This is a genomic window from Planifilum fulgidum, assembly GCF_900113175.1.
In the GTDB taxonomy this organism is placed as follows: Bacteria; Bacillota; Bacilli; order Thermoactinomycetales; family DSM-44946; genus Planifilum; species Planifilum fulgidum.
In genome coordinates this window covers 1-102,778 of sequence record NZ_FOOK01000010.1, presented here as the reverse complement: position 1 = coordinate 102,778, position 102,778 = coordinate 1, and the positions used below count along the sequence as shown (strand labels likewise).

The 102,778-nt window shown below is 58.5% G+C and carries 84 protein-coding genes, 3 tRNA genes, 1 other RNA gene and 1 pseudogene; 18 read left to right on the top strand and 71 right to left on the bottom strand.

Annotated features, from left to right (window positions below; genetic code table 11):
• From BM063_RS07815 to BM063_RS07760, 12 genes are all read right to left on the bottom strand, one after another.
• The coding region (locus BM063_RS07815) for a transposase (RefSeq protein WP_092037629.1) at positions 1 to 285 on the bottom strand (285 nt) is incomplete at its 3' end.
• Between the two features lie 111 nt (positions 286 to 396).
• Positions 397 to 2,001: an ABC transporter permease gene (locus BM063_RS07810; protein WP_092037599.1), complete on the bottom strand. Its 1,605-nt coding sequence runs from the start codon at positions 1,999 to 2,001 to the stop codon at positions 397 to 399.
• On the bottom strand, positions 1,998 to 2,900 hold the full coding sequence (locus tag BM063_RS07805; protein WP_092037597.1) for an ABC transporter ATP-binding protein: 903 nt from the start codon (positions 2,898 to 2,900) through the stop codon (positions 1,998 to 2,000). Before BM063_RS07805 ends, BM063_RS07810 begins: the two co-directional genes overlap by 4 nt.
• Positions 2,897 to 3,553 (bottom strand): TetR/AcrR family transcriptional regulator, encoded by a 657-nt coding sequence (locus tag BM063_RS07800; protein WP_092037595.1) that lies wholly within the window; start codon positions 3,551 to 3,553, stop codon positions 2,897 to 2,899. Before BM063_RS07800 ends, BM063_RS07805 begins: the two co-directional genes overlap by 4 nt.
• Positions 3,554 to 3,884: 331 nt before the next feature.
• Positions 3,885 to 4,628: an SIS domain-containing protein gene (locus BM063_RS07795; protein ID WP_092037627.1), complete on the bottom strand. Its 744-nt coding sequence runs from the start codon at positions 4,626 to 4,628 to the stop codon at positions 3,885 to 3,887.
• A gap of 74 nt (positions 4,629 to 4,702) precedes the next feature.
• Positions 4,703 to 5,446, bottom strand: coding sequence for a creatininase family protein (locus BM063_RS07790; RefSeq protein WP_092037593.1), 744 nt, complete (start codon positions 5,444 to 5,446; stop codon positions 4,703 to 4,705).
• Positions 5,447 to 5,498: 52 nt separating this feature from the next.
• The gene (locus BM063_RS07785; RefSeq protein WP_092037625.1) at positions 5,499 to 6,491 is read right to left on the bottom strand and encodes a phosphotriesterase family protein; all 993 of its coding nucleotides are present in this window, start codon (positions 6,489 to 6,491) and stop codon (positions 5,499 to 5,501) included.
• A 177-nt stretch (positions 6,492 to 6,668) separates the two neighbouring features.
• Positions 6,669 to 7,964, bottom strand: a complete 1,296-nt coding sequence (locus tag BM063_RS07780; protein WP_092037590.1) for a PTS ascorbate transporter subunit IIC — start codon at positions 7,962 to 7,964, stop codon at positions 6,669 to 6,671.
• 18 nt (positions 7,965 to 7,982) lie between these two features.
• A complete protein-coding gene (locus BM063_RS07775; protein ID WP_092037588.1) occupies positions 7,983 to 8,252 on the bottom strand; it encodes a PTS sugar transporter subunit IIB in 270 nt (89 codons plus the stop codon).
• 2 nt (positions 8,253 to 8,254) lie between these two features.
• Entirely contained in the window at positions 8,255 to 8,692 is a 438-nt protein-coding gene (locus BM063_RS07770) for a PTS sugar transporter subunit IIA (protein ID WP_092037586.1), read from the bottom strand.
• A 16-nt stretch (positions 8,693 to 8,708) separates the two neighbouring features.
• On the bottom strand, positions 8,709 to 10,841 hold the full coding sequence (locus BM063_RS07765; RefSeq protein WP_092037584.1) for a BglG family transcription antiterminator: 2,133 nt from the start codon (positions 10,839 to 10,841) through the stop codon (positions 8,709 to 8,711).
• A gap of 1,124 nt (positions 10,842 to 11,965) precedes the next feature.
• The gene (locus BM063_RS07760; protein ID WP_092037582.1) at positions 11,966 to 13,153 is read right to left on the bottom strand and encodes a pyridoxal phosphate-dependent aminotransferase; all 1,188 of its coding nucleotides are present in this window, start codon (positions 13,151 to 13,153) and stop codon (positions 11,966 to 11,968) included.
• 545 nt (positions 13,154 to 13,698) lie between these two features.
• On the opposite strand from BM063_RS07760, the gene BM063_RS17620 reads away from it, so the two are divergent.
• The 3 genes from BM063_RS17620 (at position 13,699) to BM063_RS07745 (ending at position 16,060) form a co-directional block, all read left to right on the top strand.
• Complete coding sequence (locus tag BM063_RS17620) at positions 13,699 to 13,854, top strand: hypothetical protein (RefSeq protein WP_177199046.1); 156 nt, start codon at positions 13,699 to 13,701, stop codon at positions 13,852 to 13,854.
• A 64-nt stretch (positions 13,855 to 13,918) separates the two neighbouring features.
• Entirely contained in the window at positions 13,919 to 14,539 is a 621-nt protein-coding gene (locus BM063_RS07750) for a hypothetical protein (RefSeq protein ID WP_092037578.1), read from the top strand.
• 129 nt (positions 14,540 to 14,668) lie between these two features.
• A complete protein-coding gene (locus BM063_RS07745; RefSeq protein WP_143085274.1) occupies positions 14,669 to 16,060 on the top strand; it encodes a Piwi domain-containing protein in 1,392 nt (463 codons plus the stop codon).
• A gap of 18 nt (positions 16,061 to 16,078) precedes the next feature.
• On the opposite strand, the gene BM063_RS07740 is transcribed toward BM063_RS07745, so the two are convergent.
• Complete coding sequence (locus BM063_RS07740) at positions 16,079 to 16,399, bottom strand: hypothetical protein (protein ID WP_092037574.1); 321 nt, start codon at positions 16,397 to 16,399, stop codon at positions 16,079 to 16,081.
• A 17-nt stretch (positions 16,400 to 16,416) separates the two neighbouring features.
• Positions 16,417 to 17,238: a class I SAM-dependent methyltransferase gene (locus BM063_RS07735; protein ID WP_092037572.1), complete on the bottom strand. Its 822-nt coding sequence runs from the start codon at positions 17,236 to 17,238 to the stop codon at positions 16,417 to 16,419.
• Between the two features lie 554 nt (positions 17,239 to 17,792).
• Between BM063_RS07735 and BM063_RS07730 the strand changes: the two genes are divergently transcribed.
• Complete coding sequence (locus tag BM063_RS07730) at positions 17,793 to 19,148, top strand: tetratricopeptide repeat protein (RefSeq protein ID WP_092037571.1); 1,356 nt, start codon at positions 17,793 to 17,795, stop codon at positions 19,146 to 19,148.
• A gap of 402 nt (positions 19,149 to 19,550) precedes the next feature.
• On the opposite strand, the pseudogene BM063_RS17955 reads toward BM063_RS07730, so the two are convergent.
• Positions 19,551 to 20,323: pseudogene (locus tag BM063_RS17955) on the bottom strand (transposase); the annotation flags it as partial.
• A 272-nt stretch (positions 20,324 to 20,595) separates the two neighbouring features.
• Positions 20,596 to 21,348, bottom strand: a complete 753-nt coding sequence (locus BM063_RS07715; protein ID WP_092037567.1) for a hypothetical protein — start codon at positions 21,346 to 21,348, stop codon at positions 20,596 to 20,598.
• A 158-nt stretch (positions 21,349 to 21,506) separates the two neighbouring features.
• Here BM063_RS07715 and BM063_RS07710 point away from each other — a divergent pair, with 158 nt between their 5' ends.
• The gene (locus BM063_RS07710) at positions 21,507 to 22,670 is read left to right on the top strand and encodes a helix-turn-helix domain-containing protein (RefSeq protein ID WP_092037565.1); all 1,164 of its coding nucleotides are present in this window, start codon (positions 21,507 to 21,509) and stop codon (positions 22,668 to 22,670) included.
• A gap of 107 nt (positions 22,671 to 22,777) precedes the next feature.
• On the opposite strand, the gene BM063_RS07705 is transcribed toward BM063_RS07710, so the two are convergent.
• The 9 genes from BM063_RS07705 to BM063_RS07655 form a co-directional block, all read right to left on the bottom strand.
• Entirely contained in the window at positions 22,778 to 23,149 is a 372-nt protein-coding gene (locus BM063_RS07705) for an SRA domain-containing endonuclease (protein WP_092037563.1), read from the bottom strand.
• Positions 23,150 to 23,290: 141 nt separating this feature from the next.
• Positions 23,291 to 25,405, bottom strand: a complete 2,115-nt coding sequence (locus BM063_RS07700) for an ATP-dependent helicase (RefSeq protein WP_092037561.1) — start codon at positions 25,403 to 25,405, stop codon at positions 23,291 to 23,293.
• Complete coding sequence (locus BM063_RS07695) at positions 25,406 to 31,939, bottom strand: DEAD/DEAH box helicase (RefSeq protein ID WP_092037559.1); 6,534 nt, start codon at positions 31,937 to 31,939, stop codon at positions 25,406 to 25,408.
• Positions 31,936 to 36,483 (bottom strand): Eco57I restriction-modification methylase domain-containing protein, encoded by a 4,548-nt coding sequence (locus BM063_RS07690; RefSeq protein ID WP_092037557.1) that lies wholly within the window; start codon positions 36,481 to 36,483, stop codon positions 31,936 to 31,938. Before BM063_RS07690 ends, BM063_RS07695 begins: the two co-directional genes overlap by 4 nt.
• Positions 36,484 to 36,487: 4 nt before the next feature.
• Positions 36,488 to 39,328, bottom strand: a complete 2,841-nt coding sequence (locus BM063_RS07685) for a DEAD/DEAH box helicase (protein ID WP_092037556.1) — start codon at positions 39,326 to 39,328, stop codon at positions 36,488 to 36,490.
• A gap of 784 nt (positions 39,329 to 40,112) precedes the next feature.
• A complete protein-coding gene (locus BM063_RS07670) occupies positions 40,113 to 40,853 on the bottom strand; it encodes a GntR family transcriptional regulator (protein ID WP_092037550.1) in 741 nt (246 codons plus the stop codon).
• A gap of 102 nt (positions 40,854 to 40,955) precedes the next feature.
• A complete protein-coding gene (locus BM063_RS07665; protein WP_092037548.1) occupies positions 40,956 to 41,726 on the bottom strand; it encodes a gamma-glutamyl-gamma-aminobutyrate hydrolase family protein in 771 nt (256 codons plus the stop codon).
• A gap of 34 nt (positions 41,727 to 41,760) precedes the next feature.
• Entirely contained in the window at positions 41,761 to 42,045 is a 285-nt protein-coding gene (locus BM063_RS07660; protein WP_092037546.1) for a hypothetical protein, read from the bottom strand.
• Positions 42,046 to 42,074: 29 nt separating this feature from the next.
• Positions 42,075 to 43,439 (bottom strand): TRAP transporter large permease subunit, encoded by a 1,365-nt coding sequence (locus BM063_RS07655; RefSeq protein ID WP_092037544.1) that lies wholly within the window; start codon positions 43,437 to 43,439, stop codon positions 42,075 to 42,077.
• 247 nt (positions 43,440 to 43,686) lie between these two features.
• Here BM063_RS07655 and BM063_RS07650 point away from each other — a divergent pair, with 247 nt between their 5' ends.
• Both BM063_RS07650 and BM063_RS07645 read left to right on the top strand, forming a co-directional pair.
• The gene (locus BM063_RS07650; protein WP_092037542.1) at positions 43,687 to 45,066 is read left to right on the top strand and encodes an acyclic terpene utilization AtuA family protein; all 1,380 of its coding nucleotides are present in this window, start codon (positions 43,687 to 43,689) and stop codon (positions 45,064 to 45,066) included.
• On the top strand, positions 45,067 to 45,432 hold the full coding sequence (locus BM063_RS07645; protein WP_092037539.1) for a DUF4387 domain-containing protein: 366 nt from the start codon (positions 45,067 to 45,069) through the stop codon (positions 45,430 to 45,432).
• A 163-nt stretch (positions 45,433 to 45,595) separates the two neighbouring features.
• On the opposite strand, the gene BM063_RS07640 is transcribed toward BM063_RS07645, so the two are convergent.
• The 6 genes from BM063_RS07640 to BM063_RS07610 form a co-directional block, all read right to left on the bottom strand.
• Entirely contained in the window at positions 45,596 to 45,883 is a 288-nt protein-coding gene (locus BM063_RS07640; protein WP_092037536.1) for an SAVED domain-containing protein, read from the bottom strand.
• A 48-nt stretch (positions 45,884 to 45,931) separates the two neighbouring features.
• On the bottom strand, positions 45,932 to 47,023 hold the full coding sequence (locus BM063_RS07635; RefSeq protein WP_092037533.1) for a protein kinase family protein: 1,092 nt from the start codon (positions 47,021 to 47,023) through the stop codon (positions 45,932 to 45,934).
• Positions 47,024 to 47,233: 210 nt separating this feature from the next.
• Entirely contained in the window at positions 47,234 to 47,707 is a 474-nt protein-coding gene (locus tag BM063_RS07630; protein ID WP_092037530.1) for an EVE domain-containing protein, read from the bottom strand.
• A gap of 417 nt (positions 47,708 to 48,124) precedes the next feature.
• Positions 48,125 to 49,255 carry an acyl-CoA dehydrogenase family protein gene (locus BM063_RS07625; protein WP_143085272.1) on the bottom strand — a complete coding sequence of 377 codons (1,131 nt, stop codon included), beginning with the start codon at positions 49,253 to 49,255 and terminating at the stop codon, positions 48,125 to 48,127.
• A gap of 27 nt (positions 49,256 to 49,282) precedes the next feature.
• Entirely contained in the window at positions 49,283 to 53,077 is a 3,795-nt protein-coding gene (locus tag BM063_RS07620) for an AAA domain-containing protein (protein WP_092037528.1), read from the bottom strand.
• A gap of 1,085 nt (positions 53,078 to 54,162) precedes the next feature.
• The gene (locus tag BM063_RS07610; protein WP_143085271.1) at positions 54,163 to 54,426 is read right to left on the bottom strand and encodes a hypothetical protein; all 264 of its coding nucleotides are present in this window, start codon (positions 54,424 to 54,426) and stop codon (positions 54,163 to 54,165) included.
• Positions 54,427 to 54,565: 139 nt separating this feature from the next.
• On the opposite strand from BM063_RS07610, the gene BM063_RS07605 reads away from it, so the two are divergent.
• The 4 genes from BM063_RS07605 to BM063_RS07590 all read left to right on the top strand — a co-directional run bounded on the left by BM063_RS07605 (position 54,566) and on the right by BM063_RS07590 (position 57,277).
• The gene (locus BM063_RS07605) at positions 54,566 to 54,871 is read left to right on the top strand and encodes a hypothetical protein (protein ID WP_092037521.1); all 306 of its coding nucleotides are present in this window, start codon (positions 54,566 to 54,568) and stop codon (positions 54,869 to 54,871) included.
• Between the two features lie 132 nt (positions 54,872 to 55,003).
• The gene (locus tag BM063_RS07600) at positions 55,004 to 55,297 is read left to right on the top strand and encodes a phasin family protein (RefSeq protein ID WP_245752160.1); all 294 of its coding nucleotides are present in this window, start codon (positions 55,004 to 55,006) and stop codon (positions 55,295 to 55,297) included.
• A gap of 31 nt (positions 55,298 to 55,328) precedes the next feature.
• Positions 55,329 to 57,002 carry an ABC1 kinase family protein gene (locus tag BM063_RS07595; RefSeq protein ID WP_092037517.1) on the top strand — a complete coding sequence of 558 codons (1,674 nt, stop codon included), beginning with the start codon at positions 55,329 to 55,331 and terminating at the stop codon, positions 57,000 to 57,002.
• Positions 57,003 to 57,201: 199 nt separating this feature from the next.
• Positions 57,202 to 57,277, top strand: a tRNA-Ala gene (locus BM063_RS07590).
• Positions 57,278 to 57,329: 52 nt separating this feature from the next.
• Here BM063_RS07590 and splB read toward each other — a convergent pair.
• From splB to BM063_RS07545, 9 genes are all read right to left on the bottom strand, one after another.
• Positions 57,330 to 58,355 carry a spore photoproduct lyase gene (splB, locus tag BM063_RS07585; RefSeq protein WP_092037515.1) on the bottom strand — a complete coding sequence of 342 codons (1,026 nt, stop codon included), beginning with the start codon at positions 58,353 to 58,355 and terminating at the stop codon, positions 57,330 to 57,332.
• 116 nt (positions 58,356 to 58,471) lie between these two features.
• Positions 58,472 to 59,440 carry a threonine ammonia-lyase gene (locus tag BM063_RS07580; protein ID WP_177199045.1) on the bottom strand — a complete coding sequence of 323 codons (969 nt, stop codon included), beginning with the start codon at positions 59,438 to 59,440 and terminating at the stop codon, positions 58,472 to 58,474.
• A 314-nt stretch (positions 59,441 to 59,754) separates the two neighbouring features.
• On the bottom strand, positions 59,755 to 60,489 hold the full coding sequence (locus BM063_RS07575; RefSeq protein WP_092037511.1) for a P-II family nitrogen regulator: 735 nt from the start codon (positions 60,487 to 60,489) through the stop codon (positions 59,755 to 59,757).
• Positions 60,464 to 61,213 carry a DUF1538 domain-containing protein gene (locus BM063_RS07570; protein WP_092037509.1) on the bottom strand — a complete coding sequence of 250 codons (750 nt, stop codon included), beginning with the start codon at positions 61,211 to 61,213 and terminating at the stop codon, positions 60,464 to 60,466. The genes BM063_RS07575 and BM063_RS07570 overlap by 26 nt, the downstream gene beginning before the upstream one ends.
• The gene (locus BM063_RS07565; protein ID WP_092037507.1) at positions 61,210 to 61,902 is read right to left on the bottom strand and encodes a DUF1538 domain-containing protein; all 693 of its coding nucleotides are present in this window, start codon (positions 61,900 to 61,902) and stop codon (positions 61,210 to 61,212) included. The genes BM063_RS07570 and BM063_RS07565 overlap by 4 nt, the downstream gene beginning before the upstream one ends.
• A 219-nt stretch (positions 61,903 to 62,121) precedes the next feature.
• Positions 62,122 to 63,057 carry a 1-phosphofructokinase family hexose kinase gene (locus tag BM063_RS07560; protein WP_177199044.1) on the bottom strand — a complete coding sequence of 312 codons (936 nt, stop codon included), beginning with the start codon at positions 63,055 to 63,057 and terminating at the stop codon, positions 62,122 to 62,124.
• Complete coding sequence (locus BM063_RS07555) at positions 63,054 to 63,896, bottom strand: class II fructose-bisphosphate aldolase (protein ID WP_092037503.1); 843 nt, start codon at positions 63,894 to 63,896, stop codon at positions 63,054 to 63,056. Before BM063_RS07555 ends, BM063_RS07560 begins: the two co-directional genes overlap by 4 nt.
• 4 nt (positions 63,897 to 63,900) lie before the next feature.
• Positions 63,901 to 64,953 (bottom strand): SIS domain-containing protein, encoded by a 1,053-nt coding sequence (locus tag BM063_RS07550; RefSeq protein WP_092037502.1) that lies wholly within the window; start codon positions 64,951 to 64,953, stop codon positions 63,901 to 63,903.
• An 86-nt stretch (positions 64,954 to 65,039) separates the two neighbouring features.
• Positions 65,040 to 65,771, bottom strand: coding sequence for a GntR family transcriptional regulator (locus BM063_RS07545; protein ID WP_245752159.1), 732 nt, complete (start codon positions 65,769 to 65,771; stop codon positions 65,040 to 65,042).
• Positions 65,772 to 65,925: 154 nt separating this feature from the next.
• Here BM063_RS07545 and BM063_RS07540 point away from each other — a divergent pair, with 154 nt between their 5' ends.
• Entirely contained in the window at positions 65,926 to 66,708 is a 783-nt protein-coding gene (locus BM063_RS07540; RefSeq protein WP_092037498.1) for an enoyl-CoA hydratase/isomerase family protein, read from the top strand.
• 70 nt (positions 66,709 to 66,778) lie between these two features.
• On the opposite strand, the gene BM063_RS07535 is transcribed toward BM063_RS07540, so the two are convergent.
• The 18 genes from BM063_RS07535 to rpoN all read right to left on the bottom strand — a co-directional run bounded on the left by BM063_RS07535 (position 66,779) and on the right by rpoN (position 85,914).
• Positions 66,779 to 67,570: a Nif3-like dinuclear metal center hexameric protein gene (locus BM063_RS07535; protein ID WP_092037496.1), complete on the bottom strand. Its 792-nt coding sequence runs from the start codon at positions 67,568 to 67,570 to the stop codon at positions 66,779 to 66,781.
• A gap of 45 nt (positions 67,571 to 67,615) precedes the next feature.
• A complete protein-coding gene (locus tag BM063_RS07530) occupies positions 67,616 to 68,449 on the bottom strand; it encodes a carbohydrate ABC transporter permease (protein WP_245752157.1) in 834 nt (277 codons plus the stop codon).
• Between the two features lie 14 nt (positions 68,450 to 68,463).
• Complete coding sequence (locus BM063_RS07525) at positions 68,464 to 69,396, bottom strand: carbohydrate ABC transporter permease (RefSeq protein ID WP_245752155.1); 933 nt, start codon at positions 69,394 to 69,396, stop codon at positions 68,464 to 68,466.
• Positions 69,397 to 69,450: 54 nt separating this feature from the next.
• Positions 69,451 to 70,731 (bottom strand): ABC transporter substrate-binding protein, encoded by a 1,281-nt coding sequence (locus BM063_RS07520; protein WP_092037494.1) that lies wholly within the window; start codon positions 70,729 to 70,731, stop codon positions 69,451 to 69,453.
• A 128-nt stretch (positions 70,732 to 70,859) separates the two neighbouring features.
• The gene (locus BM063_RS07515) at positions 70,860 to 71,546 is read right to left on the bottom strand and encodes a GntR family transcriptional regulator (RefSeq protein ID WP_425439135.1); all 687 of its coding nucleotides are present in this window, start codon (positions 71,544 to 71,546) and stop codon (positions 70,860 to 70,862) included.
• 913 nt (positions 71,547 to 72,459) lie between these two features.
• Positions 72,460 to 72,535 (bottom strand) — tRNA-Thr (locus tag BM063_RS07510).
• Positions 72,536 to 72,553: 18 nt separating this feature from the next.
• Positions 72,554 to 72,915, bottom strand: a transfer-messenger RNA (tmRNA) gene (gene ssrA / locus BM063_RS07505).
• Between the two features lie 96 nt (positions 72,916 to 73,011).
• Positions 73,012 to 73,479 (bottom strand): SsrA-binding protein SmpB, encoded by a 468-nt coding sequence (smpB, locus tag BM063_RS07500; protein ID WP_245752153.1) that lies wholly within the window; start codon positions 73,477 to 73,479, stop codon positions 73,012 to 73,014.
• 92 nt (positions 73,480 to 73,571) lie between these two features.
• Positions 73,572 to 75,824, bottom strand: a complete 2,253-nt coding sequence (rnr, locus tag BM063_RS07495) for a ribonuclease R (RefSeq protein ID WP_177199042.1) — start codon at positions 75,822 to 75,824, stop codon at positions 73,572 to 73,574.
• 1 nt (position 75,825) lies between these two features.
• The gene (locus BM063_RS07490) at positions 75,826 to 76,596 is read right to left on the bottom strand and encodes an alpha/beta hydrolase (RefSeq protein WP_092037490.1); all 771 of its coding nucleotides are present in this window, start codon (positions 76,594 to 76,596) and stop codon (positions 75,826 to 75,828) included.
• Positions 76,597 to 76,945: 349 nt separating this feature from the next.
• Positions 76,946 to 77,179, bottom strand: coding sequence for a preprotein translocase subunit SecG (secG, locus tag BM063_RS07485; RefSeq protein ID WP_092037488.1), 234 nt, complete (start codon positions 77,177 to 77,179; stop codon positions 76,946 to 76,948).
• A gap of 137 nt (positions 77,180 to 77,316) precedes the next feature.
• Positions 77,317 to 78,603 (bottom strand): phosphopyruvate hydratase, encoded by a 1,287-nt coding sequence (gene eno / locus BM063_RS07480; RefSeq protein ID WP_092037486.1) that lies wholly within the window; start codon positions 78,601 to 78,603, stop codon positions 77,317 to 77,319.
• A 65-nt stretch (positions 78,604 to 78,668) separates the two neighbouring features.
• The gene (gene gpmI, locus BM063_RS07475) at positions 78,669 to 80,207 is read right to left on the bottom strand and encodes a 2,3-bisphosphoglycerate-independent phosphoglycerate mutase (RefSeq protein WP_092037484.1); all 1,539 of its coding nucleotides are present in this window, start codon (positions 80,205 to 80,207) and stop codon (positions 78,669 to 78,671) included.
• On the bottom strand, positions 80,204 to 80,971 hold the full coding sequence (tpiA, locus tag BM063_RS07470; RefSeq protein WP_092037482.1) for a triose-phosphate isomerase: 768 nt from the start codon (positions 80,969 to 80,971) through the stop codon (positions 80,204 to 80,206). Before tpiA ends, gpmI begins: the two co-directional genes overlap by 4 nt.
• A gap of 22 nt (positions 80,972 to 80,993) precedes the next feature.
• Positions 80,994 to 82,178 (bottom strand): phosphoglycerate kinase, encoded by a 1,185-nt coding sequence (locus BM063_RS07465; protein WP_092037611.1) that lies wholly within the window; start codon positions 82,176 to 82,178, stop codon positions 80,994 to 80,996.
• A 64-nt stretch (positions 82,179 to 82,242) separates the two neighbouring features.
• Entirely contained in the window at positions 82,243 to 83,259 is a 1,017-nt protein-coding gene (locus BM063_RS07460) for an ArsJ-associated glyceraldehyde-3-phosphate dehydrogenase (protein ID WP_092037480.1), read from the bottom strand.
• Between the two features lie 41 nt (positions 83,260 to 83,300).
• Complete coding sequence (locus tag BM063_RS07455) at positions 83,301 to 84,326, bottom strand: sugar-binding transcriptional regulator (RefSeq protein WP_092037478.1); 1,026 nt, start codon at positions 84,324 to 84,326, stop codon at positions 83,301 to 83,303.
• 196 nt (positions 84,327 to 84,522) lie between these two features.
• Positions 84,523 to 85,914, bottom strand: coding sequence for an RNA polymerase factor sigma-54 (gene rpoN / locus BM063_RS07450; protein ID WP_245752152.1), 1,392 nt, complete (start codon positions 85,912 to 85,914; stop codon positions 84,523 to 84,525).
• A gap of 417 nt (positions 85,915 to 86,331) precedes the next feature.
• On the opposite strand from rpoN, the gene BM063_RS07445 reads away from it, so the two are divergent.
• Both BM063_RS07445 and clpP read left to right on the top strand, forming a co-directional pair.
• A tRNA-Arg gene (locus tag BM063_RS07445) sits at positions 86,332 to 86,406 on the top strand.
• 219 nt (positions 86,407 to 86,625) lie between these two features.
• The gene (gene clpP, locus BM063_RS07440; RefSeq protein ID WP_092037476.1) at positions 86,626 to 87,222 is read left to right on the top strand and encodes an ATP-dependent Clp endopeptidase proteolytic subunit ClpP; all 597 of its coding nucleotides are present in this window, start codon (positions 86,626 to 86,628) and stop codon (positions 87,220 to 87,222) included.
• A gap of 214 nt (positions 87,223 to 87,436) precedes the next feature.
• On the opposite strand, the gene BM063_RS07435 is transcribed toward clpP, so the two are convergent.
• On the bottom strand, positions 87,437 to 88,534 hold the full coding sequence (locus tag BM063_RS07435) for a TIGR04053 family radical SAM/SPASM domain-containing protein (protein WP_092037474.1): 1,098 nt from the start codon (positions 88,532 to 88,534) through the stop codon (positions 87,437 to 87,439).
• 224 nt (positions 88,535 to 88,758) lie between these two features.
• On the opposite strand from BM063_RS07435, the gene BM063_RS07430 reads away from it, so the two are divergent.
• Positions 88,759 to 89,466, top strand: a complete 708-nt coding sequence (locus BM063_RS07430) for a Crp/Fnr family transcriptional regulator (protein ID WP_092037472.1) — start codon at positions 88,759 to 88,761, stop codon at positions 89,464 to 89,466.
• On the opposite strand, the gene BM063_RS07425 is transcribed toward BM063_RS07430, so the two are convergent.
• Positions 89,429 to 90,166, bottom strand: coding sequence for a YwiC-like family protein (locus BM063_RS07425; protein WP_245752148.1), 738 nt, complete (start codon positions 90,164 to 90,166; stop codon positions 89,429 to 89,431). The genes BM063_RS07430 and BM063_RS07425 overlap by 38 nt on opposite strands.
• A 164-nt stretch (positions 90,167 to 90,330) precedes the next feature.
• On the opposite strand from BM063_RS07425, the gene BM063_RS07420 reads away from it, so the two are divergent.
• On the top strand, positions 90,331 to 91,038 hold the full coding sequence (locus tag BM063_RS07420) for a Crp/Fnr family transcriptional regulator (protein WP_092037468.1): 708 nt from the start codon (positions 90,331 to 90,333) through the stop codon (positions 91,036 to 91,038).
• A gap of 56 nt (positions 91,039 to 91,094) precedes the next feature.
• Here the strand turns inward: BM063_RS07420 and BM063_RS07415 are convergent, their stop codons facing one another.
• Entirely contained in the window at positions 91,095 to 91,640 is a 546-nt protein-coding gene (locus BM063_RS07415; RefSeq protein ID WP_245752147.1) for a hemerythrin domain-containing protein, read from the bottom strand.
• A gap of 142 nt (positions 91,641 to 91,782) precedes the next feature.
• Positions 91,783 to 92,136: a prenylated flavin chaperone LpdD gene (gene lpdD / locus BM063_RS07410; protein WP_177199041.1), complete on the bottom strand. Its 354-nt coding sequence runs from the start codon at positions 92,134 to 92,136 to the stop codon at positions 91,783 to 91,785.
• 277 nt (positions 92,137 to 92,413) lie between these two features.
• On the opposite strand from lpdD, the gene BM063_RS17230 reads away from it, so the two are divergent.
• Positions 92,414 to 93,061, top strand: a complete 648-nt coding sequence (locus tag BM063_RS17230) for a hypothetical protein (protein ID WP_143085270.1) — start codon at positions 92,414 to 92,416, stop codon at positions 93,059 to 93,061.
• Between the two features lie 291 nt (positions 93,062 to 93,352).
• Entirely contained in the window at positions 93,353 to 94,525 is a 1,173-nt protein-coding gene (locus BM063_RS07400; RefSeq protein ID WP_092037465.1) for a S8 family peptidase, read from the top strand.
• A 66-nt stretch (positions 94,526 to 94,591) separates the two neighbouring features.
• Here BM063_RS07400 and BM063_RS07395 read toward each other — a convergent pair whose 3' ends face one another.
• From BM063_RS07395 to BM063_RS07350, 9 genes are all read right to left on the bottom strand, one after another.
• Positions 94,592 to 94,942 (bottom strand): TM2 domain-containing protein, encoded by a 351-nt coding sequence (locus tag BM063_RS07395; RefSeq protein WP_218154423.1) that lies wholly within the window; start codon positions 94,940 to 94,942, stop codon positions 94,592 to 94,594.
• Between the two features lie 118 nt (positions 94,943 to 95,060).
• The gene (locus BM063_RS07390; protein WP_092037463.1) at positions 95,061 to 96,281 is read right to left on the bottom strand and encodes a hypothetical protein; all 1,221 of its coding nucleotides are present in this window, start codon (positions 96,279 to 96,281) and stop codon (positions 95,061 to 95,063) included.
• Positions 96,282 to 96,443: 162 nt separating this feature from the next.
• The gene (locus tag BM063_RS07385) at positions 96,444 to 96,806 is read right to left on the bottom strand and encodes a YhjD family protein (protein WP_092037461.1); all 363 of its coding nucleotides are present in this window, start codon (positions 96,804 to 96,806) and stop codon (positions 96,444 to 96,446) included.
• A 20-nt stretch (positions 96,807 to 96,826) separates the two neighbouring features.
• Complete coding sequence (locus BM063_RS07380) at positions 96,827 to 97,087, bottom strand: HPr family phosphocarrier protein (protein WP_092037459.1); 261 nt, start codon at positions 97,085 to 97,087, stop codon at positions 96,827 to 96,829.
• A 66-nt stretch (positions 97,088 to 97,153) separates the two neighbouring features.
• Positions 97,154 to 98,104: a DNA-binding protein WhiA gene (whiA, locus tag BM063_RS07375; protein WP_092037457.1), complete on the bottom strand. Its 951-nt coding sequence runs from the start codon at positions 98,102 to 98,104 to the stop codon at positions 97,154 to 97,156.
• 15 nt (positions 98,105 to 98,119) lie between these two features.
• On the bottom strand, positions 98,120 to 99,121 hold the full coding sequence (locus BM063_RS07370) for a gluconeogenesis factor YvcK family protein (RefSeq protein WP_092037455.1): 1,002 nt from the start codon (positions 99,119 to 99,121) through the stop codon (positions 98,120 to 98,122).
• A gap of 14 nt (positions 99,122 to 99,135) precedes the next feature.
• A complete protein-coding gene (rapZ, locus tag BM063_RS07365) occupies positions 99,136 to 100,011 on the bottom strand; it encodes an RNase adapter RapZ (RefSeq protein ID WP_281246688.1) in 876 nt (291 codons plus the stop codon).
• Positions 100,012 to 100,053: 42 nt separating this feature from the next.
• Positions 100,054 to 101,010, bottom strand: coding sequence for an ROK family glucokinase (locus BM063_RS07360; RefSeq protein ID WP_092037601.1), 957 nt, complete (start codon positions 101,008 to 101,010; stop codon positions 100,054 to 100,056).
• A gap of 1,535 nt (positions 101,011 to 102,545) precedes the next feature.
• A partial coding sequence (locus BM063_RS07350) for a transposase (protein ID WP_177199040.1) occupies positions 102,546 to 102,778 on the bottom strand: 233 nt, incomplete at its 5' end.

The window sequence follows — 102,778 nt, the reverse complement described above, 5'->3', positions numbered from 1 at the left end:
CCTTGCCAAAATCTCCAGCCACTTTTTTAGGACATCATTCTCCAGTCGCAGCCTTTTGACTTCCCGTTCCAGGTCCTTGTACTCTTTCCGCCTCCCTCTGTGCTCCATTAGCCCAAAATCGCCCTGTTCCCGGTATTTCCGCATCCAGATCTTTAATCGCCCCACATCTTGAATCCCCAGCTCTTCAGCAATCTTTGCCTTGGGAATGCCCTGAAGCCTCATTTCCACTGCCTTCTTTTTCAGTTCAAAGCTATATGTCTTGAATTTCTGTCCTTTTCTTGCCACGAAAATCACCCCTTAAAGTAATTTTCACAGGGGTGTTTTCCTGTGTCTACTTTAAGGGGTGCACTTCACACGAGCGCCAGGGGTTTTCCCCGACATCTTCGGCATCCCGGTTTACCCGGTGATATCCCTTCTCCGATACCCGGCATAACCCGCCATGGAAAGGAGGGCGAAAAGGAGCGTCAACAGAAGGACGGGACCCGGCCGGAAGGACTCCACCAACGGCTCCGGAATGTGGTGGAAGGCGGAAATCCCCTTCAGCCAATCGGGAAATTCCAACAGATCGCCGAAATAAACGACGACGAAGCAAAAGGTGAAATACAGCCATACCAGGTGCACCGCCCTCGGCGCAAAACCGATCAACAGAAAGGCGAGGCCGAGCATCACCCACATGGCCGGAAGATGGACGAGGACGGATTGAACCAGCTTCCCGAAGGTTGCGACCCCCTCCAGGACCGAAGCCCCCGCCGACCAGATGCCCAGGGCGAGCATGAACTGCATCAACGCCGAGACGAGCAGCGCGGCGGCGCCGTAGGAAAACATCATGGTCCGCCGGGAAACGGCCCCGCTGTAAAACAGTTCGGACCGGTTTTTGTTTTCCTCCCCCTGCAGTTTCAACACGGTCGTGAGGGCGGGAACGATGCCGAACAGGGTGATGATGACGATGATCAGCGACAAAAATTGTTCCGTCAAGCCGGAGGCGTCGTCCTCTCCCAATATCTGCAGGATCAACTCCATGTCGCCGTAGTAGGTTTCCAATTCCCCGAGAATCGCCCCGAAGGAGGCGCTGAGCAGGAAGATGCCGAGCGCCCAGGAGAAAACGGTCGTACTCTGCTGGCGCAGGACGAAACCGAAGGGAGTCTTCAACAGGGCGCCGGCGCGCGCCCTTCCCCTGCGGGCGGGGAGGAATCCGGCGCCCATGTCGCGGACGGCGTGGAGGTAAAGGGAAAGGACGATGAGAACAGCCGCCGCCAAAACCGACAGCCCGACCGGCCACCACTCGTTTTCCAAAAATACATAGGCTCTGGACACCCATCCCAGGGGTGAAAGGAGAGAGGCCGCCTCCGCCTCCACATCCCCGACCGCCCGCAGGACGTAAAAGGCGATCAGGGCGCCGAAGGCAAACCCCTGCGCCCCCCGGGAGGTCTCCGCCAGCTGAGCGAACAGGGCGGTGACGCCGGCGAAGAGAAAGCCCGCGCTCCCCAGAAGGGCTCCGTACAAAAAGGCGCTCTCCGCCGTCAGGCCGTCCAGATCCGTGCGGCTGAGGGCCGTCCCGATCAGGAGGGCGAGCAATCCGTTGACGATCAGGGCTTCCACCAGCGCGGCGCCCAGATAGGCCAGTCTTCCCACCGGCAGGGAACGGATCAGCTCCAGCCGGCCCTCCTCTTCATCGGTCCGGGTCGCTCCGCCGACGAGCAAAATATTCATCACCGCCGCGGCAACGACGGAAAACATCAGCATTTCGACGGCAAAGACCAAGGACGTGGTGAAGTCGGACGTATCGTATCCCGGGCCCACCATCGCCTTCATGGCGGGATTTTTCATGGTCAGGGCAAAACCCGCGAGATCTTCCTCCGTCTTGTAGACGGTCGGATAAGCGGCCGCCGCCGACGCCGTCACCAGAAGGAAGCCGGCCAACCAAACGGCGATTTTCAGGCGGTCCTTCCGGAACAGGAGCTTCATCAGACTCCCGGTGCCTTTGAACGCTTCCCCTTTCATCCTTTCGTCCCTCCAGCCTCCGCCCCCTCGTAATACCGCAGAAACAAGTCCTCCAAGGTCGGCGGCAGGCATTCCAGATGTTCAATGCCGAACCGGCTGATGTGCCGGATCACCCCGTCCAGCTCTTCGCTGTCCACCTGGAACGTCCATTCGCCCTCCTTTTCTTCCAGGTGATGGACTCCCTTCAGTTCCTCAAGGCCCTCCGCCGGCCGTTTCGTCCGGAGGATGACGTTCATGCGGGTCAGATGGCGCAGCTCGGCGAGGGATCCCTCTTCGATGATCTTCCCCTGCCGGATGATCGCCACCCTGTCGCACAATTTCTCCACCTCGGACAGGATGTGGCTGGACAAAAAGACCGTCTTCCCCTCCGCCTTGGCTTCCCGGACGCACTCCTGGAAGGTGCGCTCCATCAAGGGATCCAGGCCGGAGGTGGGCTCATCCAACAGGTACAGATCGGCATCCTGGGCGAAAGCCGCCACCAGGGCCACCTTTTGCCGGTTCCCCTTCGAGTAGGTGCGGCATTTCTTCCGCGGATCCAAGCCGAACCGCTCCAACAGCTCATCCCTTTTGTTTGGATTTCCGTTTCCCCTCAGCTTCAACAGCAAATCGATCACCTCGCCCCCGGTCAGATTGGGCCACAGGTTCACATCGCCGGGGACGTAGGCGATCCGCCGGTGGATCTCCACCGCATCCTTCCACACGTCCTTTCCGAAAATCCGCGCCGAACCGCTCGTCGCCTTCAGCATCCCGAGCAAAATCCGGATCGTCGTCGATTTTCCGGCGCCGTTCGGCCCGATGAAACCGTATATCTCCCCCTCGCCGACGGTCAGATCGATGGAATCGAGGGCGGTGAAATTCCCGAACCGCTTCGTGACGCCCCTCACCTCGATGACGCTCATCCCTCTTCTCCCTCCCTCTTGTAAAAACACGTTTTCAAAATGCGGAGGTATTGGTCAAACTCGTCCCACAGGCGCTGAAATTCCCCGGGCTCCGGCTTTTTTTGCTTGAACCGCTCCATCATATCGCCGGCATATCCCTTGATCGTCCATTCGATCAACTGGCGCGCCTTCTCCGGATCCACATCGTCCCGGAACCGGTTCCGGTCATACTTTTTGTTCTCATAGACCTTGCCGAATCCGTAACGCATCACCCGGTCCAGTTTCTCCTTCAGCTCGCCCGGCAGGTCCGCCTCATCCGTCAGAAAGAAGTGGGTCAAAAAACGGCTGATCTCCGGATGATCGGTGAAAAACCGCCATTTCACCCGGGAGATGTGGGCCAGCCGGTCGATCACATCGTCGATCGAGTCGTCGATCTTGCCCAAAAACTCCCGTTGCACCGCCTCCAGGCTGAAATCCACCAGATGCCAGTAGAGCTCCTTCTTGCTGTTGAAATAATAGAACAGCATCCCCTTCCCGATCCCGGCATCCTGAACGATCCGGTTGGTGGAAGCCCGGTCGTATCCCTGTTCTCCGAATTCCTTCAAGGCCGCGCGGATGATCCGATCCTGCTTGTCCGGATCCAACCTTTCGAAGGATTTGAGCGCATATCCCATCGATGCTTTCAGCACCCCCTCAAAATCGACCAGAATGGTCTAATTTTAGGATAGCAAAATCGACCACCCTGGTCAATCGCGTCAATACAAGAAAAAAATCCGGAGCGAAAGAGGGCATGCACACCCTCTTCGCATCCGGATCAACCATATCCCCCGATTCCGTTCTCCCCCCTTGCAACGGCCGGGAAGCCAATGGCCCCGCGCATCTCACCGATGAAGGATCGAAATCCGGGGGCTGGTGAAGGTCATTGTCGGGGCGCCGGAGGAGGGCCGATTCGTTTCGTTGCAATCGGACAGGCACTCGGCGGCTCCCCTTTAGCGGTTTCTGTTTTTAGTCACTGCCGTCCAAAAGCGGAATCCGCTTTCGATACCGGGCGATCAGGCGGTCGTTGTGCCCGTCGGCGCCCTCGATGTTGCCGCTCAAGAAAACGGGCGGCTCCACGCCGCTTTCGGCCAGAAGGACAACGGCTTCGGCAAAAACGGCGTTTAAAATGGCCGCCCCGGTCACCGTGGACGAGGGGGCGAAGGGAACGGCGACCTTGGGATGCTTCAACAGGGCGTCCCCGACCGGCGCGTGATTGTCGATCACAAGGTCGACCACCTCATGCAGGCGTTTGCCGCTGGTGTGGCGCGACGGTTGGCTTTGGGCGTATTGGAGGGAAGTGACGCCGATCACATAGGCGCCTTGTTCCTTGGCATACAAGGCCACGTCGACGGGCACGGGGTTGCGTCCGGAGGTGGAGAGGACAAACACCACATCCTCCCTGTGAAACTCCTGATCCGGCAGAAACGTCGCGGCGTAGCCGTTTTTCCGTTCCAACCGGGAGGATCGGACGGCCCCTTCATGCAGCATCAACGGTTCGATCAGAATCGGCTTCACCGGCACCAGTCCGCCGGCCCGGTAAAACACCTCCTCCGTCAACAGGTGCGAATGGCCGCAGCCGAACAGCTGCACAATCCCGCCCCGCCGCAGACTTTCCGCGACCCGGCAAGCCGCCTGGCGCAAACGCTCGCCTTCTTCTTTTTCGATCAAGGTGATAAGCTCACGCACTTTGTGAAAATAATCCGCCAGCAAGTTTCCACCCCCGATGGACAAGGATTGGGAAAAGCGGTCAACATCCTCAAACAGCATCTTCATTCCGAAAAGGATCACGGCGATTCCGCCATCCGTTCCTGCTCCCTTTGCAGAAGTTCCACCATCCTGGCCACCGCCGCATCGATCACCTTTTTCCCTTTTTCCTTCGTAGCGAGGGTCGCATCGCCGAGCACGGCCGTTTCCGTGATCTCCTCCCAGGGCGTCGGGGTCACATCCGCCTCCTCCGTAAACTTCGGCACATCCCGGATCGCCCGCTCCATGTCCACGTATTCCTCGGCCAGATAAAGCATGTAGGAGGTTTCCAGTTCACAGGCGTGAAAATAGGTGGCGTGGGCCGCCGGCGTCTCCCGCACTTCCCGGATGACATCCCGGGTCCCGGGATAAAAGAAGTGGTACACCTTCAGTTCCCGGATTTCGTCGTAAAGGATTCGGGCCGCCTCTTTCAACGCCGGGTTGTTTCCCAGGTGGCCGTTGATCACGGCCAGGATGCGAAACCCCTGGAAATGAAGGCTCCTGCCGATATCGACGATCAATCGGATCAGGGTGTCATTGGAGATGTTCAGGCTGCCCGGAAAACGGCGGAGGCTCCAAACCTGGCCATAGGCGATGACGGGCAGCTGAAGCGCGCCGGTCTGTTCAGCCACCCGCCGGGCCAGGCGCTCCGCCAGCAGATTGTCCGTCCCCAAGGGAAGATGGGGCCCGTGGGCCTCCACCGCCCCCACCGGAAGCAGTGCCGTGTGTTTCGCCTTTCGGACCGCCTTTTGAAAATCAAAGGAATTGAGATACTCATATAACATCGCGATCTCCCTTTCCGCGTCGGTACGGATCCGGTTGGCCGCCTCTCCCGGATCATGTTTTAAAGGCGAAGCATCGGGCGGGGTTTTCGATGAAAAACTTGCGGACCAGCCGCTCCCCGTCGAGGCCCCTCCGGTTCGCTTCGTCCACCAGGCGCGGCACCCACTTGGCGATGATATACCCCAGTCCCAATCCGTGATCATAGTGCTTGTAGTAGCTTTTCCGCGCGGTGTCGCCGCTGATCAGAATCTGGTCTTCATACCCCTTCTCCACCAGCGACAAAATGCAATCGATCCGCATGCTTTCCGGACCGTATTTGATCTTGGCGATCCCGTCAAAGGAGAGGTACGCTCCGGTCCTGGCCACCTGTTCGTGGTAATAGGGATCCGGATTGCGGTCCATGTGCCCGAAGCTGACGAAGGAAAGGTCGACCCCCTCCTCCCTTAAAATTTCGATTTGTTCAAGGGCCATCGTGCCGGATTCCGTGTGGGAATGGATCGGCGCCTTCGTTTCATGATGGGCGCGGGCCACCGCGCGAATCGTCTTTACTTCCAGCGGCGTGATCCGGTTGTACCCCGTTCCGAACTTCACCTGCCCGCCCTTGTAGGGCGTGCCCTCCAACCCTTCTTCCACTTCCCGGATGACGAACTCGGTCAATTGATGGATCGAAGCCTCGTCGATCCATTGATGAAAGGTTTCGTAGCGGCCGATCACCCGTTTGAGATGTTCCGGGATCTTCGCCGACCACAAAAAGCTCTTATTGAACCCGGCGGTACCGATCACGTGAATTCCGGTTTCTTCGGCGATCGCTTTGACTTCCTCCACGTGCCGGCCGTAATCGACCGCCGTCGCATCCACGATCGTTTGGCCGCCGTGCCGTTTGAAATCCAGGACATCCTTCTTCGACTTCTCCTTGTCGTCCAGGAGCAGATCGTCTTCCCCCCGCTCCTGCCAATAAGGCGGGGTGCACACAAGATGCTCATGAGAGTAGGTGAACCCCATTTCCCTCGGATCGATGTCTCCCGTCAGGGTGCGCACAAAACTCATCGACCACATCCCCCGCTCCCTTTAGGCATGGTGAAAAACGGCGACGGGCGGAAGGTAGGTGTCGCTGCGTGCCTTTCGGATCGGGGCGAAACGAAGCGACACTCCCTCTTCGACTTCCCAAAAAGGAAGCGTGACGCTCCGCCGCATCACGCAAAAGTCCTGCAACCCAAGCCAAAATCAGAAGAAGAGTTTGGCCAAGAAGTGTATGACGGGACCGAGAATAAACATATCCGAGTCGGCGGCCCACATCGCCGTGTCGGGAATGGTGCCGCCGATCAGGAACCGGACCATGAGAAATTGTCCCCAGGCCACCACCGTCGAGGTGATGAACCCGCCGATCAGGGCCCCCCGCACGCCGCCCGTCGCGTTCCCGAAAACCCCGGCGGTCGCCGAATGGAAAAACAGGACGATCATCGTCGGAACAAAGATATAACCGACCGTGTTGCCGATGATGACCAGCCAGAGCATCGCCCCGACGAAGGCGCCGAGGAAGCCCAGGATCACCGCGTTGGGCGCGAAGGGGAAGACCACCGGACAGTCCAGAGCGGGTTTGGCTCCGGGAACGATCTTCGTCGCGATGCCTTTGAAGGCGGGCACAATTTCGCCGATGAACATCCGGACCCCCATCAGCACGATGGCGATGCCGCCGGCAAATTGGAAGGATTGCACGATCGAATAGACGACGAAATCCTGGTCCCCCGCTTTCCGGATCAGTTGGTTCGCTCCGGGGGTGTTCTTGAAAACGATGACCATCGCTCCGATGAAGAACAGGACGCCCATGGTCAGCGCGGTGATGACGTTGGAATCGCGCAGAAACTCCAGGCCCTTCGGCAGCCGGATTTTCTCGGAATCGTTCTCCTTATTGCCGAACACCCTCCCCGCCAGCGCTCCCAGGAGGGCGACGGAGGCGGAGGTGTGACCGAGGGCGATGCTGTCGTTCCCCGTGATCTTTCGCATGAAGGGCTGGGTCAAAGCCGGCTGGATCGTCCAGTACAGGCCCATGATGATCGACAAGAACAAAACCAGTTTTCCGAACGGAACGTTTCCGGAGGATTGGACAACAATGCCCGCGAAGATGGTGGTCGTCCAAAACATCATGTGTCCCGTCAGATAGATATATTTCAGCCTTGTGAAACGAGCGAGCAACACGTTGATGAGAAAACCGATGGTCATCGCCAGGGTGACCGCGCTGCCGAATTTTCCGATGAAGCGGTCCTGGCCCATGAATTCTCCGAGGGAGGTGTCCTTTAGGTTAAACACCTCTTTCCACATCGGTTCGAAGACCGTCAGGGAATCGACGATCACCCCGGACCCGGCGCTGATGATCAAAAAACCGATAATCGCCTTAAAGGTTCCGCTGATGACTTGGCTGGCCGTTTTCTTTTGCACCAGCAGACCGATCAACACGATCAATCCCAGCAAGATGGCCGGGATGCCGAAAAAGTTGGTGGCCAGCCATTGAATCACTTTCATTCTCCCACCTCCTTATCGTTACTGACCCAGATGTTTCTTCAGGGCGGTTCGGATCTCGTCCAGATCAAAATAGTTTTCCACCAGGATGACGGGGACTCCGCGGTCACCCAGGGACTTGGCCAGTTCACTGTTGGTCACGATGTAGTCGGCGGGCATGCTCGATGCGCCGGAAACATCCATGTGCTCCACGTCGGCGGTGATGCCCATTTCTTTCAGCACGGTCTCCACGTTCATGCGCAGGATCAAGCTGGTTCCCTGTCCCAATCCGCACACGCAAAGAATTTTCATTCTCATCCCCCTCCCAAAACGGGCAGCATTTCCTGATAAGATTCGGCTTTGATCAACCGGTCCACGTTCTGCGGATCGCTGAGCAACCGGGTCAGGCGTTTCAACAGCAAGAGATGTTCATCCGATGAAGAGGCGCCCAACCCGAAGACCAACCGGACCGGATCATGGGCGCTGTGTCCGAATTCCACGGGATGGGTCAGACGGACCATCGAGATGGCGGGCTCCTTGACGCCGTCCTCCGGACGGGCATGGGGAATCGCCAGGTGCGGAGCCAGGACAAAATACGGCCCGTTTTCCCGGTAATTCTGAACCATGGCATCCACATACCCCGGTGAAACGGCCTCCGCCTCCGCCAGCAGCCGGCCGGCCGCCCGGATCGCCTGTTCGGGGTTTTCCGCGTTGACATGCAAGTCGACCAGGTCTCTCTCCAAAAACTTCATCGGTCTCTCCTTCTACTCAATTTATTGTCGGTACGTCCCGTTCCCGATAGGCGGCGGACGACAGCAGGGCCAACAACTCCCCTTCGCTCCGTGCGGCGAGGACGTCCCGCATCGCTTCCTTTCGGCCCAGCAGCCGGGACAATTGGGACAAGGCCCGCAGGTGCCCTTCATCCCCCGTCGCCGCCAAAACGACGATCAGCTGCACGGGGTGGTCCTCATCCGGAAAGGGAATCGCCCGCCGCAACTTCAGGATGCTCATGCCCAGCTCCCTTACCCCGTCCTCGGGCCGGGCATGGGGCACCGCCACGAGAGGGGCAATCACCATGTACGGCCCCATCTCCCGCACCATTTGAAGCATCGCCTCCACATAGCGCTCTTCGATCACCCGTTTGCGGATCAGCGGCTGCGCCGCCAGTCGAACCGCGTCTTCCCATCCCGTCACGACATCGTGAATCCGGACCGTTTCCCTTGACAAAAGATCCGCCAGTCCGGGTTTGGAATGGAGGGCCGCCCTTTCCGGCCGGTGGAAAAACCGGCGCAGCGCCTGCTCCAGACCTGACCGGTCCCGGATCGTCGCATATTGTTCGACCACCGCCAACAGGGCATCCACGGACGGGGAATGCGGGGACGCCTCCTCCAACCCCAATTTCCGTTGCAATTCCGAAAGTTGCGCCTCGGTCAAGATCGGGCTGACGGTCATGACAGGCACCGACGGGGACGTCTCTTTCAGCGGCGCCGTCGAAATGATGACATCGGCCTGATCCTGATAAAAGCGGTAGTTTCGGACCGTGGCGGTGCGAAGGATTTCAACGGCGGGAAACCGTTCCTCCAATTGCTGCTGCAACATCCGCGACGTGCCGACTCCGCCGGCGCAAACGATCAGAACCTTGCGTTTGCCGCGGACCCTGAGACCCTCGCGGCGCAGCCAACCGCCGAAGTGCATGGCCATGAAGGCGATTTCATTTTTCGGCACGGGTTTGCGCACGACCGCCTCGAGATGATGGATCACCTGCTGAGTGATTTGATAGATTTCCGGATAGCGTTCCATCACTTGCTCGGCAACGGGATTGTTCACGGGGATGTCGTAAATCAAGCGATAATACGCCGATTTCAAATGGATGAGCATGTTGTGTTCCATCTGTTTCCGATCCGGAAAACGGACCAGGGCCCTTTTTTCGAAATCGTCAATCATCTTTCGGATGATCGCGGACAACCTTTGGATATCGCCGCTGTCGGCCTCCTGAACCCGGAGTTCATTGATCCTCGCCCCCAACAAATGGGTGGTCAAGTAGTCGATCTCATCGTCGGGAACGGACAAGGGGAAGAGGTGCAAAATTTTTTCCATCAAGGTTTGCGCCATGGTCCTTTCCGGGGTGTTCCTCAGAACACTCTTCTCGATCGGATCGAAGCGCACCACCCGACCCAATTGGACCCGGCGGAGGATGAACAGAAGGCGAAGGGCCAGCTGAAGATGAACCGCGTCGGTGTACTCCACCCCAAATTGCTTTTCGCATTCCTGGATCAGGCGCATGAAGTCGTCAAAGAGGCGCGGATGAAAGGAGGGGAAACCAAAGGCACGCCCTTGGCGAAACAGGTTTTGTTTGTTCATCTCCAACAGGGGCCAGGCATCTTCGGGGAAAATCCTGGAGAGATATTCCACCATCGCCTTCCGGCAGTTTTTCTCGTCCCCCTTGATGAGATAACCCTTTTTTCGGTCCGACAGAAGAGAGACGTGAAACGCGCCGAGGCGATGTTTCAGTGCCTTGATGTCCTCGATGACGGTATTGCGGCTGACTCGAAAGAGCCGGGTGAAATCCTCGATGAAAACCGGGCGTCCGGCCGTCATCACGTGCAAAACGATCCAGGTCTGTCGTTCCTCGGTCGCATACTCGTAATCCTGCTCCTGAAGGGACTTGATCGCTTCCCGGATGTCCCGCTTCTCCCTTTCCTCCAGCACAAGCCCCGAGCCCCGAATCTTTTTCACCGGCGCGTAACCGCGCTTCTTCAGCCAATCATCGATTTTTTCAAGATCGTAGTAGATGGTTCTCCGCGACACCCGGAAGGTTTCCGTCAAAAACGGAATCGTGACCGTGCCGTCCGAATGGACAAGGTAACTCAGAATGGAACAACTGCGCTGATCCAGGGCCATCGGATGGTTCCTCCCTTTATTTCCTCTCCTTCCGCCTGTTTACTTCCCCTGTTTACTTTCAGTGTATCGTAAGGGAAAAAGCAGGAATAGACCAAATATCTCACATCCTCCCGTGCAACTTTTGGGACTCCGGTTCTCAAGGGGCGTCGGTCTCCATTCTCCAAAATCGGCGGAGCCAGCCGGTTGGAGAAGGAAGCCGGGATGCATCACATGAACCGCAAAAAGGGCCGCGGAGCTTTGGCCATTTGGGCGAAAGGCCGCAGTGCATCCCCTCCTTATCTTTCCGATTTGGAGAATCGCGGATCGAGGCCGCCCGGTGGCTGATTCCACGGACAAAGCGAGGCCTCTCCCGGAAACGGTCCCTCCAGGTCAACCGACCGAAGGGAAAAGGGGATCCCGGACAATGGGGAGCACCGATAAGAGGCCGCGGTGCGAGAAAAGGAGGTCTGGATGATGATTGAATCATGGGGGGACTTGTTTGCCATGATCACCGCACGATTTGGGCGAGTCTGGATGTCTCCGCAGATCGGGAATCACGACGGAAACGAACCCCTGTTCTTACCCCAGCTACAAGTAATGTTTTTTCACATCCCTTCCAGGGGGACCAATTCATGCGGTGTCCGTTTTCCCGCCACGACCCCACTCTTTCAATGCTTCCCGAAGGCCAACAAAAAAAGGAGACGAACTCCTCTTGCGGAAATAGACTTCCTGCCGAGGAGTTCGTCTCCTTTTCACCTTAAACTGATTGAATCCGGAAGTACAACCTCAGTAAATCCGAGGGGGGCTTGGAAAGTCGGTCTTATAAAAGCACGCGGCGAACAAAAACCACCGATCGCATCTCCCAAGTTCTCCAAAGCACGTTCCGAGGGAGTGCACCGTGACCTTGTCCGGGTCGAGGGCCCCACGGCACCCCCTTCTCCCCCATCATTGTTCACCAATCTTCTGGAAGGGCGTCAAGGAATGCAGGAGGGGGCGCTGAGTGACGAAGCGGCATGCGGCCTTTTCCGTTTTCGTCGGGATTCCGGAATCCTCAATATCGGGAGGAGGGAGTGCTGGGCCTTTTCCATAGCAACGAAGCGTCACACGCTCCCCCGGTATCCAGACAGACTTTTTCACCGAGCCTTCTAGGTGTTCACCGAAGGCGAAAACAACCCGAGCCGGACGATCCGTTCCGCCGCCTCCGCCAGGCGGGACTCCTCCGTGAGCAGGCCGACCCGCACATACCCCTCACCGTGCTCCCCGAATCCATTTCCCGGCGCCACCGCCACGTGGACCCGCTCCAGCAGGAGATCGGCAAAGGATTCGGAGGTGTACCCCTTCGGCACGGGCAGCCAGCAGAAAAAGGAGCCCGCCGGCGGCTGCACCTCCCAGCCCGCTTCCCGGAGCTTTCCGATGAACGCGTTTCTCCGCCGCTCATAGGTCGAAACCAGTTCTTTCACGCAGTCCTGGGGACCCAGCAGCGCCTCCGCCGCCGCGGCCTGGACCGCCCCGAACAGGCTGACGTAATAATGGTCCTGGATCAGGTTGATCGCCTCGATCACGCTTTCGTTGCCCACGGCGAAGCCCACGCGCCAGCCGGCCATGTTATAGGTTTTGCTCAGGGTGTAGAACTCCACGCCCACCTCTTTGGCTCCGGGAACCTCCAGGAAACTGACCGGTTTTCTGCCGTCAAACCCGATCGCCCCGTAGGCGAAATCGTGCACCACCAGAATCCCGTGCTTCGCCGCCACCTCCACCGTCTCCCGGAAGAACTCCCGGGAGGCCACGGCGCCGGTCGGATTGTTCGGATAGTTGATGAACATCAGCTTGGCCCGCTCCAGCTGCCGGGCGGAGAGCATCGAATAATCCGGCAGGAAGCCGTTTTCCGCGGTGAGAGGCATCCTGCCCATCTCCGCTCCGGCGATGGCGATCCCCGACCAGTAGTCCGGATAGCCCGGATCCGGCACCAAGGCGAGATCGCCCGGATTGAGAAAACACTGCGAAATCTCCACCAGCCCCGCCTTGGCGCCGAACAGGACCGCCACTTCCCGCTCCGGATCCAGCGTCACCCCGTACTCCCGCCGGTAAAATTCCGCCACCGCCTCCCTCAGGAAACGGTATCCGCGAAAGGGCGAATAGCGGTGGAGTTTCGGCTTGTCCGCCGCCTTCTTGAGGGCCTCCACAATGTGCGGCGGCGTCGGCAGATCGGGATTGCCCTGCCCCAGATTGATCACATCGTGCCCCGCCTGGATCTTGGCGGCCACCTTTCCCACCAGCCGGGCAAAAAACTGCTCGGGAAGCCGCCCGAGCATATCCGCCGGTTGAAACCGCATCTTCCCACTTCCCATCCGCAAACTCTTTTGATGTTGATGTTAAACGTCGAAGGAGAATCTGTCAAAAGAATGCTTCACCTCAAGTTGTGATGTCTCGGACAAAAAACGCAAACCAAGGAGGAGCATGATTATGCTCCAGCAAAGCATTATGCTCCAGCAAAGTCACGGCACACCTCCGTGGCAACGACAGGGGAAACCGGGAATTGCACTGTATATTTGAGAATTCAAAACCCTAACGCAGTACGACAAATCGTTGCAGCTCCCAAAAAACCCTTGCCGTGTGGCCGGAGGGGTTATGCGGCGAAAGCCCAGCTGGCTGAAAACGAAGCGGCAAAACTCTCCCCGAATAAATAGCAAGTGGTGATCCTGAGTCTTCCCAACATTTTTTCCCTATGGATCTCCGGCAAAAAAACACTTCCAAGGGATTATGGTCTACCACCGGAGATATCTTGTGATATTCAAATACTAGCACTTTTATTTTTTTTACAATGATTGTATCATAAAAAGGACATATCCAAAATTTGAAAGGGGTTCTGCTCCCGGTGATGCTGAACCGCCTGCGCGCCCATCTCCTGGAACGGATCGATCGGCTGTCGGAAGGCTGGCAGCGTTTCGTCGGGAATCACCCCCGGCTCATTCACACCTTGAAAAAAACCTATATCGAGCGCAAGGTTATGCCATTTATAGAGAAAATAATTTAATATTAGAATTCATCCACGCGCCGCAAAATCAAATTATCCGGAACTTCCCTAAGGGGTGAATTCAATGAACCCATCGAAAGCTTGGACTGAATATGAATCCATGTGGATTTACCGTTTCACCGATTACAATCTCAAAAGCCTTAACGATACGGATACACGAAAAAAATGGCTCATCGAAGTTGTGCAAGGGCTTCTAGATATTTTATATCCCTTTGCTTCACCTAATAAAGTGGAAGTAGGAACACTCAGTATCGGAGAGGAAGCATTTGTTATCAACTGCAAAGAAAAAGGTTTTCAAAAACAGCTCAAAAGTTACTTGAGTGGAAATGATGACGTCACAGATATTCATATCTATTTATCTCTACATTGTTATGAAGTCGGTTCGGATCATTCCTTGAAAAAAATTACACTTGAAAATGGAGGAACACTTTCTCTGTTTTTAGAGCTGGATATAGACAAAAAACTAATTCATGATGCGCAAAATGATCCTATCTGGTTGTCCTTTGACATGGATTTTGATATATATGCTCCTCTATTAATGAGAACTCCTCAAAGTATGGAAATGGCTCGAATTAACGCTCCTCTTTTAAAGAATTTCTTAACCACTATGCAACATCGCTTTTCACTTGAACAGACCTATGTAACCGGGCCGCCGTATTTACTGGATTACTTGGAGAAAATTTAACTACACTATAGCAACTGGAAATGACGATTCCATAAAGCTGGTGCTCAGCATCGATATGCTTCTCTCTTAGGCGTAACCAAGGGTTCAAAAAATAAGAAACACCTGTATTTCATTCCTCAATTGTTGAGGTTGGAACCGCGAACGGAATCCATCCCCTACGCCGCACAAAAAGCAGCAAAACTCTCTGCTGATGAGAAGACCAACCGGCTTATGAATTACGCCCGGAGCTTTTTGAATATCTGGAAATCCCATGCATCCTTCCCTCTCCATTTTTGTAATGAAGGCCTACAGGTGGAAGGAAAATATCAAGTTCATGAATTTACCGAACCATCTCTACTGATCGGTAACGGATTCGAGGTGAAACATTTCGAACTGTTGACGGGTCTAAAACAAAAGGGAGTGATGGATCAAAACCGAAGAGTGAAATACCGTTATCTGCTTGATGCCAGGGAATGGGAATCCATTGCCCGCCGTGAAGGGTTTCCCTTTGCAGATCAACTGGAGAAACGATCCGAAAAATTGGGGATTCGCCTCGAAAGGGAAAAAGGCGGAAAAAAAAGCATCCTCTCCTTCACCAATTCAAATCAATTACGAATGGAACTGAAAAGACTTGAAAATGACCTCAAATGCCTGACAGTGATTATCACATCTAAAAAGAAATCAAAAGATTATTATCAAATCGTCAAACAGGAGCTGGGAGGACGGCTTGCTCTGGCGACACAGGTTATCACCACGGAAACCATCCAAGCAACGAATGATCCCAAAGTAAAAAAGAATGCAAAAGAATACATTTACATGAATATTTTGCTTCAAATCTACGCAAAAAGCGGTATTCAACCCTGGCTTCTATCCGAAGAACTGCATTCCGACTGCTTCATCGGATTGGACAAAAGCCGGGAAGAAGGGAAACACGCCGCGGGACTGGTTCAGGTGGTAGGCAAGGATGGACGAATCCTGTGGTCCAATCCCATTGCATCCCACGATTCCGGAGAGATCATCAGCCAAGATACCCTCAGTCGGGTCGTATCCGAAACCATACACCAGTATCAAAAACACCGCGGACAACGCCCCCGGCACATCACCATCCACCGGGACGGCCTGGGACATCGCGAAGAAATCGAATGGTTATGCGAAATTTTCGATGATCTTGGTATTCCCTTTGATTATGTTTCTATTATCAAAAACACCAACCGCCGAATGGCCAAATGGAATCCGAATCAAAAACGCTGGGAGAATGCCGATGGAATCGCCTACATTCAGGACAACCTCGGCTACCTATGCACCACCTCCCCCAGGGATCATATCGGGATGGCCCAAACGATCAAGGTGGAAAAATGGTGCGGCTCCCAAAGCATGAAGGATATCATGGAAGACATCTTTGCTCTTTCCTTTATGAACATCCACGCCCTCAACAAGTCCCGTCTTCCAGTTACGATCGAGTATGCAGACAAAAGCGCCGGCTTCTACAATCGGGGTATGTTGCCCCAGATGGGAGATCCTAAAGCTTTGTATTTCGTCTAATCCATATATATAAATCCCTCAACATTCAGCTGACAGGGATTTCAAATACTGCAGCATCGATTCGCAGGCTTCGACTAAGATCTCCCAATCCGATCGGGGGAGATAAATGCCCTTGTTGGACGACCGGGAGGGTGCGGACTCGATATCCCGTCCCCGTTCGGACACTGTGGATGGGTTTTGGACAATGATGCGAAAATTTTCGCCGCTCTTCGTGAACAGATTCAGCCCGTCATGGTCGACCTCCAACCGGCGGACAAATCCTTTGTTTTCATCCGTCTTCTGCACGTGATCCACGATTAATTGAAACAACCATTGGAGAATATCGTGTTCCTTCAACATTCACTCCCCTCCCCGGATCAAAGACTCGCAGTCAACGGCGATTCCCCTTTCCAGGCAAAGACGGCATTGAGACGGAGTCGCTCCTCAAGTAATCCCGACGGTTCGACGTCCCGAAGGGCGGCCCGCAACACCTCCTCCAGGGTTTGCCGTTCCTTGAAGGTGACCCCCGGAAAAGGACATAGGGCGGAAAGGATTCCGGTCACCGCTTGATCGATGGTCAGCTTCCGTGTCCATATATGGGTGAAAGTGGCCACCCGCCGGAAGGGCGGTCCCGTCCGTTGTTGTTCATGCCGCCCCGCGGAGTGCCGGAGGGTTTCCGGCCAACCCTCGGGCAACCTTCCCCCAATCCGGTTCCGTAAAACTTCCAAAGCGACCTTCTGCCAATCGGCGAGGGGACCGCACCGGTGAACGTCGGCGATGGCAATCCCACCCTCCGGTTCCGTCATTTTCCCCAGAAAGGTCAGCAGCCGCTTCCGATCCTTCCGGAGAAACGCATCCTGCACGACCACCAGGCGGAACTGTCCCATCCGGGGATGCAGGACCTCAATCCCCCCTTCCAGCAGGATGACGTTGTCGATCCCCAGCCGATCGGCTTCCCGCATGGCCTCGGCCAGCCGGCCCGGTTCCGGGTCCACGATCAGGACCGTTTCGAAGTCTTCGGCAAGGGGAAGAAACCGCCCCGCGCCGCACCATAGCGCAAGCATCCGCCCGCCGCCGTCGAGGCGGAAACACCGGCGCATCTCGTCGAAAAAGACATCGGGAAGATCAGGAAAACCGAGGGAAATCCCGCTCTCCATCGCTCCGAACAGCTGGTTCCGTCCATTGCGATCGTCTTCCATTTTTTCGCCCCTTTCCGAGGTTTTTCAGTAAGCATCATCTTTTCATCCATTGCGGAAAAACTTGTCCCCAGGCAGTAATAACCGGATTCGTGTCTTCCTGCGACATCCCTGGTTCTGACGGAAAGGAGAAGGCCGGCCTGTACGGTTATTGTTTTCTTACTGGACCTTTCACCTCTTCATGCACGCCGTTTCGTTGATCAGCCTCTCGTTTTACATCAACATCCTTTTTGGGTACAGAGGGTTTGTTTTCAATGCCTTCACTCCCTTTTTCTTTTCACGCATGAAAACCATTGTTTATAATTGAAATCAGAATGTAGGAAAATCAAAATCATTAACTTCCCTCTTCATCCTTGAAACGGATTATATCATTTATTCATCATATCTTCCGTCCCTCGCTTTAATTTGAGTATATATTCGTAAAATAACCCATTCAATGAATTTATTTTTGCGAGGGATCATGGTGAATGAAGAGAAGAAGCCGGCTGGAACGCGAATTTCCGTTCAACGGCAAAAAAATTCCATGCTCCTTCACGGCGGAGGAGGAAGGGTGAAAGATGGATAAAACATTCGGGATCGACGGAAAAGAATTGGGAGCCGTCATTCGCGCCCATCGGAAAAAGCGGGGATTATCCATCGAAAATCTGGCCGATGAGAACATCTCGGCGACCACCATCAGCAACATCGAGCGGGGATTGCCCAGCGTCGGGGCCGACAAGACCGAGTACCTGATGAAGAAACTGGGGATTTCCATCGAGAAACTTTTGCAAACGGCCGAAGAACACGAAAAAAAGCGGCAAGCGGCCCGGCTCCGGCTTCTCTCCGTCGAGATGATGCTGGATCGGGGCGAACTGCGGAAAGCCCGGCATCTGCTGGAACAACTTCAGCCGGAGGAGGAGTCCCTGCTCCCGGAATATTACTTTGTGACGGGAAAATGCCATTGTTTTCTCCAGAATTGGAAGAAGGCCGAAGAGGCCCTGTTCAAGGCGATCGAGTACATCCAACAGCAGGGACGGGAACGGACCAACATCGAGGCGGCCGCTTATGCGAATCTGGGGCAGTGCGGTTACCAACGGGGCGATCTGGACCAGGCCCTGGATTACGCGGACAAGGGGCTGAAGGCTTTCGTCGAGGGAGGAGAACGCCGGGAATATAAGTACGTGCTCCTCCACAACAAAGCAGTGTACCTGCGCGAGAGGGAACTTTGGGGACCCGCGCTGAACGTGGTGGAGGAAGCCTGGAAAGATCGGGACCGGATTGAACGGACGGCCACCCTGCTCGGTCTCTATTACCTGCGGGCGGACTGTCTCCGCAAAACCAACGATTTCGAAGGAGCCTTTCACACCGCCCTGGAAGGTTTGAAGAGGGCCCGTATCAGCCAACATTACTTACAGGCCTTTAATCTCTGGAATCTATTGGGCGACCTTTACAAGATGAAGGGGGAATGGGCCGAGGCGGTTCACTGTTACACCATGGCTTTGGATCTGAAGGATGAGACCGACGATCCGGTGGTGGTGTCATCCACCTATGCCGAGTTGGGAAGGCTGTATATTCAGCGCGGTGAGTGGGACCGGGCCTTTGAGTATGCAAACAAAGCCGCTGAAATCGCCGAACGGTTTGAGAATTTCCCGCGGTTGGTGAATGCTCTTAAAATCTTGGGCGATTATTGGCGCATGCGGGATCGGAAAAAAGAGGCGGTCAGCTATTACCAACGGGCGCTGGAACTGGCCCGGCGGCACCAGTTGAGACATCAGGAATACGAATTGCTGTTCCATCTGGCCCGGTGCTGGCGGGGAGTGGATGAAGAGAAGTTTTTGAACTGTCTCCGGGAAATGCATATAATGAAAGAAAAGGAAGGGGAGATCCCCTGGGGAGGTGATTTCCGTGATCCGATGCCTCGATGGTGGGGGTAACAATGATAAACCGGATAATGGCTAAAGCCTTCTCTATGCGGTTTCGGGTATCGCAGGCCGTCGCTCTCCGCTGCACGGAAGTGTTCGGAGATCGGCGGTATTTTGTTTTTTCTTGGACGGAATAAGGATCACAACTGACTGCGTCGCTGAGAAGGTTGTTCTGAGAATGCGCAAAGAAAGGTCGCGGCTGACCGCCCGACATCACCGGACTTCTTGGGTAAGAGCAATTGCGTCGGTTTTTCCATCTATTTTTCGCCCAGTGACCACACTGTCGCGCACAGGTAACAGCTCTTCAGGCACCGTTTTGCAAGATTCTTTGTAAATTACTCCCTTCTATGTCGCTAAAGAAACCAGCCCGTTTAGATGGGTCGAGTTATGAATCAAGGAAAAACATTAGAACTATTTCAAAATTCGGTTTACACACCAAATAATGAATGCAATCAGGCAAAAAGCTCTATAAATATGCAAGTATCGGTCATATCGAACTACCAACCGCCGGTAATTGTTCATCCACCCGAAGCAGCGTTCAATGATCCAACGCCGGCGGTATCCCTCTCCCACACGGATGGGTCGGCCACGACGGGGTTTGCGGCTTTTTCGCTGAATGGTGGGAATGGTGGGTTTGATCCCCCGTCGGCGCAACCAAATTCGAAAAGAACGGCTGTCATAAGCTTTGTCAGCCACCAATTCCTTGGGCCGTGTTCGGGGGCGTCCCCGCCTTTGCGGTACCCAAACCGTTTTCAGGGTGGCATCCGCCAAGCGGATTTCATGATGGTGGGCGCTGTCCAGATACAGACCGATCGGCACCCCGTTTCCATCCGATACCATCATGACCTTGGTTCCCTTGCCCACCTTGGTTTTTCCAATCCCGTCTCCCCTTTTTTGGCAGGAACAAATCGACTATCCAGAAAAGCTTGAGCCCATTCGATTTTCTCTTCCGCATCCATTCGACTTAACAGCGCACGCCAAATCCGCTCCCATGTTCCGTCTTCCGACCATTGTTTCAATCGCCGCCAACAGGTGGTGGGAGAACCATATTGCCGGGGCATGTCCGCCCAAGTACAACCGGTTTTCAAGACGTAGAGAATTCCGTTCAGGGTTTTTCGCGGATCTGCGGGCGGACGTCCGGGTCCCGGTTTTGGTTTGGGAAGAAGGGGTTCAATCACAGCCCATTGTTCGTCTGTCAGCTCATGTCTCGTACTCATGCTTCCATTTTACATTGGCAGATCATGTTTTTGAAATAGCTTGTAGTGACGTTTGCTCCGAAAAAGAATGGTTTATCATTTAAGCATCCTTTATCCGTTCCAGTAGAGATTTCAAATACAGCAGCATCGATTCGACGGGTGAACTTTTTGCTTCATCCGCCACCTCCACATGTACCACGATCAATTGAAACAACCATTAAAGGAGATTTAGCTCATTCAACATCCCACCCTCCCGCAGATCCTCAATTCCAAGCAAAAATTGCATTGAGACGAAGAACCTCTACCAAAACTCCCGACGGTTCCGCCTTTCTCAGAGCCGCACACAACTCTCCTTCCAAGGCAGCCCGCTCCTTGATCGGAGCACAGCATGCAGAAAGAATTTCGTTCACTGCTTGGCTGATGGACCTCTTCCGCGACCAGTGATGAGTATAGGTTTCCGTATACCTGAAAGGAAGGGATTGTTCATCGCACGCTGTGGAACCGGTTGGATGGCTCTCGGACAGTTCTGCGCCAATCCGATCCCGGAGGACATCCAAGGCGGCCTTCTGCCAATCAGCGGGAGGACCGCACCGCTGAACATCGGCGATGACAACCCCGCCCTCCGGTTCCGTCATGTTTGCCAAAAAGGAAAGACATCGTTTCCGATCCTTCCGGAGAAAGGGATCCTGGACGATCACCAAGCGAAACCGTCCCATCCGGGGATGCAGAACCCTCCTCCCCCCTTCCAGGAAAATGGCATTCTTAATCCCCAACCTCTCCGCTTCCCACATGGACTCGGCCATCCGTCCCGGTTCCGGATCCACAAGCAGGATCGATTCAAAGTCTCCGGCAAAAGACAAAAACACTCCGGCACCCTGCCACAACACCATCATCCGCCCGCTTCCATCAAGGGAAAAACGCCGGCGCACCGCTTCGAAAAAGTCCTCCGGAAGTTCCGGAAAGCCGATGGGAGCCCCACTCTCCGCCAGTCCCTGCTCCAGGCGGATGTCTGTCATTCCTATCCTCCTCTCAGCAATGTTTCAACACGATTTATAGTGGTAATGAAAATTATAAATTATATTATAATAGAAAAACCTTCATTCACCCTTGATGAAGCCGTCAATCATCCTTGACTTGTGGATATCCATGTCGGGATCCCTAGGAGGCGAGTTTCATGAAGAATCACTTGTTGCGCGAAGCGAGGCTGAGGAAGGGGTGGAGTCAGCAACAATTGGCGGATTTCGCCGGGATCTCCGTATCCACCGTTGAACGGGCGGAACGAGGAGAACCCCTTCGAATCGACAGCATTCAGCGGCTGTGCGAATGTCTTGATAAAACACCTGAGGAGCTTGGTCTGCTGAAAAATGAAGACCGAAAAAAAGAAAAAGAAATGGAAGCACTTCTTCATGACATCACCCCCTTAACGAATAACTGGAATACGGCCGATTTATGGCATGATGATGTGCTTTCCCGTGGAATAGCGGCTTGCCAGGATTTATTCTTTAACGGTCACCCTCATCAAGTCGAGGCGATTCTGCCCCTTTACTGTCATCACACGACACTCCTTGCCCGACAACCCTCCCCTTTTCAGCAAAAAGCCGCCCGTCTCGCCTCCCAAGCCCATTTGCTCGCCTGTGAATTGTTGGCCGATCGTGAAAATTTCGGTGCGGCGGAACAAGCCGGTAAACAGGCATTCATCTATGGGAAAATCGCTGATGACACAAACTTACAGGTTGCATCGCTCATCGGTTTGGCTAATATCGGTTTCCATCGAAAACTGACCAATGTTGCGTTGCGGGCATATCAACGTGCCATTTCCTTACTGGACAATGCGACACCTCTGCTGAAGGGAAGAACGTATGCCGGCATTGCGGAAGTATATGCCATGCGTGGGCAATTCCAGGAATCCATGCGTGCAATGGGATTGGCTTATGAGCATTTCCCCCTTAAGCCGGAGGATGACCCTGCTTATCCTTATTTGCGCGCTTCCCGTTACTCGCTCTATGTCTTCGGTGACGCACAATCCCGCCTCTTTTTGGGACAACCCAAAGAAGCCGAGAAAGCACTGATCGCCATGCAGCAAGAAACAAACGATCCGGAGGTCGAACCGATCACCCGATTGGATATGCTCTATTATCAAGCAGAAATCCAGATCCAACAGAAGGATCTGGATCAAAGCGCCTCCATCTTGATAGAAGGAGCCAAGTTGGCGAAAGAACTCGGTTCGCGCCTCTATTTCAATAAACTGATCGGCAGCTACAATAAATTGAGCATCCAATGGCCCAAGGAAAAACGTGTGGCTGAATTGGAAGAATGGTTTCAGCCGTGGGATTTATGAAGATAGGCGTGATACGGGACTGTGCATCACCAGCGAAATGATCTGGGATAGAACTAGGAAGATACAGACCCGCGATTTATAGTAAGGAAGTCTTGAATCATGTTAATTTAGTTTGCAGGTTTTAATTCAAACACAATCATTTTGCGTAGCCTGCCCTTTATATCCAGCCCACTTTTTTCATGGATTTTCCAACAAACCATCTCTCCGATAAACCGAACATATCCCCGATCCACGTATTCAAACAGATATAAGGATTTTCCATCTTTCTGGTGATCGCGAATGGCTTTATTCCCCCGAACGAATTGCATATCCCCTTCTTGACCTTCACCTCCATCTTCATAACCATAGGTTTTACCCGATTTACTTGAGAACAAGAATATAAAAGGATGATTGGCTGGTGTTGAAATTCCGCCTTGTTGTTGTCCTCCATACTTTTCATGCAAATCACGGCGTTTATAAACTTGGTCAATCTGAAACAACGGTTGATCCTCCCTCTATGCGGTTGGACTATGTGGGTAATCAAAAATATAAACCGGACCGCCGTAATAGCTCCGACATTTTCCCCAAGCCATTACGACGGTCACCACATCTGTAAAGTCTACCCGGCCCACTTTCCTACATCAAACACGATTTTCCACATCCACAGGCCAAAAACGGCACGGGGTGCCGCTGGAAGTGACGAATAGCTTGTCTCGGGCACGGGTGGCCGCGACGTACAGGAGAGATCGCTCCTCCCGTTCCATCTGCTCCCGTGCCAGAGGATCTTTCGCCTTCTGGATTCGGGATTGGGGAGGAACCAGCCCCTCCGACACGCCGACCAGGAAGACGACGCGGAACTCCAGCCCTTTGGCCCGGTGCATCGTTCCGCAGGAGACGCCGTCCCGGGTGAGAGTGAAGTGGGTTCCCATTTTTTCCGCGGGAATATCGTGTTCCTTAAGGAACTGTTCGAATTTCTCCGCAAGCCAATTGCTCCTCGCGAGAACGGCAATCTCGCTGCTTTTCACCCCTTCGTCCAACAACTCCCGAATGGTCTGGATGACGTACTCCTGTTCCTCCCGCTGCGTGGTGAAATGAACCCGCTCCGGGGCTTCCCCGTAGATGAGGGACCGATCGTTCGCCTGATCGATTCCTCCGTCCAGATCGTCAAAGGTGAGCCCGTGCAACACCCCGATCGCCTGATCCCGGATCTGTTCCGTGGTCCGGTAGTTGAGGCGCAACCGTTTGGAGCGCTGCCCCCGAATATTGATTCCGCAACGGCCCAACACCACGTGGCGGGAATAGATCCGCTGATGGGCATCCCCCACGATGAAGAGATCATTGTCCCCTTCCGGCACCAACTCACGGAGCAATTTGAATCCTTCCGCATGAAAATCCTGGGCCTCGTCCACCACCGCGGAACGGTACGTCACCACACCCCGATTCCGTTTTACCCACTTCCGGGCAAGGCGAAGGATATCCTCGAAGGCATACCATCCCCTCTCCTGCATCCGCCGGCGGAAATCGCACACCACATCCCATATCTGTTTCCGCTCGGCCCGGGATATCCGTTGACCCCGGCCGGTACGCGGGATGTCCAAGTATTCCTCCCACGTATCCACCCCGTTGGACTGGATCACATGGTCGTACTCCTGCATGACAAAGGAAAGCCGATCCTGGGACCAGCCGTTAGCTTCCAACGCCTCCATCCACAACTTCTCTACCTCATCGGGATCCGGATTCACCTTTTCGATCCGGACATTTTCATACTGGTCCACCAATTGCCTCGCGAGGCGGTCAATGGGGATCACATCGATCCGCTCCATCTCCTCCGGAGTGCACATCGTTTTCAAATGCTCCCGGATCGATTCCGCCAAGTTCACCGTGTAGGTGGTGACCAGCACCCGTTCGTCCGGTCGCAAAATGTTGCGCACCAACCGCCGGGCCCGGTGCATGACCACCACCGTTTTGCCGGTACCGGCACCCCCCAGAACTCGGATCGGCCCGCGGTAATGCTTCTCCACCAGCTCCTTCTGGGTGGGGTGAAGGAACGTGCGCCACTTTTCCAACGGCTGGTTCAGGATTTCGTTCAGTTGTTCGTCGTCCGTGATCACCACGATGCTGCGGCTGGAACTGCGGTTTTTGACCGCCCGCTCGAAGGGATCCGCCCCGTCTTCCTCTTCGGCCCGAAGCTCTTCCATAAAGGAAAGCACTTCCTCATAGGACTCGCCGGTGGCCAGAAAATTTAATGCCTCCCAGGCATCCGCGGGAATGTCTTTCCGTTTGGCGTCCAGTTCCTCCAGTGTGCGAATCCGTTTCACGACGGGAACCAGCTCCGGGGGAACCCCCAATTTGATCAGCTGGTGATCCGTCAAGTGAGTAAAGAGGCCGGGCTCCTCCGACGGTTCCTCCTGGATCTCCCCTTCGACGGCGGTCCACATCTGGAATGCTCCGGTGTGGACGTTCACTTCAAAGCGCTTCCGCTTCACCCAACGGTACGCTTCGTCATGATGATCCACCCAGACCAACACGATCGTATCGCTGTTATCCGGCTTCACGGCGATGGCCCGGTAGGACTGGCTGACTCGGACCGAATAGACTTTGGGATCCAGCGCTTCGTTGTACCGTTCGAAGTTGAGTCCGGGAGCCGAGAGGTCCTCCCGCATCTTGTCGATCATCGCCCGGGTTCTGCGCTGTTCCGAGCGGGGAAGACGTTCAAAGGCCTCCAGAAAGGTGTCCTGCAGCGCAATCGTCGGCATTCACATCCCCCTCTCCAACGCTCTCTGCCACAGTTCCTTCCAATCTGCGCCTTGCGGTTTGACGGGCTCCCCTTTGTCGTTTTCATACGGGGAAAGATCCCACACTGTCCACCCCAGCTTCCGGATCGCCGGTTCGTCATCCCGCTGGTGTTTGCGCAGAATGCAAAGGCGGTAATCCGGCCAAGCCAGTTCGGCTTCCCCCACGATGCGATCGCCATCCATAAACTCATATCCCACCTCCGGCTTCGGCACCCCCGCTTTCACCAGAGCCACCGCGAAACTCCGGTAAGTGGAATGTACATATTCCGCCCATTTGAGATCCATCTCCGGTGCTGACTGCTTGGCATCCTTAGCGGCAGCCTGAATCTTCGCTTTCAATCCGTCAACCGGAACCACTTGATCCAGGAAGGCCCATTCGTCAGATTGGGTGGCCAGACTTTCCCCGGTGACAAAACGGAACGTCGGCAACCACTGAAGGACATTAAACCAGCGATAAAAGACATGCCAGGCGGATTGGAAATGTTCTTTCACCGTGGGCTCCGAACCGCTCCGCCGGGTGTCTTCCAGACGCAGAAGCCCTTCAATGTAGCTGTCCATCAGTTGTTGTTTTTTGGGCCGCGTCGTCAGCAAGAGAGTCAGGAACGCACCCGGACCGAAATGATGCTCCCGGAAAATCAGGGGTTTGTCTTGGGAAGACCACGTCTTCCGGTCCGGAAGATAAATCGCTCTCTCCTCCGCCACCATCCCGGCTTCCAGACCCTCCACCACGGCCGAAAGCGGAACAGCGTGCTGCTTTCCACGGGAAATATCCGCCGCGGCAAAGGCGATCTGTTTCGCCAAGTCCACCCACCGGTTCACATTGGGATCGATCAGGTATTCCACCAGCAGGTCCAGGGAGGAGGCCCGCCACATTTTCACCGGGTCCACCGCTCCCCCCACCATGTTGGCCACGTGACGCAGGTTTTGGATGAAACCGTCCTCCGGATCCATCTCGGAAGCGACATTTTCGTAGGGAGCGGATTCCGTTTCCTGCAGATCTCTCCATGTAACGTTGAAGACCGCAAACTTTCCGCTGCGGCGCAACCCTTCCCGGATCAGGATGTCTTTGGGCAGACGGTAAAACTCTCCCTCTCCGATATGAAACTCCGCTCCGTCGCAGTAAAAGACGACGGGCTTGATGTCCATGTCCGCATAGCGGGAGTCTTCAAACAGAGGATAGAGAACCCAATCCGCCCGGGTGGTGAAAGGAACCTTTTCCTCGTCCGACAGCGTCACCTGCCGAATCATGCGCCACCCTGCCCGCCCAAAGGGGGTCTCCCAGGTGAGTTCCACCCCCTGCCGGTCCCCGCGGTGATACTCCTCCACGGATAAAGTGGCGTGGGTCAGCCGATCCTCCAGCCGCCGGATCAACCGCTTTTCGGCCAACGCTTCCAAGTCGCTCTCCATCAGGAGGCGCCGGGCGTCCATCTCCTCAACCCGGAGTTGCTCTCTTCGCTCCCATTTCTTTGGATCCTCCAACAGCGGTTCGAGCATTTCCAGCGCCATACGCCGGGAGATGTATTGTTGATCATACTGGGACTCGTAACGGAACAGACAGCGGTAACAACCGTCCATCCGCCCTTCATGTTGACAGGAGCAATTCCGGATCCTGGCATGGGCTTTGACCAACAGGTCGTAGAGCTCCCCCTCTTCCGCCAATTGCCGGAGATACCCCGTCCCCCCGGGAATTTTGTCATACAGGACGAGGTAACGGGCCCGCATGGTCTGGTTCTGCATACGAATGGGCTCATCATAGGGAGCCATCCCGATCTGTCGCTCGGACCCGCCGATTTTCTCCCGCAGGCCCAGCCGGAGGATGGCCTCCCACGTGGCCATCCGTTCTTTGGACAAGGCATCGGAGACGGGCAAGAGCACCCGCAGGACTTCCGACTTCAGCTCCCGGTAGAGATAAATCCCCTTTTCAAACCCGGCCCCGCTCACCCGCTCCTCATTGGTGCCCAGGGCAGTCATCTGCTGCACCACGTCGGACCGGCCGGCGTTTCGATCACAGCCGAATCCCCGGACATGGCGGACGGCCCAACCCCCTTTGCCGGTTTTCTCCGCCGCGGCCCCGCACTTGGTGCAAACGGTGAAGCCTTTCAGGGGAACGGAATGGTTGGCCACCTTGCGCCGGGTTTGCTCCCGGTTTTTCGGCCCGAAGTTGATCTCCCGCATCACGGCGGATTCGAAAAACTCAAAGCCGAACACCTGCCCTTTGACCGCTTGGCTGATCAGCGGGGCGTCGGGGAATTCGAAAAGGGTCAAAATCTCCGTCGGCTGCCGATCCCGTTCCTCCTCCTGATCCCGGATCGCGGCATCCTCCGATGGCCGCACCCGGGACATCACCCGGGTGAGCCGGACCATCGGTTGCACCTGCCCCTGATCCTGCCACGCGGGGTTGCCGCATCGGGGGCAAGCGCCGGCGGCTTTTCCTTCCGCCCGCTCCATGTGGTGACAATCCGGGCAGAAACGCCATTCTTCCAACTCCCGGGAGATCATCGGGATCTGGTTCACGGTGGTCACATGGCCCCGGGCGTAAAAGCTGTTTCCCGGAGCAAAATCCCGGAGGGCCATTTCCGGCGACCGTGAAAAATCCTCCGTCTCCAACGCTTCCCCGGGCTTGGGAAGGAACCGGCGCAGAACAACTTCCCGGTCGGGGAAGGTGTAGTTGGGGAGAAGCCCTTCCACCGTCCACCACTCCAGGCTGTTTTCCCCGGTGAGCATTTTGTAGTGCTGACGGGCCTGGGCGCGGATGCGGTCCAATTCCTTCCGTTCGGGGGCGTTTTCACCGTTTTCGCCCTGCAGGGCGGGCTGCTTCAACCGCTCGTTGATCCGCCGCAGATGAAGCTGGGCTTCCCGGATCTCCTCTTTCCGCCGCTTGATCACGGCCTGGATCTCCTCTTTCCACTCGCCGGACAGGAAAAAGTGTTTCACCTTGTCCACGCTGTCCCGCCTCAAGTGATCCGACAAGAGGGATTCAAACCCTTGCCACAGCCGTTCCCCGTTCTGCTCCACATAGGCGTACCACAGGTGAGGAAACCCGTTCATCTCCGCCTCTCCCAGGAGACGGGACACCGTCGGCGGCACCTCCGCCAAAGGGTGATCCCGGATCCACGAGTCCAGCAGATACGCCCGCAGATGGCGCTTCAACACCTCCGGGGCGTCCAACCGGCAAACCGGCGTTTCCACCCGTCCCTGCAAGAGCTCCCGGGGCGTCTGCCAAAAATACTGATCATGGGGAACATCCCGGAACAGTTGGGAAATGAGTGCGGTCCCGCTGGAACGCCCGGCCCGTCCCACCCGCTGGACCCGGTTGGCAATGGTGGGCGGGACATCGGACAAAAGGACCGTGGACAAATCCCCGATGTCGATCTCCATCTCCATCGACGGGGTACAGACCAGGACATTGACCGGATGCTCCGCATCCCTGTCGGCAAACCGGCGCTCGATCTCCTTCCGGTGTTGAGGGGACAGCAGGCCGGAATGCTCCTTGGAGACAATCGGTTCAAGGAGCGATTCCCGATACACCCGATCGTAATAGGAACGCTCCGCCTCCGGCACCTCCCGATAGATCCCTTGGCACCGGTAGGTAATGCAGGGCACCTCCTCCACATATCGCCTCAATTCCTTCCGGGGAACGGTCAGCTCCTGCCGGCACTCCCGACACTGGATCCGGGCCGTTGTTTTGTGCACTTCCAAAGCCCGGGGATCCAGACCGTAGGTATGGTGATTGCCGAAGAACCGGACATCCGCCAGTCCCGCCTCCTGCATCGCCTGGAAGAGGCGCAGGGCGATGTATCCTCTGTCGGGATCATCCTGCAGTTGGAATTTCCCTTCCAACAGCGGCGCTTCCAAGGATCGGACCAAATATTGCACGATCCAGCTGTCTTCTCCGGCCTGCAGCGAATCCAGCGCATCCCCCCGCACCTTTTCATCGGTGAAAAAGCGGGGATGCCTTTTGGAGCGCTCATAAAGGGGATTCATCTTTTCAGTCAGGAAGTGGCGACTCCCCTTCTCCCGGAACCGGTCGAGAAGCGGATGGGAAATGCCGCCGCTTAAGACCATGCGGTGAACGATCCCTTGGATCAGGGCCCGCACCCGCTTCTCCAGCCCTCCGTCCCGGTCCAGGAACGCTTCCATCTCTCGGATCGATTCCGCCGCCAGCTTGGCCGCTTCGGTCAACTTTTCCTCCGATACGCCCAGGACGGTGCTGCCGGTGAGATAGAGGGAGCGGCCGAGGCGGGCGTGCAATCCCAGTTCCTTCACCACCCGCCACGTGACATAGGCCTGGACGTCCTCCCAGATTTCCTCCGACCACTTGGAAACGTCCCGTGGAAAGCGTCCGGCCAGCAGCTCCTCCTCTTCGTCCCGTTCCACAAAGGCCTTCAGATAACCCTCATCCCCCAGCTCCTTCCGCCAATAGGGCTGCCACTCCCGCAGCAACCGGTCCAGGGTCGCCCCGTCATACCCCCGCTCCAGCATCTGCCGGATCCCCGTCCGGAGAAGGGTGGATTGGGTCCGATGGCGGATGAATCCGGCCAAGTGGGCGGAATCCTGCACCGAATCGACGAAGGTGAGCATCTTCCGGTCCGCGGTGTGGGGGGAGCCGATGGTATGGGCGATCAGCACGGAACTGAGGCCGGCCCGCCGCATGGAGACGAGCAGGACGCTGTCTTTTTCCCGGCAATAGGGACATTGATTTTCCCCAAAGGCGTCGAAGGGAGAGACCACATACACCTTCACCCGGTCGGGACCCGGCTTTTGCTCCAGAACAGCCCCGCGGACGGTCAGATATTGTTCGCTGTAGGTTCCCCGGATGGGTGCACCGCAAGACTCCGGATAGAGAAAACGCAGCATACGCTTTTCCTCGTCCGGAGTGGAGTTGTGGGAGGAACGGCCGTAGACCATGCTGATCTCCTTCGGGTCGGTACACAGCCGGGGATCGCCTTCGTTCTGGACGCTGATCCAGCCGCTCACCCCGCAGGCGTAGCAGACGCACATCGGCAAAGCCGCCTGCTCCGGCGGAGCGATGTACGGACGCTTCCGGTTTTCCCTGTTGGACATACCATCGTCCTCTTGGTATTCCGACATGGCATGGACATCCCCCTGGTTGCCCCAACGAAACGCGGGTTCCTCCCCGATCCCCCGGACCAGTCCCCGCATCTCTCGGGTCCAGAGCTGGACCTGGATGGGAAGGAGGGGACGGCGGTCGTCCGCCTTGGCATGGGAGATGACGGCCAGGAAGGAATGAAGGCGCCGCTCCACCCCTTCCCGATCCTCCTCCGCATCTCCGGCAAACTCCCGGAGAAACTTGTCCACCAATTCATCCCAGGACACCGGGCGGGCGGTGGCGGTCCGGCAGAGAAGGTCAAACCAAGGATGGGAGCGGAGGCGTTCCCCCAGCTCTCGTCCCCCCAGTTCCTCCCCGAACCACAGCTTCACCTGTCGCCGGATGTAGTGCTCCGCGTCTTCCTGCGGCCGGGGAAGCATCTCCTCCACCGCTTGGGGAATGGGGAGATCCTTTACCGGCTCAAGGAAATCTTCCAGGGAGGGGCGGCTTTCCGTCACCACCGCATCGACGTCAAAGGGTCTACCGAAGACGGTGTGAGCCAGCTTTCGGAGTTCCTCCATTGCTCGTTCGCTTCCGTCCCCCAGGGTGGCGGAGGTGGCCACGGGGCAGAGGGAGGACGGCTCCATCTTCAGACGGGAGAGGAGGCGGCGGATCAGGCAGGCGATGTCCGCCAACTGCACCCCGTCGTAGGCGTGGAACTCGTCCAGCACCAGATACTGCAGCGTTTCCGGATCGTTGGCGGCCCAAAGAGACGCATCCGCCTTCCGGTGCAGCAAAAGGTCCAGCATCTTGTAGTTGGTGAGCAGGATGTCCGGCGGGTATTTCCGCAACACCTGCCGGTCCTCGATCAGCCGGTCCCGGGTCATACGACTGCTGACATCCGCTTTCCCGGATTGGCCCGGTCCCCCCTGCCCCACATAAAGGCCGGCGGTGATCACCCCTTTGGTCTCCGGGTGAGTATCGATCAGCTCGGCCAAACGCTTGGCCTGATCCTGAGCCAGGGCGTTCATGGGGTACAGGATGATTGCCTTGATCCCCGGCTGTCCCTTCCGGCGCATCCGCACGCAGTGGTCCACCACCGGATACAGGAAGGATTCCGTCTTCCCGGAACCCGTCCCCGTGGTGACCAAGGTGGGTTTCGGACCGCCGGGCTGATCGGAATTGAGCCGCTCAAAGGCTTTCATCTGGTGGACAAAGGGCGAAAAGGGCGGCCGGACCTGCTTTAAGGGGACCTCCTCCGGATTCTCCGCTGTCCGGCAGGGAAGCCGGGCCTTAAGGTACGCCCCCTTGAACAGGCCCATCTCCGGATCCTGCAAAAACTGCATCCACGCTCCCCGCACCCGGTCATCCCGAATGGGAAACACCGTGTCGATGTATTCCAGAACAGCGTCTTTCCATTCCTTCGCGAGCAATGCCGGAATCATGCTGTCGCCTCCTGCAATATCCGCTTGAAGGCATCGTAGGCTTGGCTCATGTCTTCCTCCCGGTCGCACCGGTCAAAGGGCTCCTCGGTTCCCGGACGGACCGGCACATAGCCCGCCGCCAACCGCTCCCGATGCTGTTGCAGGGCCTTCCCCCGGGGGATGGAGGCAAGCCCTCGGTCGATCTTGTACTGCAACTGATGGGCTTTCACCACATCCCTGGGCACCAAACGGCCCCGCGCATCGTAGAACCGCTCGTTCCGCTCGTAATGTTGCAGCACCGGGAAATGGACACGGTAGATGGTGAGGAGCTCCTCCTTGGTCAAGCCGTAGGCCAGGGCCACCAGGGCATCCAGCTCCACCAGGGCCTGCCGCCGCTCGTAATCCGTCCGCAGCGCCACATCCCGGTTCCACTCGCGGGTCAGGTGGCTCCAGGGCTTGAGGCGCGGGTCGGATTTGACAAAGCCGTCTTCGTTGAAGGCCGGGTCGTAGAGTTCCTCCCACAGGCCCTTGTAGTAGATGGTCAAACAGTTTAGCCGCAGCGCCCGGGCGATGATCATGCGGCTGATTTCGGGGTCGTCGGGAAGCCGGAGTTGTTCCACCAGACTGTAAAGGTTGTCCTTTCCGGAGGCCTTGATGAAAAAATCGGCCACGATCGAAAAGGTGACGCCCGAGAAGATCGCCAGGGTCCGGTAATCCGCAAATAACAGCGAGCGCAGCCCGTTGATGTGGGCCGCACCCGGCGGAATGACGGCGGAAATCAAGGTCCTTTCGGAGGTCGGCCCCGCCATGTTCCGGTGCACCAGCCGGTACCGGTCCAAAAAGGAAACTTCCCCGAAGCGCGGCGCGCGGTTGCGGTACTCCTCCATGGACACGGCCGGCACGTAATTGGTCCGGGGCAAGTAATCCTCCGTGACCCGCTCAAGATCGACGGCCGAGTAATCCCGGTTCGTCGAACATCCCTCATTGGGGGTTTTATACAGGGGATTCCCCACATGGATGTGGGGACCGCTTAAAATCAGTTCATCCACCCGCTCCGGGAAGCGGGTGTGGCGCCGGATCGTTTTGGTTTGTTTCACATCGGCTGTTTCATTCCAACACTGCGTTTGAGCATGTTCCACCTCGCTTTTTGCCAAGGAAACACCGGCCTCGGTAAAGCGCTTGAGTACCCGCAACACTTCCTCGCTGTGGATCACCGGAAGGACCTGCTTGAGAACCGATTCCCTCTCATCCCCGTACAAATTGCGGAACAGCGCGAGCTCTTCATCGGTGATCGTCACCACCCGGCGGGCATGCCCCCGCGTCTCCCATTGGTTGTCCCGCGTCTTGTAGCCGGGCACGGGTCCGACCCCGCTGTGGCGCAGGGACTCGTCGATCGTCTTGGGGACGAACAAATTGCCCATGTGACGGAAAGAGATGCGCTTCTTGGGCCGGACCTGATAAATGTTGATGCTGAACCGTACGTGATTGGTGATGTCCCTGAACAACTTTTTCTCGTTGACAAACTGATAATGCGCCACAAGCCGCGGGTACAGCAGGCTCCGCAGGCGGCCGCCCTTGGCCTCGTCATACACGCCCTCCGGGTGAAGCAGGCCGATCCGCCCTTTTTCCGATCCCCAATACCACGACCGGACGATAAAGCATTTGTACAGATTGGCTCTGGAGCCCTGCAGTTCCGGAAATTGGGTCGGCGAGCTGAAATAAGCCTGGGAAGCCGTCCGGGAAACGTAGAGATCCAGATAAGCCACCCGGATGGACGGGTCCCTCAGCAAATCCGCCCGCTTCCGGGCCACCGTCCCCGCCGGCTCTTTGCGAAGCTCAATCAACGGATCAAATTCTCCGAGAACGTCCCGCTCTTCCCACTCCACCGGCACCCAGGGCGGGTTTCCCAGGATCACGTCAAACCCGCCGTTGTCCTCGAACACCTCCCCGAAGACCAGTTCCCAGTGGTGAAAGCGCTCTTTCTCCGCCACTTCCTTGACAATGGAAAGCCAGGGGTGCCTCTCCTCCACGCCGGCCACACCCTCCGAACGGATATCCGCGGCCTTCACCAAATCTTCCACCGCCGAAATCCACCCGTCATAGGATGGCAACCGGTCCGCCTTTTGGATCGGCCAGAACCAGAGGGCGCACCAGATGTCCAGGATCCGCTTCACGATATGGAAGGGGCTGTGGTTGCCCTCCAGAAGCTCCCTCAGCTTGGCCTTCCGCTCCCGGATGGTATAGTTATTGGGCTGGTCTTCCTCTTGGGAAGCCGGCCACACGGTGAGCCGGTCATCCACTTGATCGAGCAGCTCTTTCCGCTGCTCAACCGCCTTGTTCCACAGCCGGTCGATCTCCGCGGACAGCCGGGCCAGGCGTTGAAAGAACCCCTTTTCGATCTTTTTGGGGAACTGTTTCTTCCACTTCCGGATCGCCGCCAGTTCCTCCTTGCACAGTTCCTTGACCGCTCGATCCTTGTCGTATTTGCACATGTCGGGGTCCGGAAGGAGGAAATGGTACACCTTCTCCCCCCGCTCCACCCCGGTGCGATTCCGGTCCGGCGGCTGGTCGGTCCATCTCCCCATCCTCAGGCTTTCCTCGCTGTACACGGCGCGGCGGGCGCCGATCAGGCTGTTTCCGACGGCCAGACGGGCTTCGTACCAGGGACCCGCCTGACCGGCATGAAGGGTGTTGAACCAGAGGCTCACCCCGGCCAGTTCGATGGCCAGCGGGTTTTTGTCCACGCCGTAAACCCGCTTGGCGGTGATGTAGGCGCGGACCCGGGCCAGTTCGAAAGCCCGTCGGCTTTCCTCCAGCTGGACCCCCATCTCCTCTTCCTTTTTGGCAAGGTAGGCTTCCGCCAGTTGGTTCACCGCTTCATTCAGGAACGATCCCGAACCCATGGCCGGTTCCAGAACGGTCAGCTTCAGCACCTCATCGGCGGAAAGCCGCGGCAGGATCTCCTTCAAGGTGTGGCGGACAACGGCCTCCGTCAGCACCGAGGGGGTGTAGTAGCTGGCCGTCTCTTGCCGTTCCCTCCCCCTCAGGCGGAATATGAAGGTGCCTTTCTCGTAGTGGACCCTCTCCCATTCCCCGTCATCGTTCCGACGGAGAACGAATTCCTCCTCCTTCAGGTTGTACTCCGGCAGTTTGCCCTCGGGGAGAAACCAGGTCGGGACCATCCCATTTCCCTTGTCTTTGGCCCGCTTCACCTCCACCAGTTTCTCCCGGGCGAAGAAGCCGGAATAGGAGAGCAGTCCCTCGTAAATCTCTCCCAAGTGGTTGGTGGTAAGCCCGGCATAGCTGATCCGTCGCTGTCCCTGTTTCCCCTCCGCCAGGGAAAGAAGTCTAATAATCTTCTGCAGCACTTCGTTCCGGATCTTGATGGAAGAGAGAAGCGGCGTCGATCCCGGATCGAACAGCTCACTGCGGAGCCCCCTCAGGGTAAAACCGGCGGACAAGGGCTTCTCGCCGATCGCCGGAGCCCGTTGTTGGTTATGCGTCCCCGTAGGTCCCCCCTCGTTGATCAGCTTGAACAGCTTGTCCAGGCTCTCCTGGAAGTAGGTGCCGTTTTTGGCCGCCTCGGAGATGAGGGGTTGGTTCTCCAGATCCCGCAGGGCCTCCAGACTGTAGGCGGAGCGGTACTCTTCGCTCTGCATCGGAACGATGCCCTGTTCTTTGGCGCGGGATTCGACGTAAAAGAGAAACAGAAGCCGGTAGACATAGCGGAGGCATTCCGCCGTGAGCCGCCGCTCCAAGCCCGGGACGTTGAGATAAGGTTTGTGGCGGGCGCGCTGATAGTGAACAAACTCGTTCCCCAGCAGCTCCACCGCTTCCCGGGCGCGATGTTTCAAGTCCTCGGTGACGCCGACCGCATGCTGGCGGGACTCCTCCTCCAGACGGTTTAAGTAATCGTCCCGCCGGGATCCGGCCAGGATCCTCCGATGGAACAGACCGACAAACACCTCCGCGTCGCCCTTGGCCAAGGGACTGAAGAGCAGATCCAGATCCACCGCCAAGTAGCGGCGATCGCTCCATTTCTCACAGTCAAACAGGCAGACAAAGCGCCCCAGAAAAGCGAGGACGAAGCGGGGACGGTTTGCCTCCCGGAAAAGGAGTCCCACCCGGTTTTCCAAGGTTCGGTCCTCTTCCCCGGGCCCGTCGCTCCAGGAAACCTTCAGCAGCCCCTCCCCTTCGAAAACAAAGGGGCCCTCCAGCAGCGCGACCAACCGCCGGTCCGCCTCGTCCCGCAGATCGGCAAGGAGGGCCATCCGCCGGCCGTCCTCCAGAATCAACGCGGCATCCCGGGATAAGTCGGCGTACCCGAGGGCCCGGGCCAGGCTTTCGTGCCAGCCGGTCAGATCCTGCTGCGCACCGGCCGCCTGTTCCCGCACTTTCCCCTTGATCCCTTGGTAGTCCTGGCGCAGAGCCCGGATGGCGGCGGCCGGATCTTCCCCCTCGGCGAAAACGGCTTTCAGGATGGAGGCTGCTTCCCGCTTCAGGCGGTTTTCCACGAAGAAGGGGTTGTAGAAGTCGTTTATGTTTCCGAGACTCGCGATCGTCATCTCTTTACCCCCTCATCAAGCGGGCACAGACGCGAAGCACCGGGTCGCCCTTGATTTTCAGCATGCTCTCCAGTTCATTGACGGTGGATTCATAGGTGAATTCGATTTTGTGCCGTTCCGCCTCCAGCCGGCGGAGCCGGGCGGCCCGCAGCGGATCGTCCAGCAACGTTCCCTGCTGGTGGCGGAGCGGCTTGATGCTCTCCCAATACCATTTTTTCAGCCGCTCCTTCTCTTCGCGGATCCGCTCCGCCAATTCCCGCTGCCGCTCCTTGAGCCTTTTGTTCACATACTCCCGGGCGCAGGCCACCACCCGCCGGATGTCCATATCCGGTCCGGTCACATCGTTTTCCTTGGACGAGTTCACCCACGCGCCGCGCATCAGCGGATCCCGTCTTCCCTCAAAGGGACGGGCGCGGAAGCCGTCATCCGCCCGCTCTACCACCAGCCATTCGGCCAGGGCGGGGTGGCCGCTCTCGGTGAGGGCCTGGGCCTGGATCAGATAATAATAGATGCCTTCCTCCAGAAAGGGAAGGGTAAGGGTTGGCGCGGTCCGGGAGGGAAACAGGCCCAAGGCCCGGTCCGCCACCCAGTCGGCCACGGGGTGAATGTCCCACAGGAGGTGGTCCCGGGGCCACGCGCCGTCTATGGTCGCCATCCGGATGCTGCGCATCACCCGGCTTGCGTCGGTAGTGAGATGAATTTCCTCCCCTTTACGGGCTTCCGGCGGCAGGGATCGGAGACGGCTTTTCAGATCCGGAGTAACCGAGATGGTCACCCGCCTCCGCTCCCGGTCGATGCGGATCTTTTCCCCTTGGCGGTTGGGATCTCTGAATCCGTGAATCCGCTCAAAATTTTTCCGGTCCCGTTCCAATTCCGCCTGCAAATCCTCCATCAGTTCGAGCCAGTCCCGGTACATCCGGGGGACTTCCTTCTCCCGGATGGACACATGGGTGGTGGTTCGGGGGACAAAATCGAAGTCCAGATCCCAATCGTCATCGTCGCCGAAAATGTCGTCCAGGGGGTCCCCTTCGGCGATCCGCTCCTGAACGTATTGCTCTTCCTCGTCGGGATCGAAGAGTTTCAGAATGCTGCCGGGATCGCCCAGGTTGTGCTGAATGCGCTGGGCTTTTTCCACCAATTTCTCCACGACCCGGGTTTCCGCCCCCGCCGCTTCACTATCGCTTTTGAGGATCAGGTAGCGGATCTCCGGCGTGTTTAGCTGGCCGAAGCGGTCGATCCGGCCGTTTCGCTGCTGCAGCCGGATGAAGGACCAGGGGATGTCGAAATGCACCAGGTGATGGCAGCGGTGATGCAGGTTCACTCCTTCGGAGGCCACGTCGGAGGCGAGCAGCAGGCGGATCGGGGAGGTTCCCTCGTTGAACGACCGGACGACCTCCATCTGTTCCGTGTCCGACATCCGGGCGGTGAACAAAGCGACAACATCCTCATTCACTCCGTAGTCCCGGATCAACCGCTCCCGCAGGGCGATCAGGGTGTCGATCCGCTCCGAAAAGAGAATCACCCGGGGCGACTGCGGGCTGCCGTCCCAGTTCCACTCCCGCAGCAGTTTCTTCAGTTCCCGGTATTTACTGCTTCGCTCCATCGGAATGGCTTCGGCCATTTGGCGCAACAGTTTCAAATCCCTCAGGTCCTTGAGGTACCGTTCGGCCTCCGGATCCTCCGCCAACTTCCGCCCCAGCCGCCGGATCCGTTGATCCAGGGTTTTGATGAGGGCCGTCGGGCTGGACAAAAACGCCTTGAGCAGGGTCACGGAAAAGAGGGCATCCCGCTTGGGCTTGCCGGACCGGATGGCGTGCACCAGGGTTTCCCCCAGACGGATCAGCAGTTCGTCCTCCTCCGGGGTGGCAGGGCAAAAGACGGCCGCATCGTGAACATCCTTGAATCCGGGCGTCTGGGGCAACACGTCATTTTTAAACCGGCGGACCACCAGATGCCGGATCTCTTCCTTGGCGATCTTTTCCGGATCGGCCACCGACGTGGGATCCAGCATCCTAAGCAGCGCGGCGAAGCTTTCCGGCTTCCCGTTGTGGGGCGTGGCCGAGGTCAGGATCAGGCTGTGGCAACGGTTGGCCAGCAGCGTGGCCAGCCGGTTGCGGTCGGTGTGCTGGTTGGCCACGTTGTGGGCTTCGTCGATCCAAACCACGTCCCAGGTGCAATTTTCCAAAAAAAGTCGGTAGCGATCATCATTTTTCAGGGTGTCGATGGAGATGATCACCTTGTCGTAGTAATGGAAGGGGTTTTTGTTCTGGGGGATTTCCCGGCGGATCCGGGCGATCCCCACGGAATCCAGCCGCATCAGCGGAATCGAGAAGCGCGTCCACATCTCCTTTTGCAGCTGCTCCAGCATCGACCGAGGGGCCACCACCAGCACCCGCCGTCCCCGGCCGCGGCGGATCAGCTCGGCAAGCATCACGCCGGCTTCGATGGTTTTGCCCAAACCCACGCCGTCGGCGATCAAAATGCGGGGGCGAAGCCTTTCCAGGGCCATCTGGGTGGGCACGTACTGATAATCGCTGTCGTCCATCGCCGCCTGCCCCCGCACGGTGACCTCCGAGCCCAGGATCGGCGTGCGCATCATCAGGGCATTCAGGAACAGTTTGGTCCGGCGATACCCGGGGGAATCGTCGGGAACAAATTCCACGTCCTCCGGTCTGATGGGATCAATCGGATCGATCGAAGTGAGGAAAGTGGCCTGGTGATCCCGCACCACTTCCGACAACCCGACCACCCGGACGGCGTAATGTCCGGTTTCCGTGGGACGAACATCCTGAACCAGCCATTCCTCTCCCCGGATTTTGACGCGGGAACCGATGGGATAAGTCATGGCGCACCTCCGCAAGGGCGTTTCACTTCCAGGCAATCGGAATCCACAGTGTCCTCTGCGGGCCGTTCCGAAATCATGACCGGTCGCTCGTTATCCGTGGGGACGATTTCTTCCCAATGCGGTCTCTTTAGTGATCCAACCCTCCTTCCGCTCTCGCTTCCAAAACATTCGCCAAAGGTCTGCATCACCGCTTTTTCCGATCCGCTCCACCGCTTTGCCTGAATGAAGATCCTCCGCGCCCCGTCCTCCGACGGCTTGTCCGCCACCGGTCCAATATTCATTTCCATCACCACATGCCGGGTCGCCGCCCATCTGCATCTCCACCGCCTCAAATGGGATGCGGTCATCCGGTGTTTCTTCTTCCCATTATGAGATGAGTCGGCCCCAAAAATCACCTTTCGTCGTCCCGGAGTCGAACCCTTGGCTGCAGGAGGATGAACTTTTTGCTGCAACATTCCCGGTTCCGAAGCCATCCTCACGCCATCTGGGAGATGAGCCTTCACGCCAGGGCAGCCGCCAAAAACCATCGGATGAAAGTGGCCCGCGGCGCGCCAACTCTCCACGCCACGGGCCTGCCGGTGGGCCATATCCTTCAGTGCACGGGTGAGGGGAAGAAGCCGCGCCGCCACAGCGGAAACATGGGTCACGCAGGACCCATTTCACAAGCCGGAGCCGCGGGGAACCAGACGGCACTTCCCGGGAGTCGGCCCGTTTTAGCTTTTCCGGAAAAATGGAAGGAACATAGCGCCGCCCGAAAGGCCCCCAAACCCCGCCGGAGCGCCCGTCACAGTCTGCGGGTGATGTAAAACTTGTATTTGTCCCCGCGGTAGTATGCCGTGCGAAATTCCAAAGGACGCTCCGCCCTGGAGCTGAAAATGGACGTGACGTGAAACAGCGGCTGTCCTTCCGGAATTTGCAACAATTCGCCCACCCGGGCCGAGGCGGCTCCCACTTCATAGGTCTGTTTGACCATGCCGGGTTGTTCCAGACCGGCCCTGGCATACAAATCATAGGTGGAAAACCCTTCCCCCGCTTCCTCCAGCTTCTTCGCCTCTTCCGCCAGCCGCTTTCCGATCGGGTGGGAAAACGTGGAATGGTAATACACCATCGGCAAATCGTCACCATAGCCGATCAATTCCAGATGGACCACGGGGCCGCCTTCCGGGATCCCCAACACGGAAGCGATGGCAAGATCGGCGGGCTCGCTCTCGATGCGCAACACTTTGGTGCGCGGCACCATCCCCCACATGGTCATCGTTTCCTTGAAGCTGGTGATCTGTTGCAGCTCCTGGTGAATCTTCGGCTTGGCCACAAAGGTTCCTTTCCCTTGGACCGCCTGCAGCAATCCCTCTTTTTCCGCCACGGCGATCGCCTGCCGAACCGTAATCCGGCTGACGTCAAATTGCTTGCACAACTCCCGTTCGGAGGGGATCTGTGTCCCCACCGCCCATTCCCCGGATTCGATCTTTTCTTTAAAATAGGCTACCAACTGTTTGTACAACGGTTGGCCTGACCCCGACGGCAATCTGATGACCTCCTTGCGCCGTTACACCATCCATAGAAAGTGTTCACATTCATCTTAACCGGTTTTGTCATGGATGGAAATAAGGAAAGAAAAAGGGAGCCGCTACGCTTGCCCGCTCCGGTATGCGCGTGCGGCCTCCCGAAAGGACCGGAACACGTTGGACCAGACCGGTTCCGTTCGCCACAATTTTTCCGGGTGAAACTGAAATCCCACCAGCCAAGGGTGATCTTGCGCCTCCACGACCTCCGCCACCCCGTCCTCGGCGCACCTGGCGGTCACCGTCAACCCTTTTCCCGGACGCGCGATGACCTGCCGGTGAAAGGAATTGACCCGGATTTCGGTTTGGCCGGTCCAGGCCGCCACACGGCTGCCGGGGTCCACCTTCAGCCCGTGCACCGGCACGTGACCGGGAATTTTCCTTTTCTCCTGATGATGCCGCGCCGTTCCCTCCGCGGAAAGGTTGACCAGGCTCCCGCCGAAAAACGCATTGATCATTTGGCAGCCCCGGCAGATGCCCATCACCGGCATACCGGTCGGCACGACCGCTTCCAGAAGCGCCATTTCAAAAGCGAACCGCTCCCGCCCGGTACCTTCCAATCCCGGCAAGCGGGAAGGATCGCCCTCCAGGGGCAAATAACCTCCCCCCGTCAACAGCAATCCGTCGATCTGCGACACATACCGCATCAGCCACTTCTCATCGTCGACGGGCGGAAGGATGAGCGGCATCATTCCGTGGGACTGCAATGCGTCCAGGTACGTTCGTTCCAAATACAATAGCGGATGGCCCGGATACAGGTCGGCGGCTTCGCCCCGGTCGACGGGCGCTGTCACCCCGATGCAAAGCGGCCGGTTTTTCTCTCCATCCCATGTCATCGGCTTCCCTCACCCGCCCGGCGGCGCATTTCACTTATGCTCCCTTCTTATCGGGTTGCCCCGGCGGAATCTCGCCCTTCAAGGTCAACGTGTGCCGCTTCGTCAAATACATGTTCAGAAGGCCGGCAAACACGGCGATCGCCGCCAGGCGGATGGCCCACTGCATCAATTGCCCCGCCCGTGCCGCCGCCGATTCACCCGGCGGGCCGCCGACGACGATGCCGAAGGCAAACAGCAGGCAGACCACAAATCCCAGGGCCAGAGTCGCAAAGGCGATCAACGCATACACATGATGCAACAGTTCCCCGATTTTTCCCACGCCAAGCCCTCCTTCTCTCCCTTTTCTAATCACAATCCGTAAATGGGCAACCACCCGGTCAACAGCACCATGCTCAGCAACACGTGGCACGCGACCCAGACGATCGTCAATTTCGCCGTCTCCTTAAAGCCCGAACCGGCAATTCCCATGGCCACGTACATCCCCAGCGCCAAGGGGGGCGTCATCCCTTCCAACGCTCCCGTCATGGCCGGCAGCAGCGCCGCAAACAGCACCGGGTCGCCTCCCAGCGTGCCGAAGGCCGCGATCACGGCCCCGCCCAAAATGGCGATCTGGGATGAACCGGGCAATACCATTCCCAACACCATGAAGAAGAGGGGCAAAACAAGAATCAACGCCCAGACCGGCAGACCGAGGGAGACAAACCACTTTTCGATGGCATTGGTGGCCTCCAGGCCGACGAACACCTGCGAAATGGCATAAGCCATATAGATGGTGACCCCGATGGGCACCACCTTGTCGATCGTCTTCCGAAACATGGCGTGGATTTTTCGCCAGTCAAATCCTCCGACCGCCCTCCGGCCGATTCCCAGCGCATAGGCCGCCGCCAACCCCGGCGTAAACATCAGCACCGAAGTGGAATACGCTTCGGCACCGGCCTCTCCGAGCCGGGCGGTGAGCCAATCCTTCATCTGCGCATCGAGCAGCAGCGGAAGAAAAATCAACAACGGCAACAGGAGGGCCGACCAGCCGGTTCGCAGGCTCGCGCCCAACCGGGGCCGCTCCCGGGCCGGAACCGGCTCCACCTTGTAATAACGGCAAAACACCCACAGGGTGAGCCAGCGCTGCAGGAAGAACCACAACCCCACCCCGTAAGCGGCCATCATCCAGGCGCTGGACGAAATGCTGCCCGGGTGCAATTCATCCAAAATGCCGTAGGTCAACAGCACGATTCCGGAGGGGGGAATGATGTTTCCCAACATGCTGCTGGACATTTCCGTCGTGGCCGCCAGCGCCGGCGAATAACCGGTTCGCTTCATTGTCGGAATGGTGAACACACCGGTGGTCGCCACATTTCCGGGACCGGAGCCGGACAGCGAAGCCATGAACGTGCTGGCCAGCAGCGCCACATAGCCGGCGCCTCCGCGAAAACGGCCGACCACGGACATGATCAAATTGATGATCCGTTCCACCACTTTCGTCTCATCGAAAATGACCGCAACCACCAAAAAGGCAAAAATGGCGTAAAACAGACTGCTGGTGGACGGATATAAAAGGGACGGCCAAAAGAGGTCAAAGCGGCCGGTAATAACCACGATAAAGACGAAGGCCAAAGCCATCACTTCGTATATCGGCCGCTTGAAACCGACGAACAGGACGGCCACGAAGAACAACAGGAAGATGAGATACCAAATGGCCATCGGCAACCCCAGCATCCCTCTCTCCTCCTCACTCCCTTTATTGTTTCCGAAATGTTCCAACATGTGACCGCTTACAAATTCCTGCTGTAACGGGCCACCCCCCAAACGGCAGATGAATGGTAATAACCACTTTTTCCAAAACCTTGACTTTAGGAAATGTTGCCGGTATGATATACTGTGTGATAATTACCATTATTAAATCATGTAATAACATGTCATGTCAATATCTCTTGTGCCAAATTTTCTGAGAGGAGCTCAGATCATGGCAAAGAAACAGCAGCTGCGCATCCTCTGTCCCAACGGCCATCTGGGTTTTGCACCGACGAAAGAGGAAAGCTTTTTCATCGGCGCCGCCACCCGCCCGGACTACTATTGCTGCGACTCGGGAAGTGACGACATCGGCCCGGCGCCCCTGGGCGCCGACAAGTCGGTGGGCATGTACGAGTGGCAAAAGCACGATCTGGAACTGATGCTGGTCAAGGCGCGGGAACAAGGGGTGCCCATGATCATCGGTTCCGCCGGCGACACCGGTTCCAACAGCCGGGTTGATTTGTACGTTCAGATCATAAAGGATTTGGCCAAGGAGCACCGCCTGCCGAAATTCAAGCTGGCGTATTTCTATTCCGAAGTGGATAAGGCCTATATCAAAAAGAAAATGGAAGCGGGCGTCGTCATCGAAGGATTGGACGGCCGCTCCCCCTTGACCTTGGAAGACCTGGAAAAGACGGACCGCATCGTCGCCGTGGCCGGCGTGCATCCCTACATCCGGGCGCTGGAGATGGGGGCCGATGTCATCATCGGCGGCCGTTCCAGCGACTGCGCGGTGTTTGCCGCGCCGGCCATCTGGGAAGGTTTCCCGGAGGACCTGGCGTATTACCTGGGAAAAGTGCTGGAGTGCGCCTCGTTCTGCGCCGAACCCTACGGAGCCAAGGAAACGGTCATCGGCACCATCACCCACGAGGACGTCAAAGTGACGGCCATGCATCCGAAGCAGCGCTGCACGGTGGCGTCCGTCGCCGGACACGCCATGTATGAACGATCCAACCCCTACTACGAGTACGTGGCGGGCGGAATGCTGGACATGACCCATTGTCGGTACGAGCAGTACGATGAAAAAACCTGCCGCATCACCGGCTCCAAATTCATCCCGACGGAAGGCAAGATCAAGGTCAAACTGGAAGGGTCCGGGAAAGTCGGTGAAAAATACATCGGCATTGCCGGCATCCGGGATCCGTACATGATCCGGAACATCGACCGGGTGGTGGAATGGGCCGCCGGCCAGGTGCGGGAAACGTTCCAAGGCGTGGATTATCACCTGGATTTCAAGATTTATGGGAAAAACGGCGTGATGGGCGAGTTGGAGCCTGTCAAGGAAATCCGCTCCCACGAGCTGTGCGTCGTGGTGGAGGGCGTGGCGCCCACGAAAAAGCTGGCGGAAGAAATCACGCTGATGGGCACCCGGCAGCTGTTCTACGCCCGTCTGCCGGAGGTGAAGGGGACCGCCGGCACCGCCGCCTTCGTCGTCGACGAGGTGCTGCCGGCCACCGCGGCGTACCGGTGGACCATGAACCACGTCATTCCGGTGGACGATCCGATGGAGCTGTTTCAGGTGAAAATGATCGAAGTGGGAGGGGACGAATAGATGAACGGGGGCCAAAACCCGCGGACCGTCAAATTGTCGGACCTGGCCAATACGATCCGGAGCAAAAACGCCGGCACCGACAAGATCACCTTTGACATCATTTTCCGGGAAAAGGAAAACTACGAGCTCGTCAAGGCCAGCAAACGACTGACCCGCGAAACGGTGGCCCGGCTGTACGGCATTCCGGAGGAACGCATCTGCGACTTTGTGGAATTCGATCCGGCCTGCGCCATCAAATTCACCATTTACCGCAAATCCCCCAGCGGCGGCCCCGGCGAACGGGACATCTTCGGAAGCCAGCAGTATGCGCCTCTGCTGGATATCGAGATTCCGGTGGGGAAGGACGAGGCAAAACCAAAGGAATGAGGGGCGGCGCCTGCCGCCCCGCGCGCTTTATGCCACCGATCGGCCGAAAGCCGAATCTTTGCGTTTTTCGGTGCGCCCGGCAATCCCCCATCCGCATGTCGAAGTCCTCCGCGCCCATTCCGTTCCGCCACCGGCGCCTTCTGCATTCCTCAGGCTCATGGGGTCACCGCGCATTCATGCCCGTCTGCGGGATGTTCGTCGCTCCGGGCTTTAAAAAACATGAAGGAACATATTTCTCCGTTCTCCCGATATATTCATAACACTGCACTGCGGGAATGGGGTTCCACCGATGCCCCAAAAACAGGGCAATCGTGGCGGGTCCGGCGTAAAACAGATCAATCTGTTTCGCTCCGCACTCTTCCGTCGCCTCCAAAATGTTCTTTTTTATCTCGTCCACCACCAAATTGGCCTGATCGGGAAGCACGCGACGGGAGGAATATAAATGAAGCATGCAAAACGGCCCCTCATCATCCGGGGCCGCTGCTCCGCCTTTTTTCCCTCACAACCTCTCCTCCGCGGTCACTTCCGCATCCTTCACCTGCCACGCGCCGTTTTCCTTAACTGTGATCACCCGGAACACGGTCCGGTACATTTTCCCCTCCATGTTTCCATCCGAATGGTAAACCTCCGCCTCGATTTCCCAGGTGATTTCCCCGGGACGGCTGTCGATCTTTCTCGCTTCCATGCCGGGCAACACGGTCATGGAACGGGCTTTTTTCTTCAGGATTTGCTGGTGTTCGTCCTGATCCAACGAGGAGATGAATTCCTCGGCCGCGGTCCGGGATTGTTCGACGTCTTCCTGTGTGGGCGGGGAAGCATCTTCCGAAGGAGCCGGATCGGGCGCCGCTTCAGCATCCCGTTCGTCGGGCTGCGGATCCGCCTCGGCCTGTTCCGGAGGAGCCGTCCGGGCCGGGACCGGCTTCACCTCAAACCTCTGCAAAAGATGCATCAGTCCAAAACCGCCGACGACAAAACCGACGAGGACGAGCAGGGCAAGGGCAATGCCCAGCCCCCAAAGCCATTTTCCGGACGTCCCCTTTTCGGCGGAAGATTGGAGGACGTCGTCATTGTGCGGAGATGCTTTTTCCTTTCCCTTTTTGCCGAGCAGAACCCTTCGGAAGGTGTCCCGATCGGAAAAATCGCACTGCATATACGCCGGGTCCCCGCAAAGAAACACCCGCAGATCTCCCTGTTCCGTCACCCCGATGTTCTCGGGAACATAAACGATCTTCATCGGAATCGGCCGATTCTGCAGGTATGCTTCCAGCTGTGACAGCTGCTCGCACCATTTGGCGGCCGTCTCTTCATCTGTCGGACAGCGATAGATCAGACCGTCCACATGCACATGGGGGCGAACAAACACGAGGGCCTCGGATTCTTGATAAACCTGCCAGTAGGGAACCAGCAGCGGATGATCCAGGGAGAAATACTGATCGATCAAGGATTGCGGAGCCGGTTTGCGAAGGGGAACATGTTGAAGATACACCTTATCCTGCGCTTCATCCAGCGCCAACGCCCACTCCCCGAAGGGGGTATGCAGCACCGATTCGACCCAATAATCCCGATAGACTTTACCCGGTTCAAAAAACATTGGTTTACCTCCTCGCGGGAAAACCCGCCCTCCGGCACCGAACCGTCCCAAGGTGCGGCGGATAGAGTGGCTGGCCGGCAACTCCCGGAAGCGACTTCTCCCCCCAGGATCCCAAGGGCGCTTCATAAATACATAACTCCGCGCCCCTTCCTTCCGTTTCAGTGAAAAAAGGGAGAAGCCGCGGTTTTCTTTCCGCACCGGGATGCCCCGTCATCCTTCATCCGCCGCCCCTTCCAACAACTGCGCCCCCTCGAGGTCGCCCATTTCCTTCAACCGCTCCCGCACCCGGCGGATAAAGGGTCCCGTCAGGCTGAACATCGTGCCCCGGTGTCTGAGGCGGGCCGCCTGGGTTTGCCGGTATTCGGGGAGCTTGCGGAACCACTGGTAGGAAATGGTCTGGGGAAAGCGGTGAAGTCCCCTGATTTCCATGTTCCGTATCCCCTCGATCATCGGGTGGACCACTTCGGCGATCCCGACCAGCCCTTTCTCCCGGATGCCCGTCTGGTAGCAAAGGATCCGGTCCCCTTCCCCGGCCCGTTTGAAGTTGCTCAACACTCTCCGGGCGGACCACTCCACCGACTCCCCGGTTCGGAGAATGTGATCCCAGCGGAAGGAGTGCCTGTCGGAGGAGATCATCATCCACACGTGAAAGGCTTTGTCCGCCCGTTCGCGGTGATCCTCCATCCTCTCCTCCCCTTTGTCGGAATGGATGCCCCGTCACCGGCGGATGCGCCGCACTTCTTTCCAAAGGAGGCGCACGGCCCGTCCCGTCTCCCGCATGGGCGAAAGGGATCATTGTCGCCGCCCCGTGACACCGGGATGAAGGTCAAGGAAAAGTCCGGGACTGTTTCCGGACGGCCGGAAGGAGAAACGCCTCCTTGCGGCATCGACACCGCAGAGACGAAAAGCAAAAAAACAAAAGCAAGGAGAACCTGCGGCGACCATGCCCTCCGCCGCGGAAGCCCGGTAAAACACCCGGGACCGAACCCGGCGGGGCGAAGCGACGGCCGAATCTTACAAAGCGCGAGACGTCCGACAATCGGTCGGCACAGGTCCGTCCCCGAAGGACATCGTTCATTGACGGTCAAAATCGCCGCCCGTTCATCCCCAGTCCGACAGCAGCACGTGACGGCAGACGGTGTGCAAATCCCGCCAGGCCCGGTTGGCGGGCTCCCCTTCCATGATGCCGGCCATGCCGAGATGGGGGAACACGGCGTCGGCGAGGAGGAGAGCCTCTTGGGCCGTCTCCCTGGACCTGCGGTTGACGGATGCCGTCTCCTCCTCGGTCAAGGGCCGGTTTTTGTGAATCGCCCAGGTGTCGTCGACGGTGCGATAGAAGGCGGATGCGACCCCTTGAAGCCGCTCCGCCGCCCGGGAGACGGCCTGAAGTCCCGCCTCCACCCGCGGAGAAGGCCAGACCTCCCGACGGGCTTCAAGGAGGTTCCGCGCTTCCTCCAGAAAGCGGGCGGCGACGCCGAGGGCGACGGCGGCAAAGGAGGTCAGGGCGAAGGGAAGAAAGGGATAACGGAACAGGGGATCTTCGTAGACCGGATACGGCTCGGCGATGTCGAAGGTCATCCGTTCCGGCACAAAGGCCTCCTCCACGACGATGCTGTGACTGCCCGTCGCCTTGAGGCCGAAGGCTCTCCAATCCCGGAGGATTTTCACCTGCTCCGGCATCAGGATGAAGGAGCGGATCCGCCCGTCACCGCCTTCATCCCGGATGACGCAGTTCACGGTGAAAATGCTCGCATAGTCGCAACCGCTGATGTATTTCCACCGACCGCTCACCCGGAATCCCCCGTTCACCCTTCGGGCCTCCCCGGCCGGATAGCCGCTTCCGGCGATCACCGCCTCCCGGGGGGAGAAAAGTTCCCGGCAAACCTCCGGCTCCATGGAAGCGGCAAAATATCCCCCTCCCGAACCGATGGTGACCAGCCAGCCGAAACTGCCGTCGATCCGGGAAGCCCCCTCAAAGACGCGCAGGGCCTCGGGCAGCGGCAGCATGTGGCCGCCCAATTCGCGGGGGACCAACAACTTGAACAGCCCCCGCTTGTAGATCGCCTCCAACACTTTCGGGGAAATCTCCCCCTTTTGTTCCATGGCCGGCGCTTCATTCCGGACCATGGCCTCAAGCTCCCGGGTCAGCAAATCCACGACAATCCTCTCCTCCAACAAAACGGTGAAAATGAAGGGGCCACGCCCGCCGCCGAAAGGGGCGACCCCCTTCATTCTATCACTCCGCAAGGAAACTGCCCATCAACCCCGGACCATCGATGCGGCTTCCCTTCTCTCTTCCTTCTCCACCAGTTCCCGGATCCGATGCTCGATCCGCTCCAACTCCCGGGCGGGATTCCGCCACCAGTTGCGGCTCCAGATGCGAAGGATCGTCCATCCCTTGGATTCGAGAAATTCCTGCCGGTACACATCCCGCTCCCGGGCGTCCCGGGAACTGTGATACATCGCTCCGTCGCACTCGATCCCCAGAATGTACCGTTCGGGATCCTTGGGGTGAAGCACCGCCAGGTCGATCCGGTAACTGGAGACGCCCACCTGGGTGTCCACTTTGTATCCTAACCTTCTCAGCGCATCGCAAACCTGCTGTTCAAAGGGAGAATCAAAACGATCCGCCCGTTCCTGCCGGCCGAGGTGGTGATACTCGTTAATCCGCCAGATGACGGCTTCCACCCGGTTCCGGTCCATGTCGGAGACCGCCCGAGCGTACTCGAGATAGTGCCGCAACAGCTTCGGCCCTTTATGGGCGGTGTTGGCCACATCGAGCTCGTGGGGCTCGATGCTGGCGACGACGACAATCTTCCGCTTCGCCCGGGTGACCGCCACGTTGAGCCGGTTTTCTCCCCCCTGCCTGCTCAGGGAACCGAACTGGAGGCGGATTTTTCCCTCCTCGTTCCGGGCGTACCCGACGGAAAAAATGATGACGTCCCGCTCGTCCCCCTGGACGTTCTCGATATTTTTGACAAACACCCTGCGGTCCGGCGCCTGCTTCTGCGCCTCTTCATACAGGACCGAGAATTCGGGATCCTCCTCAGCCCTCCGGTCGATCATCTCCTCGATCAGATCCCGCTGGTCGGCGTTGAAGGTGATGATCCCGACGGTTTCTTCGGGATGGGTTCGCAGTTGCTCCTTCAACACCTCGATCACTTCCCGGGCTTCCCGTTCGTTGCGCCGGTTGATCCACAATCCGTTCACTTTCCGCCACTGGATCGCCGGAGGATGCTGATAGGGACGCACATTGGGGGCGATCTCCATCCGGCCGTGATAAAAGGCATGGTTGGAGAAATGAATCAATTCCTGGGAAGCCGACCGGTAATGCCATTCCAGCATCCGGGCGGAATAGATCCGCTTGGCCAGATTCAAAAGGCTTTCCGACTCTTCGAGTCCGTTTTCCGCCTCCTCCTCATCCTCCTCCGCCGACAACATTCCCCGGAAGTGGGTGGAGGGAGGGAGCTGTTTCTCGTCACCGGCCACGATGATCTGTTTTCCGCGGTAAATGGAAGGCAGCCCGTTTTCCACGGGACACTGGGACGCCTCATCGAAAATCACGAGATCAAAGAGTCCTTCCTTCAGCGGAAAAATCGAAGAGAGGGTTTCGGGAGACGTGAGCCACACGGGCATCAAATCCAGCAGGCCGGATTGGTAAAACTGGCGGACCAGCTTGCGAAGAGGCCAAATTCTCCGCTTCTTCTCCCCCGTCTCGTATCTCAACCGCTGCATCGCCCGGGGATGCTCGGCATTAAGCCGGCGCACCCGTTCATACATCCTGTGGACCAGCACTTGGGCAACCGCTCTCCGCTTCTCCTGAATCAACTCCTTGAAGGAACGACGGATGATTTCAAACTCGTCGGTGGACACCTTGGCGATGACGGGATGCTTTCGCTCGATTTCGTCCAACCACTTGAGATAGACCGTCTGCCGGACGGCATCCGTCCATCGCTCCGGCAGGGAATCCGCCTGCCAGCCGATCTTCTCCCGCACCCGGGTGATCAGGGTGCGGACGAGGGGAGTTGCTTCTTCAAAGAACCGGTCCATCTGTCTCAGTTCGTCGAAGTCCGAATCGAGGTGTTGGATGATCCCCTGCAGTTCTCCGGTGGGGATGTTTCCCTTCTCGATTCCCCTTTTCAGCCGTTCGATGAGGGAATCCTGAAAGTGGGGACGCAGCTTTTCCAGTTCCAGACACATCGTTTCCGTCGTCTTGGCCATATCGTACATGAGGCGCAGATTTTCGCGGATCCGGGGCCACTCGGCGGAGGAAGTGCCCCGAAAGGGCTTTCCTCCGAGCAGCTCTTCGATGATTCGCTTCCCCGTGAAGGACGTCCACCACCAGAGCCGCATTTTTTGCATCACGCTTTTCCCTCGGGATTCCAGCGCGGGAACGATCTTCTCCAGCCGGTCGATGATCAGCCAGGTGTATGCCGGAGTGATCTTGTCATGATCCAGGGCCGCCAAAAATTCCTCCGTCCTTCGCGCCTTGCGGAGGATCTCCTCCAGCCGGTCCCGCAGCGAGGTAAAACCCGCCAGATCCAGGGAAGCGAATGAGCGGCGCTCTTTGAGGGGATAATCCGCCCGGCCGAACCGCCGGTAAAAAGAAGCGTACGTTCCGATCTGCCGCAGCGCCTCCTCCAGACTGTACCGGTCCAGTTCATCCAGGACTCCGTCGAGATCGACGAACGCTTCCACCTCATTTTCGCGCTTTGCCCGGGCATAGAGCTCATAGGCGTTGTATCCGGAGCGGTGCCGCTCGTACAACCCCCGTTTGATCGCGTTCAGCACGACCTCCCGCTCTTCCAGCTGGCGGCAGACCGACTCCAGGTGCCGCTCCGGGTCCGGAAGATCGGCCCGGGGATCGGAAAGAAGCCGGTAGATGCGCAGATACAGCGCCTTCCGATCGTTCTGTTCATCGTGAACCAGCGCGGTGAAGGGACTCAGCCCCAACCCCTCCAGCCGCTGAAACACCACGTCCAAAGCCGCCCGTTTCTGGCAGACCACCAACACCTTTTTTCCCCGCGCCAAGGCGTCGGCGATCAGGTTGACGATCACCTGGGATTTCCCCGTGCCGGGGGGACCGTCGATGACCAATTTCTTGCTGACGCGGGCTTCCCTCAGGATCGCTTCCTGAGAGGCATCCGCCGGAAGAGGCCAAAAACGCTCCCGTTCGGGAATTGGCGGAAGTTTCTCCTCCGCATCGGAAGAGGCAGCGGCGAAATCCGAGGCGCCTTCCGCTTCCCCGGCCCACAAGTTCTCTCCGGCCCGGAGCAGCTCTCCCGCCATTCCCAGACCGTGGCCCTGCGATTCCTTTTCCATCATCTCCTCGTAATCCCGCAGAACGGCGGAATTTCCCTGGGGGAAATGGCCCAGAACCGCATGCCGGAACAGGGCCAAAGGCGCCTTTTCCGGAATTTCGTCCCGCCGGTATTCGGGAAGGGGGTGGATTCGGGGACACGGATCGGGAAGATCAAATCCGTGCGCCCTCAGCCATTCCGCCCAACCCCGGACATCCCCGGTTGTCGCCTGCTTTTCCGCCTCATCGTAAATCGCCTCATCCACTTGAAAACGTTGGAACTTCCGGAGTGCCAGCATCAGCGTCCGGTTGAGCTGGGGCTCCCCCTCTCCCCGGCGGAGTTCCCAGAAGCGGTTGCTGGTGTCCCTCCGCTCCAGACGGACCGGATACAAAAAAAGGGGAGCCTGAATAAAGGTGCCGTCTGACAGGGTGCCGGAGAGAAAAGGGTAGCCCAGAAACAGGTCGTACATCCCGGTTTCCTCTTCAATCCGGCGCAAATTCCGGTACAAGGCGGTCAACCGGTGACCCAGGGACATCATCTGCCGTTCATCGGAGGTGATCCGGAGAAGCGAAACCTTTTCCTTTTTGGACAAAACATCCCGCAAAATCTGCTCCACCGCTCCGCGGCCCCGGACCGCATCCAGCCGGTACAGATCCAACCCCCACTTGTGATTCACCTTCAGCAGCCGGATGGAGCGGTTGCGCATGCTCAGATCGCTCAACCGGTCTTTCAAGCGGATCAATTGCTGCCTCAACGGAACACACCTCCCGCCGCTGATCTGGGAAAAATCTTTTCAAAGCATCGGAGGGAGGATGACTCGACGCATGTCCAGGAATCCTCCTTCCGGTTCGGGTGGAAAACTCCGCATGATCTCCGGTTGGGTTGGCACATGTGCCAATGCGGCTATGGCGAGTCAACCGGAAATGCCGCATGTGCCGGCGGCAGAAAAAATCTCCGCCGGATCTTCTCCGGGCGGCCAAGGGAGGCTTCTCCCCCGATCAACGCGGGTCGGAACGCGGCGGAGATCGCATCGGGCACGAATTGACCGTTCCGCCTGGAAACCGATGCCTCCGTCCCGCTTCGCCGGAAACGGCGGGGGGCAATCCCCTCCCTCCGCGCCCTTTGCGAACGCGGACGAATCCGCTTTTCCGCCCCGCGCTGACACTCTGTGGGCACGGCAAACCGTATATTTTTACAGATAATTACAAAAACTCCAGACAATCCAATGGCCGACTGACCAAGCCGCTGAAGCGGCGAGCCTCCCCCTTTGCCGATCCCGCTCAACCGGGATGCTCCGTTCCCTTCCATTGTACCAGGAGGCTATGAAAAAATACATGAAAACAAAAAACGGGGCGCCGAAGGCACCCCCAAACCATTAAACGGACGCGTCGACGGAAGAGCCGGGCGGCCAACGAGGCGCGGAGGAAACGAAAGCCGCACGGCCGCTCCGGATAACCCGTCAGTTCATCCAAAATTTTTCAATTTCGATCATATTTTCAACGAAAACCTTTTCCCGCCGCCGCTTCCTCTCCGCCGATGGCGGCCCGGAAGCGGCGAGCGGCAAAGTTTTTGAAGCGGCAAAGACAATTGGATATAATCATGGAAGCGAAGAGGCGGCCGATGATCCGAAGCCGTGAAATCCCCGGGACCCCGACACGGGGAAAACGGTTCACCGGCACCCCGACTGGAAGAAGGACCCTTCGCCTCGGGAACTTCTTTTCGGCGAAAAGATCTGCCGAAGTCTCCTCCTTCTTTGTCCCCCACCCGCAAAACCGGCACCCTGGCAGGGCCGGCTTCGTCGCTTCCATCTTGGAAAAGGCAGGGAATCCCAACAACGAATCAGGACTTTCCCGAAGGGGTCCGCTTGCGGAACACCAGCGACAGCTCCCTTTCCCGGCTCAGATGCGCCTCCGCTTCCTGCAAATGTTCCGGTTTGGGAGGGATGCCGTGTTGCCGGAGCGCCTCCACCACTTCCCGGACGCTCCGATCCAGAAACACCGCGATATCCACCAGCGACCATCCGCTCCGATACAGGTCGGCGATGCGCCCTTTCGGGCGGAGTCCCCCTTCTTCTGCCCCGTTTTTCTGTTCTTTATTCTCCAAAGGATCACCCCGCTGTCCAAACATGCGCCCGTCAAGGGACCTGCCGCCAAACGTCGCATCCCGTTTTTTCTTGGAAAAACGGCATGAAAACCTGCGAATTTTTCGTTGTTATATTATAAAAGCAAAGGGGGGCGGTCAAGTGTTTAGAGAACTGAAAAAGCGTTTCGGCAAAGACTACAAAAAAGCCTTATTCTATCTGATCATCAATGAAGTGATCCTGTTGAGCCTGGTTGTATACTTTATGATGAACGACGTGAGCAGCCTGGCGCTGCACAAGAACCTGGCCATCCCGCTGCTTGGCATTTTTCTCGTTTATACGTATATCGCCAACCGAAAGTGGCGAGTTTATCAACGGATGAAGAACACTCAATACCGATACTGGGTGGAGTTCCCCACCCTGCTTTTGATCATCGCCTTTGCCGTCGTCGACCTCTTTATTCTGTGAGGAACAACGTTTAAAAAATTGTCTGTTTGCTTCGGCCTCGCCGCAGGGTATGAAGAAAGAGCCGGCCCCGGCGGCGAGTCGGCGCCGCCGGCGCCGTCCCTTCGTCCGAAGGAAACAAAAGGAGGGATGATGATGAAGGATTTGGCCAAAAAGGGATTCTCCCTCGGACTCGGCCTGTTGGTGATGACCAAGGAACAGGTGGAAAAGGCCGTCGACGAGCTGGTCAAGAAAGGGAAAATCTCCGCCGACGAGTCGAAGAAAATGGTAAACCGGCTGATCGAAGCGGGGGAAAAGGAACGGGAGCGATTGGACGAGGTGCTCCGGGAAAAGGTGAAAAAGATCCTGTCGGAGCTGGACGTCCCCTCCAAAAAGGATCTCGAAGCGTTGGAGGAAAGGGTTCGGCGTCTGGAAGAACGTCAGCAGTGACAGCCATCTCCATCGTCAAGGGGAATGACCCATGATCGGCAGAAGAATCCGCTACATGAGCCGCTATAGGGAAATCGCCGTCGCCCTCGCCCGTCACGGCTTCGGCTTTGTGGTGGAAGAACTGGGTCTGCGCTCGATGCTCTCCCTTCCGAAACGCCTGGTGACCGGCAGCGAACCGCCCGATCCGAAGACGTACGGGAAACGGATCCGGATGGTGCTGGAAGATCTGGGACCCACCTTCATCAAGATGGGACAGATCGCCAGCACCCGCAGCGACCTGTTTTCCGAGGACATTCTCCGGGAGCTGGAAAATCTGCAGGATCACATCTCTCCGTTTCCCTTCTCCGATGTGCGGCGGACGATCGAGAGGGAACTGGGTCCCCTGGAGAAGATTTTCTCCCGGTTCGACGAGACCCCCCTGGCGGCCGCATCGATCGGCCAGGTGCACCGGGCCGTGCTGACCACCGGCGAAGAAGTGGCGGTGAAAGTCCGACGCCCGTTCATCGAAACGATCGTCGAGGCCGATCTGGAAATTCTCCGCGACCTGGCCTCCATCGCCGACCACCGGTTCAAGTGGGCCGCCCGCATGCGGTTGCGGCAGGTGGTGGAGGAATTCGCCGAAGCGCTGGAGTCCGAACTGGATTTTGCCAACGAGGGGAACAACGCCGAACGGATCGCCGCCCAGTTCGCCGGGGACGAAAGCGTCCGCATCCCGAAGATATACTGGGAATACACCCGGCAAAACGTCCTGACGATGGAATTCATCTCCGGCGTCAAAATGACGGACGAGGCCCGGCTGGCGGCATCGGGCCACGACCGCAGGGCGTTGGCCGAGCGGTACGTGAAGGCGATGCTCCACCAGATCCTGATGGAAGGCTTTTTCCACGCAGACCCTCACCCCGGAAATCTGTTCGTGCTTCCGGATGGAAGCCTCGCCTTCATCGATTTCGGGCTGGTGGGCCGGTTCGGCCCCGAGACCAAAGACCACTTCATCCGCCTGATCCTGGCCATGCTCCGCCAAAACACCGACGGGGTCATCAAGACGCTCCTTCGGATGGGAATCGTCCCCGAGGATGTCGACATGGAACAGTTGTGGCTGGATACGGATCGCCTGCGCGACAAGTATACCGCCGTGCCTCTCTCCCGGATCCGGCTCGGCGACGCGATCCGGGACCTGTTCCAGGTGGCTTCCCGCCACCGGATCCGCATCCCTGCCAACCTGACCCTCGCCGGCAAGGCGATCCTGGTGATGGAGGGCGTCGCCGCCCAGCTTCACCCGGAATTGAACATGATGGAGATCGCCATGCCCTTCGGCAACCGGCTGATCCGGGAGAGACTGGATCCCCGCCGGGTGGCGGACCGCCTGTGGAAAAACGTCACCGAATACGGGGAAATGCTGTCCGAAATCCCGCAGGATCTGCAGGCCCTCATCCGCGATCTTCGCCGGGGGAAATTCCGCGTCCAGATGGAGATCCCCCGGTTGGAACTGTTTCTGAAAAGACTGGAGCGGATCAGCAATCGGCTCACCTTCAGCATCCTGCTTCTCGCCTTCAGCATCATCATGACCGGATTGATCATCGGACTTTCCCTGAGCAACCGTCCCGCTCTGCTGCTGAACAGCCCCGCGATTCAGCTGGGGTTTGTCATCGCCCTGCTGATGATCCTGTGGCTGATGTTTTCCATTTTCCGTTCGGGGCGATTTTGAAAAGCCGCCCGGCCCCGTTTCCGTGCGGAAGGCGGCGGCCGGACGGATTGCGCCTTTTGCCGCCGCTTCCCCCGGAAAAGAAAATTCCCCCGACCAGAAAAAAACACTTTACTTTTCGGACCAGCTCCATTATAATGTTACATGTCGGCCGGTTGGGGAAGGAATCAAGCCGGTCGCACCGGGAACAATATAGACGCATGGGGCTATAGCTCAGCTGGGAGAGCGCTACACTGGCAGTGTAGAGGTCACGGGTTCGAGTCCCGTTAGCTCCACCAAAAAAACGTTTCCCGACGCAAGGTCGGGAAACGTTTTTCTCTTTCCGGGATTTCAGGTGAAATACAGGATTTTCGCCGAAGGAAACAGACGGCCGATCCATTCCTCCATATAATCTTTCAGGGCCTCCATCTCCGCATCCCGGTACACGTATTTCACCCTCCCGTATTTTCCCCATTTCTTTTTCCGCCTTTCCTCGTCCATCTCCAAGCGGGTTTTGGGATATCGCTTCAGGATGACCCGTTTTGCCGCCTTCGTGAACCGGTGGGTGATCAGCTCGAAGGTAAGGCCTTCCTCCGCCTCCGGGGGAAGCCGGTCCCGCAGCTCCTCCAGCATGCGCCCATAGCCCTCTTTCCACCCGTCGAAGATCATCAGGGGCGCGATGATGAACCCCAGCGGATAACCCGCCCGGGCCACCTTTCCCGCCGCCTCCAGACGGTCGGAAAGCGGCGAGGTTCCCGGTTCGAAAAATTTCACCACGTGATCGGCGTTGATGCTGAAGCGAAAATGGGTGTGCCCGCGGTGGTCGGCATCCAACAGGGAATCCACGTGGCTGTATTTGGTCACGAAGCGAAGGCGCCCCAGCTCCTGACGACCCATGAACTCGATCGCCCGCTTCAGGGATCCGGTGATGTGTTCGACGCCCACGGGATCGGAAGTGCAGGCCGCTTCGAAACGGGTGATCGCCGGGGCACGCTCCCGGATGTATTTCCGGGCCGCCGCAAAGATCTCCTCCAGATTGACGTATACCCGGACGTAGGGACGGTTTCCCATCGTGGTCTGCAAATAACAATAGTGGCAGTGCCCCATGCACCCGGTCGCCAGCGGCAGGGCGTATTCCGCCGAGGGTTTGGAGGTGTCGAATTGCAGGGTTTTTCTCACCCCGACGACCAGGGTTCGTTTGGCGTTGCGGTATTTCTCCGCCTCGGTCCGGCCGGGGATGCCCGTCACCCGGTTGTGGGAGGTGGTCATGCGCACGGGAATTCCGCTGCCCTTATACCTTCTGTACAACTCCTCCCCCAGGGGATAGTTCAATGCTTCCGGTTCGAAAAAAACCCATTCCGGCTCAAAGGGCTTCATCGAAACTCACCCGTCTTTAGCCTGCCTTCCGAGGCGGAGCGGGCATACCCCCCAACTTTACCCATCGCATTTGGCGGCCTTTGGAAGGCCGCCGGGAAAAGCCCAGGCCCCTGCTTTCAGGCGTGCCGCTCCAAAACCTGCCGGATGACCGCGGCGTCCACATTTCCTCCGGTCAAGATCAGAACCACTTTTTTCCCCCGGAGATCCTCCCTCTCCTTCCATGCGGCGGCCAGTGCCGAGGCGGCGGCCCCTTCCGCCCACAAATTGGCCCGGGACATCAGAAGATACATCGCATGAAGGATCTGCTCCTCCGAGACGGTGACCATCCGGGGAATGCGCCTTCGGGCCATTTCGAAGTTTAATCTCCCCACTTCCTTCGTGACCAATTTGTCGGCGACACTGCGCGGATTTTCGAGCCGGACGCGCTTTCCCGCCCGGAGGCTTTCCGTCATCGCGGGCGCCCCTTCGGGTTCCACGCCCCAGACTTCCGTTTGCGGGCGGAAAGCCTCGGCAGTGATCATCACGCCGTTGATCAACCCGCCCCCGCCCACCGGACAGAGGATGACATCGGGATCGGGGAGCTGCTGGAAAATCTCCAACCCGACGGTTCCCTGCCCCGCCACGATCGCCGGGTGGTCATAGGAGTGAATAAAGGTCAAGCCGCGTTCCTCGGCGATCTTCATCGCGATCCCGCAGGCATCGTCGTACACCTCCCCGGCCACGATCACTTCCGCCCCGTACAGGCGGCAACTCTCCGCGATATGCTTCGGGGCGCGCGTCGTCACCACGATGACGGCCGGAACCTTCATCACGGAAGCGGCATAGGCAACCCCCAGCGCGTGGCTGCCCCCCGAGGCGGCGATCACCCCCCTTTCCCGCTCCTCCTGTTCCAGTTCCGCGATGAAGTGGCAAGCCCCGCGAATTTTGAAGGCCCGCGTTTCCCGCATCATTTCCATTTTCAGATAAACCTCAGCCCCCAGCTGGGCGCTGAGCCCTCGGTGGTATTCCAGCGGTGTTTCCCGAACCCAGGGAGAAATGTTTTTCCGCGCTTTCAGGATGTCTTTCAGTTCAGGGATTGGAAACAACGATATCGCTCCCTTCGCAGTTTGAGCCGCTCTGGGACGTCGCGGGCCCTTGATTTCACATCTTCATTTTATCTATGGATCACGCATGGGGAAACGTTTTCCCTCTGCCGATCGGCGGAACTTTCGATCAATCCCTTGCCCGGAAATCTCTCCAATTCCCCGGCGAAGGAAAGAAAGCCCCTGATCCGGAGATCCCCGCCCATCCGCACAAAAAAGCCCTCCTTGGAAGGAGGGTGAACCGTCAAGGAGCATATCCGAGAAACCCCCGCGGCAATCCCTCGGCCATGGCCGGCCAAAAGCGCGGGGGGAGATTTTCACGAGTTGCTTTGGGTCTTTTTGATCTGCTCGTTGACCATCCGGTTCAAGGCGTGGTTGATGCCCACGGCCCGTTCCACTTCCATCACAAAGGCGATTCCCCGTCCGGGTTTGTTGAGTTCCGCCTCTTCCATGATCTTTTCCAGGACGGCCTCGGTTTTTTTCCGGTCGATCAGAGTGAGCACGATGTTCTTTTCCGGTTCGATCGGGATGTTGAACAGTTTGGCGTGTTCATGGATGCCGGTCCCCCTGCCGGAAATGATCGTGCCTCCCTCGGCTCCCGCCTTCTTGCTGGCATCCACCACGACATCCTCGTAGCCTTTGTTCACGATGGTGACGATCAAATCGTACTGGATCGGCGTGTTTTCCACTTCCTTCACCTCCCGGGTCTCGCGGTCGGAGGGGACGGAACCGGCCGGGCTTGTGATCCCCCCGATTTTCTTCGTATCCAGGACAAAACCGATCCCGGTTCCCGGCTTATTCAGTTTGCCGGCCTTCACCAGGGCGTTCAATATGGTCTCCACCTGCTCGGCGGGAACCAGGGTGAGAACCACTTCCTTCTCCGGATTCCAGTGAATACCCAAAAAGGTTCGCTCGTGAATCCCGGTCCCCCGTCCGTATATCACCGTAGCCCCTCTCGCGCCGGCCTTCTTGGCCTCCTGAACCGCGGCGCGGGCCATTCCCTTTTTCAAAATGGTGACGATCAATTTATGCGGACTGAGCTGTTTGCTCATCTTTCGCTTTCTCCTTTCTGCCGTACAGGAGCCCCAGGGTGAGCACGGTGAGAACCGGTGTGAGAGCCACCAGAGCGATCATCCCGAAACCGTCCATCAGCGGATCCCGTCCTTCCATCCCCGAGGCGAACCCGATGGCGATGGACAGGATGAAGGTGACGGTCATCGGACCGGTGGCCGCCCCGCCGGCGTCAAAGGCGATGGAAACAAAGTCTTTTTTGGAACGAAAAGCGATGATAAAGGCGATCGCATATCCCGGAACAATCAGATACCACAGGGAAATGTCCCACAGGATGCGCACCATGGCGAGCGCCACGGAAATCGCCACCCCGATCGACAGGGTGTACAGCAGCACCTTGGCCGGGATATAGCCCCCCGAAACCTTCTCCACTTCGTGGTTCAAAACCCGCACGGCCGGTTCGGCGAAAATGGCCAAAAATCCAAGGACAAAACCGATGGGAATCACGATCCAGCGGACCGATTTCGACACGAGAATTTCGCCCATCGCTTCCCCGGCGGGCATAAAACCGATGTGGACCCCCTGCAGAAACAGGGCCAGTCCCAGGAAGGTCAAGACCATCCCGACAAAAATATCCTTCAGTTTTTTCCCGGGCAGCTTGAGAAAGAAGAAATGGAAAAACAAAAAGAACAGCAGCATCGGAAAGAGGGCCATCGCCACTTCCCAGAGGACTTCACCGAATCCTTCCCACACGCGGATATTCATCCGTACAGCACCCCCATCAGCATCACCGCCAGAATCGGCCCGATGGAAGCGAGGGCGACCAGGCCGAATCCGTCACCGGAAGAGCTTTTCCCCCGCATGACGGAAGCGACGCCCACGCCGAGGGAGACGATGAAGGGGACGGTGATCGGTCCGGTGGTCACTCCGCCGGAATCGAAGGAAACCGGGGCGAACTCACCCGGTGTAAACAGGGCGAGCAGAAAGACCAGGGCATAACTGATGAACAGAAGGAGCGTGATGGAAATATTGAAGATGATCCGCAGCATCGCCAGCGCCACGAACAGCCCCACGCCGAGGGCGACGGAATAGATCAGGATGTTCTTCGGGACCGCTCCATTCGACACCTGATCCACCTGAAGGGCCAGCACCCGGACATCCGGCTCGGCGACGGTGACCACAAAGCCGAAGATGAAGCCGAAGAGCACCAACATCCACAGCTTCTTGGTCTTCGGCAGGGTCGAACCGATCATTTCCCCCACCGGCAGGAGCCCCACCTCGACGCCGATCAGGAAAAGGATGAGACCGGTGGTTACCATCACTGCGCCGATCAGAAACTGGATGAACACCTCCATGGGGAGCCAGATGATGGTGAACTGCAGCAAAATCACAACCAGGGTGATGGGCAGGACCGCAGAGAGCACCTCCAAAATCTTTTCCTTGACCTGTTCCATGGTGTTCTCCTTTCCTGTTATATTCCACCGCAGCGCCTGAGAAAGGGGAACAAAAACAACCTGCTCAAGGGGAAAAGGGGTAGGTCTGAGGGGGGATTTTACCCAAAAAAACACTTATTGCATTGTATCACAAATATAGTATTCACGCAAGGAAAGGGATTCATCCGCGAAGGCGGAAAGCGCCTTCCGGGGAGCCGATGGGGAAAAAGAAAAAGCCCCTCAAGGGGACAGAATCGCCACATGCACCTTCCGCTTGAGTGATGCCACCTGCTCCGCGTTCACCTGTCCCGCCTGGAGATGCAGGGCGTTGGACGCGGCCGACGCGGCGGCCAGAGCCAGGGCCGACTCGATCCCTTCCCCCCGGTCGAGACCGGCCGCCAACCCCGCGGCGAAGGCATCTCCGGATCCGACGGGGTTGACCGCCTCGATCTTTGGGGGAATCACCCGGTAAACGCGTCCCTCCATCGAAGCGATGGCCCCTCGTTCTCCCAGCGTGACACAGGCGAGGGGGATGCCCCCTCGGTTCCATTCCCGGAGCACTCCGATCCGCTCCGAATCGCTCATCTCTTCCCTTTGAAACAGGGAGGCCATCTCCGCCCCGTTGGGTTTCACCGTGAAGGGACGGGCTTCCAGAGCCCGGGCCAGGGGAGCGCCCCCGGTATCGACGATGGCTTTGGCACGCCGGGATTGAACAAGGGAAATCAATTCATAGTAGGCGTCCGCCGCCAATCCGGGGGGAAGGCTGCCCGAAAGGACGACCACCCGGCTTTTTTCCGCCATCTCCGCCACCGTCTCCTTCAACGCCTCCCACTTCTTAGGCGGCACCGCGGGCCCCGGCTCCAAAAATTCCGTTTGCGTCCGGCGGACCTCCTCCAAAATGTTGAGACAGGTGCGGGTTTCGCCGGGAATGCGCACCATGCGGTGGGGAATGTCCCACCGGTCAAGCCCCCGGAGGAGGGCGTCACCCGCCCCTCCCCCGATGAAGCCCGTCACCCGGATGTCGAGGCCGAGCCGTTTCAGCACCTTGGCCACGTTGATTCCCTTGCCACCGGGACAGGCCTCCACCCTTTCCACCCGGTGGATGCGTCCAGGCTGAAGGGAGAACACCCGGTAGGTTTTGTCGACGGCCGGATTGAGACAGACTGCGGTAATCACGGCACAACCCCGCTCACGATCTCGATTTTTCTTTTGGCGATCTGTTTCACCGCTTCCCTCGCCGGGAGCAAAATCCGGCGGGGATCGGTCTCCTCGGGATGATTCGACAGATAATTCCGCAATTGGCGGACAAAGGCCCGTTTCAGTTCCGTGGAAAAGTTGACCTTGCTGACGCCGCGGGCGATGGCCCGGCGGATCATCTCCCCGGGAACGCCGGAGGCGCCGTGCATCACAAGGGGAAGGCCGACGCGGCGGGAGATGGCTTCCAGGCGGGAGAAATCCAGCCGGATTTCTCCCTTGTATACCCCGTGGACGGTTCCGAAGGCCGGGGCCAGGAAATCGATGCCCGTCCTTCGCACGAACTCTTCCGCCGCCTCGGGATCGGTAAGTTCCTCCTCTCCCGCCCCGCCCTCCTCCGCCCCGCCGATCGTTCCCAATTCCGCCTCCACCGGCACCCCGGCGGCGTGGGCCGCCTCCGTCACCTTGGCCACGAAGGCGGCATTCTCCAGAAAAGGCAGCCGCGAGGCATCCACCATGACGGACGTATAACCGGCCCGGAGGCAGCGGACCACCGTTTCAAAGGTGTCTCCGTGGTCCAGGTGCAGGGCCACGGGCACCTTGGCCCCTTCGGCCGCCGCCCGGGCCATGGCCACAATCGATTCCAGGCCCGCATACCGGAGGGTGGCGGGGGTGGTCTGCAGGATCACCGGCGCCCCCGCCTCCTCCGCCGCCTCCACCACCGCCCGCATCATCTCCATATTGTGTGCGGCGAAGGCGGCGACGGCGTAACGGTTCCGATACGCGTCCGCAAGCAGTTCTTTCGGCGACGTCAGCGGCACCGGTTCATCCCTCTTCTTCCTCCAGCACCACCACTTGGTTCAGGTGGCGGGGCCTGTCGGGATTGAGCCCCAGGCTCATGGCGCGGAAGTAGGCGAGGAAATGGAGAAACGGCAGATAGAGGAGCGCCCGGGACGGATCCGACAATCCGGACTCAAGATTCCACAGGATGTCGGCCTCTTCGCCGGCCGCTTCGTCGATCAGCACCACCTCGGCCTTCAGGCGGCGAAGGTCCTCGATCAGCGAACGGAGATAGGGACGGAGGAGGCGATGGCTCAGCAGAATGACCCGGCATCGCTCGTTGAGCACGGAAATGGGACCGTGCCGAAACTCCAAGGGGTTGAAGGCTTCCGTCTGCACCTGGGTCATCTCTTTCAGCTTGAGCATCCCTTCCAGGGCGAGGCCGAAGAAGCTCCCCTGGCCGAGGAAAATGTAGTGGTCGAAGCGCCGATCCTCGCCGACGATCCGTCCCAGTTCCTCCGCTTTGGCCATGCGCTCCCGCCCCAGCTCCGGCAGACGTTTCAGTTCATCCAGATAGGCGGCGTCGCCGGAAAGGTGCCCCGCCATCAGCTGCAGGGCGAGCAGCATGTTGGAAAAGGAACCGGTCATGACGACGCTTTTTTCCTGAACGTGCGGCAGAATGAGGGCTTCCCCCTCCCGGCCCAGCAGGCTGTCGGGACGGGTGGTGATGCCGAGGGTGCGGACCGAGGGCTGCTTTCGGGCCACCTCCATGGCGCGCACCAGCTCGGTGGTGTCCCCCGAACGGGAGGAACCGACCACCAGGGTCCTGCGGCCTCCGGCAAAGACGGCGTCCGGATTCATCAAAATGTCCGAAGCGGGAACGGCCTTGGCGGAAATGCCGAGCTTCTCCTGAAACAGATAGGCGGCCGCAACGGAAAGAAAATAGGAGGAACCGCAACCGGTGAAGAGGATCTCCTCCGGCTTGAATTCCTCGAACGGACGAAGCAGTTCCCCTTTCCCGGCCGACACGATTTGTTCGGTTTCCCTCCAGGTCTCGGGTTGCCGGGCGATTTCCCGGTAAGTGTGGTTGTTGTTCATCCGAATTCACCCGCTGTTTTTTCATGTTCCTTCCAACCCAAATATACCATTGTTGGGTTGTTGGGTCAACTTGATGCTCGGAAGCCTCAAAGCAGCTCCGTGTAAAACCGGCAGCGATCCCCCCGCACGATGGAGCGGCAAAATTCCACGGGGCGCCCCTGGGAGTCGTAGGCGATCCTGTCCAGCAGAAGGGCGGGATACCCTTCGGGAACCCGGAGGTATCTGCTCTCGTAATCCCGGATCAGCACCGGTTCGAAGATCTCCTTCGCCCGGGTCACCAGGATGCCGTGTTTCTGCTCCAGATAGTCGTAGAGGGAGCGGTTCTCCAGATCCGCCCGTTCGATCCGGGGAACGCGGTTTTGGGGAAGGTGGGAGGTCTCCAGCATGATCGGCTCGTCGCCGGCGCAGCGCAGCCGCTTTAAAACCCACACCTCCTGCGAACCGGTCAGCTGCAGATGCCGGGCGATGCTGGGCTTGGCGATCCGCCTCTCCAGAACGAGGATCACATCCTTCGGCTCCAGCCCGTTGGCCCTGAGCACGTTGCTGAAGCTGTAAAATCCGGTCAGGGAATGGGAAATTTTCGGCGAGGAAACAAAAGTCCCCCTCCCCTGCTCCCGGCGGAGCAGCCCCTCCTGGACCAGCTCTTCCAGCGCCTTGATCACCGTATTCCGGCTGACATCGTACTGCTTTCGGAGCTCGTTTTCCGAAGGAATCCGGTCCCCCGGCTTCCACACGCCCGATTCGATGTTTTCCTTCAAAATCTCTTTCAGCTGATGGTAGAGGGGAATCACGCTGTGGGGATTCAGGGACTTGCCCACGAAACCACCTCCCGCGTCTGCTGATCCTAGTATAACACGTCGCGGCCCGGCAGCCGAGGGGTGCACAACGTACAAGGCCGGGGCAGGAAAGGGGCCCGTTCCGGCGAATCTCTGATTGTGCCGAGATTCCCTTTTGACGAAAAGGAGGCTTCCGATGTACGAAACGATCCGTCTGAAACAAGAAGATGCCGTTGCGACCATCGTGTTCAACCGGCCCCAAACCCTCAACGCCTTCAATCTGACCATGCACGAAGAGGTGTACGACGCCCTCAACCGGGCGGCCGACGACGATGCCGTCCGCTGCATCGTGCTGAAGGGAAGCGGAAAGGGGTTCAGCGCCGGCGCCGATCTCGGCGCCATCGATCTGTCGGAGGAGGAGCCGGATCTCGGAAAATTCCTGCGCAAAACCTACAACCGCCTGCTGATGCGGATGGTGGAGGTGGACAAGCCCATCGTCGCCTCCCTTCACGGCCCCGTCTACGGCGCCGGGCTGGGGGTGGCCCTCGCCTGCGACTTCCGGATCGCCGCCGCCGGCTCCACCTACTGCATGGCGTTTATCAAGATCGGCCTGGTCCCGGATGCGGGAACCTCCTTTTTCCTGCCCCGGCTCATGGGACTGGGACGGGCCCTGGAGATGGCCATGCTGGGAGAGACCCTCTCCGCGGAGGAAGCTTTCCGGGCCGGATTGGTCAACCGGGTGGTGCCGGACGAGGCCCTGGAAAAGGAAACGATGAAACTGGCCGGTCGCCTGGCCCAGGCGCCCACCAAGGCCCTGGCGCTCACCAAGCGATTGATGGCGGGCAGCTTTGAAAAAGACCTGGCCACCGCCCTCGAAGCGGAAGCCCGGGGACAATCGGAGGCGGGCAAAACCCGGGATTTCCTGGAAGGGGTCTCGGCTTTCTTCCAGAAGCGCCCGCCCCGCTTTACCGGGAAGTGAAGGAGGAAAGTCGGGCCGTCGGAGCTTTCTCCACGGATCAGCCCGTGGGACTCGGGTCCCACGGGCTTTTCTACACCACCCGGAAAACCGGCGTCTCCGGGACGAAATGGACGGGAAGGCCGGGAAAGGCCCTTTCCAGGATTTCGGCCAGATATTTCATCCCCGGCTCTTCGCTTTCCGCATGGCCCAAGGCGACGTATGCCCGCCCTTTTCCCTGAAAAACGGCATCCTTCACATACTGCGGCGTCTCCCATTCGGGGCCCTCGCCGGCGATCACCACATCGACTCCTTCCTCCTCAAAGAGCGGGATTGCCGTCCGGCCGCCTCCCCGGTACCCGACCAGGATCCCGACGCGGCGGCACTCCGCGGAAAGATCCCCGGCCACGCGCAGACAGGGAAGGTTCAACCGTTCTTTCACGTGCTCGGCCAGATGTTTCAGCGTCATCCCGGGAAGGGACAGAATCCCGGCCTCAGGCAGCTCCTTCTCCAGATAAGTCTCCCACTCCAGCGCCCGGATGAGTCCCCTTGTGATGAGATCGGGACGGCGATGCACCACATCGTGGCAGCGGTAGACGGCGAGGCCGGCCTCTTCGATCAGCCTTTCCTTTTCCCGGCGGACGGAATCCGCCTCCTTCCCGGCTTGCACGTACCGATGGCTGTAAAAGATCCCCTCGTGGCTGATCACCAGGTCGGCATGCAGGTCGATGGCCCGCCTCAGCACCCGATGGGTGGCCGAAAAGGCGGTGACGACCCCTTGGACGGGCGCATCGGGTTCTCCGAACAGGAGCCCGTCCACCCCATCCTCCATGCCCTGACCGAAAACCGTCAGCCGGTCGATCACGTCTTGAACGGTGACGCGCATCCTCTCCCCCCTCCAAGGGCGGAAAACCGCCGGACAGGTCCTTCGTCATCCCTTCAGACCGTGGGTGGCGATCCCCTCCACCAGGTAGCGCTGGAAGAACAGAAAGACGATGAACACGGGAACGACCGACAGAATCGACATGGCAAACAGATCTCCCCACTGGGTGCTGCCCGTGCTGTCGATAAACATGCTCAGGCCGAGGGAAACCGTGTGAAGCTCGGGGTCCGACAAATAGATGAGCTGTCCGAAAAAGTCGTTCCATGTCCAATAGAAGGCGAAAATGGACATGGTGATGATCGCGGGACGGGCGAGGGGGAAAATGATCAAACGAAACAGCTGAAACTTGCTGCACCCGTCGATGTAAGCCGCTTCGTCCAGTTCCTTGGGAATGCCCCGGACAAACTGAACCATCAGGTAGATGAAGAAGGGCACCGTTCCGAGAAAGCTGGGCAGCGTGAGCGGAAGAAAGGTGTTGACCCACCCGATCTTATGAAACATGATGTACTGCGGAATCATGACGACCTGCGCCGGCAGCATCATGGTCGACAGCATGAATCCGATCAGAAACCGCCGCGGCGTGAACCGAAGGCGCGCAAAGGCAAAGCCCGTCAAGGAGGAACTGAAAATCGTCCCGACGACGACCACGGTAGAAATGATCAGCGAGTTTAACATCAGACGGCCGAAGTTCATGTTCATGAAACCCGAAACATAGTGATCCAACGTCCAGGTCTCGGGCCATAAATTGGAAGTGGAAAAAATTTGTTCATCCGGTTTGAAGGAGGAAAAAAACATCCACAGGATGGGATAGACCATCACAAAGGTCACCAGCATGAGAACCGCGTGGCGCAGGGCGGTTTTTGCGGCCGATCGGCGACTCACCTGTGTCCACCACCTCACACGTCATAATTGACCCACCACCGGGAGCTCAAAAAGATGACCGCCGAACAAAGCCCGATGATGACGAGCAGAATGATCGACAAGGCCGCGGCGTATCCCATGTTGTAATAGGTGAAGGCCTGCTGGTACAAGTAGTACACATACATCAGCGTGGACTTCATGGGCCCTCCGCCCGTGATGATATACACCTGGGTGAAGATCATGAACGAGGAAATCGTCCCCATCAACAGGTTGAAAAATGTGATCGGGGACAGCATCGGCAACGTGATTTTGAAGAATCGCTGGATCGCCGACGCGCCGTCGATGATCGCCGCCTCGTACAGATATCCCGGAATCTGTTTCAGGCCGGCCAGGAAAATCACCATTTCCGATCCGAACTGCCAGACGCTGAGCAGGATCAAAACCGCGATGGCGGTCGAGGGATTGCCCACCCAGTTGGGCCCTTCGATTCCGAACAGGGCGAGAAAGGAATTGATCGGCCCGTCTTCGGCGAACAGATTCCTCCAGCCGATGGCGGCGCCCACGCTGGTGCCGATCAGGGAGGGCAGGTAAATAAAGGAGCGGTACCAGCCGATGCCGCGCACTTCTTTGTACAGCAGGAGGGCGATGAGCAGGGAAACGACCAGGCGGGCGGGAACGGAAAAAATCACGTAAGTGAAGGTGGCGCGGAGGGAAGCCCAAAAATTGGGGTCGCGAAAGATCTGCCGGAAATTGTCAAACCCCACCCATTCGGGCGAACTGATGAGATCGTAGTCGGTAAAGGCGAGATAAAAGGTAAAAAGCATGGCCCCGAGGGTGAGGCACATCACCCCGGTGAGCCAGGGAATGAGAAAGGCATAGGCGGTCAAATTCCTTTGAAGCGGAGTTTCCATCCGGGATCGCCGCTGAAATTTGATTCTTTGCAGCACCGTCTGAATTTCGGATGCCACGCGAAAAAGACCTCCTTTGACGCGATGCCGCCGGGCGCGGCATCGCGCCGGCGATCATCCCTGGGACAAGGCTTTGTTTCCCTGTTTGATAAACTCTTCCGCCGCTTGGCTCGGCGTGATTTCTTTGAACGTCACCTGTTGCGAAAGATTCTTCAGGATGTCGGCGATCTCGCTCGATCCCGGAGGCGCCAGCTTTTCGGGGGATGCCACGGCCTTCACCTTTTCCATGAATTCGATCTGCTTTTTGATCGTTTCGTCCTCGGCGGATTCGGAGACAATTTTCATGTTTTCGTCATTGGCGGGAATCCCGCGGTCGGTCTTGAAGATCTTGGCCACTTCCGGATCATTTTCCAGGAAATTGATCAGCTTGGCGGCCGCTTCGGGATGTTTGGTCTTGGAAGACATGGACCAGAACATGGCTCCGTGAAGCGGATACGGCTTGTTGTCATTCCCCCATTCCGGCAGAAGCGCCCGTCCGATGGGTTTTCCCAGACTTTGTTCGTAGTTGGGATCCGTTCCGAGGAACAGCCAGTTGATGGCGGTTTTCTCTTTGATGAACGGACTGGCGGAAGGATCGTTGTGGTTGTAGGAAGCGTTTTCCTCTGCCGTCGGAACGCCGCCCTTTTCCTGCAAGTCCAGCCAATACTGAAACCACTCTGTAAGCGTTTTCTTGGACAACCCGATTTTGTTCCCTTCGTACAGTTCCTCGCCCTTCGTCCTCGCAAAATAACTCAGCAACCCCGTCTGCTCCATCTCGTTAGCCATGCCGTACACGCCCGTCTTTTCATAAATCTTGACGCACATCTCCGCCAGATCTTCCCAGGTGTAGTTTTCCTCCGGGAAGGACACCCCGGCCTTCTTGAAAATTTCGGTATTGTAGATGAACATCTGGGAGTTGACGGAGGTCGTCAGACCGTACAATTTCCCATCCACCTTGCCGAGTTCCAGGGTCTCCTTTGACAGGCCGGACGTATCCACATCGGTTGTCGACAAATCCATCAACTGTCCTTTTTCGACATAGGTCCTCAATTGCGATCCGTCCATCTGCATCACATCGGGAGCGCCGCCCCCCGCGGTCTGGGTGGCCAGCTTCTGCCAGTAGCTGTCCCAGGAGCTGTACTCCATGACCACATCGATGTCGGGATGCTTCTCCTCAAAAAGCTTGATGGCCTCCTGCGTCATCTTGGTCCTCGTCGGATTGGTCCACCAGGAGAACCGAATCGTCACTTTTTCGCCTTCGCGATCCGCCGTGCTGCCGCCGCACCCCGAAAGGAGCAGCATGATCGACAGACAAACCGCAACCACCGAAGCGAAAGGCCCTTTGAGTCGATTCATCACGTTCCTCCCCCAAAAAGGTTTTGCACCATCACCCTTCAGACCACGCCCACCGAAGATGGTTGATCCGTTGCACGAACGAAGTTTCCCCGCTTAGGTGTGGCCCGCCTCCGTCACCCCCCTTTTTCTCATTTTTCTTTAAAACGAAAGTATTCCGGGTATTGCGCCGTCAAAAGATCGACTTCCATCACGGCCAAGCGGAGATGTTTAATCATCGCCTCTTCGGCCTGATCCTTCCGTTTTTCGTTGATCAGCCGAAAAATTTCCCGGTGCTGGGCGACGATCACGTCCCATTCCAGCGAGGAGTGCAGGCGCAAGTGCCTCATCCGGTTGAAATGGGTGTTCATCTGCTGCAGCATGTTCCAGGTTCGGATTTTGCCGCATCCGAAAAACAAGAGCCGGTGGAATTCGTCGTCCAGCCTGTACAGGCGCGAGTAATCCCGTTTCTCGTTGCAGAGTTCCTGCATTTTCAAATTGGTTTCCAACTGAAACAGATGTTCATCCGAAAAACTGTCGCAGGCCACCCGGACGATGGCCCGTTCGATGTTTTCTCTTACAAACCGGCCCTCCTCCACCAGATCGAGGTCGATGAGGGAAACGAAGGTCCCCTTTTGGGGGTAGATCTCAAGCAGATCCTCCTGGGACAATTTCAGAAAGGACTCCCTCACGGGCGTCCGGCTCATTTTCAGCTGGTCGGAAATCTCGGACTCGGAAATTTTGACTCCCGGCTTCAGTTCCAGCCGGAGGATTTTGTCCCTCAACGTCTGATAGATGAATTCCCTCGCGGAACCCTTTTTCAAGTTTTCCTTTTGCAGCTTCGTCACTGAATCACCGTCCAAAGTCCGTCTCACCGTAAGCACCCATCTGACATGGTAATCATGCTAGTATATTTGTTTGGACAAATTTTAACACCCCTTTCAGTGAAAGTCAACATTTATTTTAGAAAATATGCAATAATCTTTCATATAAAAGGATAATGAAAGTTGAACTGGCGCTCCGGCTCAACATCTGAAACCACAACCCGGCAGGAGGTCGGCCGGAAAAACCGAAAAGAAAGCGCCCGGCTCCTGGAACAAGTCCGGCGGATCGGGCGGGAAGTTGCGTCAAACCTTCAAGCATTTGTCACAACGATATTGGACCGCCGCTTGGCAGATTGGCCGCCGCTTTTGGGCATGATCCGACCGATCTGTGGCGACTTAAGGAAAATTCCGGACGGCGGCTCGATTTCAAGTCAAACACGCAGCCTCCCCTTGATGACTGTTTCCACTACAATGCCTGATGGAACCGCTTATTCCGGCTGAAAGAGCGATTGATCTTGGACCAATTGCCCTCCACCCTAGAGAAAAACATAGAAGCTAACTTTAAGCTGTTTAACATTCGTCCTTATCGGTTGCTTAAGTGATTAAACAAGCTCAGACAATCTCAAGTGGTCTGGAAACGTTGAGGTCGGCGGGGAAGGGGGATATTATCATTTCCACAGGGGGAAGTCAACATAGGAACAGGTGATGGTAGGTGCAAGGGGGCAAAATCCATAGGGGAAACAATGAGTCGATAGCCATTAATCCCGTTTTCAGAAAGGTTGTTGTACGTCTTTTCATCCAAGAAACCCCAAATAGCGAACTTGAGTAACAAAAAACCACTCCCCATCATTTTTGATGGAAAGTGGATTGCCAAAGTGAAACCGTGTCTTAAGCCGAACACTATATTGCGACTGTTCATTTTCCTTATTGGTGCTGACGGAGGGATTCGAACCCCCGACCCCTTCATTACGAGTGAAGTGCTCTACCAGCTGAGCTACGTCAGCATGACGAAGATCGGTGCTTGGTGGAGGCGAGCGGAGTCGAACCGCTGTCCGGAGACCTCGCCACGCCGGTTTCTCCGAGCGCAGTCACTGTATTAAGTCTCGCCGCATGGACTGCCCAGTGACAGGCCTTCCATCCGGCCAGCCGCCTGAATTTCGCCTTCCGACCGGCGGCGACTTCGGTCGGCTAGCCCGCTAGCTTTGAGACCCGGCAACACCGCACGGGCGACGGTGAAGCGGATCCTGGCTGGAATTAAGCAGCCAGAGCGTAGTTTTCTTGTTTGCCAGTTACATTTGGCAACCTGCGTTTTTGACGAAGGTCGCAGCCCCTCGGCTCGCTGCCGACGCTCGATCGATCCCCGTCGAATCCCATGAACGCCCCCAAGATTCCGGAATCGACGGACACTGGATATTATATCACCGCAAGAAGAGAATGTAAAGGGGATATGACAAGCAATTTTTGCCCAAACGGGCAAACGCTAACGGAACCGGCGCTCCTTCAGCTGGCGCTCGATCTCCCGCTGTGCGTCCCTCTTGGCGATGTCCGCCCGCTTGTCGTACTGCTTTTTCCCTTTGGCCAAGGCGAGCTGAACCTTGGCAAAGCCGTTGCGAAGGTGGACATCCAGCGGGATCAGGGTGTATCCCTTCTGCCGGGTCAGGCCGATCAACTTGCGGATCTCCTCCTTGTGGAGAAGCAGCTTTCGCGTCCGCGTCGGATCGGGGTTGAAACGGTTCCCCTGTTCGTAGGGGCTGATGTGCATGTTCAGGAGATACACTTCCCCGTCCTCGATCCGGGCGAAGCTGTCCCGCAGGTTGACCCGCCCCTGGCGAATCGACTTGATTTCCGTCCCGGTGAGCACGATGCCGGCCTCGTAGGTTTCTTCGATGTGATAATCATGAAGCGCCTTCTTGTTTCGGGCGATCACCTTCACTCCGCTTTTGGCCACCGCGCTCACCCCTCTCCCGGAAAGTCGCATCACTTACTATAGCAACGGCGCGGATGTTTGTCAACAAGGCGGCGGCCGCCCCGGAAGGACGGTCAAGCCCGTTTCTTTTTCCTGCCTTTTTTCCCCTTCCGCTTGCCCTCCTCCCGCTCCTTCAGGCGGCCGCGCTTTTTGCCCTTTCGGCCCCGCTTCCCTTTTCTTTCCGGTTCCTCCTCCGCTTCTTCCTTGGCGACCAGTTCGAAATCCACCTTGTGCTCGTCGATGTTGACACCGATCACCCGAACCTTCACCCGGTCCCCGATCCGGTACACCTTGCCGGTCCGCTCCCCGTACAGGCTGTAGGTATCCTCGTCGTAGCGGTAATAATCGTCGTTCATGTAGCTGACATGAACCAAGCCTTCGACGGTGTTCTCCAATTCGACGAAAATCCCGAAGGCGGTGACGCCGCTGATCAGCCCCTCGAACTCTTCGCCGATCCGGTCCATCATGAATTCGGCCTTCTTCAGGTCATCGGTCTCCCGTTCCGCCTCGATGGCGATCCGCTCCCGCTTGGAAGCCTGATCGGCCGTTTCCGGCAGCTGCGCGTTCAGCTGGTCGATCCGCTGCGGGGAGAAGAGTTTTTCCGTAAACACTTCCCGGATGATGCGGTGGATCACCAGATCGGGATACCGGCGGATCGGAGACGTGAAGTGGGTGTAATACCGGGCAGCCAGCCCGAAGTGACCCAGGCACTCGGCCGCGTAGCGGGCCTGCTTCATCGAGCGGAGCATCACCGTGCTGATCAGGGTTTCCTCCGGCTTGCCCTCGATCTCTTCCAGGAGCTGTTGCAGGGCACGGGGCCGGATCTTGTCCGCCTGCCCCCGGATCGAATAGCCGAAGTGCGTGATGAATTCGAAGAAGGACTGCAGCTTCTCCGTATCCGGTTTTTCGTGGATCCGGTAGAGGAAGGGGATCTCCGCGCGGGCGAAATGGGAGGCGACCGTCTCGTTGGCCGCCAGCATGAACTCTTCGATCAACGATTCGGCGATGGTCCGCGGCCGGCGAACGATCTCCACCGGTTTTCCCCGCTCGTCCACCTTGATCTTCGCTTCGCTGAAGTTGAAATCGATGGCTCCCCGCTTCATCCGCCGCCGGCGGAGGATCCTGGCAAGCTCGGCCATCAGCCGGAAATCCCCGACGAGGGGCTCGTAACGCTCGATCAGCTCGGGATCCTCGTCCACCAGAATGCGTTTCACGGCGTCGTAGGTCATCCGTTCCCGGGTGCGGATCACGCTGGGATAGATGTCGTAATCCACCACGTCCCCCTGTTTGTTCAGCTCCATGTCGCAGGTGATGGTGAGCCGGTCCACCCGGGGATTGAGGCTGCAGATGCCGTTGGAGAGGCGCGGGGGGAGCATCGGAATGACCCGGTCCACCAAATAGACGCTGCAGCCGCGCCGGTAGGCTTCCCGGTCCAGGGCGCTCCCTTCCTTCACATAGTAGCTCACGTCGGCGATGTGCACCCCGAGGCGGAAATGGCCGTTGGGCAGCCGTTCCACGGAAACGGCATCGTCCAGATCCTTGGCATCTTCCCCGTCGATGGTGACCAGTGTCCGGTTCCGCAGGTCGCGGCGCCCCTCGAGTTCCTTCGGATCGATGGTTTCGGGGATCTGTTCCGCCTCCCGCAGCACCTCTTCGGGGAACTCCTCCGGCAGCTGATATTTGCGGATGATGGACAGGATGTCCACCCCCGGGTCATCCTTGTGCCCCAGGATCTCCGTCACCACTCCCTCGGCGCTGTGCCGCGCGCCGGGATAGTGGTGAAGCCGGACCACCACCTTTTGCCCTTCCTTCGCGCCGTTCCGCCCTTCCGGGGGGATGAAGATATCCGCGGGAAGCCTTCGGTCATCGGGGATGACAAAGCCGAAGTGGCGGGAAGGAGACGTGAAGGTTCCGACCACAAAAGTGCGTCCCCGCTTGAGAATGCGGACAACCTCCCCCTCCGGCCGGAGGCCTTCCCGCTTCCCACCGTGCAGGCGGGCGAGGACCAGGTCCCCGTCCATCGCCCCGTTCAGATCGTTGGGATGGACAAAGACATCCGGCTTTCCGGGGGTGTCGGGTACGACAAAGCCGAACCCCTTGGGGTGCCCCTGCAGCGTGCCCCGCACCAGGTTGAGCCGTTCGGGCACCCCGTACCGCTTCGACCGGGTGCACACGATCTTCCCTTCGGCCTCCATTTCCGCGAGCAGGCGCTGAAATGGCTCCCGCTCGTCCTCCCCGATCCCGAAGGTTTCCATCAGCTCCTGAAGGGTCATCGGTTTGTACGCCTGTTTTTGCATGAACCGCAGAATTTCCTGTTCCTGGGTCACCCTACTTCTCCTCTCTGCTTTTCTCTCGCGTCACGCGCCGAATGAAGGTTTCCACGTCGGCGAACAGCCGGTCCCGTTCCCGGTCCAGGGTGATGATGTGGGAAGAGTTGGCGTAGGAACGAAATTCCTTGTCCTCTGAACCGAGGTGCTTCAGGATGTACCGGGCGCTGGAGGGTTCGACGGTTTCATCCCGTTCCGACTGAATCACCAGCGCCGGGACGGTGATTTCCGGCAAGCGGCGGCGCACATGCCGGATCAGGCGGAGAAGATGGCCGACGGAGGCGAGGGGCAACCGGTCGTAGGAAACCAGGTGCTCCTCGATATGCGCTTCCTTCCGTTCGCGCCGCGGCAGATAGGGCCTGAAGAAGCGCACCAGGGGAGCGAAAACGGCCCGCCGATCCTTCAGCCAAATGGGGGCGCACATGGAGATCACTCCGTCGAGGGGCCGATGCCGGGCGAGATCCAGCACCAACAGTCCGCCCATCGACAGCCCCGCGGCGAACAAGCGGCGCACGCCCGCCTCCCGGCGCAGCCGGTCGTGGGCCTGAAGCACGCTTTCCCGCCAGTCCTTCCAGGTGGTCCGGGCCAATTCCTCCGGACAGGTTCCGTGACCCCGGAGGAGGGGGGCATGGACGGACAGCCCCTGCTTTCGGAAAAAGTCTCCCATCGGCCTCAGCTCCGCCGGGGTGCCGGTAAAACCGTGCACCAGCAGCAGCCCGACCTCTCCGCCCGGATAAAAAAAAGGTTCCGGCGAACGACGAACGATTTTCATGAGCCGCCTCCCATATTTGCATTATTATTTTTCCCGGGATTGGCCATGTTCCATCCGGAAAGCGGTCGGCCGTCGGAACGCAACGGCCGCCTCCGGTGCCTGAGCGGGCGATCTGGACAATTTTACCACATCCCGGTCCGTCCCTTCAAAAGGCAAGGGCCGTGACGGGCAAATCAAAAGGGCCCGGAAAAAAAGAGGGGGATGCCGTCAAATGCCCCGCCCCGGCAAACGGCACGCCCCCGTCCTTTCATGGCCGGAAAGTTTGGAACGTCCCCCTTCTCCCCGGCCGGCCCGCTTACGGCCTGAAAGAAAAAACAGCAAGGAAAGCCCTCGCTGCACAGATCCCTCTTCACTTGACGAAGTAACCGACCAACAGCGTCAAGAGGATAAACAGGGTTGCCAACACCACCGTGATCCGGTGGAGCAGGGCGTCGATCCCCCGCGCCTTGGCCTTCCCCATCAGATGTTCGGCACCGCCGGCGATGGCCCCGGACAGTCCGGCGCTTTTTCCCGACTGCAACAAGACGACGACAATCAAACCGATGCTGACGATCGCCAGCAAAATTTTTGCCGCCAGTTCCACGGTTTATCCACCTCCGCCCACACTTCCACTTAAGTAAATGTAGCACAAGGGCCGGAAGGTTTGCAACCGCGAAAAAAAGGGGATGCATCCGCGGGCGCCATCCCGCGGCATCGCATCCCCTCCCGGCGCGAGGCCCGTCAACCCTTCAGATTGTAAAAGGCCGCAGCTCCCGGATACCGGGCGCTGGCGCCCAGCTCTTCCTCGATCCGGAGGAGCTGGTTGTACTTGGCGACCCGATCGGTCCTGGAAGGAGCGCCGGTCTTGATCTGACCCGCACCGGTGGCCACCGCGATGTCTGCGATGGTCGTGTCCTCCGTCTCGCCGGAGCGATGGGAGATGACCGCCGTGTATCCGGCCCGTTTGGCCATCTCCACGGCATCGAAAGTTTCGGTCAGGGTGCCGATCTGGTTCACCTTGATCAGGATGGAATTGCCCACGCCGGCCTCGATTCCCCGGGACAGCCGCTCGGTGTTGGTGACGAACAGGTCGTCCCCCACCAGCTGAACCTTTCCGCCCAGGGCATCCGTCAGCTTCTTCCATCCTTCCCAATCGTCCTCGGCCAATCCGTCCTCGATGGAGACGATCGGGTACTTCTCCACCAGCTCCCGGTAATAGGCGATCATCTCATCGGCCGTTTTGGTCACGCCCTCGCCCGCCAGATGATAGGCTCCGTCCCGGTACAACTCGGTGGAGGCCACGTCGATGGCCAGCCGGACGTCTTCCCCGGGCCGGTATCCGGCGCGCTCGATGGCGGACACGATCGTCTGGAGGGCTTCTTCGTTGGAGGAGAGGTTGGGCGCAAAGCCCCCTTCATCCCCCACCGAGGTGGCCAGTCCCTTCTCCTTCAGGACCGATTTCAGGCTGTGGAACACCTCCACGCCCATCCGCAACCCTTCGGCGAAGGACTTCGCCCCCACGGGCATGATCATGAATTCCTGGATGTCCACATTGTTGTCGGCATGCTTCCCGCCGTTCAGGATGTTCATCATCGGCACGGGCAGCACCTTGGCGTTGAAGCCCCCCAGGTAGGCGTACAAGGGCATTCCGAGGGCCTCGGCGGCGGCGCGGGCGACGGCCATGGATACTCCCAGGATGGCGTTGGCGCCCAGTTTCCCCTTGTTCGGCGTGCCGTCCAGGTCGATCAGCAGACGGTCGATCGCCACCTGCTCCAGGGCGTCCATTCCCTCCAGCTTGGGAGCGATCACGTCGTTCACGTTTTGAACCGCCTTCAGCACCCCTTTGCCCAGGTAGCGCTCCTTGTCCCCGTCCCGCAGCTCCACCGCCTCATGGGCGCCCGTCGAGGCGCCGGACGGGACGATCGCCCGGCCCCGGGCCCCCGATTCCAGGTACACTTCCACCTCCACGGTGGGATTTCCGCGGGAATCCAGCACTTCCCGGGCGAGCACGTGGGTAATCGTCGTCATGGATTTGGATCCTCCCTCCATAAGGTTGTCCGCGTCGATCTGCCGCAAGTTTTGATACCCCGGACTCAGAGGGCGATGGAACGCCCCGTCATCTCCTTCGGCTGGGGCAAGCCGAGCAGGTGCAGGATCGTCGGAGCGATATCCGCCAAAATGCCGCCTTCCCGCAGCTTCACACCTTCGTCCGTGACGATGAAGGGCACCGGGAAGGTGGTGTGGGCCGTGTGCGGCCGGTTCTCTTCATCCAGAACCATGTCGGCGTTTCCGTGGTCGGCGGTGATGACGGCAACGCCTCCCTTGGCGAGCACCGCCTCCACCACCCGGCCCAGGCATTCATCGACGGCTTCCACCGCCCGGATCGTCGGCTCCAGCTTGCCGGAGTGGCCCACCATGTCCGGATTGGCGAAATTGAGGACAATCACGTCGTGTTTCTCCGCCTCGATCTCCTTCAGGAGCGCGTCGGTCACCTCGTAGGCGCTCATTTCCGGCTTCAGGTCATAGGTGGCCACCTTGGGCGAGTTGATCAGAATCCGGTCCTCTCCCGGAAAAGGTTCTTCCCGGCCTCCGCTGAAGAAAAAGGTGACATGGGGGTATTTCTCCGTCTCGGCGATGCGCAGCTGGCGCAGGCCGTGTTGGGACAGGACCTCGCCGAGGGTGTTGTCCAGATCCGTCGGGCGGTAGGCCACATACCCCTTCACCGTCTCGCTGAAATGGGTGAGGCAGACATAATACAGGTTTTTCGGCCGTTTGGGTCCCCGGTCAAAGCCGCGAAAATCCTCGTTGGTGAAAGCGAGGGAAATCTGAATCGCCCGGTCGGGGCGGAAGTTGTAGAAGATCACGGCGTCGTTGTCCTCGATCAGCCCCACCGGCCGGTCCCTCTCATCGACGATCACCGTGGGCACCACAAACTCGTCATAGACGCTCTTTTCATAGGATTCCTTGACTGCCTGGACGGGATCCCGGTATTTGGGACCTTCTCCGTAGACCATCGCCCGGTAAGCCTTTTCCGTCCGGTCCCAGCGGCGATCCCGATCCATGGCGTAATACCGCCCCTGAACCGTGGCAAGCCGCCCGGTCCCCAACTCCTCCATCTTGGCGAGCAGCTGCCGGATGTAATGAATGCCGCTGTCGGGCGCCACATCCCGCCCGTCCAAAAAGGCATGGACCAGCACATCGGAGACCTGCTGCCTAGCCGCCAGTTCCAGGAGGGCGAACAGGTGGTCGATATGGCTGTGAACCCCGCCGTCCGACAGAAGGCCGTAAAGGTGCAGCTTGCTTCCGTGCTCCTTCACGTGGCGGATGGCTCCGAGGAAGGTTTCGTTTTCAAAAAAGCTCCCATCCCGGATCGCCTTCGTCACCCGGGTCAGATCCTGGTAGACGATCCGGCCGGCGCCGATATTGAGGTGGCCCACTTCGGAGTTGCCCATCTGTCCCTCCGGCAGGCCGACGGCCTCGCCGCTGGCCCGAAGAAGGGTGTGGGGATAGCGGGACCAGTAGCGGTCAAAGTTGGGCTTTTTCGCCTGGGCGACGGCGTTCCCGTGGGTCTCATCCCGGAGGGCAAAGCCGTCCAGAATGATCAAAGCCACCGGTTTTTTGCGCCCGCTCATCCGTTCTCCCTCCCTGCCGCGGCAGCGACCAGCTGCCGGAACGACTCCGGATCCAGACTGGCTCCCCCCACCAGGGCTCCGTCGATGTCGGCTTCGGCCAGGAACGCCCCGATATTGCCCGGCTTCACGCTCCCGCCGTACAGAATGCGCACCTCACCTGCCACCTGCTGATCGTACAGGTCGGCGACCGTCCGGCGAATGAATCCGATCACCTCGCCGGCATCCTCCGCCGTGGACGCCCGCCCGGTCCCGATGGCCCAAACCGGTTCGTAGGCGACGATCAATCCCTTCACTTCCTCCGATGCCAGTCCGTCCAGGGCCCGCACGACCTGCTCCCGGACCACGTGTTTCGTTTTTCCGCTTTCCCGCTCCTCGAGCGACTCGCCGACGCAGAGGATGGGCACCAGACCGTGTTTGAGGGCGGTCTTCCCTTTCCGGTTGACCGACTCGTCCGTCTCGGCAAAATACGTCCGCCGCTCGGAATGGCCGATAATGACGTAGCGGACGCCGATGTCGGTCAGCATCCGGGCGCTCACCTCGCCGGTGTACGCCCCCTCTTCGGCCCAGTGCAGGTTCTGCGCCCCGATGCCGATGCCGCTTCCCTCCGCCGCCTCGACCAGCGCGGGAAGGGAGGGGTAAGGGGCGCAGATCACCGTTTCCACATTGCCGGGCAAGGGCTCGGAGCGGAGGGTGCTCAAAAAGGACAGCGCCTCTTTGACAGTCTTGTGCATTTTCCAGTTTCCTGCGATGACGGGAATGCGCATCGGCGGTCCCCCTTTCTGTGAATTAATCCCGGTCGTCCAGCGCCGCCACGCCCGGCAGCTCTTTCCCCTCCATCAACTCCAGGGAAGCCCCGCCGCCGGTGGATATGTGATCGATGCGATCCGCCAGCCCCGACTTCTCAACGGCCGCCGCGGAATCGCCGCCTCCGACGATGGTTTTGGCCTCCGTCTCCGCCAGGGCCCGGGCGACGGCGTTGGTTCCCTCGTCGAAGGGCTCCCGCTCGAAGACGCCCATCGGCCCGTTCCACACGATGAGCTTGGACAGGCGGATCACCTCGGCAAACCGCTCCCGGGTCCTCGGCCCGATATCGAGCGCCATCCGGTCGGAAGGAATCGCCTCCACCGCCACCGCGGCGATGTCTTCGGGCTCTTCCAGCCGGTCCGCCACCACCACGTCGACCGGCAACAGCAGGCGGACTCCCTTTTCCCCGGCCTGTTCGATCAGCCGGCGGGCCAGATCCACTTTGTCTTCCTCCAGGAGGGATTTGCCCACTTCATGCCCCTGGGCCTTGATGAAGGTGTTGGACAAGCCCCCGCCGATCAGCAGATTGTCCACCTTGTTCAGCAGGTTTTCGATGACGCCGATTTTGTCCTTCACCTTGGCTCCGCCGATGATCGCCGTGAAGGGTCTCTCCGGCGACTCCAGGGCCTCGCCCAGCACTTCGAGCTCCCGCTGCAGCAAAAAGCCGGCCACGGCGGGCAGGTGCCGGGCGATTCCCTCCGTGGAGGCATGGGCCCGGTGCGCCGCCCCGAAGGCGTCGTTGACGTACAGATCGGCCAGATCGGCGAAGGCCTTGGCCAGATCGGGATCGTTTTTCTCCTCACCGGGATGGAAGCGGACGTTCTCCAGGAGCAGGATCTGCCCCTCCTCCAATCGGGCCACCCGTTCCGTCACCGAGGGGCCGATCACTTCGTCCGCCTTGTCCACCGGTTTTCCCAGCAGTTCCGACAGACGCCCGGCCACGGGAGTGAGCCGCAGCTCCTCCTTCACCTGCCCCTTCGGCCGGCCCAGATGGCTGGCGAGGATCACCTTGGCTCCCCTCTCCGTCAGGTGACGGATTGTGGGAAGGGCGGCGCGGATCCTCGTGTCGTCGGCCACGCGTCCCCCTTCCAGGGGAACGTTGAAGTCCACCCGGCAAAACACGCGTTTTCCCCGGACGTCCACATCGGCGATCGATTTCTTTTTCACGAAATCCATCTCCCTCCGCACATGAGAAGGAGGAGAAGACCTCTCCTCCGTTTCTTCTCATATTCTAGGCATTGAGACCCCGCTTGACAATATAAGCGGCCAAGTCGACCACGCGGTTGGAGTATCCCCACTCGTTGTCGTACCAGGCGACCACCTTCACCATGTTTCCGTCCATCACCATCGTGGAAAGCCCGTCGACGATGGAGGACCGGGGATCGCCGTTGAAGTCCTTGGACACCAGCGGCTCGTCGGTGTAGCCGAGGATTCCCTTCAGCTCCCCTTCCGCCGCAAGGCGCAGCGCTTCGTTGACCTCCTCCGCCGTCACTTCCCGATCCAGTTCGGCCACCAGATCGACGACGGAAACGTTGGGGGTGGGAACGCGCATGGCAAAACCGTTCAGTTTCCCCTTCAGCTCCGGCAGCACCTTGGCCACGGCCGCTGCGGCCCCCGTCGTCGTCGGAATGATCGACATCCCGGCGGCCCTGGCGCGGCGCAAATCCTTGTGGGGCAGGTCGAGGATCTGCTGGTCGTTGGTGTAGGAGTGGACCGTGGTCATCAGTCCGCGGCGCACCCCGAATTGCCGGTGAAGGACCTTCACCACCGGCGCCAGGCAGTTGGTGGTGCAGGAGGCGTTGGAAATGATGTGATGGTTGGCGGGATCGTAGCTGTCCTCATTTACTCCCATCACGATGGTCACATCTTCGTCCTTGGCCGGGGCCGAGATGATCACCTTCTTGGCTCCGCCCTGCAAATGCTTGGCCGCATCCTCCCGCTTCCGGAACCGACCCGTCGACTCCACCACCAAATCCACCCCGAGATCTCCCCAGGGAAGATTGGCCGGATCCCGCTCCGCCATCACCTTCACGGTGCGGCCGTTCACCGAAAAGCCTTCGTCGGTCACCTTCACCTCCGCTTCCAGGCGGCCGTGAACCGAGTCGTATTTGAGCAGATGGGCCAGCGTGCCCGCGTCGGTCAGGTCGTTGACCGCCACCACTTCCAGTTCGGGATGATCCATCAGCGCGCGAAACACATTCCGTCCGATCCGACCAAAACCGTTGATGCCGATTTTCGTCTTGGCCATCGCATTCACCCTCCATCCGAAAAGTTTTTTGCAAAGAGACCTCAAGATTCACTGGCCAGAATGGCCCGGGCCGCCCCTTCATCGGTTATCAGTGTGTCCCTGCAGGCGACCGCGCAAAACGCGGCAATCGCGTCCGCCTTGCTGGCTCCTCCGGCCACCGAAATGATCCGCTCCATCCGCTGCAGATCATCCAGCTGAATGCCCACCGTCTTCATCTTGTGGACGATTTCCCCCCGGCGGTTGAAGTAGTATCCGAAGGCCTCGCCCACCGCGTCGGTCTCCCGGAGGTGGCGCAGCAGCTCCGGAGAAGATTTGCGCCGGGCGGCCATTTCCATGGCGCCGCCGATTCCGTGCACCGCGATCCGGGCCGTCTTGAGCAGCTCCAACACCTCGCGGATGTGCGGTTCCCGGATCACCGTGCGGTAAGTCTCTTCGCTCAGCTGGTCGGGAACATGCATGAGGCGGTAACTCCCCCCGGTCTTCTTGGCCATGAGGGAAGCGATATAGTTGGCTTCCAGCTCCACCGCCTCCCCCAAGCCGCCTCGGGCGGGCACGAAGGTGGTCTCCTTCAGCTGCGGACTCGGGGCCATCATCTCGGCCACCGCCGCGACAGTGGTCCCGCCGGCCACCGCCACCACCTGACCGGGACGGGCTTCCTCCCGGAGCAGGCGGGCCCCCGCCCGACCCATCTCCTTTTTCACCCATTCGGACTGATCGGCGTCACCGGTGACGATGATCACGCGCCGCAGCCCCAGGCGGCGCCGAAGCATCTCCTCCAGTTCCGTCAGTCCGAAAAGCTCCTTGATCAGGGGCTCCATTTCCGCAAGCAATTCGGCGCCCTGTTGGGTGACGCGCATGCCCAGGGGGTCGACATGCACCAGCCCCTGCATCCTCAGGAAATCCACCTCCGCCCGCAGGATTCGTTCCGTCGTTCCCATGGCCGCCGCAAGACTCCGTCGTCCCACCGGCTGCATCAGCTGCAGGTGCCGAAGCGTTTCATAACGCTTGCGCATCACCTCCAGCATGTCGGGCAACAATTTTTTTTGCAGATCCAACAGCGACTTCATCATCTCACCTTTTCATATCGGGACAATTCATGTCCCTGTATAACAAAATACGTCCCAACAAGGGCAAAAGAAAAGGAATCGCGGCTCCACTTTCATTGTAGCCGATGGCCCCAGAGCTGACAAGGTGCGGAAAAGCGCCGGTGCCGCTTCCCGGACAAAGGTTCCCCGAATTGTCACAAACCGGATGACGGGGCGATCAACCGTCGTACCTCCGCCGGGCCATCGAGGAGGGAATCCCGAGCTCTTCCCGGTATTTGGCCACGGTCCGGCGGGAGATCCGAATCCCTTCTGCGCGGAGAAGGTCGGCGATCTGTTGATCCGACAGGGGTTTTTGTTTATCTTCCCCCGAAATCCATTCCGAAATGCGCTTTTTCACGCTTTTGGCCGACGCGCCGCCCGAGCTGGAGTCGACGCCGGAAGGGAAGAAATACCGGAAGGAAAAGAGGCCGCGCGGGGTTTGCACGTACTTGTTTTGGGTGGCACGGCTCACGGTGGACTCGTGCATTCCCAGCTCCTCCGCCACTTCCCGCAGGGTGAGCGGTTTCAGGCAGTCCACGCCGTGATCCAAAAAGGCCCGCTGCTTCTCAACGATCACCTGGGTCACCCGGTACAGGGTTTGACGCCGCTGCTCGATCCCCCGGACGAGCCAAACCGCCGACTGAAACCAGTTCCTAAGATAGTCCGCCGCCTGGCGGGCCTGCTCCCCGCCGTCCGCCAGCATGCGCTGATACCGGTCGTTCACGGTGAGACGGGGCAAAAACCCCTCATTGACCAGGACCACGTATTCTCCGTTCACCCGCTCCACGCAGACATCCGGCAACACATAATGGGGTGCGGAGGAGGCATAGGCCATTCCCGGCCGGGGATTCAGGCGCTTCAACCGGTCGATCGCCTCTTGCACACGCCGAATATCACAGCCCAATTGACGGGCGATCTTGCGAATCCGTCCCTCCGCCACGTCGGGAAGGTGGCTTTCGGCGATCCTGAGGGCCACCTCGTCCGGGGGATCCTCCCGCAGCAACTGAAGCCGAAGACACTCCGACAGGGAACGGGCGCCCACCCCCGCCGGTTCCAGGGATTGAAGCACCTTGAGAGCCCGATCAAAGGCCTGCAAGTCCACATTAAAGCGTTTACACAGGGAAGCGGCATCGATCCTCAGATACCCGCTGTCGTCCAGATTTCCGATCAAGTGGAGGCACAGGGTCCGGGTGACGGAGTCCAGCGGCAGGAAGCGAAGCTGGAACTCCAACGCCTCCGCCAGAGACTCCGACGGAGCCGCCAAATTTTCGAAGGAAAACCTTTCCGCCTCCCCATCGGAGACTCCCCGTTCCCTCCTCCCGCCGTCCCGGACGTACGCCATCCATTCCGCCGGATCGGCGTTCAGCAGGGAAATGTCCGCCTCCCCTCCCCCTTCTTCGCCCGATTCGGCAATTTCCAACACCGGATTTTCCGCCAACTGCTCCTGAATATACTGCTCCAAATCCGCCGCGGAGAGCTGGAGCAACTGGATCGCCTGCCGCAGTTCCGGCGTCATCACCAGTTTCATCCGTTGCTCCTGAATCAGACCGTAACTGATTTGCAAGGCCACCTTTCCCACCTCCGCGCGAGTTCGGCATCCGTTCAACCGACATCCGGATTGATTATTCGCTCTTTTTCGACTTGAGGAAAAATCCCGCCGCTGAAATTCCCCGGGATGAAGCCGGGCGGCCATGTCCACATTCTTCGGCGCCGCCGGCCGGAAACCGCGGGTCCGCTGTGCGTTTCATCTTTCATTTTACCACAAAAACCGTCACATTCCCCCGCCGATTCTTCTGAAACGCCTTTTCGCCCCGGCGGACCGTCCACCGATGAACCCCGCCGGCGGAAGCCTCCCCGGAACCCCTTGATGAAAAGGGCGAGGTTGGATAAAATAATACATGGCAGGGGGAATTCTCCCGGCAATAAATTTCCCCTTGCATTTTCTCCCGAGATCCGCTATAATGTTACCCGTCAAAGGTTACGGCATGCGCCTATAGCTCAGGGGATAGAGCGCTGGTCTCCGGAACCAGGTGCCCAGGTTCGAATCCTGGTAGGCGCACCACATTGGAGCAAAGCAGCAGCCGATCGATCGGCTGCCGCTTGTCTTTTTGTTTCATTGAATCTTGACCTTTTTTGATCTTTAGCGATATGATGATAGTGAGGCGATGACAAAGCGGGAAAAAAGCTACCCGATCGACGCCCCGGACGGGGCGGGCGAAGGGCATCCCCTTACGCGCAGGGTTTGTCTCAGCCTCACTTCACCCCAAGGAGGAAGCAACCCATGTCTACACTGATTCCCATCGTCATTGAACAAACCAGTCGCGGCGAACGATCCTACGATATCTACTCCCGTCTTCTCAAGGACCGGATCATTCTCTTGGGCACCCCCATCAACGACCAGGTGGCCAACCTCGTGGTTGCCCAGCTCCTCTTTTTGGCCGCCGAAGATCCGAACAAGGACATCTATCTGTACATCAACTCCCCCGGCGGATCCATCAGCGCGGGCATGGCCATCTACGACACGATGCAACATGTCAAACCCGACGTGCAAACCATCTGCGTCGGTTTGGCCGCTTCCATGGGGGCCTTCCTGCTCTCCGCAGGTGCCAAGGGAAAACGCTTTGCCCTTCCCAACAGCGAAGTGATGATTCACCAGCCCCTGGGCGGGGCGGAGGGACAGGCCACGGACATCGAGATCCGGGCCAAGCGGATCCTTCGGCTGCGGGATCGACTGAACAGGCTGCTGTCCGAACACACCGGCCAGCCGCTGGAAAAAATCGAAAAGGACACGGACCGCGATTATTTCATGACCGCCGAGGAAGCCAAGGAATACGGAATCATCGACAAGGTGCTCGACCATCCCCCGAAGCGCCCGTGATCACCCTGGATGGCGCTCCAAACCCGGCCGTTCACGGCCGGGTTTTCTGATGCCAAAGGTCTTTCTTCCAGGCGTTCATCAAGAATGCCCTCACCCCGTCCCCGCCAGGATGGCGATCGGAAACCGGCCTCCGCCCGAAACGAGGCCCCGATCGGCCTCGGCGGAACGCGGTCGGCCCCGCACCCGGCATGACGGCACAGGCAGAGGAGGTTGTTCAGGGGGAATCCACCGCCGCCCGCCGCGACCATCGCCGGGGCACATAGGCGCATGTCGGATCGCTTTCCAGGGGATCGCCGGTCACGGCGTAGGCACGGGCCCGGGAGCCTCCGCAGACGAAACGGAACTCGCACACCCCGCATTTCCCCTTCAGCCGCTCCGGGTCGCGCAGGGCGACAAAGGTCGGGTGCTTCCGATAGATCTCCGATAGGGAGCGCTCCCGCACGTTCCCGCAGGCGATCGGCAAAAAACCGCTGGGATACACGTCGCCGATGTGGGAAACGAAGGCGAATCCATTGCCGTCGTTGACGGCGCGCGGCGCCCGCAGTTGCCGCTGACGCCCCGCCGCCCACGGGGGAACGTCGGATGCTCCGAAAACTTGGCCTTTTCCCCGCTGCATCACCACCCGGCGGTAGGGGGGAGCCTCCGTCGTCTTGATGTCGAAGGAAACGCGCTCGGAAAGATCGGCCAGCCAGTGGAAAACCCGCTCATGCTCGTCGGCGGTGATCATGTCATCCGCCTTGCCGCGGCCGGTGGGCACGAGGAAAAAAACGCTCCAAAGCACGATGCCCATTCCTTCGAGCAAACGGGCGATGTTGGGCAGATCGGCGAGATTGTACCGGCTGACGGTGGTGTTGATCTGCAGCGGCATCCCCAGTTTGCGCAACATGCCGATGGCGCGCATGGTCAAATCGTAGGACCCGGAGGTGCCGCGGAAAGCGTCATGGATCGCCGCTGTCGATCCGTCGAGACTGAAGGCCCACCGGTCGAGCCCCACCTCCATGGCCCGGCGCATCGCCTTCTCCGTCACCCGCGGAGTGGCGCTGGGCGTGAGCGAAACGATCAGTCCTTGTCCTTTGGCGTATTCGGCCAGCTCAAAGAGGTCCTCCCGCATCAGCGGATCGCCGCCGGTGAAGACCAGCAAGGGAGCGCCCAAATCGCGAATTTCCCGGATCAGGGCTTTCCCCTCTTCCGTCGTCAGCTCGCGGGGATCGCGGCGATATTGCGCCTCCGCCCGGCAGTGAAGGCATTTGAGGGCGCAGGCACGGGTCACTTCCCAAATGACCAAAAAGGGGGATTGCTGAAAATCCATCAACGGCTTCCTCCTTTAAAGGGATAACGGCGCCGCGGCAAGAAAACCCTGTTTGTTCACAACGTAACAAAGTCTTTGGAAATGCGGTATGAAGTTCGTCACACTCTCCCCCGGAGGGTTGGGGTACAATGAAACCAAGCACCTCGCCATGAACGGACATCTGCCCTTCAGCCAAAATCCTTCGACGCCGAGCGTTGCCCCCTGCCCAAATCTGTTTCATCGGGGTGATGGACGTGTCTCAACTGATCCCTCTTCTCCGGAACGTGCCGCTGTTTCGCGACCTTACCGACGAGGAACTGAAGCGGATCGCCGCCATCGCCATCCCGCGCTCCTTTCCGAAAAAAAACCTCATCTTCGCGGAGGGAAGCCCGCGCGAAGCCGTCTACTTCATCGTCGACGGACTCGTCAAGGCCTTCAAGGTGGATGCCAACGGAAACGAACAGATCGTCTCCCTGCTGACGAAGGGGGACATGTTTCCCCACACGGGCTTCTTCGACCAGAGTCCCTACCCCGCCAACGCCGAAACCGTCAAACCCACCCGCGTTTTCGCGATTCCCATTCATTCCTTCGAGCAACTTTTGCTGTCCACGCCCACCATCGCGGTGAAGGTGCTGCGGGTTATGGGGGCGAAAATCCGCGAACTGCAGGAAAAGCTGCAGGAACTCACCTTTCAGGATGTGCGCCACCGCATCTGCTCCATCCTCCTGCGTCTGGCCGAAGCCCACGGAACCGACCGGGACGGGGCGGTGGTGCTTCATCTTCCCGTCACGCACCAGGATCTGGCCGCCATGGCGGGAACCACCCGCGAGAGCGTCAACCGCATGCTCAACGACCTTCGCCGCCGCGGCGTGTTGGAGATGAACCGAAACCTTATCGTTCTCAAGGATGTGGAAGCCCTCAAATCGTGGGCGGACGAGTGGCGAAAAAGGCGATGACGGAAAACGCGAGGAAAAGGACGGAGCCGACGATTTCGATGACTCCCGCCTTGACCGGCCGGATCGCTTTGCCGCCCCACGCAAAGGCCCTGACGGTCGGGAAAGCATAGGGAAGGACAAACCAGGGTTCCAGGAGGGCCGCAAAGATCAAAAGCGACAGGTGGTAACCCTTTGAGGCGTTCAACCAACCCGCGTTCTTGCGCTCCCGAAACACCGACTTGACAAAAAAGACGCTCCCCAAAAAGTACAGGACACACGTCACCGCGACCCAGAGAGTCATGGCGTCCCACGTCCCCGCCCCGACCACATAGGAAGCCGCGCCGCCGACCGAAAAGGCGAGAATGGCGCACAGGTCGTTGATGAAGGAACGCTCGTTGCGCCGGGACGCATACCACCCGTTGACGCAAAACAGCGCGACCAACACGGGCCCCGCCCAGAGCAGCGACGGCTCCGAGACGAGCGGGGGAATCAGAAAAACCATCCCCAGAGCCCAATAAATCAGCGCCCAGCGGACAAAGTCCCGCCGATCTTTCCGCCGCATCAGCGCCAGGCGGAAGGGGTAGGCCGCCAAGTAAAACAACAACCAACCGAAAAACAGCGGGAGATGCATCCACTGGGGCCCACCCACGAACATGCCCAGAAGAAAGGGAACGGATACCATGGCCCATCCGCCGTGTTCCCTCGGAAGAATCGGTTTCATCATAAAACCCCCAGTCCCCAAAATGTGCATTCGCCGTGCCGCAGGGTCCGTTCTGTTTCCCATCGTACCCCAGGACCTGTTCCTTGATCGTGACAAATATCACAGTTTCGCAAAACCTTCATCAAATTTCTCCACGCGCAAAATGCCGGAGAGGAGGGTTCCACATGACCGCTCTGTCCGCCCGTCGGTTTGTCGACTATTTCCAACCGGAGCAGCTGAAGCGGCTGAGTTCCCTGATGACCCCCAAGAGGGTGCAAAGCGGCACCAATCTGTTCCAGGACAAGGAACAGGCCGATTACCTCTACTTCATCCACGAGGGGATCGTCAAGATTTTCAACAACACCGAAAGCGGGGAGGAAATCGCCCTCTCCCTCAAGTACGCCGGCGACATGGTCGGCGACCCCTGCACACTCTCGCCCCCCTTTCAGTGGAGCAACGCCGTCACCTTGACGGATGCGCTCCTCGGCGTCATTCGCAAGGAAGAGCTGGAGGCGCTGATGCTCCGCCACCCCGATTTGGCCCTCCGGTTCATCCAATGGCTCTCCGTCAACCAGCGGATACTGGAAACCAAGGTGCGCGATCTTCTGGTGTACGGCAAAACCGGGGCGCTCGCTTCCACCCTGATCCGCCTCTGCAACACCTGCGGCAGAGAGACCGAGGAGGGCATCCTGATCCCCACGCGGCTGACCAATCAGGATCTCGCCAACTTCATCGGCGCCACCCGGGAAAGCGTCAACCGCATGCTGAGCAGGATGAAAAGGGAAAACATCCTCAGCATGCGGTCCGGCAGGCTGATCATCCACGATTTAAACCGACTCCGAGAGTTTTGCCACTGTGACGGCCGCTGCCCCGGCAACGTGTGCGTCCTCTGACTGCCCCGTCAATGGCAGGCGGCGCACCCCCGGCGGGATGCGCCGCCTGCTTTCGGTCAAATCGCCTGAATCCTCTCCATCAGCTCTTCCTTTTCCGCCTCGGACAGGATGCGCTCCGCCATCGGAAAGAGCACGTTTTCCTCCTTCATAAAATGATCCATTAAAATCCGCACGGCCGCCTCCACCTCGCCGGCGATCCTCCGGGCGTCCCCCGCCCCGGCGGAACCGTCAAGCCGCTCCACTTCGGAGAGGAACGCGGACAGGCGTGCCTTGGCTTGTTCGTGTTCGTACTCCATCACCGCGATGGGTCCCGTCTCCCGTCCGATATATTGGGCCATCATCGGAAAGAGAACCTCTTCCTCCCGCCTTGAGTGGAGATCCAAATCGGCCGTGAAGGAGCGAACCTTTTCCTCCAGGAAGCGCAGGGCCTCCTTCCACCTTCCGCCTCCGGCATCCGCGGCAATCCCCCGCGCCGATTCCGCCAACTCCTCCATCCGCTTCAATAGCGGCGGATGTTCTCCCTTCAACCGTTCCAAACCTGTGCAGAGGGGACCGGAAGCGCCGGCGAACCCCGTCATCCCGCAGCCGGGTCCGATGTCCATCACCCTTCCCTCCTTGTCCGTTTGCCTTTATTTTAGGAAGGAGGCACCTTCAAAAACGTGACGGACATCACACAAATCCGCCGGGTTCGAAAAGGACGGCCCGCCTTTTCTCCGGGAAAAACCGGCACCGCTTGCCCGGTCGTCATGAACGGCTTTCCGCGTCCCTAAATCCCCTGCGCCCCAGCTCCTTTTCCACCAGCCGGCGCACCGTCCCGACGATGTGGTCGATTTCCTCCCTCGTCGCCTCGTCCTGATGAATCCCCATGGCCACGGTAACGGTGCAGTTCAGGGATAAGGCCGCCAGGCGGGCCGTCTCCGCCGCCAACTCCCCCTCCCGGTGCCCCGGAAGGACGTGCGTTTCCACCTTGACTCCGTCGCCTTCCCGATACGCCGTGGCCACCGCTCCGATATGCTCCCGCCCGCCGCTGATCAACAGGGCGAGATCGTCCCCCATCGGCACGGCGCGCAGGCGAATGCGAATCGGGCGAATCGACACCCCCATCACCTCCCGCCCATCCCCCTCCTCTCGGCCTGCCGCCTTCTCCATGGTAAAGGCACCAACAAACCCGCCTGTGAATTGTGTCAAATTGAGGAGCGCATTTGTTGAACAACCAATGTCAAATCCAATCGCCCCAAAACCAAGGAAAGACGGGGGGAAACCGAAGATCCGCACGCCACCCCGAAAACCTGAAACTGCTGTAGCAGATTTTGATCGTCAGCCCACCGTCCGTTTCACCGCCCTCCTTGTCGAGGGATGGCGGGGTTATGAATCGGTGGCCGTCCGCCCGGCGAAGAACCGAAAAGCGGTCATTCCTCCGCCTTGCCTGCGGACCGCGCCTTTCCCTCGATCCAGAACGAACGGCACGCCGACAACTTGGACGGGCGCGATGACGGGGTCTTCCCTTCCAACGGCTTCACCACCGCCTGCAAGCCGTAGGCGGGGAAAAAACGCGTTTTGCTTAAGTAAGTTCCCTCATCGTCGGGACTTTGACGGCGTGCATCCGGATGGAACCCCCGAAAAGGGGCATGCAAACCGTCCCGCTGCCGGCAAAGCGGCTTCGGAGTTTTCCGTCAAAGAGGCGGGAATCTGTCCTTCCCGATCCACCTTCCATCGCGCCGAAAAGGTGCGGTCGCCCTCCTGTCCGGATAACCTCCCAGAAGCCGCCGGCTCCTGCAAACTTTGCGGCGAATCCCCCTTCGCCCTCGGATTTTTTCACAAACGAAAAAAATCCGTTTTTTCTCAGCCAAAGGATTTCACCGTTGTTTCACAAAAACCCAGTCACTTTCTAAAATCTACAGATCCCCCATTTCCCGCGGCAATGCGGCAGAATAAAATTCTCGAAAACGGAAGCTTTTCTATTTTAACGCTTTACAGCAAGATCACGATAAATATTCTGTATTTATTGTTGATTTTTACTTGACGCTATATTAAAATGATTATTGGAATTTGATTCTGATATTTATAGATTTCCATCCCGACACCCATCAAACAACCGATAATCCAACCTCTTGCTCTTGATTCGCTTTCACCGTCTCTCCCGTCGATTCCACGCACCAACAGTCCCCCTGCCAGCCCGCCCCGCCATCCCTTCAGGAAACGACAGCGCGGTCCCGCCAGGATCCCCATCCGTCGCAGGAAAACCATGCGCCTTCCGGTCATTCCCCCTCCGGGGTGAATGATAAACCCCACTCTTCAGAGGAGGTCATGCCCCATGAAGCGACTGTTGGCGATCGTCGCCTCGCTGGTGCTGGCTGTCGTCCTGATTCAGCCCCAAGCCGCAGGCGCCGAATCGGCCGTTCAGGCGGACAAGCCCGATTACGCCCCCGACCAGGTAATTGTCAAGTTCAAAAAGGGCACATCTGCCAGCGCGATGAAAACCGTGCACCAGGGTGAAGAGGCAAAGCTCCTCTCCCGCAACACGAAGCTCGGCTTCGACGTCGTGAAGGTCGAAGGCAAATCCGTGGAGCAAGCGGTCAAGGAATACGAGAAGAATCCCAACGTCGAGTATGCGGAGCCCAACTATATCTACAGGATCCAGTGGATCCCCAACGACACCTATTTCTCCAGCCAGCAGTGGGGACCCCAGAAGGTCCAAGCGCCCGCCGCATGGGATGTCACCAGGAGCAGCAGCGACACCTGGATCGCCATCATCGACACGGGAGTTCAATATGACCATCCCGACTTGGCCGGAAAAGTCGTCCGGGGTTACGACTTTGTGGATGACGACTGGGATCCCTATGACGGCAACGGACACGGAACGCACTGCGCCGGAATCGCCGCCGCCGTCACCAACAACGGCCGGGGGATTGCCGGCATGGCCCCCAACGCCACCATCTATGCCGTTCGGGTGTTGAACAACAGCGGATCCGGCACCCTGGATGATGTGGCCAACGGGATCATCCACGCCGCCGACAGCGGCGCCGACGTGATCAGCCTCAGTCTGGGCGCTTCGGTCGGTGCCACCACCCTGAAAAACGCCGTGGACTACGCATGGAACAAGGGGGTTGTGGTGGTGGCCGCCGCCGGTAACAACGGCACGTCTCTTCCCACGTACCCGGCGTACTACAGCAACGCCATCGCCGTGGCCGCCACCGACAGCAACGACAACAAGGCGTCCTTCTCAAACTACGGCAGCAGCTGGGTGGATGTCGCCGCTCCGGGGGTGAACATCGTCTCCACCTACAGGGGCAGCAGCTATGCCAGCCTGTCCGGCACCTCGATGGCAACGCCCCACGTGGCGGGACTGGCCGGGCTTCTGGACGCCCAGGGACGCAGCGCATCGCAAATCCGGGCGGCCATCGAAAACACCGCCGATCGGATTTCCGGAACGGGAACCTATTGGAGCAAAGGGCGGATCAACGCCTACAAGGCGGTCAACTATTGATGTCGCTGAAAACAAAGCGGAGGGCGGAAATCTGCCGCCCTCCGCTCATTTTTCCCAGCCGATCGTTCACGCGCTTTGGCGCAACACCTGCTCAATGATCTCCCGTTCAATTTCCTCGTTCAAACGGTTTACTTGGCCATGGAGCAAAAACAGGTCGATTAAAACCCAGAACCCGACAATGAAGAGAAACACGAACCCAACCAAAAAGATCGCGGTCACAACCCCGAGGAGGAAGAGCACCAGTTGAGTGACGGCCGTGCCCGTCTTTCTGACATAAAACCGGTGCGCACCGAAATATCCCAGAAAAATGGCCAATAAGTATGCGACCGCCATCGACTTCATCTTGTGTTCCATCTCACTCTGAACCATCGACAACTGGTGTTGGTTCAACTGCTGTTTCAGCGCCAAATTAGACATTTACATTCCTCCTATAAATTAAGATCAATTCGCATGTTTTCCAGATCATTATAGATAAGAAACTTGATCAATGACAAGTAAAATCTAAAAATGAATAACTTTTTCCGCTGTTCTCCCTTCAGATCCCGGAACCGCCCCGGGCGAAGCTCCGCCACATCAGAAGGATCCCCGCCAGGAGCATCAGGCCGGCCAGGAGGAGCCCTTCCAGACGGAAGGGAAGTTGCGGCGCTTCGATCCATTCCGCCAAACCCATCATAAACAGGAGGAGCTCATTCAGCAAAAATCCGGCATAAAAGACGGAAATCCCATGCACGGCCTGTTTGTCCGCCTCCCAGATTCCCGCCATGATGTATTGGATCAGGATGAAAAAGCTGACAAATCCCAGCAGCGTGAGATGCAGATAACCGATCACCACGCTCCGGGTGTCGTAGACGAGGTCGGTCAATCCCGGCAAGAGGAGACCCAGCTCCAGGGCGCTTTTGACCAAGAGCGCAAGCATCGTCAAAAGGAGACCGGCGTTGACCGGACCGGGACACTTCCTTCGGAGATGGCGCCAGCTTCCCCTGAAGGACCGGAAAAGGAGGAGCACGGCGACAAACTGGACCACGCCCGCGGCGACGGCCAGCCCCTCCACGAATTTCCCCGGCTCCATCCACAGGATGGAATGAAAATACCCCGGAAACAATGCGATGACATACATCCAGAAGGCGGCCTTCGTTCCCCCGGCGTCAAAGGGAACCGCTTTTCTCCGAAGCCATAGGACGAACATCCCGATCAAAAACAGCAGAAGCCACCCGTTGTATTGGAAGTGCAAATAAAAATAGATGGCCATGTCGTACCAGGGCGTCTCCTTCATTCCGCGGGCGGCGATAAAGGCGAGGGAAAAGGGGCCGGCGGAAGAGAGGAGGAGGAAAGCCAAGGAACCCTTGATAAACGTCCCCCCGATTTCGGAGAAGGCGGGGTTTTCTCTGACGGTCCGGTAAAAGATGAAGGCCGCCCAATACTCCGCAAAAATGTGCAAAGTGGATACGGCGATGGACAGCGGTCCGTAACCCTGATACAAAAAGGCGAACAACATCGCCAGGGAAATCCCGGCCATCGCCGAAGCCGCCAGGATGGCCTGCTTTTTATGGCGAATGCGCTCCCAGAAGAAGTGCAGAAAAAGCACAAAGCAGCCCATAAAGGCCCAGCCCAGAAGGGCGAAGTGGGAATGGGCGTGGAGCACGTGGGAATAAGGGATGGAGGTCCCGGGGGCAAAGGGGTAATAGCGCATCCAAGCCCCGGTTAAAGCCACCAGCGAAAAAAACAGGAAGGAAACATGGACAAAAAATCTCAGCATATAATACGCCCTCCTCCCCTTCATCCTTTTTCCATCGTGCTCCCTCAAGGGAAAAAAGATCAACCCCCAAAGAAAAAACGCCACAAAATATTAAAAAAAAGATTGGCGCCGAAGAGGCGCACAAATCTAAAGGGCTCCCGCCGATATGCGCTTGTCCCGCCTCTACATTCGGCAATAGAGGCGGAATTTCTCCGAGCACTTCGCCCGGATGTGCTCGTTGAGAAAGGGATAGTGAAAATCGTTGTTGCTGATGCGGACAACCACTTCGCAACTGTCTTCCTTCTGTTCGATGTTGACGATTTTCACGCCCGTGGAACCCAATTTGCTCCGGACTTCCTGCAGCTGCTGATTCACTTTGTCCAGCGCGCGCAGGTACATCAGGTGAATGGGTTCGCGCATGAGCAGGTTCACTTCGGACAATGCCGCGATGTCGTGCCGGATCGCTTTCTTGAGAGTCTCCATCGAAACCAGATCCTCGATCCAATCCATGATCTCTGCATAGGAGTTGATGGCATTTCTCGCCACTTCCGGCTCTCCTCCAACTCTTAGACCTCTTCCTTGTTGACCATTTCCGCGAGTGCTTCAACCGCTTTTTCGGCGTCGGGGCCGTCGGCGGAAATGACGATTTCCGTTCCCTTCGCCACGGCGAGGCTCATGATCCCCATGATGCTCTTGGCATTCACCTTTTTGTCTCCCTTTTGGACGAAAATTTCCGAAGCGTACTTGTTCGCCTCCTGGACGAACAGGGCGGCCGGACGGGCATGAAGACCGGTTTGCAATTTGACGACAACGCGCTTTTCCACCATTTCATTTTCCTCCTCTTTGGGTGCTTGCAAAATGTTATGTGAACCCGGTTGAAGTGGCCGGGACGGTTAACCTTCCGTGTGGCGGCGCAGCTGCCTGGCGATTTCGTCCAGCTTCCGCAGCCGGTGATTGACCGCCGATTTGCTCACTTTTCCGCTGGGCAACATCTGTCCCAATTCCGTCAGGGTGATCTCGGGATGCTTCAGCCGCACCTCGGCGATCTCCCGCAACCGGGCGGGCAGTTGGTCCAGACCCAGCTCCCGGTCGATCAATCGGATGTTCTCAATCTGGCGCATCGCCGCCTGAATCGTCTTGTTCAGGTTGGCCGTTTCGCAGTTGACGAGCCGGTTGACCGAATTGCGCATGTCCTTCATGATCCGGACGTCTTCAAATTGGAGAAGGGATTGATGCGCCCCGATGATGCTGAGAAATTCGCCGATCTTGTCCCCTTCCTTGACATAGATCACGTATCCCTTCTTCCGCTCGATCACCTTGGCGTGAAGGTGAAACCGGTTCATCAGCCGGCAGATGGCCTCGGCGTGATCCTGATAGGTGGTGACAATCTCCAGGTGATAGGAGCCGCTGTCGGGATTGTTCACGGATCCGCTGGCCATGAACGCCCCGCGCAGATAGGAGCGGCGGCAGCAGAGGGACTTGATCAGTTCGGGGTCGATGCCCTCGGTCTGCGTCAGCCTTTCCCCCTCCTGCAGGATCTTCAGATCGAGCAGCACCCGCTTGGCATCCGCGGTGAGGCGGTTGAAGTACACATTGTTCTTCTTCAGGCGAACCTTTTTGCGGACGAAAACCTCCGGGTGAACTCCGTACAATCGCTTGATCAGGGTGAAGATGTGACGGGCGATGGCGGCGTTTTCCGTGGACACATCCAACACGATGGAGCGGCGGTGAAGCGAAATCGTTCCGTTGATCCGCACCAGGGCGGAAAGCTCCGCCCTCTGGCAGCAAGGGGGGGCTTCAACCCGGGCCAGCTCGTTTTTCGTTTGGGCGGCAAAGGAAGACATGGGGGCACCTCTTCTCTATCCGCTGCAGCGGCGGCGTTTCCTGTCCCGCACCTGTTCGAGGATGTGGCGGCAAAGGCGGTCCGCATCGTGACGCAGGTAGGAATCGCGACCGTACAGCAAAAGATTGTCGGCGATGACGTGACATCCCAATTTCTGGAGGCGATCGACATCCGGCAGAACGGTTTCCGCCCCTTTCGCGGCGTATTTTCGCCGGATCGACGGCGGCGGCACCGCATTGTTGACGATCACCGTGTCAAAAAAGCGGTCCCCGACGTGATCGTAGATCGCCCGGACGTGATCCGAGGCGGTGAAACCGTCGGTTTCCCCCGGTTGGGTCATCACGTTGCAGATGTAGAGCTTGACGGCCGAAGATGCCCGTATCGCCTCGGCCATCCCCCTCACCAGCAGATTGGGCAAAATGCTGGTGTAAAGGCTTCCCGGGCCGATAACGATGGCGTCCGCCCCGGCGATGGCGTCGAGGGCGTCGTCGTGGGGATCGGGTTGGGGCGGATGAAGAAAGACGCGACGGATTTTTTTCCCCGATTTGGGGATCTGCGATTCGCCGCGGATGATGGTGCCGTCGGTCATCTCGGCCAGGAGGACCACGTCCTGGGAACTGGCCGGCAAAACCTGTCCCCGGACGGCCAGCACGCGGCTCATCTCCTCGATGGCCTGGGTGAAATCGCCGGTTATCTCCTTCAGTGCGGCCAACATCAGGTTGCCCAGCGCGTGACCCGCCAGCCCGTCCCCGTTGGTGAACCGGTGTTGCAGGACCTGCTCCAACAGGGGTTCCGTGTCCGCCAGAGCGATGAGCACATTGCGCACATCACCGGGAGGGGGCATTTGCATATCGTTGCGGAGGCGACCGGAACTTCCCCCATCGTCCGCCACCGTCACGACGGCGGTGATATCGACGGGGGCCTTCTTCAGCCCGCGCAACAAAACCGGCAGCCCCGTCCCTCCGCCGATCGCCACGATATGAGGACGGCGGGATTCCCCCCTCGGGTATTCTTTCATCCTCGACACCTCATTTACGCATCCTTATCGATGTCCCGATGCGCGACCCGACAGCTTTCCCTTTCGCTGAAAACCCGGGAAAGATGCTCCGCGATGGCCACCGAACGGTGTTTTCCCCCCGTGCACCCGATCCCCACCACCAGCTGGGTTTTTCCTTCCCGATGATAATGGGGAAGGAGGAAAGACAAAAGATCCGTCAACTTGTCGATGAATTGCTTGGTTTGTTCCCATTTCATCACGTACTCGTACACATCCGAATCCTTTCCGGTGTGCGGGCGAAGGGATTTCACATAGTGGGGATTGGGAAGAAAACGGACGTCGAAGACCAGATCCACGTCGATGGGAACCCCGTATTTGAATCCGAAGGAAAGGAACGTGACCGTCATCCTCTCCCGTCCCGACTGGCCGAACCGGGCGGCCAGTTTTTCCTTCAGCTGGTTCGGTTTCAGATGGCTGGTGTCGATGATGTGATGGGCCCGTCCTTTGATCTCCTCGAGCAATTTCCGTTCCTGCAAGATCCCGTCCAGGGGCGTTCCGTCCCGGGACAAAGGATGGCGGCGGCGGGTCTCCTTGTACCGCCGCACCAGGACCTGGTCGCTGGCTTCCAGGAAAAGGATCTGGTAATGAATCCCGTGGTGCTTCTCCAAGGTGTCCAGCGACTCAAACAGGGAAGAAAAAAATTCCCGGCCCCTGAGATCGATCACCAACGCGGCTTTCCGCAGCTTTCCCTTCGACTGCTCCAAAAGCTCCACAAACTTGGGCAGCAGAATGGGCGGCAGGTTGTCGATGCAAAAAAACCCGAGATCCTCCAGGCTCTGCACGGCCACGGTTTTGCCCGCGCCCGACATGCCCGTGATCACGACCAGATTGATGCCTTTCCCCGCGTCCACTCCACCACCCCCTTCTTCCTCCGCTTCTTTTTATTATATGTTTCAATCGCCCCTGCGAGCAACGAGACCGGCCGCTCCGATCACCCCTGCATCGTTTCCCAACTGGGCGGGAACGATGGACACGCCCTCGGCCGCGGAGGGCAGCGCGTGCTTCTTGTACGCCTCCCGAAGGGGGCGGAACAGGGAGTCCCCGGCCCGGGCCACGCCTCCGCCGATGATGAAGCGGGCCGGATTGAGGACGACGGAAAGGGTGGCCATCGCCCTTGCCAGGGCATCGGTCGCCCGCTCGACCACTTCCCGGGCGACGGAATCCCCCGCCTCCATTTCCCGGAACACATCCCGGGAAGAGAGGGTGCCCGCCCGCGCCGCTTCGGCCAGGGCGGTCTTCCGGCCGGAGGCCACCATTTCCTTTGCCATGCGGACGATGCCGGTGGCGGAGGCGATGGTCTCCAGGCAGCCCCGCTGGCCGCATCCGCAGGGGGCGCCGCCTTCCTCCATCCGGATGTGCCCGATCTCCCCGGCGGCGCCGCCGACGCCATGCACCAGACGGCCGCCGGCAATCACACCGCCTCCCACTCCCGTTCCCAGCGTGATGCAGACCAGATCGGAAACCCCCGCCCCCGCGCCGCTCCAGGCTTCACCGAGGGCGGCGACATTGGCGTCATTGTCGATCATCACGGGCCGCTCCCAGGCTTTTTCCAACAGGTCCCGGATCGGAACGTTCTCCCAGGGCAGATTGGTCAACCGCTTGACAACCCCCCGGGGAATGTCCAGAAAACCGGGCAGGCCCACCCCGACGCCGGCAATCTGGTCCCAGGAGGCGCCCGCCGCCTCCGCCGCTTCCCGGGCGCAGGAGGTGATGCGGCGGATCACCGCCTCCGTTCCCTCCTCGGCCCGCGTGGGCCGTTCCGTCTTGTACAACAGCTTCCCCGCCGGGTCCACCACACCGACCTTGATATTGGTTCCGCCGAGATCCACACCGATGTAACGTTTTTCCATTCCCCTCGATCCCCCGTATTGATGGACTTTTTCCCCTTTATACGTCACGGGACATTTTTGGTCAAGGTTGGACATCTTTTGTCCCTGGAAAGATATTCAACGCGCGCACCACTTCTCCTCCGGCGAAGGCGGCATACCGCCCCACCGATGCCCCGGGGCGATCCGTCCCGGAAAACGCCCCGCCGTCGGTAGCTTAAGCCGGATCAGCCAGTCGGGCGGCCTGCCCCGCTTCTTCGGACGGGCGCGATTCAACGGGGAGGTTTCCTCCTCAAACCCGCCCTTCTCTTAACCGGCGGTCATCCCCCGCCTGCTGCGCGGTATCCTTTGTCAAATGCGGCCTCTTTCCGTCCTGCTCTTTGCCTTTGACTCTCGGTTTAATCATACCATCTTCAGCGGAAAGGGACAATTTAAGCTTTTTTGTCGAAGGTTGTATTATCACAAAACCTCCACATCATCTCCCGCCGAACAAAAATTGAAAAGAGGCCCGGCATCCCCCGCGGCTCAAGTTGACCGGCTTATCCGGCCCAACGCGAAGAATGAGAGCGTGACACCCTCTTATTGCCATTTCCCGATATTCCCGTTACTGGTTTTCTTCACATGGAAGCTGCCCCGGATGCATGCCAACAAAATCAACCGCCCATTTTTCCATCGCCTTCCCTTCGGGAAGCGGCCCCGCGTCAACACCGATCCCTGATGCAGCGGCGTATTGGACAGACGCCCTGATTTACACAGGCCACTTCCGGATGGGTTGTCTTCGTCATGGACCGGGTATCCCCCTTGTCAGATGGTTGACGCCGTGACCTTCGTGTCTTCCAAACAGCCGGTATTGCGAATCGGAAGGGGTCTGCGCGGTGAGCGATGGGGAAAATGACGTATATGAGCCGAACCGCTGGGTTTGCGATGCTGAAACCGATCCTCCGGACAGTCGTCCCTTCCTGGACTCGGAGCGCGAAATCTTCAAACGCAGAACCCCTTCTTCCCGCTCCAATTTTCTAAACCTGCGCCAAGCCACCCAAAGGATTTAGAAACCAACCGGGACACAGACAACCCGTGTGCATCGGGAACTCGTCGGCGAAAACAGGAATCGGCGGGGAGAGAGGCTGTCCCCGGCTGAAACCGCTTTGTCCGGTACATAGGGCGCCGATCCAGAGGACCGGGACGGCAGGACGGCCACCCGCTCCGCCCTGCAATCGCCGGGCACAGGTATGGTTCCCGCCGCCCTCATCTGCGGAAGTTTTGAGATTTTCCTTGAAATTCTCCGGGCGCTCAAAGAAGCAAACACCATGTGCCCGGGAATGTATCCCGAACAGCCGCTGCATGCCTCAGGCGGCCGATCCGGAACCTCCATGGCCGCCCGCATCATTCTGCCCCTCCTGCAATCGGTGGACGGGAACGCAATCCAGGTTCTTGCCCTTTCCCGAAACAAAGAAGCACCGACCTTCCGGTCGGTGAGATTGATGACAAACCCCCTGGCTCTTTTCGCAAGAAAAGCGCCAGGGGTTGCATGTTTATGGGGAATAAACAGATAAAGGAAATTAGATTTGGTAAATTAGGCGGATCACAAAGCCTTTTCCTCTCTTCGAGAGGAGCAAGGCCATTTTTTTGATGTTTTGAGCCACGGCAATAAGGAGGCATTGCTCTCTGACTTTGGCAAGCCCCCTGTAGCGTGCATAACGAAGCCCATGAAGTTCTTTGGCGTCAGCGAAGCTGCGCTCAATGGTCTGACTCCGTCGTTTATACAGTTGTTTGCCCCTTTCACTTAAACGGT

What these genes read in the sequence shown, in the direction of transcription:
- BM063_RS07625 (WP_143085272.1), bottom strand. Translation starts at nt 49,255, where the DNA reads ATGAAGGGGGTCGCCCCTTTCGGCGGCGGGCGTGGCCCCTTCATTTTC.
- BM063_RS07595 (WP_092037517.1), top strand. Translation starts at nt 55,329, where the DNA reads ATGATCGGCAGAAGAATCCGCTACATGAGCCGCTATAGGGAAATCGCC.
- BM063_RS07570 (WP_092037509.1), bottom strand. Translation starts at nt 61,213, where the DNA reads ATGAATATCCGCGTGTGGGAAGGATTCGGTGAAGTCCTCTGGGAAGTG.
- BM063_RS07700 (WP_092037561.1), bottom strand. Translation starts at nt 25,405, where the DNA reads ATGCCGACGATTGCGCTGCAGGACACCTTTCTGGAGGCCTTTGAACGT.
- gpmI (WP_092037484.1), bottom strand. Translation starts at nt 80,207, where the DNA reads ATGAGCGGGCGCAAAAAACCGGTGGCTTTGATCATTCTGGACGGCTTT.
- BM063_RS07645 (WP_092037539.1), top strand. Translation starts at nt 45,067, where the DNA reads ATGAACGGGGGCCAAAACCCGCGGACCGTCAAATTGTCGGACCTGGCC.
- BM063_RS07415 (WP_245752147.1), bottom strand. Translation starts at nt 91,640, where the DNA reads ATGGACATCGGACCCGGCTGCGGGATGACGGGGTTCGCCGGCGCTTCC.
- BM063_RS07770 (WP_092037586.1), bottom strand. Translation starts at nt 8,692, where the DNA reads ATGAAGTTTTTGGAGAGAGACCTGGTCGACTTGCATGTCAACGCGGAA.
- BM063_RS07765 (WP_092037584.1), bottom strand. Translation starts at nt 10,841, where the DNA reads ATGGCCCTGGATCAGCGCAGTTGTTCCATTCTGAGTTACCTTGTCCAT.
- BM063_RS07635 (WP_092037533.1), bottom strand. Translation starts at nt 47,023, where the DNA reads ATGTTTTTTGAACCGGGTAAAGTCTATCGGGATTATTGGGTCGAATCG.
- BM063_RS07760 (WP_092037582.1), bottom strand. Translation starts at nt 13,153, where the DNA reads ATGCGGTTTCAACCGGCGGATATGCTCGGGCGGCTTCCCGAGCAGTTT.
- BM063_RS07810 (WP_092037599.1), bottom strand. Translation starts at nt 2,001, where the DNA reads ATGAAAGGGGAAGCGTTCAAAGGCACCGGGAGTCTGATGAAGCTCCTG.
- BM063_RS07800 (WP_092037595.1), bottom strand. Translation starts at nt 3,553, where the DNA reads ATGGGATATGCGCTCAAATCCTTCGAAAGGTTGGATCCGGACAAGCAG.
- BM063_RS07425 (WP_245752148.1), bottom strand. Translation starts at nt 90,166, where the DNA reads ATGAAACCGATTCTTCCGAGGGAACACGGCGGATGGGCCATGGTATCC.
- BM063_RS07575 (WP_092037511.1), bottom strand. Translation starts at nt 60,489, where the DNA reads ATGAGCAAACAGCTCAGTCCGCATAAATTGATCGTCACCATTTTGAAA.
- BM063_RS07380 (WP_092037459.1), bottom strand. Translation starts at nt 97,087, where the DNA reads ATGGTGGAAAAGCGCGTTGTCGTCAAATTGCAAACCGGTCTTCATGCC.
- BM063_RS07750 (WP_092037578.1), top strand. Translation starts at nt 13,919, where the DNA reads ATGAACCCATCGAAAGCTTGGACTGAATATGAATCCATGTGGATTTAC.
- BM063_RS07790 (WP_092037593.1), bottom strand. Translation starts at nt 5,446, where the DNA reads ATGTTATATGAGTATCTCAATTCCTTTGATTTTCAAAAGGCGGTCCGA.
- BM063_RS07460 (WP_092037480.1), bottom strand. Translation starts at nt 83,259, where the DNA reads ATGGCCAAGACGAAAATCGGCATCAACGGTTTTGGTCGGATCGGACGG.
- splB (WP_092037515.1), bottom strand. Translation starts at nt 58,355, where the DNA reads ATGAAGCCCTTTGAGCCGGAATGGGTTTTTTTCGAACCGGAAGCATTG.
- BM063_RS07780 (WP_092037590.1), bottom strand. Translation starts at nt 7,964, where the DNA reads ATGAAAGTGATTCAATGGCTGGCCACCAACTTTTTCGGCATCCCGGCC.
- BM063_RS07565 (WP_092037507.1), bottom strand. Translation starts at nt 61,902, where the DNA reads ATGGAACAGGTCAAGGAAAAGATTTTGGAGGTGCTCTCTGCGGTCCTG.
- BM063_RS07685 (WP_092037556.1), bottom strand. Translation starts at nt 39,328, where the DNA reads ATGACTTATCCCATCGGTTCCCGCGTCAAAATCCGGGGAGAGGAATGG.
- BM063_RS07630 (WP_092037530.1), bottom strand. Translation starts at nt 47,707, where the DNA reads ATGGAGGATCACCGCGAACGGGCGGACAAAGCCTTTCACGTGTGGATG.
- BM063_RS07655 (WP_092037544.1), bottom strand. Translation starts at nt 43,439, where the DNA reads ATGCTGGGGTTGCCGATGGCCATTTGGTATCTCATCTTCCTGTTGTTC.
- tpiA (WP_092037482.1), bottom strand. Translation starts at nt 80,971, where the DNA reads ATGCGCATTCCCGTCATCGCAGGAAACTGGAAAATGCACAAGACTGTC.
- BM063_RS07715 (WP_092037567.1), bottom strand. Translation starts at nt 21,348, where the DNA reads ATGACAGACATCCGCCTGGAGCAGGGACTGGCGGAGAGTGGGGCTCCC.
- BM063_RS07695 (WP_092037559.1), bottom strand. Translation starts at nt 31,939, where the DNA reads ATGATTCCGGCATTGCTCGCGAAGGAATGGAAAGACGCTGTTCTGGAA.
- BM063_RS07665 (WP_092037548.1), bottom strand. Translation starts at nt 41,726, where the DNA reads ATGACATGGGATGGAGAGAAAAACCGGCCGCTTTGCATCGGGGTGACA.
- BM063_RS07650 (WP_092037542.1), top strand. Translation starts at nt 43,687, where the DNA reads ATGGCAAAGAAACAGCAGCTGCGCATCCTCTGTCCCAACGGCCATCTG.
- BM063_RS07455 (WP_092037478.1), bottom strand. Translation starts at nt 84,326, where the DNA reads ATGAAGTCGCTGTTGGATCTGCAAAAAAAATTGTTGCCCGACATGCTG.
- BM063_RS07550 (WP_092037502.1), bottom strand. Translation starts at nt 64,953, where the DNA reads ATGAACAACAACCACACTTACCGGGAAATCGCCCGGCAACCCGAGACC.
- BM063_RS17620 (WP_177199046.1), top strand. Translation starts at nt 13,699, where the DNA reads ATGCTGAACCGCCTGCGCGCCCATCTCCTGGAACGGATCGATCGGCTG.
- BM063_RS07740 (WP_092037574.1), bottom strand. Translation starts at nt 16,399, where the DNA reads ATGTTGAAGGAACACGATATTCTCCAATGGTTGTTTCAATTAATCGTG.
- BM063_RS07490 (WP_092037490.1), bottom strand. Translation starts at nt 76,596, where the DNA reads ATGAAAATCGTTCGTCGTTCGCCGGAACCTTTTTTTTATCCGGGCGGA.
- clpP (WP_092037476.1), top strand. Translation starts at nt 86,626, where the DNA reads ATGTCTACACTGATTCCCATCGTCATTGAACAAACCAGTCGCGGCGAA.
- BM063_RS07390 (WP_092037463.1), bottom strand. Translation starts at nt 96,281, where the DNA reads ATGCTGAGATTTTTTGTCCATGTTTCCTTCCTGTTTTTTTCGCTGGTG.
- BM063_RS07600 (WP_245752160.1), top strand. Translation starts at nt 55,004, where the DNA reads ATGAAGGATTTGGCCAAAAAGGGATTCTCCCTCGGACTCGGCCTGTTG.
- BM063_RS07710 (WP_092037565.1), top strand. Translation starts at nt 21,507, where the DNA reads ATGAAGAATCACTTGTTGCGCGAAGCGAGGCTGAGGAAGGGGTGGAGT.
- BM063_RS07395 (WP_218154423.1), bottom strand. Translation starts at nt 94,942, where the DNA reads ATGTCTAATTTGGCGCTGAAACAGCAGTTGAACCAACACCAGTTGTCG.
- whiA (WP_092037457.1), bottom strand. Translation starts at nt 98,104, where the DNA reads ATGTCTTCCTTTGCCGCCCAAACGAAAAACGAGCTGGCCCGGGTTGAA.
- BM063_RS07520 (WP_092037494.1), bottom strand. Translation starts at nt 70,731, where the DNA reads ATGAATCGACTCAAAGGGCCTTTCGCTTCGGTGGTTGCGGTTTGTCTG.
- BM063_RS07805 (WP_092037597.1), bottom strand. Translation starts at nt 2,900, where the DNA reads ATGAGCGTCATCGAGGTGAGGGGCGTCACGAAGCGGTTCGGGAATTTC.
- BM063_RS07360 (WP_092037601.1), bottom strand. Translation starts at nt 101,010, where the DNA reads ATGGAAAAACGTTACATCGGTGTGGATCTCGGCGGAACCAATATCAAG.
- eno (WP_092037486.1), bottom strand. Translation starts at nt 78,603, where the DNA reads ATGACGACGATTACCCACGTGCTCGCCCGGGAAGTGCTGGATTCCCGC.
- BM063_RS07730 (WP_092037571.1), top strand. Translation starts at nt 17,793, where the DNA reads ATGGATAAAACATTCGGGATCGACGGAAAAGAATTGGGAGCCGTCATT.
- BM063_RS07370 (WP_092037455.1), bottom strand. Translation starts at nt 99,121, where the DNA reads ATGAAAGAATACCCGAGGGGGGAATCCCGCCGTCCTCATATCGTGGCG.
- BM063_RS07535 (WP_092037496.1), bottom strand. Translation starts at nt 67,570, where the DNA reads ATGCGCGTCACCGTTCAAGACGTGATCGACCGGCTGACGGTTTTCGGT.
- BM063_RS07400 (WP_092037465.1), top strand. Translation starts at nt 93,353, where the DNA reads ATGAAGCGACTGTTGGCGATCGTCGCCTCGCTGGTGCTGGCTGTCGTC.
- BM063_RS07785 (WP_092037625.1), bottom strand. Translation starts at nt 6,491, where the DNA reads ATGAGTTTTGTGCGCACCCTGACGGGAGACATCGATCCGAGGGAAATG.
- BM063_RS07640 (WP_092037536.1), bottom strand. Translation starts at nt 45,883, where the DNA reads ATGCTTCATTTATATTCCTCCCGTCGCGTGCTTCCCGATCAGGCCAAT.
- BM063_RS07430 (WP_092037472.1), top strand. Translation starts at nt 88,759, where the DNA reads ATGGACGTGTCTCAACTGATCCCTCTTCTCCGGAACGTGCCGCTGTTT.
- BM063_RS07420 (WP_092037468.1), top strand. Translation starts at nt 90,331, where the DNA reads ATGACCGCTCTGTCCGCCCGTCGGTTTGTCGACTATTTCCAACCGGAG.
- BM063_RS07540 (WP_092037498.1), top strand. Translation starts at nt 65,926, where the DNA reads ATGTACGAAACGATCCGTCTGAAACAAGAAGATGCCGTTGCGACCATC.
- BM063_RS07735 (WP_092037572.1), bottom strand. Translation starts at nt 17,238, where the DNA reads ATGGAAGACGATCGCAATGGACGGAACCAGCTGTTCGGAGCGATGGAG.
- BM063_RS07690 (WP_092037557.1), bottom strand. Translation starts at nt 36,483, where the DNA reads ATGACGATCGCGAGTCTCGGAAACATAAACGACTTCTACAACCCCTTC.
- BM063_RS07775 (WP_092037588.1), bottom strand. Translation starts at nt 8,252, where the DNA reads ATGAAAATTCTTTGCGTGTGCGGATTGGGACAGGGAACCAGCTTGATC.